Genomic DNA, 115,343 nt, shown 5'->3' with positions numbered 1-115,343 from the left:
GCGTGATCCAAGTCCATAGCGAACCGGACCGCAAAAAGCGGGCGCTAGTGCGCCGTTCATGCTGCATCGCGATATGCCGATATGCGTATTCGCCCGGCTGGTAGCCGACACAAAAATGCAATGCTGCGGCGCAACAAAAAAGCCCATGACATGACGTCATGGGCTCGATGTTTGGTCGGGGTAGCCGGATTCGAACCGACGACCACTAGTCCCCCAGACTAGTGCGCTACCAGGCTGCGCTATACCCCGAAGATGCTGCGTTCCGCCGCGAGGGCGGCCTACCATTATAGCGGCTTTGTGAAGCGTTTTCCTAGCGGCGCAGCAGTTGCAGGACTTCTTCCAGCTCCATCCGCACCTGTTTGATGATCTGATTGCTCAGCGCCGACTCGCTCTTGGCACCGTCGCCCTCCAGGCGCAGGCGCGCACCGCCGATGGTATAGCCCTGCTCGTACAGCAGGCCGCGGATCTGACGCACCATCAGCACGTCATGGCGCTGATAGTAGCGCCGGTTCCCGCGCCGCTTGACCGGCTCCAGGCTGGGAAACTCGGTTTCCCAATAACGCAGCACATGCGGCTTGACGTCGCATAGCTCGCTCACCTCACCGATGGTGAAATAGCGCTTGGCCGGGATTGGCGGTAGCTCGCGATTACTGCCCGGATCCAGCATAAGCCTCCACCCGTTCCTTGAGTTTTTGACCGGGGCGGAACGTCACCACCGTCCGTGCCGAGATCGGAATTTCTTCGCCGGTCTTGGGATTGCGACCGGGCCGTTGGTTCTTTCGCCGCAGATCGAAGTTGCCGAAACCCGACAACTTCACCTGACGGCCCTGCTCCAGCGCATCGCGCAGCACATCGAAGAACGCGTCGACAAATTCCTTTGCCTCACGCTTGTTCAGACCGACCTCGTCGAACAGACGTTCGGCCATCTCCGCTTTCGTCAATGCCATGCCAATCCCCTGGTTACCGCCTCAACTCCGGATCCGGGCGCGATGCTCGCGCTCGATCACGGCCACCACATCGGTGACGACCGCATCCACGTCCCGGTCGGTGAGAGTGCGCGAGTTATCCTGCAAAATCAAGCCCATAGCCAGACTCTTGAAACCTGGCTCGACCCCCTGCCCGACATAGCGGTCGAACAATTGCACCTCACGCAACAATGGCCCGACCGTCGTGCGTACGCTGGCCGACACTGCCGCCCAGCTCACTTCGTCGGGCACCAGGAAGGCCAGATCGCGGCGCACCGAAGGGAAACGGGACAGCTCGCCGGCGCGCGGCAGGGTCCGCTGGGTCAAGGGCATCAGCTGCAACTCGAACGCGATCACGTCCACATCGATGTCCAGCGCCTTGGCCAGACGCGGATGCAGCTGCCCGATCCAGCCGATACAGACGCCGTCGCGATAGATATCGGCCGACCGCCCCGGGTGCCCGAACGGCTGCGTCGACGGCTGGAACTCCAGCTGCGCACCACTGGCCGCAGCCAATGCCATCAGGTCGCCCTTCAAGTCATGGAAATCCACCTTGCGCGCTGGCTCGCCCCACTGCAGCGCCAGCGCATCGCCGCACACCGCCGCGGCAACGTGCTGCGATTCGTCGGGTGCTGCACCGGCATCGGCCGCAGCCGCGAACACCTTTCCCAGCTCGAACAACCGCACCCGCCCAGCCTGACGCGCCGCATTGCGGCCCAACGTGGCGACCAGGCCCGGCAACAGGCGCGGACGCATGACCGCCAACTCCGCACTGAGCGGGTTGGCCAACGGCACCAGGCCTTCGGTGAGCTGCCAACGCTCCAGCAAGGCCGCATCGACGAAGGCGTAATTGATGGTTTCCTGCAGCTCGCGCGCCACCAGCTGGCGCCGCACGCTGAGCTCGTCCAGCCGGGTTTCGCTCGGCATCGCGATGCGGCTGGCGCCACCAGGCAGCGTGGTCGGCACCCGGTCGTAACCGTGGATACGCGCCAGCTCTTCAATGAGATCCTCTTCGATGGCGATATCGAAGCGACGGCTCGGGGCCATCACCTCCCAGCCTTCGGCAACCGCCTCGACGTGCATGCCGAGCGCACGCAGCATGCGCACGACGTCGGCATCGTCGATCTGGATACCGAGCACGCGTGCAATGCGCGCGCGGCGCAAGCGGATGCGCGCTGGCTGCGGCAGATGCTCCGGCAGCTGCGCATGCACCACCGGGCCAGGCATACCGCCGGCCAGTTCCAGCACCAGGCGCGTTGCCACTTCGACTGCCTGCGGCGGCAATGCCGGATCCACGCCACGCTCGAAACGGTGCCCGGCATCGGTATGCAGGCCGAGTTTGCGGCCACGGCCCATGATGGCCGCAGGGTCGAAGTACGCCGACTCCAGGAACACGTTACGGGTGGTTTCGGTGACGCGCGTGTCCAGCCCGCCCATCAAGCCGGCCAATGCAACCGGACGCCCGGCATCGGTGATGGTCAGAAAACTATCGTCCAACGTCACCTGGCGGCCGTCCAGCAGCGCCAGCTGCTCGCCGGCGCGGGAACGGCGCACGCCGATCGGCCCCTGCAAGGTGTCCAGGTCGAAGGCGTGCATCGGCTGGCCCAGTTCCAGCATCACGTACTGGGTGATGTCCACCAGCAACGACACCGGGCGCACACCGCTGCGGCGCAGGCGCTCGGCCAGCCACACCGGCGTCTTGGCGGCCGGGTCGATGCCTTCGATCACACGGCCGCAATAGCGCGGGGCATCTTTACCGGCGTCCAGTTCCACTGCCAGCGTACGCGTGGACACCGGCGCCACGGCAACAGCGTCGAACGCCACCACTTCGCTGGCGCACGCGGCGGCCACGTCGAAGGCGATGCCGCGTACGCTGAAACAATCGGCACGATTGGGCGTGAGCTTGATCTCGATGCTGGCATCGGGCAGCCCCAGATACTCCGCCAGCGCCTGCCCCACCGGCGCATCGTCCGGCAACTCGAACAGGCCCGAGGCATCGCTGTCCAGGCCGAGTTCCTTGGCCGAACACAACATGCCGTTGGACGCCACACCGCGCAGCTTGGCCGCAGTGATCGTCAACTCGCCGATCTTCGCACCGACCAGCGCCAACGGTGCCACCAGACCAGCACGCGCATTCGGCGCGCCACACACGATCTGCAGCAACTCGCCCTGCCCGGCATCGACGCTGCAGACCTGCAGGCGATCGGCTTCGGGATGACGCACCGCCTCGACGATACGCGCCACCACCACCTGACCAAGCGACTCGCCCAGCGGCGTGACCTCTTCGACTTCCAGACCGATCGCCGTCAGCGTCGCGGCCAGTTCGTCGCGCGTGGCCTGGATCGGAACGTGGCTGCGCAGCCAATTTTCAGAGAATTTCATGAGGTGCCGGGATTCGGGAATCGGGATTGGGGATTCGTATAAAGCAGCAGGCCGGAACGGTGCGGTGCGGAACAGGGGCGCTGTTGCCAATCCCCAATCCCGAATCACCACTCCCCGCCGTCAGGCGAACTGCCGAAGAAAACGCACATCGTTCTCGAAGAACGCGCGCAGGTCGTTGACGCCATAGCGCAGCATCGCGAAGCGTTCCACGCCCAGGCCGAAGGCGAAGCCGGTGTAGCGCTCAGGGTCGATACCGACGCTACGCAGCACGTTCGGATGCACCATGCCGCAGCCCAGCACTTCCAGCCAGCGCGTGCTGCCGTCCGGCTGCTGCCAGGCGATATCCACTTCCGCGCCCGGTTCCACAAACGGGAAATAGCTGGGACGGAAGCGCATTTCGAAATCGCGCTCGAAGAACGCGCGCACGAACTCGGACAAGGTGCCCTTGAGGTCGGCGAAGTTGGAATGCTCGTCCACCAACAGGCCTTCGACCTGATGGAACATCGGCGAATGGGTCTGATCCGAATCGGAGCGATACACCTTGCCGGCCGCGATCATGCGCAGCGGCGGCTTGTGTGCGTCCATGTAGCGCACCTGCACACCGGAGGTGTGGGTCCGCAGCAGGCGTCCGTCGCCGAAATAGAACGTGTCGTGCATCGCGCGCGCCGGATGGTGCGGCGGGAAATTCAGCGCTTCGAAGTTGTGCCAGTCGTCCTCGATTTCCGGGCCGTCCGACAGCTCGTAGCCGAGACGGGCGAAGATTTCGACGATGCGCTCAAGCGTGCGCGTCACCGGATGCAGGCCCCCGCGCTCGCTGCGGCGGCCCGGCAAGGTGATGTCGATGCGTTCGCCGGCAAGACGGGCATCCAGCGCGGCGGTTTCCAGCGTATGTTTGCGCTCGGCCAGCGCTGCAGTCAGCGCGTCGCGCGACAGATTGATCGCCTCGCCAGCCGCCTTGCGTTGCTCTGCCGGCAACGTCCCGAGCTGCTTGAGCTGGGCGGTAATACTGCCGCTCTTGCCCAGCAATGCGACACGCAAGGCTTCCAGTTGGGCCGGCGTCTGCGCCGCGGCAACATCGGCCAGCGCGCGTTCGGTCAGGGATTGAATCTCACTCATTGCACTTGCGCCTCAACTGCTAACCGAACGGTGTTTCCGGATGCACCGGAACGCATTGTCACTGCATTGACCTGTCATCGCCCACTTGGCACTTCGCTAAAACGCAAAAGGGGAAGGACTCGCGCCCTTCCCCCTGCATCTCTGCGTCTCATCTCACCGAAGGCATGCACACCAAGTGTGACTACATCCGATGACCCGCTTTTCTAAGCAGTCCGCACATGGATGTGCGGGCTCCTGCGAGGGACCCGCACACACAGCGTGCGGACTCTTGCGAGGGACTATCTCATTAAGAAGTCCGCACATGGATGTGCGGGCTCTTGCAGAGGGACCTGCATTTACGCCGCCAGCGCGCCCTTTGCTTTCTCGGCCAGCGCGGCAAAGCCGGCGGCGTCGTGCACGGCGATATCAGCCAGCACCTTGCGGTCCAGGGTGATGCCAGCCTTGAGCAGGCCATTCATGAAACGGCTGTAGCTCATGCCGTTGATGCGGGCAGCCGCGTTGATGCGGGTGATCCACAGCGAACGGAAATTACGCTTCTTCTGCTTACGGCCAATGTAGGCGTACTGCTGTGCCTTGATGACCGCCTGCTTGGCAACGCGGAAGACCTTGCGGCGAGCGTTGTAGTAGCCCTTCGCCAGGGTCAGAATTTTCTTGTGGCGGCGGCGCGCCTGCACACCACGCTTTACTCGTGCCATGGTTCAGTCCTCAGAGATAGGGAAGCATACGATCAAGACGGCCTGCGTCCTCGGCACGGACGTGATTCGTCTGCCGCAGGTTGCGCTTCCGCTTGGTCGCTTTCTTCGTGAGGATGTGGCTACGGTTTGCGTGGCCGCACTTGTACTTGCCGGAGGCGGTCTTGCGGAAACGCTTGGCCGCCGCCCGGTTGGTCTTGATCTTGGGCATTGCAATGTCCTTGATGGTGTTTTGTCACTGACACGGGCGGCAGTCTTGCGACCACGCTTTCCATCCTTGCCCTTGCCTGCTTGTAAGTCCTTGATCGAACACGATCCGGACAGGTCCTGGTGCCGTTTGCACGGCGTCCCGATAAAACCGGGCCGCGCAGTCTACCCGTTACCGGGAATTGTTGCAACTGATTGATCCTGCAACCACAACGGCCCCCGCTGGGGGCCGGGCAGCAGCGAAGAAGATCCTTAGACCTTCTTCTTAGGCGCGATCATCATGACCATCTGGCGCCCTTCCAGGCGCGGACGCGACTCGATGACGATATCGTCGCCCAGATCGGCCTCGATCCGCGCCGCCATCTCGCGACCGAGCTCCTGGTGGCTCATTTCGCGGCCACGGAAGCGGATGTTGACCTTGACCTTGTCGCCCTCTTCCAGGAAGCGGCGCATGTTGCGCAGCTTGATCTGATAGTCGCCCTCGTCGGTGACCGGGCGGAACTTCAGTTCCTTGATCTCGACCTGCTTGGTCTTCTTCTTGGCCTCGTTGGCCTTTTTCTGCTGCTCGAACTTGAACTTGCCGAAATCCATGATCTTGCAGACCGGCGGATCGGCCTGCGGCTGGATTTCGACCAGATCCAGGCCTTCTTCTTCGGCCTTGGCGAGCGCTTCGTCGCGCGACAACACGCCGACCATCTCTCCGTCGCTGCCGATCACGCGAACGCGCGGCACCCGGATTTCTTGGTTCTTGCGGTTCTGTTTGTTGTCAGGGGTACTGATATTGCAATCTCCCAGAGGAATCGAACCGGCGCATCCGGATCATCCAGACCGGCCGGGGTTGGCTCACGCTGCCTGCTCTGCCTGCAGACGTTCGATGAAGGCCGAGACCGTCATGGTCCCAAGATCTTCGCCTGAACGAGTCCGCACGGCGACAGCGCCATTTTCCTTCTCACGGTCGCCGACCACGAGCAGATATGGCACGCGTTGCAGCGTATGCTCGCGAATCTTATAACCGATCTTCTCGTTACGCAAATCGGCGCTGACACGGAAGCCTTGATTTGCAAGGGTTTTCCGCACCGAGTCGACATATTCAGCCTGAGCATCGGTGATGTTGGCGACAACGACCTGCACCGGGGCCAGCCAGGACGGGAATGCACCGGCGTGGTGCTCGATCAAAATGCCGATGAAACGCTCCATGGAACCAACGATGGCCCGGTGCAGCATGACCGGATGCTTCTTCTGGCTGTTCTCGTCCACGTACTCGGCGCCGAGGCGGCCCGGCATCATGAAATCGACCTGCATGGTGCCCAGCTGCCAGGTGCGGCCGATGGCGTCCTTGAGGTGGTACTCGATCTTGGGGCCGTAGAAGGCGCCTTCGCCCGGCAGCTCCTGCCATTCCACCCCGCACACGCCCAGCGCGCTGCGCAGCGCAGCTTCGGCCTTGTCCCAGGTGGCATCGTCGCCCAGGCGCTTCTCCGGGCGCAGCGCGATCTTGATCTGGATGTCGTCGAAGCCGAACGCGGTGTAGACCGCCAGCGCCTGCTGGTGGAAGGCGGTGACTTCGGATTCGATCTGCGACTCCAGGCAGAACACGTGCCCGTCGTCCTGGGTGAAGCCGCGCACGCGCAGGATGCCGTGCAGCGCGCCGGAGGGCTCGTTGCGGTGGCAGGCGCCGAACTCGCCGTAGCGGATCGGCAGGTCGCGGTAGCTGTGCAGGCCCTGGTTGAACACCTGCACGTGGCCCGGGCAGTTCATCGGCTTGACTGCGTAGGTGCGCTTCTCCGACTCGGTGAAGAACATCGCGTCCTGGTAGTTGTCCCAGTGGCCGGACTTCTGCCACAGCGACACATCCAGGATCTGCGGGCAGCGCACTTCGCCATAGCCGCTGTCGCGGTAGACCTTGCGCATGTATTGCTCGACCACCTGCCACAGCGACCAGCCCTTGGGGTGCCAGAACACCAGGCCGGGCGCCTCTTCCTGCAGGTGGAACAGGTCCTGCGCCTTGCCGATGCGGCGATGGTCGCGCTTGTCGGCTTCCTCCATGCGCAGGATGTAGGCGTCGAGCTGCTTCTTGTCGGCCCACGCGGTGCCGTAGATACGCTGCAGCTGCTCGTTCTTGGCGTCGCCGCGCCAGTAGGCGCCGGAGATGCGGGTCAGCTTGAACGCCTTGAGGAAGCGCGTGTTGGGTACATGCGGGCCGCGGCACATGTCCACGTATTCCTGGTGGTAGTACAGGCCCATCGCGGTGATGTCCTCGGACATGTCCTCGATCAGGCGCAGCTTGTACTCCTCGCCGCGCTGGGCGAATACCTCGATCACCTCGGCGCGCGGGGTAACCTTCTTGATCACGTCGTAATCCTGCGCGATCAGCTCCTGCATGCGCTGCTCGATCGCGGCCATGTCGTCGGGCGTGAACGGGCGCTCGCTGTAGATGTCGTAATAGAAGCCTTCGGCGATGACCGGGCCGATCACCATCTTGACCTCGGGATACAGCTGCTTGACCGCATGCCCGACCAGGTGGGCGCAGGAGTGGCGGATGATCTCCACGCCCTCGGCGTCCTTGGCAGTGATGATGCGCAGGCTGGCGTCATGGTCGATGACGTCGCTGGCGTCGACCAGCTGGCCGTCGACCTGGCCGGCGATGGTGGCCTTTGCCAGGCCGGCGCCGATCGACTGGGCGACCTGCATCACCGAGACGGGGGATTCGAATTCGCGGCGGCTGCCGTCGGGGAGCGTGATGTTGATCATGGGCAAGAATGAGGTCTGGTCTGGCTGCAGCGGTCGGCTGCCATGGGAGATCTGGCCATTGCTGGTCAGGCTCGAAGGAGAATGCGGGACGTGGGGCAAAACGGCGCCATGCAGGCGCTCTGCGCGCTGGCGCAGGCAAGGATCAGCGGTGGGCGGTGGTAGTGCTCATGTCGCACACTGGGCCGGCGCGGGGCGCGGGCCACCTTCTCGCAAGGGGTCTTGGGTGCGAATGGTAAACCAATCAGCCGTCCGCTGCGTACGGCGGCACGGCGCTGGCGGGCGCATGGCATGATGCCGGCCACCTGTCCTGCCGTTGCCAACCATGACCATCAAGGGTAAAGCCACCTCGCTGGATATCGCCTACCTGGCCGGCGTGTCGCAGCCGACCGTGTCGCGCGCACTGCGCGGCAGCCCGATGGTCAACGAGGAAACCCGCAAGCGCATCCTGCGCATCGCCCGCGAGCTGAACTACAAGGTCGACAAGAACGCCTCCTCGCTACGTCTGCGCAATGCCGGCACGCTGGCACTGCTGTTCTTCGAAGACCCCACCGCCGACGATTCGCTGATCAACCCGTTCTTCCACTCGATGCTTGGCTCGATCACCCGCGCCTGCGCGCTGCAGGGCTACGACTTGCTGGTATCGTTCCAGCAGCTGTCCAAGGATTGGCAGGCCGATTACGAAGACAGCAACAAGGCCGACGGCATCATCCTGCTGGGCTATGGCGACTACCAGGAGTCGCGCCAGCGGCTGCAACTGCTGGTCGAGCAAGGCACCCATTTCGTGCGCTGGGGCGCGACCCTGCCAGGCCAGCCCGGCATTTCGATCGGCAGCGACAATTACCAGGGCGGGCTGGACATCACCGACCATCTGCTGGCGCAGGGCTGCCGGCGTATCGCGTTTGTCGGACACGCGTCCAACCACTACCCCGAATTCGAAGAACGCTACCGCGGCCATGCCGCTGCGCTGGCGCAGCATGGCCTGGCGGCCGATCCGGCGCTGCAGTTCGATGCGATCACCACCGAATTGTCCGGCTACACCGCGTGCCTGGCACTGCTGGACAGCGGCAATGCGTTCGATGCGGTGTGCGCAGCCAGCGATCTGATTGCGATCGGTGCGATGCGCGCCCTGCGCGAGCGCGGCCTGCGGGTGCCGCAGGACGTGGCGGTCAGCGGCTTCGACGATATTGCGTTGGCGGCGTCGGTTGCGCCCGCGCTGTCGACCGTGCAGCAGGACACCAAGCAGGCCGGCACACTGCTGGTGGAAAGCCTGGTCGGCCTGATTCGTGGCGAGGCAGCGCAGAGCCGCACGATTCCGGTGCGTCTGGCGCTCCGCGATTCCTCGCGCAGCAGCGGGCTGCAGCCGCCACTGGGATGGGCGCCATCCGGCGCAGAGACAGGCGATGCGATGACGGGTCGAGCGGCGGATGGGGCGGTCAGGCGCTGATTCGGGATTCGGGATTCGGGAATCGGGAATCGGGAATCGGGAATCGGGAATCGGGAATCGCGACAGCATGCACGGTGTGCCGCGATCGGTCGCCACCTGCTGATGTCGTTATAGGAGCGGACCCGGCCGCGGCGGGGCGTTGCCGATCTCGGTGATGCCCCATGCGTAGCGCCCCGCGCAAAAAGCGCCCGGGAGCGCTGCTACTGGTTGCGGGCGTCGCGGGCGGCTTGTTCGGCCATCTGCGTGTCGAGTTGCTTGCGCAATGCGGGATCGGTGACCGGCGCGTCCGAGAGCAGCACGCGCACGCCATGCGCCGGCACCGCTGTTGCGAAATCACCCCGCACCTGCAACTGCTCGCCACTGACTGCATCGCGCCACGCGCCAGGCTGCAGGAAGCGCCTCACTTGAATGGTGGCTGCGGTATCGGCCTTGTTGAGCAGCACCAATGCGGTCTGGGTTGTACCAGCATGCTGGTAGACACGCAGGAACGCGGCTTGATCGCCGTGTAACTGCACATCGATCTGCACGCCACGCTGCAATGCCGGAGTGTTGCGACGCACCTGGGCGATGCGTTGCAACGGGCCGAAGATCGGGCTCTGCGGTGCAGTGCGAATGCGCTCGGCGCCGAAGTAATTGCGGTTGCCGGCATGTTCGGCGCGCCCGCGCATGAAGCCGATTTCCGAGCCGTAATAGATCACCGGAATGCCACGGGCGGTGAACAACCAGTTGTGCGCGTCGATGAATCCGTTATCGCTGGCATCCAGGCGCGCCATGTCGTGGTTATCGTAGAAGCTCATCAACTCATAGGGGTTCGCGTATGGCCCCTGACGCAGGAACAAGGGCGCAGCAAGCTTCTCGAAGCCGGCCTGTTCATGACCGAACACCGCGGCAAGCTGCTGTTTCAGCGGGAAATCCAGCACGCTGACGCCGGCGTTGCGCGTCCAGGTATGCCCGGCGATCTTGTTGGCGTCGTAATCGAAGGCTTCGCCGAACATGAAAAAGCCAGGGCGTTTTGCACGAATGCGCGCCACGAAGGCATGCCAGAAGCGATCCGGCATCCAGCCGATGGTGTCGATGCGAAACGCATCGGCACCCTGATCCATCCACTGCAGATATGCGCCGGCCAGATAATCCAGCACTGCCGGATTGTTTTCGTTGAGGTCGGACAATTCCGCCAGGCCGCCGCCGGTGTTGTAGAAGGCATGCAACGGATTGTGCTGCGGATCCAGTTGCGCAGGCGCAAGATTCTGGTGGTCGGCGACCAGGCGTCCCTGTGCATCGTAGAGCTTGCCAAAGCCGGGTTGCGCCTGCGGCATGGTGTAGGCCGGCGAACCATGATTGCCCACGATGTCCAACACGACCCTCAGCTTGCTGGCATGCATGGCGCGAGTGAAGCCTGCGAAATCCAGGCCCGGACTGGGCAGATGTTCGTCGAGCTTGTGGAAGTTGACGCCCCAATAGCCGTGGTAGCCAGTCTTGCCATGGTCGCTGAGCGTACTGCCGCAAGTGATCGGCTTGCCGCCGGTAAACGCTTCGTCGGGATTGTCGACGATCGGGGTGATCCAGACCGCCCCGAAGCCCAGGTCGCGGATGTAATCGGCATGTTCGACGATGCCTTTGAAATCGCCACCGAGATAGCCGATGTTGTCCTCGCTGCCGTCGGCGCATGGTGTGGGCACATCGAAGGTGCGATGCGCCCCGCCCTGGTCGCGATGGTCGTTGCCGGTATCGCCGTTGACGAAGCGGTCGGTCACCACGAAGTACACCGCCTCGGCGGCGAACGGCTCCAGGGTGCCGTAGTAGTCCTTGGTTGCAGGCGCCGCCATCGACGCGCCTGCGTACATCGTCAACGCTACATACATCGCACTGCGCATCACTGCCCTCCCGAGGCCACTGGAACCCGCATCACGCACACGCCTGCAATCAACAGGCTGAGCCCGCCGATGGCCAATGCATAGATCGGCTGTCCGCCCAGCCACACGCGCAGCACAAAGCCCAGCGCGCTGGCAGCGACCAGCTGCGGAATCACGATGAAGAAATTGAAGATGCCCATGTACACACCCATCTTTGGCGCGGGCACGCTGTCTGACAGCAAGGCATACGGCAGCGACAGGATCGAGGCCCAGGCGAAACCGACGCCCACCATCGACAGCAGCAACCACTGCGGATCGCGGATGATCAGCATCGACAACAAGCCGGCGGCACCCAGCCACAGATTGCACAGATGGCTCCAGCGCAAGCCGATCGCACGCACCAGTAGCGGAATCACCACTGCAGCCAATGCCGCAAATCCGTTATAGGCGCCGAACAACACGCCGACCCAGTTTGCGCCGTCGTTGTAGGCGGCCGAAGCGGTATCGTTGGCACCGAAATGCACTTGCGTCACTGCGGCAGTGGTGTAGATCCACATCGCAAACAAGGCAAACCACGAGAAGAACTGCACCCAGGCCAGGCGATGCATCGTCGCCGGCATGCTGCGCACGTCCTGCACGATCGCCACCAACATGCTGGTGGCGGGCAGCATGCGCGCCAACGCAAGCAACACGCCGTAGGCGAAACACAACCCGGCCAGCACATACAGCATGCGGTCGCCATGCTGCCAGGCGATGGCCGCGGCAAGCAGCACGCCCAGACCGCACCACAGCATGCCTGCCAGGAGCGTCGGCGCCATGCCGGTGCTTGCCACCTGCGCGAGAGGCGGATGTGCATCGTCAAAACCGGCAAGCTGCGCTGGGCTGTACTCGCGCGTACGCAGCACCGTCCAGGTGATCGACAGGAACAGTACCGCTGCGCCGAGGTAGAACGCATAGCGCACACTGTCGGGCAATTGGCCTGGCGGCGCAGTGTTGGCAATGCCCCAATGGGTCAGCAGCCAGGGCAGAAAACTCGCGACGATCGCGCCGATGCCGATGAAGAAGCTTTGCATGGCGTAGCCGGTCGGCCGCTGCGACGGCGGCAACTGATCGCCCACCAGCGCACGGAAAGGCTCCATCGAGATGTTGATCGATGCATCCAGCACCCACAGCGTGCCGGCGGCCACCCAGAGCATGGGCGCGTTGGGCATCACCAGCAACGCCATGGTGGTGAAGACAGCGCCCACCATGAAGTACGGACGCCGGCGGCCCCACGGGGTCCAGGTGCGATCGGACAGGTAACCGATGACCGGTTGCACGATCAGCCCGGTGAGCGGTGCGGCGATCCACAGGCCAGGCACGTCGTCGACCTGCGCGCCCAGGGTCTGGAAGATGCGGCTGGCATTGGCGTTCTGCAGTGCGAAGCCGAACTGGATGCCGAGAAAGCCGAAGCACATGTTCCAGATCTGCCAGAAATTCAAGCGTGGCTTGGCGGTCATGGCGCGACCTCCACGCGTGCTGCAGGCCCGACCAACAACGCACTGACCTGCGCAGCATTGACCACACCATCGCGGCCCCCGCGGCCGCCGTTGTACGGCGCAAAATGCGCCAACGCGCTCATGTTGAAGCCGTTCTCGAGCCGGAAGGTACAGGCCTGCCCCGCCACCGCATCGAAACTGACTTGTGTGGAAAGCTGCTCGCCCACGCTATGCGGCATCACGATGACCTGCGATTGCGCGGGTTTCCCTGGGCATTCCAGCACCAGGTGTTTCACCGCGGCCGTGATACCGGTATTGATTGGGCCATTGGCATTGCGGTAACGCAGCGCTACCCGATGCACGCCTGCACGTGCCGGACGCCAGCTCCAGTGCTGGCTGCCCGGCAACTGCTGCAGTGGGCCCAGCGTCAACGACGGGCTATGCAGCGACTCCAGACCATCGTGCCGCCGGGTCAGGCTGAGCACGTGCAGCAGGCCATCGTCGGAAAGATCCCAGTGCGCGCTGGCATCGAGTGCGTGGCCGTCCAGATACAGCGTTGTTCCTTCCGGAATGCCGATGCGATATGTGTTGCCGATCCGTTGCGCGACCGGCGCCTGGGGCGTCTGCGGTGCAAACACCTGTGTCGGTCGCGGCGGCGGCGTGAGGTCGGCAGTGCGCCCGACCAACTGCACCAGCGTGGTCTGACCCTGCCGTTCGATACGCCCTGCTACCAGCAACTCGCCGGTGTCGTTCGCCGGGCGCTGCAGCACATACCGTTGCGCGCCGTGTTCCAGCACGATCTGTTTGGCGTCGCCAAACAACTGGGGGAGCAAGGACCGCGGCAACTTCGGCTGCAGGCTGCCATCGGCCGACAGCCCGAACACCCCTTCCCGCACTGCAGCCAGATAGCCGGCAACCGACCACAGCTGGCGTGGCGAGTTGACCACCGGCCCACTGCGTGCACCCTCTTCCACGTGCACAGCAAGACTCTGCATCTCGTAGTTTTCCATGTTGGAACCTGCCAGCGCGCTACCGCGCATCAGCGATTGCAGCTCCAACGCGATGCGTGGCGCATCGTCCAGCGTGCGTGCGGCGCGTAGCGCATAGGCGCTGACGAACGGCCAGACAGCGCGGTTGTGATAGATCGGCTGCGCGGCCTCCTGCGGCCACACCACCGGGCTGCCACCTGCGACCATCGGGTAATTGCGCAACGCAACGCGTGCCCGCTGCGGCGGAAACACATCGGCCAGCACGCCCAGCGAGAGACCGAGCAGATCCACCTTGGCGTAGCGCACCGGATGCGCGGCGCTGCCGAGATAGCTGACGTATTGGCTGCTGGTCGCATCCCAAAAGCGACTATCGATGGCCTGGCGCAGTGCATCGGCCCACTGCGCGTATTGCGCAGCGCGTGCATCGCCATGCTGGCGCGCCAACTGTTCGGCCAGCCGCAACGCCTGGTAATGCAGCACGTTGGTGGAGAGCGCAAAGGATTCGGCAATGAACCGCACATCCTCGCGCGTCCAGTCCGGGTAAGTCTGTTCGCGCCAATCCAGAAACGAGGTTTCGCCGCGGTAGAGACCGATCTGCGCGTCGAAGACGGCATCGCCGTCCTGCGCGATCGTCGCCTGCAGCGCCTGCCACACCTGTTCGGCGAATGGCTTGTCGTCCAACAGGCCGCGCGCGGCAAGGAACCACACCACACGGTCGCTGCTGATCGGCCAGCTGCCGCCGGAGCCGGTGTCCTGCGCCACGAACAGTCCCGGCGTGCGCCCATCGCGTGCGGCAGAGAGCTTGAAGCGCAGTGCATTGCGCGTGCGCTCCGGCTCCAGCTGCGCCAACGCAAGATCGGCCGCAAAGCTGACATCGCGCGTCCACACGTACGGCCAGCGCTCGCCGGTTTCGAAGCAGGCGCACGGCACCGGCTTGCCGTCGTTGAAGGCGGGGTCGCGGATCGCCTCGACGCGGTCGTCGGCCATCTCCTGCTGTGCCAGCGCGAACAACGCGTCGAACAGCGGGCTGGCGGTGTGCGTGCGCATCGGTTGTGCCGCAATGCGGCGTTCGCCTTGCGGCCAGCGCAACACGAAGCTGCCATCCTCCAACGCCTGCGCTTGGGCCCGGCGCCCGTGGAATTCCAGTTCGTCGGCCAGTGCCGACGAGCTTGCCGCAACGCCCAGCGTTGCAGCCATGCAGATCATCTTCAACATCGAAGCGGCAAGACAGCTTGCGCCGTCGGCCTTCCTCCCTCGTTGCACGCGTTATGGTGCGCAGCACGGACGTGCCACGGGCGCGGACCCTCCCAGGTGCCGTGGCGCCATGGTAGACGCGCACTCCACCGTTCCGCACCACTGCATACGTATTCATGGGCTTCCAGCAGCGCGCACCACGGCGCATCCACTGCCAGGCACTGCATAGTCACTGCTTGCGCAACGGTCACCTTGGGAGGGGATATGCCGCTGTCTTCACGTCGAGCGCACTCGACACTGGGCGCCGCATGGATCGCCCAGCTGCTGGTCCTCACGCTGTTCGGCGGGACTGCGCCGCAACTGCATGCCGAAGCCACCACCGTCAGCGTGGAGTCGCCGAACAAGGTGCTGCAGGTCAGCCTGGACGTGGATGGCGGCACGCCTTATTACCGCGTGCAGCGCCTGGGCGAGGCGGTGGTGCAACGCTCGCGACTGGGGTTTGAGCTACGCGACGGCCGGCTGGACCGCGGCATGGTGGTGCTTGCGCAAACACGTCAAAGCCACGATGACACCTGGGAGCAGCCCTGGGGCGAAACGCGGCTGGTGCGCAATCACTACAACGAATTGCGCGTGAGCCTGGGCGAGCGCGACGGTGCGCAGCGTACCTTCGAGGTGATCTTCCGCGTCTACGACGACGGGCTGGGCCTGCGCTATCACTTCCCCAAGCAAGCAGGCATGCGCGAGGCAGTCATCGACGAGGAAGTGACCGAATTCGCCATCGCGCAACCTGCCGATGCGTGGTGGATTCCCGCAGGCGAGCCGATCCACTACGAATATCTGTATCGGCACACGCCGTTGAACCAGGTTGCACTGGCGCATACGCCACTCACGCTGCGCACCGACAGCGGGCTGCACATCGCGCTGCATGAAGCGGCGTTGGTCGACTACGCCGGCATGTGGCTGCGCCGCACCGACAACCAGCGCCTGCGCGCGCAGCTGTCGCCGGCGGCCGAAGGCTGGAAGGTACGCCGCAGCCTGCCCTTCGATACGCCATGGCGTACGCTGCAGATCGCCGATCAAGCCACCGGCCTGGTGGAATCCAACCTCATCCTCAACCTCAACGAGCCCAATGTGCTGGGCGAGGTGAGCTGGATCAAGCCATCCAAGTATGTGGGCGTGTGGTGGTCGATGCATCTCAATCAACAGACCTGGGCCACCGGCCCCAGACACGGCGCAACCACCGCGACGACAAAACGCTACATCGACTTCGCCGCCGACCACGGCTTTCGCGGCGTGCTGGTCGAAGGCTGGAATCCCGGCTGGGACGGGGAATGGTTCGGCAATGGCGGCAGCTTCGATTTCACCCGGTCCACGCCGGATTTCGACCTACCAGCACTCAGCAGGTACGCTGCCGGCAAGGGCGTACACCTGATCGGCCATCATGAAACCGGGTGCGCAGTGGACCATTACGAAGATCAAATCGCCGAAGCGATGGACTTGTATGCGCGCTTCGGCGTGGACTCGGTCAAGACCGGCTATGTCTGCGACGACGGCCAGGTGGAGCGGCGCAATCCCGCGGGTGGCACGCCGATGCGCGAATGGCACGATGGGCAATGGATGGCGCGTCACCACCTGCACGTGGTGCAGGAAGCAGCGCAGCGCCACATCGCTGTCAATGCGCACGAGCCGATCAAGGACACCGGGCTGCGCCGTACCTATCCCAACTGGATCTCGCGCGAAGGCGCGCGTGGCATGGAATACAACGCCTGGGGCCAGCCGCCCAATCCGCCCGAGCACGAAGTCAACCTGGTGTTTACCCGGCTGCTCGCAGGGCCGATGGATTACACGCCTGGCATCGTCAGCCTGAAGGGCCGCAACGGCCAGGCGATTCCCAGCACGTTGGCGCGCCAGTTGGCGCTGTATGTGACGCTCTACAGCCCGATCCAGATGGCCGCCGATCTACCCGAGCACTATCTGCAACACCGCGACGCGTTTCGCTTCATCGAAGACGTGGCAGTGGACTGGGACCAGACCCGTGCGCTGAATGGCGAGGTAGGCGATTACGTCACCATCGCACGCAAGGACCGGCATAGCCGCGACTGGTTCCTGGGCAGCATCACCGACGAACACGGCCGCCTGCTGCAGGTGCCGCTGGGCTTTCTCGAACCCGGCGTGCGCTACACCGCGCAGATCTATCGCGATGGCGACGGCGCGGATTATGCCAGCAACCCGTTCGCCTTCGTGCGCGAAGAACGTCAGGTCAGCAGTGCCGATACGTTGGAGCTACGTCTGGCACCGGGCGGCGGCCAGGCCATTCGCTTTGTTCCGATGGGTGGCAAACGCTGACTACGCCATCGCGTGGGCGCCGGCGCGCACAGCCGGCGCGATCGATTGCACGGGGCAGCGCTCATACCGCCGCTGCGCATCGCGCACCATGTCGTTACCGAGCGCAATCACCGTGCTGTCGCCGGCATGGCCCTGGATGGAATCGATTTCATCGCGCAACACCGCAGTGAATACGTATGCAGTGCACGTTTGCACCCAGGTGCCGTGTCTACCATACGTCGCAGTCGCGTAACGTCCATCGTGGCGCGCGACGCATGACATCCAGGCATCTGCCGGATCAAAAATCAGAAACAACATGTACCTGGGAGGGGAAAATGTTGAAACACAAGCGCTCCGCGCTGAGTATCGCCCTGGCTGTTGCCATGGCACCGACATGGGTCGCCGCGCAAACGGCAGCGCCTGCACAAGCAAGCGACGCCCAACAAGGCGCGTCCGAACAGACTGCTGGCGCGGTCACCGACCTGGACAAGGTCCAGGTCACCGGCCTGCGCCGCGCAATCGAAGGCGCCATCTCGGTCAAGCGCGACTCCACTTCGATCGTGGAAGCCATCTCGGCCGAAGACATCGGTCGCCTGCCGGACGTGAGCATCGCCGAATCGCTGGCGCGCCTGCCCGGCCTGGCTGCGCAACGCGTGGCCGGCCGTGCGCAGGTGATCAGCGTGCGCGGCCTGTCGCCGGACTTTTCCACCACGCTGCTCAACGGGCGCGAAGTGGTCAGCACCGGCGACAACCGCAGCGTGGAGTTCGACCAATACCCGTCCGAACTGGTCAGCGGCGTCACCGTCTACAAGACCCCCGATGCCGGCCTGGTCGGACAGGGCCTGTCGGGCACGGTGGACATGCAGACCGCACGCCCGCTCAGCTACAACGAGCGCGTGATCGCCATCGGTGGCCGCTATCAGCGCAATTCGCTGGGCAAGGCCGCCAACGTCGACCCGTATGGCAACCGTTTCAATGTCAGCTACATCGACCAATTCGCCGACCGCACCATCGGCCTGACCATCGGTTACGCGCACACCGACATGCCGATCCAGGAAAACCAGGTGGGCCTGTACGAACCGTGGCAGCAGGTCAACGCGCAGCGGCAGCGTCCTGGCGTCGCCGATGGCGTGTACTTCTCCGATGGCATCAAGGCCCTGCGGCGCACCGGCAATCAGAAGCGCGACGGCGTCATGGCCACGCTGCAGTATCGCCCGTCCAATGCCTGGACCAGCACGCTCGATGCCTTCCACACCGAAGCCGAGCAGATCGACACCGCCAACCAGTTCGAGCTCAATCTGAGCAACTACAACGGCGGCTACACGCCCGGCCTGAACATCAGCAACGTGCGCGTCAACGATCGCAATACCTTCATCGGCGGCGATGCCAGCGGCGTCTATCCGTTGGTGCGTGGCATGTACAACAAGCGCGAAGACAAGATCGATGCGTTCGGCTGGAATAACGAGGTCACCGCCGGCTCCGTCAAGATCGTCGCCGACCTGAACTACTCCAAGGCCACCCGCGACGAACTGAACCTGGAGAACAATCTTCAGCGTGCCCCCATGCCGCAGCTGGACACCGTGGGCGTGTCGGTCGTCGGCAACGGCTTCTCGCAGCTGTCGCCGGGCATGAATTATTCCAATCCGGACGAGCTGTTCCTCACCAACACCATCTACGGGTCCGGCTACGGCAAAGTGCCGAGCGTGGAAGACGTGCTCAAGGGCGCGCGCCTGCAGGCCAACTTCCCCATGCCCGAAGCGCTGAGCTGGTTCTCGGACCTGGATGTGGGCGTCAACTACGCCAATCGCCGAAAGCAGAAGACCCAGCCCGAAGGCAATATCACGCTGGGCGCTCAGGGCGAGGCCACAGTGGCGGCGGATCTGCAATACGCACCGGTCAATCTCGGCTTTGCCGGTCTCGGCTCCCTGCCCGCATGGAATGTGCCAGCCACGGTGGCGCGCTACATGGTGTTCAACCCCAGCGACGACGCCTCGTTCCTGGTGTCCAAGGCGTGGACGGTGGAAGAAAAAATCACCACTGCCTGGCTGCGTGCAAATATCAATACCGAATGGGGCGAAGTGGGTGTGCGCGGCAATATCGGCGTGCAACTGCAGAGTGCCGACCAGTCATCGCAGGCGAATTACTGGGATGCCTCGCAGCCGGCCGGTAGCGAAGTGCGGCCCATCGACGATGGCAAGACCTACCGCGACTGGCTGCCCAGCTTGAACCTGGCTTTCCAGTTCCCGTACGAGCAGACGCTGCGCTTTGCGATGGCCAAGCAGGTCGCACGCCCGCGCGTGGACCAACTACGTGCCTCGCTGGAATTCGGTGTCGACACCTCGACCGGGCGCCCCGGAGCCAGCGGTGGCAACCCCATGCTCGACCCATGGCGTGCCAACGCCCTGGACATCTCCTATGAGAAGTATTTCGCCGACCGCGCCTACGTGGCGGCAGCGTTCTTCTATAAGGATCTCAAGAGCTATATCTACACCCAGAGCCGCGACAACTACGATTTCTCCGCACTGGTGGCCGGCTACGTGCCGCCGCCGGGCTCTGCACCGGTACTGACCACCGGCACCTTCAGCGCCCCGTTCAACGGCAAGGGCGGCACCTTGCGCGGCGTCGAACTCACCGCCTCGCTGCCGCTGGATCTGGTCTTCGCGCCATTGGAAGGCTTCGGCATCCAGGCCAGCGCCACCTTCAACGACAGCGACGTCAAGATCCGCGACCCGGAAAGCGCCTCCAGCGTGGGCGACGGTGAAATCAGCCTGCCGGGCTTGTCCAAGCGCGTCTACAACCTGACTGCCTACTACGAGCACAAAGGCTTCGAAGCACGCGTCAGCCAGCGTCGGCGCTCGGACTTCATCGGCGAAATCGGCAATTTCAACGGCAACCGCACGTTGCGCTATGTGGTCGGCGAAAACATCACCGACGCGCAGATCAGCTACAACTTCAGCGAAGCCAGCGCCCTGTCCGGCCTGACCCTGCTGCTGCAGGCCAGCAACCTCAGCAACTCGCCGTATCGCACATACGCAGAAACCAAGGACCGCCCGCTGGAATACATCGAGTGGGGCCGTACGTTCGTGCTGGGTGTGAACTACAAGTTCTGATCTGCTGCAGCAACAAATAGCGGCCCTGTAGTCCCTCTCCCCCCTGGAGAGGGGTTGGGTGAGGGTACGGATTCAAACACAATCAGCTCCAGGTGTACTGCTTCATATTCTGTAGATTTTTCAAAAAGGGTCGCTCTCCAATACGCGCAATGCACCCACAGCGCCCTGCCCCAGAGCCTCAAGATGTTGCCTACTCAGAAGCCGCCGTTTAAAGACCGGCGGCTTTTGTTTTGAATGAGCACCAACGCCATTCGGGTAAACACAATCGCCACGAGAGCCGCTAATAACAAGACCATTCAAACGCCAAGCGGGCGATACCGGAGCTGGAAGGGGCATGTGCTGGGCGTGCACTCCAGTTCAGCGGGCCCCATCCACGCCATGCTCGCTGCGTTCAGTCAGCCGCTTTCAATCCAGGGAATCGGGTGTGCTAAGCGCCACATACCCCCCTGGCTTCTCGACGTTACCATGCGCATCAAACGCCGTAACACGCGAGCCAAGCGCGTCGATTGACGATGTGGCGATCGCACGCAGCGTCATCAGGCACCCTGCGCCTGCAGCTTGATCGGGCCGGCGCAGATGCATTGCCGTTTCCTGCAACAGCCCCTCGATATGACGCATCTTGAATCGCTTGCCGGGCACAGCGCCCGGCGCAAGCACTGATTGGTAGCTGACATCGCATACAAAAAAGCGAGGCATCCGATCGAATGCCTCGCCTGTCTCACTCAATCACAGCATGCCCGACTGTGAAATGGTGCTATCAGCCCTCGCCCGTGGCGCACACCACCGCGTGCCCAGGCAAGCTCACCCGTCCATCCTCGATCACGCCCCGCGCCACCCCGGGGACATCGATCTGTCCCCATGCGCCTTCAGGCAGCGCAAGCTCGGCAACGTCGGAGGACAAATTGAACGCCAACAGCATGACCTGGCCCGCATGCTCACGCCGGAACATCAGCACCGGCTCTGCTGTGTCGTAGAACATGATCGCGCCTTCGCGTAGCGCTGGCATGCCCTTACGCCAGGCAAGAAATGCCCGCACGGCGCTCAGCACGGACGGGGCATCGTCCTGCTGCACACTCACTGCAGCCAGACGGTGCGGCTCGGACAACGGCAGCCACGGCTTGCCGCTGGTGAATCCCGCCGACGGCGCATCGGTCCACGGCATCGGCGTACGGCATCCGTCCCGGCCCTTGAAAGTCGGCCAGAACGTGATGCCGTACGGATCCTGCAGATCCTCGAAGGCCACATCCGCCTCACTCAACCCAAGCTCCTCGCCCTGGTACAGGCAGACCGAACCGCGCAACGAACACAGGAGCGCCACCACCATGCGAGCGAACGCAGGCGATGCATCTTCGCCGCCCCAACGCGTCACCGCACGCACCACATCGTGATTGGAAATCGCCCAGCACGGCCATCCTTCCAACATGGTGGCCTCGAGCCGGCTCACCGTTTCGCGGATATAGGCCGCGCTATAGTCCTGCACCAGCAGCTCGAAGCTGTAGCCCATGTGCAAGCGGCCCTTGGCGGTGTATTCGGCCGTGGTCGCCAGCGAGTCTTCCGAAGAAATCTCGCCCAGGCTCACCGCATTGGGATAGCGGTCGAGCAGCGCACGCAGGCGTTCCAGGAACGTCAGGTTTTCCGGCTGCGTGTTGTTGAAGTAGTGGTACTGATAGGCATACGGATTGTCCGCGCTAAAGCCCCGCCCCACCCGCTTGTCGGCCGGCTTGGCTGGGTTATCGCGCAGCTGCGCGTCATGGAAGCAGAAGTTGATTGCATCCAGGCGGAAGCCATCCACCCCTCGGTCCAACCAGAACCGCACATTGTCCAGGGTCGCCTGCTGCACCTCGATATTGTGGAAATTGAGGTCGGGCTGATCCACCAGGAAGTTATGCAGGTAGTACTGCTCGCGCCGCGGCTCCCATTGCCACGCCACACCACCGAATAGCGACAACCAATTGTTGGGCGGCGTCCCGTCCTCGCGCGGATCGGCCCATACATACCAATCGGCCTTCGCATTGGTTCGGTCCTGGCGGCTTTCCTGGAACCACGCATGTTCGATCGAGGTGTGGCTCAGCACCTGGTCGATCATTACTTTCAGCCCGAGCGTATGCGCCTTGTCGAGCAGACGATCGAAATCGTCCAGCGTCCCGAACAACGGATCCACGGCACGATAGTCTGCGATGTCATAGCCGAAATCGGCCATCGGCGACTTGAAGAACGGCGAGATCCAGATCGCATCCACACCTAGCCCAGCGATGTAGTCGAGCTTGGCAATGATGCCCGGCAGATCGCCGACCCCATCGCCGTTGGAATCCAGAAAACTACGCGGATAGATCTGATAGATGACCGCCCCGCGCCACCATGGTGTCTGCGACATGCACGCCCCTCCCGGGCCACTGCTGGCAGCCAACACGGCCACCGACTAAGGGCGTTAGCCTAGCGGCGTGACGCTGCAAGAGCGTGGGCGTGCATACGTATTCATCGCTATTGCTGAGAGAACGAGGCGTTGGTCAAAACTGGAGGAGGTCGCAGCGGCACCACTACCCGGTATTCGGCGTCAGGAGCAACAGTGTCGTCGCCCCTACACCACCCACGCCGTCGTCCGCTGCCACAGATTCCACTGGAAACTCGCAATCTCATTGCGCAAGTCGTTGCGAGTACAGCCAAGGGGGACATCCTGACCGTCTTGGCGATTTAGCAGTCGCTGAAGCGCAGGGCGTGTCCTAGATTTTGTGTAACCGGGCCACAGGCAGGAGACTGCCACCTAACCCGGAGACACCATGAGCCCACGCACACATGAGGTACCCGACGAGCTGCTTAGCAGCCTGTTGGTCAACTACACCAAACCCGAGGATCTGATCGGCGAGAACGGCCTGCTCAAGCAGCTGACCAAGCGGTTGGTGGAGCGGGCGCTGGACGCGGAGATGACCGAACACCTCGGTCATGACAAGCATGAGCCGGTCGCCAACGCGGCCGGCAACACGCGCAACGGACGCAGCCGCAAGACGCTCAAGGGCGAGTTCGGCGAGCTGCCGATCGAGATTCCGCGTGATCGCCACGGCAGCTTCGCGCCACAGCTGATCCCCAAGCACCAGACCCGCTGGGCCGGCTTCGATGACAAGATCTTGTCGTTGTACGCGCGCGGCATGACCGTGCGCGAGATCCAGTCGCACCTGGAGGAGATGTACGGCACCGAGGTGTCGCCGAGTCTGATTTCCTCAGTCACCGATGCGGTCGTCGAGGAGGTCAAGGCGTGGCAGGCGCGGCCACTGGATCCGGTCTATCCGATCGTCTATCTGGACTGCATCCACGTCAAAGTGCGCGAGGGCGCGGTGCGGGTCAAGGCGGTGTACCTGGCCATCGGCATCACCATGGGCGGCGAGAAGGAAGTGCTGGGCCTATGGCTGGCGCAGGCCGAGGGTGCCAAGTTTTGGCTGCAAGTCGTGACGGAGCTACGCAACCGCGGGGTGCAGGACATCTTCATTGCCTGCGTCGATGGCCTGAAGGGGTTTCCCGAGGCGATCGAGGCGGTGTTCCCGCAGACCACCGTGCAGCTGTGCATCGTGCACATGGTGCGGCACAGCCTGAACTACGTCTCGTGGAAACGCCGCGCCGAGGTTGCCGCCGATCTCAAGCGCATTTACGCCTGCGCCACCGTCGAGGAGGCCGAGCAGGCACTGACCGAGTTCGAGGCCAAGTGGGACGCCCAGTACCCGCCCATCAGCCAGTCATGGCGGCGCAATTGGTCACGACTGATCCCGTTCTTCGACTACCCACCGGAGATCCGCAAGGTGATCTATACGACCAACGCCATCGAGTCGGTCAACATGAGCCTGCGCAAGCTGACCAAGAACCGCGGCGCGTTCCCCAGCGACGAAGCCTTGATGAAACTGTTCTACCTGGCTCTGCGCAACATCACCAAGAAATGGACGCTGCCGATCCGCGACTGGAAGGCTGCGCTGAACCGCTTTACGATCCAGTTCGAGGGGCGACTTCCTCAGCGGTAACCCAAACCACGGTTACACAAAATTCTGCACACGCTCCATTCCCACCTGACCGCGAACGAACTCTGCCGCACGTGTCGCCACTTCGACCTGGTTATCGCCTTGATAGCGAAGAACAACCACTCGATCTGCGCGGTCATACCCCTTGCGCTGCGGGTTCGCCACCTCGACCCCCTTATCCTTTACCGCATGGATATAGCTTGAAATGCCCACATTGATCATGGCGTGCGAGTAATCGCCAAGTGTCACTGCTCGGATTGACTTACTTCCGAGTGCATATTCGGACGTAAGAATGATGTCTCCAATCTTCGTGATCCCGGTATCAATGACAAAGCACGGTTCCTGCTCGTGGATCTTTTCGTCTACTTCCATAAAAATTCCTTTTTCAGCTTCCACTTCGGAGTTTCATCTTAGACTAGTTGGGATGCTTACCCCAGCCCACCTCGCGCGCAAAGCTCAGACACGGCCCAATAACGGAGCGGCGTCGTGAGCTCGACGGCATAACCGTTGGAACGATCGGCTGATGAACGGGCGCCGGATCCAAGATCTAGGCCAACGCTTCAGGAGGCATCTGGATCAATCCATCGATCTTGCGAGCACCCGGGTTGCGCCCTGACTGTATGCCTTCGCGAACGCGCTGCACCAGACCTCTCGTGCTTTGACCACAAAGCACACCAGCCACGCCCTCAGGCCTCAATGCATAGCGTTGCGGATACAGCTTTCGAAGCGTTTGAAGCGCGCTGGTAGACATGTTCGAGCGGGCCGTCCTTAGACCGATTTCAGACTTCTTATATCGCAGTTTTGGCAACACCGGCAGTCGTGGCAAAGCTGTGGCGAATAAGCACTGTTGGAAGCTGCTTTGGGATGTCCAAACCTGCATCGCACCCGCCGAACGGGCGACACCAGGCTTTATTAAACAACAGGTTAGACAAGATAGCGGTGACCCCTCAATTTCCCCTCTTCCTTAGGAGGGGGACGCTCTATCCAGCTGAGCTACGGGGCCAAGGGCGGCATTGTCGCACGATCGTTGCGATTGCCAAGCCGGTAGGTGGCCGGCGGAGCCTGCTAAAATCGCCGGCTACCGAGTTGCGGGTGGCTCTGCTACCGCGACCGTCACCGTTTCCAGGAGATCCCATGTCCGCTGACCTGCTCAAGGCGCTCGACCTCGCTGCGTCCAATTCCGGCACCTATCTTGGCGAGGCGACCTGGTCGCAGGCCACCGGCGCCGGGGTGCTGCAGCCGCTCAATCCGACCACCAACGCGGTGATCGCCGAGGTGCAGGCGACCACGCCGGAAGACTACGAGCTGATCGTCCAGCGCGCGCAGGCCGCCTTCAAGGTGTGGCGGACCACGCCGGCGCCGCGTCGCGGCGAGGCGGTGCGTCTGTGCGGCGAGGCGCTGCGCGCGCACAAGGATGCGCTCGGGTCGCTGGTGGCGCTGGAAATGGGCAAGAGCAAGCCCGAAGGCGACGGCGAAGTGCAGGAGATGATCGACATCGCCGACTTTGCCGTGGGCCAGAGCCGCATGCTCTATGGCTACACCATGCATTCGGAGCGCCCCGGCCACCGCATGTACGAGCAGTACCAGCCCTTGGGCCTGGTGGGCATCATCAGCGCGTTCAACTTCCCGGTGGCGGTGTGGGCGTGGAATGCGTTTCTGGCGGCAATTTGCGGCGATGTCTGCATCTGGAAGCCGTCCAACAAGACGCCGCTGACCGCGATCGCGACGATGAAGATCTGCAACGCGGCGCTCAAGGATGCCGGCTTCCCGGACATCTTCTTCCTGATCAACGATGCCGGCACGGCGCTGTCGGAAAAGCTGGTCGAAGACACCCGCGTGCCGTTGATCAGCTTCACCGGTTCGACCCAGATCGGCCGCGTGGTGGCAGAGAAGGTCGCCCGTCGCCTGGGCCGCTGCCTGCTGGAACTGGGCGGCAACAACGCCATCATCCTTGACGAAACCGCCGACCTGAAGCTGGCCATTCCGGGCATCGTGTTCGGTGCGGTCGGCACCGCCGGGCAGCGCTGCACCACCACGCGCCGCCTGATCGTGCACGCCTCCATCTATGACACCGTGCTGGCCACGCTGGTCAAGGCGTACAAGCAGCTCGACAGCAAGATCGGCGACCCCACCGACCCGGCAAACCTGATGGGCCCACTCAACAGCCAGGGCGCCGTTGCGCAGTTCCTCGACTCGATCGCCAAGGCCAAGGCGGCCGGCGGCACCGTCGAAGTGGGCGGCACGGCGATCGATCGCCCGGGCAACTTCGTGCTGCCGGCCATTGTCACGGGGCTGCAGAACAGCGACGCGGTGGTGCAGCACGAGACCTTCGCGCCGATCCTGTACGTAATGAAGTACAGCACGCTGGATGAAGCGATCGAGCTGCAGAACGGCGTGCCGCAGGGCCTGTCGTCGTCGATCTTCACCCAGAACCTCAAGGCCGCCGAGAAGTTCCTGTCGGCGGCAGGCAGCGATTGCGGCATCGCCAACGTCAACATCGGCACCTCGGGTGCGGAAATCGGCGGTGCGTTCGGCGGCGAGAAGGAAACCGGCGGCGGTCGCGAGTCTGGCTCGGATGCGTGGAAGGTGTATATGCGTCGTCAGACCAACACCATCAACTACTCCGATTCGCTGCCGCTGGCGCAGGGCATCAAGTTCGATCTTTGATCCATGTCGCATGGCGCGCCGGGCACCTGCTTGGCGCGCCGTGCGGTCGCAACGGGCCTGCTGCGGCGGTCCGCGCGGCATCGCCGACGCACACACCCCGGGTGTTCCCACTATTGCGGCCGCGCTGGCAGCCCGGAAAACATCGGCGGCTGCAGGCGAAGCCCAGCAATCCGGCTCTGTGCAGCGCATGCCACGTCTGCACCGGGCGCAGCGCTCGCCCGGCAGTAGAATGTCGGCGCCACGTGGCACCGGCCCGGCTTGAGCCCGCCGAGCCGCATGGCGCCCGTTCGGCACCGCCGACAGCCAGTGTCCGGCAGCACGCGCCTCGACAGGCATGGCCACGCCCTACCCGCACGCGCGGCGATTTCAGCTCATCGCGCACGCAGAACCAGCCCCGCAACGACGTTTGGCCGCAAACGGCACGCCTTTTGCCCGGCAGCTCTGGGATAATCGTGCGACGCCAGCCTTCGGCTGCCCGCCTTTCAAGGAGTTCATGATGAACGTTGTCGTTCGACAGACCAGCGCCATGGCGATCGTCAGCCTGGTTGCGGGCATTCTCGGCTGGACGCTGATCCCGTTCCTGGGCAGCATCTGCGCCATCATTACCGGGCATCTGGCCCGCGCGGAAATCCGCCGCAACCCCCAGGGCCTGGATGGCGACGGCCTGGCCATCGGCGGCCTCATCATGGGCTGGCTGGCGGTGGCGCTCTGGGTGGTGGGAATCGCGTTTTTCCTGCTGTTCTTCGGCGGAATGGCCTGGCTTGCGGCCGCCAACAGTTGAGCATGGCCACGCCCTCCTCCGCCCAGCGCTTCAACGACCGCGTGGCGGCCTATGTGCGCTACCGGCCCAGTTACCCCCCGCAGTTGCTGCGCTGGCTGCACGACGAACTGGGCGTGACGCCCGCAACGGCAGTGGCCGACATCGGCGCCGGCACCGGCATTTCCAGCCGGCTGTTTCTGGAAGCCGGGTATGCGGTGACGGCGGTGGAGCCCAACCAGGCCATGCGCGAAGCCGCGCTGCAGTGGCTGGCGGAATTTCCCAAGTTTCAGGCGATCGACGGCACCGCCGAAGCCACCGGGCTGGCCGATGCCAGCGTGGGCTTGGTGTCTGCGGCACAAGCATTCCACTGGTTCGACATGCAGGCGGTACGCGAGGAATGGGCGCGCATCCTGCAACCCGGCGGCCTGGCGGTGGTGTACTGGAATTCGCGCGAGCTGGACAGCACCGCGTTCCTGCGCGGCTACGAGCAGCTGCTGCTGGATTACGGCACCGACTATTCCGCAGTGGCCGAGCGGTACCAGGACGACGCCACCATGCAGGCGTGGTTCGGCGAAGGCTTCCGCGCGATGGCCCGCTTCCCGAATGTGCAGCGGCTGGACTTCGAGAGCTTGCGCGGCCGCCTGCTGTCGTCCTCGTACGCCCCGCTTGCGCACGACCCACGTCATGCCCCGATGCTCGCCGCACTCCGCACGTTGTTCGATGCGTCTGCGCACGACGGGCTGATCGACTTCCAATACCAAACCCGCGTGTTCGCCGGGAGATTGAACTGACCCGCATGTATTCGCTTGCCCGCCCCTTCCTGTTTTCCCTGGATGCCGAGCGCGCCCACGCGCTGGCGTTGCGTTCCATCGACACCGCCTACCGCACCGGCACCACGGCGTTGCTGGCCAGGCGCCCGGTGCCGCTGCCCACCCCGGCCTTCGGCCTGATGTTCCCCAACCCGGTGGGGCTGGGTGCCGGGCTGGACAAGAACGGCGAGCACATCGATGCGTTGTTTGCGCTGGGCTTTGGCTTTGTCGAGATCGGCACGGTGACGCCGCGTGCGCAGGAAGGCAACCCCAAGCCACGCATGTTCCGATTGCCGGAATACCAGGCGGTGATCAACCGCATGGGCTTCAACAATCTGGGCGTGGATGCGCTGGTGGCCAACGTGCAGCGCGCACGCCGCACGGGAGGCCTGCTCGGCATCAACATCGGCAAGAACAAGGACACGCCCAACGAGGAGGCCACCAGCGACTACCGTTACTGCATGGAGCGCGTGTATCCGCTGGCCGACTACATCACGGTCAACATCTCCTCGCCCAATACCGCAGGCTTGCGTGAGTTGCAGGAGGAACAATCGCTGCGCCGCCTGATTTCCGACTTGCGCGAAACCCAGGAAGCGCTAAGCGCGCAGCACGGCAAACGGGTGCCGATGCTGGTCAAGGTGGCGCCGGACCTCAACGACCGCGACATCGATGCCGCCGCACGCGTGCTGGCCGACCTGGCGGTGGATGGCGTGATCGCCACCAACACCACGGTGACGCGCACGCTGGTGGCCAATCACCCGCTGGCTGCCGAAGCCGGTGGACTCTCCGGCGCGCCGCTGCTGGGGCAATCCACGTTGGTGCTGCGGCGCCTGCGCGCGCGCCTGCCCGAATCGATCCCGTTGATTGGCGTGGGCGGCATCAACTCCGGAGCCGATGCGGTGGCCAAGATGGCAGCCGGTGCGAGTCTGGTGCAGTGCTACAGCGGGTTGGTGTATCGCGGACCGCAGCTCATCGGTGAATGCGTCAACGCCATCCGACGCCGCCGCGAAGCACCCAGCGGCGGTGCGGTGTCGACGCTATGAGCGATGCCGTGCAAACAGGCTGGCAGCTGAGCGAACAGGCGCCGCTGCGCGCGCTCAACACCTTCCATGTGGAGGCCACCGCGCGCTGGTTGCTCAACGTCCACGCGCCTGAGGCATTGCCGCAGGCATTGGCCGCGCCCGAGATCGCCGGACAACCGTTGCTGGTGCTGGGCAGCGGCAGCAATGTCCTGCTGGCCGGCGATCCGCCAGGCTGCGTGCTGTGTTTCGACAACCGCGAGACCTCCATCATCGCGCACCGTGCCGACCACGCCATCGTGCGCGCCGGTGCCGGCGTGAACTGGCATGCGCTGGTGCTGTACTCGCTGCAGCAGGGCTTGTCGGGGCTGGAAAACCTGGCCTTGATTCCGGGCACCGTGGGCGCCTGCCCGATCCAGAACATCGGTGCGTATGGCGCGCAGGTGGGCGACTTCATCCACGTGGTGGAAGCCTTCGACCGGCATGGCCAGCAGTTCGTGCGGCTGGATGCGGCCGACTGCGCGTTCGGCTACCGCGACAGCGTGTTCAAGCAGCAGCCCGAGCGTTATCTGATCGTGGCGGTGGAATTCAATCTACCGCTGCTGCACGAACTGCGACTGGACTACGCCGGTATTCGCGAGGAACTGGCGCGCATGGGCGCCGAACTGGCAGGCGCGGCCGATGTGGCGCAGGCAGTGATCAACATCCGTCGCCGCAAGTTGCCGGACCCGGACGTGCTGGGCAACGCAGGCAGCTTCTTCAAGAACCCGCTGCTGCCGAGCGAACAGATTGCCGCGTTGCAGGCCAGCTTTGCCGACATGCCGGTGTATCCGGGCGAGCATGCCGGCCAGGGCAAATTGTCGGCCGCCTGGCTGATCGAGCAATGCGGCTGGAAGGGCAAGCGCGAGGGCGATGCCGGCGTGTCGCCCGAGCACGCGCTGGTGCTGGTCAATTACGGCACCGCCACCGGCGCGCAGTTGCTGGATTTCGCGCGGCGCATTGCCGAGTCGGTGCGCGAGCGCTATTCGGTGATCCTGGAGCCGGAACCGCGCATCATCGGGGCGCATTGGTGACGCCAGCGCAGGTATCGCGGCGAGCCGCGCTGTGGATGCTCACCAGTACCTTCGCCTTCGGGTTGATGGCAATCACCATCCGCCTGGCCTCGAGCACGATTGCGACGACCGAGATCGCATTTTTCCGCAATGTGTTCGGGTTGCTGGCGTTGTTGCCGTTGATCCTGCGGCCGGGCAAGCCGCTGCCGCGCACGCGGCAATTGCCGCAGTATTTCGCCCGTACCTTGATCGGCCTGGCCTCGATGCTGTGCGGGTTTTGGGCGATCGGCCATCTGCCCCTGTCGCAGGCCATCTCGCTCTCCTACTCCACGCCGTTATTCGTCACCGTGCTGGCCGTGGTGTGGCTGCATGAGCAGGTCCGGCTGCGGCGCTGGCTGGCGGTGGCGGCGGGTTTTATCGGCGTGCTGGTGATCCTGCGACCAGGCTCGTCCACGTTCACGCCCGGCTTGCTGATTGCGCTGTTGGCTGCGGTCATCAGCGCCATCGTCGCGATCCAGATCAAACAGCTCTCGCGCAGCGACGACTCGGACACGGTGGTGTTCTACACCTACGTGTTCTGGGTGCCGATGTCGCTGATTCCGGCGCTGTTCCAATGGAACTGGCCGCAGGGCATCGGCTGGGTATGGCTGGTGGCCACTGGCATCTTCGGCACCGCCGGGCAGTTGTTCTGGACGCGCGCACTCAAGCTGGGCGAAGTCTCTGCGCTACAGCCGATCAGTTTCATGCAGCTGCCGTTGGTGGCGCTGCTGGGTTGGTGGCTGTTCGGCGAGGCGATCGAACGCCACACCGTGATCGGTGCGGCCATCATCATCGGCGCCAACGTCTATATCGCCCATCGCGAAACGGTACTGGCGCGTCGTGCCGCCACGCATGCACCCGTGGAAGGCGCCAAGCCGGGCGAGTGAGCCGGCATCCTGAGCTGCCTTGGCGAGATCGGGAATGCATCTGGTCGGGACGCCAACGTACACTTCGGTCCCCAAGCGCAGCGCACGCTGCGTGCCGTAGCCCTGGCAACCTCATCCGCTGGAGTGTCATGGAGTTCGCATGCCGGTTCCAAGCAAGACAATCGGTTTGATCGGTGGCATGAGCTGGGAATCCACGCTGCCCTACTACCGCATCATCAATCAGCGCGTCCGCCATGCATGCGGCGGCCTGCATTCGGCGAAACTGCTGCTGTACAGCGTCAATTTCCACGAGATCGAGCGGCTGCAGCACACCGGCGATTGGGAGGGCGCTGGCCAGGCGATGGCAGCCGCCGCGCGTGCGCTGCAAGCAGCAGGCGCCGACTTCATCGTGCTGTGCACCAACACCATGCATTGCGTTGCCGACGCGATCACCGCCGCGACGCCACTGCCGCTGCTGCATATCGCCGATGCCACCGCCGCTGCGCTCATCGCAGCGGGCGTCACCCGGGTGGGGTTGCTCGGCACGCGCTTCACCATGGAGCAGCCGTTCTATCGCCAGCGCCTGCAGGCGCGCGGCCTGGACGTGCTGGTGCCGCCGGCCGAGGCACGCGCGCAGCTGCATCGGGTGATCTACGACGAGCTCTGCCAGGGCGTGATCAAGCCCGAATCGCGCGCGTACTTCCGCCAGGTCATGGCCGAGCTCGGCCAGCACGGAGCGCAAGCGATCATCCTGGGCTGCACCGAGATCTCGCTGCTCGTGGACAACACCGATGCACAGTTGCCGTTGTTCGACACCACCGCACTGCACGCCGAGGCAGCGGCGCTGGCAAGCGTGTCCGGCTGATCGCAGCGTACGTCCAGGCGCGCGCGGTCACCAAAGCCCGCAGGTGTGCACGCGTAAGGTCTGATGGGTGTCATCGGCATTTCAATGCCGAAACGGCGTAGCGATGGCCGCGCCCGGCAGCTAGCATTGCCTGCTCGGCGCGTCAGCAGGCTTTGATGGCAATGCGCGCCACCCGCGACAGGATGCGACTGCATGACCAGCCATGCCCCATCAACCCAGCTCACCCGCAGCGATTACAAAACACTGGGCTTGTCCGCGCTGGGCGGCGCGCTGGAGTTCTACGACTTCATCATCTTCATTTTTTTCGCGAAGGTGCTGGGCGAGCTGTTCTTTCCGCCAGGCATTCCGGAATGGACGCGGCAGCTGCAGACATTCGGCATCTTTGCGGCCGGCTACCTGATCCGCCCGTTGGGCGGCATCGTGATGGCCCACTTTGGCGATCTGCTCGGCCGCAAGCGCATGTTCGCGCTGAGCATCGGATTGATGGCCCTGCCCACACTGGCGATCGGCGTGCTGCCGACCTACGCGCAGATCGGCGTGGCCGCACCGCTGCTGCTGTTGACGATGCGCCTGTTGCAGGGCGCAGCCATCGGTGGCGAAGTACCCAGTGCGTGGGTGTTCGTGGCAGAACATGTGCCCGCGCGGCGCACAGGGCTGGCCTGCGGCACCTTGACCGCTGGCCTGGCTGCCGGCGTGCTACTTGGTTCACTCAGTGCCGGCGCACTGAATCGTGCGTTTTCTTCGGACCAAATCGCCGAGTACGCCTGGCGCCTGCCGTTTTTGGCAGGCGGCATCTTCGGCCTGCTCTCGGTGTACTTGCGGCGCTGGCTGCATGAAACGCCGGTGTTCGCCGAGCTGGTCGCCATGCGCGCACTGGCGCGCGAGACGCCACTGAAGGTGGTACTGCGCGATCACCCGCGCAGTCTGGCCATGTCGCTCTGGCTGACCTGGGTGATCGCCGCCGCAGTGCTGGTGGTGTCGCTGATGACACCCACGCTGCTGCAGAGTGCGTACGGCTACCCGGCACCGGTGGCATTGCAGGCCAATCTTCTGGCAGTGCTGCTGCAGGCGATCGGCTCGGTGGTGGTCGGGGCACTGTCGGATCGTTGGGGCAACGGGCGTGTGCTGCTGGCCGGCAGCGTGTGCCTGGGCATCAGCGCATGGCTGTTCTACCGCTTTGCGGGCGCCCCCCACCTGCTGTTCCCGCTGTATGCCCTGCTCGGCGCTGCGTTGGGCGTGCTGGGTGCGATTCCGCGCGTGATGGTCGAAGCGTTTCCACCGGTGGTCCGTCTGTCCGGCGTGTCGTTCGCCTACAACCTGGGCTATGCCGTGTTCGGCGGCCTGACCCCGCTGCTGGTGGTGATGCTGCTCAAGCAGCACCCGATGGGACCGGCGTACTACGTGATCTTGCTGGCTTCCATCGGCGCCATGGTTGGCGCCCGATTAGCGCAGCGGGAGCGTATCAACCGCCGTTAATCGGCAAACGGCACGCGCCCAGGTTGCTCTGCCACCGCGCCAGCCGGCGTGCGCCAATGCGGCCGCCGCGCGCCGCGGAACATCACCAGATACAGCCCGACCACCCACACCAACGCGGCCGACCAGCCGCCCAGGATGTCGGACGGGTAATGCACGCCCAGGTAGATGCGCGAGATGCCCACCAGCAGCGCGAACAGGCTGGCGGCGATGCTCACCGGCCAGCGCCAGCGCGTGTTCCAGGCCAGCGCGATGACCACCGCGGCCAGCGTCATCGAGCCCATCGCATGGCCGCTGGGAAAACTGAACGTGCTCTCCGGCGCGATCGATTCCCACAAGCTGGGGCGGTCGCGCTGGAAAAACTGCTTGGCGCCCATGTTGAGCAGCGCCGAGCCACCGAATCCCAGCGCGGCAAACGTGCCCTCGCGCCAGCGCTGCAGGACCAGCAACACCAGCACGATGGCGATATCGGCCGGAATCACGCCGTATTGGTAGCCGGCCTTGGAGATCGCGCCGAAAAACGCATCCAGGCCGGGCGTGGCGATGCTGCGCATGCTCCACAGCAGCGGCTCGTCGAAGTAGACATTTTCCAGCGCGTGGACTTCATCGGCCAGGTCCACGAACAGCCCTAGCGGCAGCAACACCCCGGCAAACAGCAACGCCATGCGCCACGCATTGCTACGCAACCACCCTTTGAACCCGGCCGGCGATTCAGCCGGCGCGGCGGACATAGGTACGTTCGACGTATTGATCGATCAACTCGATGAATTCGTAGGCGATGTTTTCGCCGCGCAAGGTGACGCTTTTTTCGCCATCGATGAACACCGGTGCCGACGGCGCCTCGCCCGTGCCCGGCAGCGAAATTCCGATATTGGCGTGGCGCGATTCGCCTGGCCCGTTGACCACGCAGCCCATCACCGCCAGGGTCATGTTTTCGGCGCCGGGGTTGGTGATTTTCCACTCCGGCATCTTGGCGCGCACATGGTTCTGTACCACGCCGGCCAGTTCCTGGAAGAACTCGGAGGTGGTGCGGCCGCAGCCCGGGCAGGCGGTGACCATCGGGGTAAACGCGCGCTGGCCGGTGGTCTGCAGCAGTTCCTGCGCCACCACCACTTCCTGGGTGCGCGACTGCCCCGGCTCGGGGGTCAGCGAGATACGAATGGTGTCGCCGATGCCCTCCTGCAGCAGCACGCTCAGGGCCGCCGCCGAGGCCACGATGCCCTTGCTGCCGATACCGGCTTCGGTCAGGCCCAGATGCAGCGCGAAATCGCAGCGGCTGGCCATGTCGCGATACACCGCGATCAGCTCCTGCACGCCGGACACCTTGGCCGACAGGATGATGCGCTCGCGCGGCAGGCCCAGCTCCACCGCACGCTCGGCCGAATCCACCGCCGAGCGGATCAGTGCCTCGCGCAGCACCCGCCCGGCATCCCACGGGGTATCGCGTTGCGAATTTTCGTCCATCAGCTGGGCTGCCAGCGACTGGTCCAGCGAGCCCCAGTTGGCGCCAATCCGCACCGGCTTGCCGTACTTGATGGCGAACTCGATCAACTGACCGAACTGCAGATCCTTCTTCTTGCCAAACCCGACATTGCCCGGATTGATGCGGTACTTGGCCAGCGCCTCGGCGCAGGCGGGCTCGGCAGCAAGCAATTGATGGCCGTTGTAATGGAAGTCGCCGATCAAGGGCACTTCGATGCCCATCATGCGCAGCTTGTCGACGATGCGCGGAATGGCGGCAGCGGACTCGGCATTGTTGACGGTCAGGCGCACCATTTCCGAGCCGGCGCGCCACAGATCGGCCACCTGCTTGACGCTGCCGGCGATGTCGGCGGTGTCGGTGTTGGTCATCGACTGGACGACGACCGGATGGCCCCCGCCCACGGTCACGCTGCCGATCTTGACGGCCTGGGTGATGCGGCGCGGCCAGGCGGTGGCGTCGGCGGGAGGGGTTGGGCGGGTCACGGCGTCATGCATCCCGCTATTTTAGCCTGTCCGCCGTGCGCTCACAGCTGAAGCGAGAGACACGCCGATCCCTAGAGCGTGTTCTGTACGTTGAGGTGAGTGCGAAGCGTCCGGTGGCGCGTCGGGACAAGGCGGGCGCTGCGGCCCAGGCTGGCCGCCTGGGCAAGGCGCGCAACGCGGTATCGGCGCGCCACAGGACGCTTCCCGGAGGGTTGCACGGAGCGGGCGCCGCGCGGCTTGCCTTGACGCCAGCCAAGCCGGCGCCACGCAGCACCCGCTCTGCACCGCTGACGGCCAACGCATCTCATCTCAACGTGCATAGCACGCTCTAGGCCGATGCGACGGTTTGTCGCAGGCCACCATCTTCCCAAGCGCATAGCATTGCCGTGATGAACAGCTCCGACGCTTCCTTCCTGCGAACCCTCTGCAGCCTGCGCTGGCTGGCCACTGCCGGCCAGGCCGCCACCATCCTGGTCGCGACCGGGCTGATGGGCCTGAACCTGCCGCAGCAACCGCTGTGGGCCGGCGTGGCCGCGTTGGCAGTCTTCAACCTGTATGCGCAGCTGCGCGTGTCGCACCGCGGCGCGGTGAGCCCGGCCACCGAGTTCGGCCACATTCTGGTCGACGTGACCGTGCTGACCTGGATGGTGGGCTGGAGCGGCGGCATCGCCAACCCGTTCGGCTCGTTGTTCCTGGTGCTGATCGCGCTGGCCGCACTGGCACTGCCGCTGAGCTGGGCGATGGCGGTAGCGGCATCGTGCGTGGCCGGCTATGTCATCAGCGCGGCGTTCGGGCTGCCGCTGCCCTACGGCGGCTTCGACCCGCTCAGCCTGCACATGTGGGGCATGGCGGCCAACTTCCTGCTGTCCACCGTGGTGGTGCTGGCGTTCGCGACTCGGCTGGCGTTTTCGATGCGCGAGCGCGAACGCGAGATCTCCACCTTGCGCGAGCGCTTTGCGCGCAACGAAGGCATCGTGGCGCTGGCCACGCATGCGGCGTCGGTGGCGCACGAATTGAACACCCCGCTGGCCACCATGACGCTGCTGGTGGACGACATCACCGACCAGTGCGATCAGGTGGAACTGCGCGAAGACCTGGACACCTTGCGCGAGCTGCTGGTGCAGTGCCATGAGCGCGTGCTGGCATTGGCGGCACCGGCCGACAACGGCCATCTGAGCCGCGAGGTGGCGGTGAAAGACGTGCTGGAACAATGGCGCCTGGTGCGCCCCACCATCGAGCTGCGCCGCAATGATGACGCACCGATGCGGCTGATGCTGCAGCCCGGCGTCAGCCACCTGCTGATGGTGCTGCTCAACAATGCCGCCGATGCCGGCGAACGGGCCGGTCGTCCGCAGATCGACCTGACCCTGCGGGTGGAACACGACCATCTCAGCGGCGAAGTGCGCGACTACGGCCCCGGCTTCGACACCGCGCAAGCGATGCTGCCGGGCACGCTGTTCAATAGCGGCAAGCACGACGGCATGGGCGTCGGGCTGGCGCTCTCGCATGCCACTGTCGAACGCCTGCAGGGCGAGCTGTGGATGCTGCCCGCCGAAGGCAGCGGCGCGCGTGTAGGTTTCCGTCTGCCGCTCTCCGACCACGAGGCACTCGCATGACAAGTCCCCCAATCCGTACCGGCCTGCTGGTCGACGACGACACCTTGTACCTGCGCACGCTGCAGCGCAGCCTTGCACGCCGCGGCGTGGAAACGCTCACCGCCACCGATGCGGCCAGTGCATTGTCCACGGCACGCAGCGCGTTGCCGGATTTTGCGTTGATCGATCTCAAGCTCGGCCACGACTCCGGTTTGAGCCTGATCCAACCGCTGCGCGAGATTCGCGCCGACATGCGCATCCTGCTGGTCACCGGTTACGCCAGCATCGCCACGGCGGTGGAGGCGATCAAACTCGGCGCCGATGACTACCTGCCCAAGCCGGCCAATATTCCCACCATCATGCGGGCGCTGGGCGAAGAGGATGACGAGTTGCCAGAGCCGGACGAAGAAGAAAGCGCGCAGGAAATGATGACGCCGCTCAGCCGCTTGCAGTGGGAGCACATCCAGCAGGCGCTGCACGAAACCGGCGGCAACGTGTCGGCGGCCGCGCGCCTGCTCGGCATGCATCGCCGATCGCTGCAGCGCAAGCTGACCAAACGCCCGAGCCCGGGGCCGTTGCGCTAGCCGTCTTGCCCCTGTCGCCGGACCTTAAACGGCAGGGATATCGCGAAGACTTGTGAGGCATCTGAAATGCGTGTCACGCGTGCCGGTGTGCCGATGCCGGCCGCGCAACGGCGCACAGATCGACAGCGTTGCAATGCCCTTGTGCGCGGCCAAAAAACTACAGCTGCCGGCTGCAGGACTTCGTCTCACAGCGGGCCGAACACGCTTGCCCGACGCGAGGTTGCCGCGATGCCATCGGTGCCCAGGATCAGGTTGCGGCCCCAGCTGCTCAGTTGAGCGGCATTCCAGCCGATCACGATATCCAGCGACTGCGTGCTGCTGTCGTTGCCCGACCATGACCAGCCCATGTAGCCAACCTTGTAGTCGCGCGCGCGGCGCATGATCGCCGCTTCGTCCACATGCGCACCGCGATGGTCGCCACCGAATTCGCCGATCACCAGCGCCAGCTTTTTATCGTTGAAGGCGCGCAGGTAATTGTTGATCGTGGCATCGCTACCGAACACCTCGTACATGTGCACGCTGAACACCAGGTTGCGGCGGCTGTCGCGGGCCAGCAGCACAGCGGCGTTGTCGCGCATGTAGAACTGCCAGTCCTGGCCCCAGTTGGGCGCATCCACCATCAAGGCGTGGGTCAGCCCATTCTTGCGCAAGGTGGCGATGGCGGTGGCATGGCCGTTGACCCATTCGCTGGCAGTCAGGCTATTGCCGAACGGTTCGTTGGCGATATTGATGACCACATGGTCTTCATTGCCGATCAGCGCCTTGCGGATGGCGACCCAGTAATTGGTCGCATTGAGCAGATTCGCAGCGGCGGTGTCTTCGCCGTAGCCGGTGGTGTCGTGGACCTCCAGCACGGCGATCAAGCCCAGGCTTTTGCAGCGCGCGATGATGCGGGCCACATCGGCCTCCGGTGTGCGCGCCCAGCGGTAACCGGAACTGAGCACGACGCGCACGCTGTTGGCACCGGTGGCCGCGATGGCCGCCAACGCCGCATCGGTGCGGCCCGCGTACCAGGCATGTGGAAGATTGACGCCGCGCAGCACCAATGCATTGCCATTGGACTCGCGCAACTGCGTGCCGGACACCGTGAGCCCTGCATGGGCGGCAGACGACAGCGCCAGACCGGCGACGACGAGAAGCGTGCGTTGTGCAAAAGACAGCAATGAATTCACGATGATTCCAGAAAAGAAGTGACAAAAGCCGCGATGGCCAACTCACAGCGCGAGTGAAGACTGTGTCAACTCGTGCCACGCATGAGGCGGATGCGCATCACAAAAGCAAACATCGGCCAAAGATCATTGGTCGCATGCGCGACGCGGATGGTTGCGCTGCGTCAACACTGCTGCGTCCAAAGGTGATCGGCAGCGCACGCGGGATATTTAGGCGTCGCCACCGGGGGGCATGCGCCACTGCGCATCGGTGGGGTACACGTCCTGCAAACGGCAGCATGGCCGGTCGAGGGAAGCGGATCGACCGTTTCTGGCGCATGGCCTGCGACAGCGCCGCGCAGCTGGCATTCCGATTGCGCGCGGCGCGCGTGTGGCGCTGCCAAGGCACTGTTCGTGTGTTCCAACGCGGCCCGGGCCCGCCTGCTGCAACTGAACGGCACCAATCGGCGCCAATCAAGGGATTACGCTTCAGGCCGATACGAGCACATGCCTTCCCTGCCTGCCCCCGTCGCGTCTTTTCTTCCGCCCACGCTCGACGAGTCCACCCGGCTCGAGGTGCTGCGCGGCCTGTGCCTGCTGGATTCGCCGCCAGACCCGGTGTTCGACACCGTGGCGGCCATGGCAGCGCGCAGCCTGAACGCGGAAATTGCATTGGTATCGCTGGTGGACGAGCACCGCCAGTGGTTCAAGGCGCGCATTGGCCTGGAAGCGCGCGAAACGCCGCGTAGCCAGGCGTTCTGCGCGCATGCAATCCGCTCGGACGAAGTGATGGTGGTGCCGGATGCGCAACTGGATCCGCGCTTTTGCGACAACCCGCTGGTGCTGGGCCCGCCGTTCATCCGCTTCTATGCCGGCGCACCCTTGAAGCTGCGCGACGGCCATAGCATCGGCACCCTGTGCGTGATCGGCACCAGCCCGCGCCCCGGGCTGGATCAAGCTGCAATCACGCACCTGGAAGGCCTGCGCGACCTGGCCGTGCTGCGCGTGGAAAACCTGCGCAGTACCACCTACCGCGATGGTCCGACCGGGCTGCCCAACCGCTCGCGCTTCAGCGAAGACCTGGATACCTGGCTGTCGCAACGCGACACGGCGCCGGCCACCACGGCGGTGGCCATCGATGTCTGCGGCAGCGACTACTTCCGCGATATGGTCAAGGCGCTGGGCTGGGAATACGCAGACGGCTACGTCGCCCTGGCACAGCGTCGCCTTGCCGCCTACCTGCCTGGCGGCACCCTGCTGTATCGGCTGGACCCGACCACCTTCGGCTTCCTGGCGCAGGCCGAAGGCCAGCGCCTGGCCACGCTATGCACCAAGGTCTCCAAGGCGTTCACCGAGCCCTTGGAACACCAGGGCATTCCACATACCGCAGTGGCTTCGATCGGTGCGGTCTCGCTGCAATCTAGCTACGGCGCCGCCGATACCATCCGCTCGCTGACCACCTCGGTGGATATTGCACGCGAGCGCTGCCTGCCGTGGAGCATGTACGAGCGCAAGCACGATGTTGCCCAGCGCAACACCTTCCGCCTGCTCGCCGCCCTGCCCGCGGCCCTGGACAGTGCCAGCCAGCTGCGCCTGCACTTTCAGCCGCGCGTGGATCTGCACGACCACCGCTGCGTCGGCGTGGAAGCCTTGCTGCGCTGGCAACACCCGATGATCGGTCCGGTGATGCCGTCGGATTTCATTCCGATGGCCGAAAAAACCGCGCTGATCAACCGCATTACCGCCTGGGTCATCGACAACGGCATCGCGCAGGCAGCGCGCTGGCAGCAGCAAGGCCTGGACTTCAACCTGGCCTTGAACGTGTCGGCTGCCGATCTGGATCGCCCCGGCTTTGCCGGCCTGCTGCGGCGCGGCCTGGACCGTCACAAGCTGGATCCGCGCCGGCTGGAAATCGAATTCACCGAAAGCGCGATGATTCGCCACCCCGACCACCTGGCCGAGCAACTGGCCACCATTGCAGCGCTGGGCGTGCATATCGCCATCGACGACTTCGGCACCGGCTACAGCAATTTCAGCTATCTCAAGCAGCTGCCGGCCAGTTCGTTGAAGATCGATCAATCCTTCATCCGTTCGCTGCCGGACAGCCGCACCGACCGCACCCTGGTGCCGGCGATGATCCAGCTCGGCCACAGCCTGGGCCAGCGCGTGGTGGCCGAGGGCATCGAATCGGCGGAGGCGTACGCGCAATTGCGCGCCTGGGGCTGCGACGAAGGCCAGGGCTACTGGATCGCCAAACCGATGCCGGCCGCCGCCTTGGAAACCTGGCTGGAAACGCCGTGGCACGAGCAACCTGCCGCGCCGGCCAACCTGCTTGCCGCCAGCTTGGCCGCCGCACGCGTCTAAGCGCAGCCAGCAAACCAACCGCGGCCACCACGCGGCGAACGCATACGGTACTGAGCGGCATCTGCCACGCGTGCGCAGTGGCTGCTGCGGGCCAGCCAGACGCGCGTGACGAGGACTCGCGCCGCCGAAACGGCAGGCGTTCAACGCAGCGCGGCGCGACACCGAGGTGCCGCGCCGCGCTGCGTTTCAAGACATCGACTGCCTACCAGAACACGGTGTACAGCACGACCAGAATCGCGATCACGCCCGCCGCGCCAAGCTTGAAGCCAAGCGTGGTGCCGTAGGCAACGTCGTTGGTACGGATCAGATCGCGTGCCTGCGTGGCCGGCGTCAGCAACGACACCACCACCGCCAAGACCAGCGCGGCCACGAACACCACGCCGATGCGGTCCATGAACGGCAGTTGGGGCCAGGCGAACTTGAGCGCGAACGACAACACCACCGAGCCGATCGCCGCGGTCAGCGCGCCGGCTTCGTTGGCGCGCTTCCAGAACAGGCCGAGCATGAAGATCACCACCACGCCGGGAGTAAAGAAGCCGGTGAATTCCTGGATGAACTGAAAGCCCTGATCGAAATTGCCCAGCAACGGCCGCGCGGTGAGGATGCCGATCAGCACCGAGGCGGCGGCCACAACACGACCCACACGCACCAGCGTCTTCTGCTCGGTGTGGGGGCGGAACTTGGCGTAGAAATCCAGGGTGAAGATGGTCGCCACCGAGTTGATCTTCGAGGCCAGCGAGGCCACGATCGCCGCCACCAACGCGGCAAACACCAGGCCCAGGATGCCGGTCGGCAACAGCTGCATCATGGTCGGGTAGGCCTGGTCGGGCTTGGCCAGATCCGGCGCCAGCACCACTGCGGCAATGCCCGGCACCACGATCACCAACGGCATCAGCAGCTTCAAGAACGCGGCAAACACCATGCCCTTCTGCGCCTCGCCGATGTTCTTGGCGGCGAGCGCGCGCTGGATGATGTACTGGTTGAAACCCCAGTAACTGATGTTCATCACCCACAGCCCCCCCAGCAGCACGCTCAGCCCCGGCAGATCCTTGTAGAACGGGTTGTCCTTGGTCAGGATCATGTGGAAGTGCTCCGGGTGCGCGCTCCACAGGTGCTGGAAGCCGGCCAGCACGCCGGCCCCGTCGCCGATGCGCGCCAGCGTCAGCCCCGCCACCAGCAGGCCCCCCAGCACCAGCAGGGTGACCTGCACGATGTCGGTCAGCGCCACCGCCTTCAAGCCGCCATACAGCTGGTAGACCAGCGCGAACACGCCGATCAACGCCAAAGCCAGGGCCTGGTCCATGCCGGTGACCTGGCTGACCGCGATCGATCCCAGCCACAGGATCGAGGTGAGATTGACGAACACGTACAGCAGCAGCCAGAACACCGCCATCAGCGTGCGGATCCACTTGCCGTAACGCTGCTCCAAGAACTGCGGCATGGTGTAGATGCCGTTGCGCAGGAAGATCGGCAGGAAGAACTTGCCGACGATCAGCAGCGTCAGCGCCGCCATCCATTCGTAGGAGGCGATCGCCAGACCGATCGCATAGCCGGAACCGGCCATGCCGATGATCTGTTCGGCCGAAATGTTCGCCGCAATCAGCGAGGCGCCAATCGCCCACCACGGCAGCGACTTGCTCGCCAGGAAGTAATCCTCGGCGCTCTTGCTGTGGCCTGCCTTCTCGCGCGAGACCCACTGCGCGAGCACGAAGATGCCGGTCAGGTAGACCAGCACGATCACGATATCCAACGTCGCCAAACCCACTGCACTCTCCTGTCTGGCTCTGGGGTGCGCGTCGAACGCCAGACAGGCCTGCAGAGTGCGGCCGCAACGCACGGCGTGCGCCACGGCAGCGCGGCGAACCGCAGCTGCAGGCCATCCCGGCCGATCGACGCGCGCGTCCCGCGGCGGCTGATGACACCACCGATCAGGGTGGCCGCTATACCGCGCCGCCAGTACTGGCGACGCATCTGTTTGGTCTCACCCCAGCAGGCGCGCACGCACGTCTGCGGGAATGCTGCTTACTTGACCGGGCAGTCGACGGTGGCTTCGGCTTCGTTGAGCGCGCCCAGCGACACCTTGGACACCGACAGGTCCAGCGCGGCAGCGCTTTCGATGCTGGCGACCTGGGTCAGCTTGCTCACGTCGGCACCGGCCACGGCGAAGCACTTGAGCGGAATGCCCACCACCTTCCACTGGCCTTGCGGCAGTGCGGCCAGGGTCTTGCGCGCATCGACGCGACCGCCGCACTTGTCCCCACACCCCACGCCCAGCCACACCGGCGCGGTCACGGCGCTGTCGCGGCGCAGGGTCAGTTGCAGCTGCACATCGCCGTTGCTCTCGCGCGAGGCATCCACCGGCTTGGCGGACACCAGCAACACGCTGGAGGCGGTGCTGCCGGACCACACCAAGCGACGCGCGTCTTCCTGCGCCTTGTGATCGACGGCGGTCATCTTCAGGCTGCCATCGGACAGGCCCACCGGCAGCGTGGTTGCCGGCATGTTGGCCTGGCCGGCGTTGGACAGCTGCATCGCAATACCCAGCGCCGGCTTGCCGCGCACGAAGTACATCCCGCCTACCGACTGCTCGCCGGACACGCCCGATTCCTCGGGCAGCGCTGCCAGGTCGCCCTTGTCGGCGTAGGTCAGGCCGTCGCCGAACTTGAATTGCGGGTCGTAATCCTTCTGGCCCACGTTGTTGGCGAACTGCACGGCCGTCTTGGGCCAGGAGAAGCTGAGCTTGCCCTTGAAGTCATTCTGCACCGAGCCATCGGCCTTGCGCAGCAGCACGTCGGCAATGCCCTCGCCTTCGGAACCCGGCAACCAGGCGGCGACGAACGCGTCGGAGGCGTTGATGTACTGATTCATCCACAGCGGACGCCCGCTCAGGAATACCGCCACCACCGGGATGCCTTCGGCCTTGAGCTTCTTGATCAGCGCCAGCTCGCTCTCGTCGCCGGGCTTGTACAGCAGGGTGGCGATATCGCCCTGGAATTCGGCGTACGGGTTTTCGCCGAACACCACCACGGCCACGTCCGGCTTGGTCTTGTAGGCGCCGTCCACGGCCAGCTCGGCGCTGCCGCCGGCGGCCTTGATCTGCTTGTCCAGGCCTTCCCAGATGGTGGTGCCGTTGGGGTAGTCGCTGCGCTTGGTGCCGGTACCCTGCCAGTTCAGCGTCCAGCCGCCGGACTGCTTGCCCATGTCGTTGGCACCATCGCCGAGCACCAGCACGCGCTTGGTCGGATTCAGCGGCAGGATGCCGGCCTGGTTCTTCAGCAGCACCAGCGACTCACGTACCGCCTGGCGGGCGATCGCACGGTGCTCCGGCGCGCCCAGCAATTCGTACTTGCCACCGAGTGGGCGCTTGGACGGCTTGCCGGCCTCGAACAGGCCCAGGCGCATCTTCACACGCAGGATGCGGCGCACCGCATCGTCCAGGCGCTCGGCCGAAATCTGCCCGGACTTCACCGCCGCAAGTTCGGTTTCGTAGATGCCCTTCCAGCTGTCGGCGGCCATGGCCATATCGACACCGGCAATGAACGAGGCCGGGCAGTTCTGATTGGTGCAGCCCTTGACCTGGCCGTGGCCATTCCAGTCGCCGACCACGAAACCGCCGAAATTCATCCGGCCCTTGAGCACGTCGGTCAGCATGACCTTGTTGCCGTGCATCTTTTCGCCGTTGAAGCTGTTGAACGAGGCCATCACGCTCTGTGCGCCAGCGGCGATTGCCGGCGGATAACCGGCCGCATGGATATCGCGCATGGTGGCTTCGGACACCTTGGTGTCGCCCTGGTCCTTGCCGTCGGTGGTGCCGCCGTCGCCGACGAAATGCTTCACCGAGGAAATCACGTGGCTGCCGTCCAGGAACTGCGGCGTGCCCGGCACGCCCTGTACGCCTTCGACCATCTTGCCGGCGAAGCTGGCCACCACGTCCGGCGACTCGGAATAGCCTTCGTAGGTGCGGCCCCAGCGGTCGTCCTGCGGCACGGCCACGGTCGGCGCAAAGGTCCACTCCATGCCGGTGACGCGGGTTTCGGCAGCGGTGACTTCGCCGATCTTCTTGATCAGGTCCGGGTTGCGCGTGGCCCCTAAGCCGATGTTGTGCGGGAACAGCGTGGCGCCGACGATGTTGCTCTGGCCGTGCACCGCATCGATGCCGAAGATGATCGGAATCGCGTTGCCGCCCTTGGAAGTGTCCATCGACGCCTCATAGAACGCGTCGGCCAGCTTCAACCATTCGGCCGGGCTGGCGTTGTACTTGCCGCCCGGATCGGAATTGCCGCCGGCCAGCACCGAGCCGATGCGGTACTTGCGCACGTCGTCCGGGGTCATGCTGGCGATATCGCCCTGGATGGTCTGGGCGACCTTCTCTTCCACGCTCATCTTGGCCATCACGTCGGTGATGCGCTGCTCCAGCGCCGCGTCCTGCGGGAACGGCCACTTCGGCGACGGCCACTGGTCCGGATGGATGGCGGTCGAGGCCTCGGCAGGTGCGGCGGCCGGGGCAGGCTTGCTCGCTTCGGCAGCGCTGTCCTTGCCTTGGCAGGCGGCCAGCATCAGCACCGCAGCGGCGGTGGCCAGGCAGAGGGCGCGACGCGCGACGGGCGCGGCGGTACGACGGAGCAGCTTGTCCAAGATTCGTTTCTCCAGGGTGGTTCTCCCATGGCGATGCGTTGCGCCGCAGGCCATTAGGCGGCGTACGCTTGCGTGATTCCCTTACCCTGTCAACAACAGCTGCCCGTATGCCGAATACCGGGCAACTTATTGGCCGCGGCTATAGCATTGGAATACCGGCAGCACCTGTGAAACCGCGCAAAACCACCTGATCTGCCGCAGCGTCTGAGCGCGCGAGCAGATGCACTTTGCTGCATCGCACCACCCGCCGGTCCGACCAATGCGCAGCATCGGCGTGTCAAGGGAACCTGGCAGCGCTCGCTTGCCATCACACGTTCGAACGCAGGCCAACGGGTGAGCCTGCTGTCAAACAACCGTCATACCAGCGGCCTAGCGTGACCGGCTTGCCGATGCGCCACTGCCATCGTTGATTGTCGCCTTTGCCTGGAGTTTCGATGTCCCCCTCCCCCGACCCCTCCCGTCGTCGCCTGATGCAATTGCTGGCGGCCGTCCCCCTGTTGCCGCTCGGCAACGCCAGCGCTGCCGCCCTGCAACAGCTTGGCGGTGCGGCATGGGCCGCGCGCCCGCTGCGGCCGTCGGAGAACCCGACCCGCCTGGTCTCGGCCACCTTCCACGGCATGCCGGCTCCGAGCCTGGCCGATCCGGCGGCAATGGCCACCACCACGGTCGGTTCGGCCCTCAGCGTGACCCGCAGCGACGGCAGCACGCAGCGGTATGCGCTGGCCTACCACCCGTTCTTCATCACCGGCGATCAGGTGCCGGACGGCAACGGCGGCACCGTGCTGGCGGGCGGGTACTACGACATCCAGCATCGCCCGATCATCGACCGCTCCAAACCCGGTGCCGAGCGTCCGTTCTTTTCCGATTGCCCGGACGGCTCCTCGCTATTGACCCTGCCCAATGCCAAGGTGCCAGGCGTCAAAGGCAACCATGTGTTCGCAGTGGTGCAGTTCGAATACACCACCCGCGACCAGGCCGGCAACGACACCAATCGTCATCTGCCCGCGCCGATCGCGGTGCTGACGCTGGATCAGGACCCGGCCACCGGCAAGCTGTCGCTGGTGAAGTACCACAACGTCGACACCGCACCGGTCCATGGGCTGTGGACCACCTGCGGCGCCAGCCTGTCGCCGTGGAATACCCATCTGTCCAGCGAAGAATACGAGCCCGATGCCACGGCATTGGCCGGCAACACGCAACTCCGCAGCTACAGCACGCATCTGTACGGCGACCCGGAAAAAGCCAACCCGTATCACTATGGCCACCTGCCGGAAATCACCGTGCACCCGGACGGAACGGGGAGCGTGCGCAAGCACTACTGCCTGGGCCGCATCTCGCACGAGCTGGTGCAGGTGATGCCCGACCAACGCACCGTGCTGATGGGCGACGACGCGACCAATGGCGGGCTGTTCATGTTCATTGCCGACCGCAAGGCGGATCTCTCCGCCGGCACCTTGTATGTTGGCAAGTGGCACCAGACTTCGGGCGTCGGACCGGGCGCGGCCACGCTGCGCTGGATCAAGCTCGGCCACGCCACCAGCGCCGAGATCCAGGCCATGGCCGACCGTCTCACCGCTGCCGACATCCTCGACGTGCACCTGAGCGACCCGGGCGATGCTTCGTTCACCAAGATTCCGTTCAACGGCAGCTTCAACTGGATCCGCATCAAGCCCGGCATGGAGAAGGCCGCCACGTATCTGGAAACGCATCGCTATGCCGCGCTGGCCGGCGGCAGCCTGGGCTTCACCAAGCTCGAAGGCACCACCGTCAACGCGCGCGACAAGGTCGCCTACATGGCGATGTCCTATATCGTCACGAGCATGCTCAACGGCTCGGGCGATGTGAAAGTGCAGGGTCCGGAAGCTGGCGCGGTGTATGCCCTGAACCTGCGCGGCGGCCAGCGCGATAGCCAAGGCGCGCCGATCCACAGCGATTGGGTGCCGATCGACATGGCCGCCCCGGCCGCCCTCACCGGCCACAACCTGGCCAAGGCCGACGCGCTGGGCAACCTGGCCGACCCGGAACGGATCGCCAACCCGGACAATCTCAAGTTCTCCGAATCGCTGCGCACCTTGTTCATCGGCGAAGACAGCAGCCTGCACGTCAACAATTTCCTGTGGGCCTACAACGTGGACAGCGGCACGCTGACGCGCGTGCTGTCGGTGCCGGCGGGCGCCGAATCGACCGGCCTGCATGCAGTCGACGAGATCCACGGCTGGACCTATGTCATGAGCAACTTCCAGCATCCCGGCGACTGGGAAAGCCCGTTGCACGACACCGTCAAGGCCACGCTCGATCCGCTGGTCCGCGCCAACTACAAGGATCGCTTCGGTGGCGCGGTGGGTTATCTCACCGGCGACCCGGTGGCGGTGCAGTTGAGCAAGGCGTAAGCATCGCCGTTTCCAGGTACGGCGCTGCATGACGCAACAGCCGACAGCAGCGGGGCATTCCCGCTGCTGTCGCATTCCGGTAGCAGCGCACCTGGGCGGGAGGAGCGTTGCCGATATGGCCTGTCGCGCCCGGGTGTGCTCCTGCGGGTAAGGTCGATGGGTGCCTGGCCGCGTCGGTGAGACGGATCAAAGCGTAAGCGCCTGAGCACGCGGTTCAGGACTGCCGCAACTCCAGCGCCGCCATCACGATGGGCTTGGCCCAATCGGGCACCTGCGCCAGTTCGTCCGGCGTTTGCGGGTAATGCAGGCCGCTGCGGTCCAGTTCCAGCACCAGCATGGGCGATGCCTGAGCTGCGGCATCGGCCGATGCGCTGTTGTCGTAGACATGCAGCACTGCCAGGTGGGGCAGCAAGGCAATCAGGTTGGCACGCGAGGCGTCGTAACGCTCGCGGATCTTGTGCTCGGGAATGGCATGACCGCCGGCCGCAACCCGCGCCGCCACGCGCTCGATATGCAGGTCCACGGTCGCCAACCCGCAAAACCAGACCGCGACCGTGTGCTGCGCGCAGGCCTCGCGCAGCAGGCGCGGAATGGTCGTCGCGCCCAGCGTGGTTTCGAAGGCGAAATCGCTGCCATCGGCCATGGCCTGGCGCAGCCGCCGTACGCCTTCCTGCCAGGCCTGCGCGTTCGCTTCTGCAGGCGCCCAGCCCTGTTCCACCAAGTCCCTGGTGAAGGCGTCCGGGTTGAACCAGGTGGCGCCGTCCTCTTGCAGAAACCGGCCCAGCAACGAACTCTTGCCCGCGCCATTGACGCCGGCCAGCACCAGAAGATTGCCCATCGCTTACAGCGACGGGCCCAGGGTGACCTTGCGGCCGCGGCGTGCCGGCGTGGCGATCGTCTTGGCCAGGCCCGCACCCTCGCTCGCTGCCGCAAGATGCGCATCGAACTTCGCCTGCAATGCCTGCAGCGACTGCGCCCGCGCCGAGCTCGCCGTTGCCGCACTTGCCTCATTGACCAGGCGCCGATACTCCTCGGCATCCACCACCACCGCTTCGGGATGATTGTGGTTGGTGATGACCACTGCTCCGTGCGAGCGCACCTTGCGCATCAAGCTGGGCCAACCTTTTACCTTGATGTCGGCAGCGGGCGATTTTTCGAGCTCGGGCAGATCCTGGAAGCGCGACATGGGGCAGTCCGGTGCGAAGCGTTGGCGATCAGCCTACTCTCAAATTCCCAATTTAGGAAATTTGTCCATTCTGGCCTCAGCGTAGCCGGCCATGTCGTCCAAAACAAAAACGGGGCCCGCAGGCCCCGTTTTCTGTCTGCGCGTGGCGCACCTGCTCAGCCGCGCAACTTGCTCAGCAACTCGCGCGTCACCGGGTCGGCCACCTCGGCCGATTCGCCCTTCAGCGCCGGCAGCAACTGGCTCGCCAGCTGCTTGCCCAGTTCCACACCGAACTGGTCGAACGCATTGATGCCCCACATCACCGATTGCACGTAGACGCTGTGCTCGTACATCGAGATCAACGCGCCCAGGGCCTGCGGGGTGAGCGCATCGAGCAGGATCACCGTGCTCGGGCGGCCGCCCGGGTAGCTGCGGTGCGGGTCACTGCTGTCCTGGCCATTGGCCAGCGCCTCGGTCTGCGCCAGTACGTTGGCCATCAGCGCGACATGGTTTTCCGCATACGGGTCGTCGTTATGGACGGTGCCGATGAAATCGGCCGGCACCACGCTGGTGCCCTGGTGCAGCGCCTGGAAGAAGCTGTGCTGCACATCGGTGCCCGCACCGCCCCACCACACCGACACGGTGTCGCTGTCCACCGCCGAACCGTCGAGCTTGACGCGCTTGCCCAGGCTCTCCATCACCAGCTGCTGCAGGTACGCCGGCAGCAGCGCCAGGCGCTGGTCGTAGGTCATCACCGCGTGCGTGGCGCTACCAAGCAGGTTGCGGTTCCACACTGCGGTCAGGCCGTGCAATACCGCAACGTTCTCTTCCAGCGGCGTATTGAGCACATGCGCGTCGAACTGCGCGGCACCTTCCAGCAGTTGTTCGAAACGTTCGAAACCAATGGCCAATGCAATCGGGAAACCCACTGCCGACCACAACGAGTAGCGCCCGCCGACCCAATCCCACATCGGCAGCACCCGGCCGGGTGCGATATCGAAGGCCTTGGCGGCACGCTCGGGGTTGGCACTGACTGCATACAACCGCTCGCTGCCACCGAGCCAGGCATGCAGGATGCTGCCGTTGAGCAGGGTTTCCTGGGTGCCGAAGGTCTTGGAGATCAGGATGCCGGCGGTGCGTGCCGGATCCAGCGTGGCCAGCGTGCGCTGCATGGCGGCGCCGTCCACATTGGAAACGAAATGCACGCGAAAGCGCGCACCGGACGGCGCGCGCAACGCGTCGGCCACCAGTCGCGGGCCCAGGTCCGACCCGCCGATGCCGACACTGACGATGTCGGTGACCTCGGTGGCTTCCAGTTGCTGGATCAACGCGCCCATCCGCTGCCGCACTTGCGCAGCAGTGGCGTAGGCCTCCGATGCCACCGGCGCATCGGTCAAATCGCCGCGCAAGGCGGTATGCAGGGCCGCACGCTGTTCAGTGACATTGACCTGCTCGCCACGGAACAAGCGTTGGAACGCGCCGGCCAGATCGCGCTCGCGCGCGATGGCGAACAACGCATCGAGCGCGGCGCGGTCGTACTTCTGCCGCGCGAAGTTGAAATACAACGGACCGACTTGCCTGGCGTATTGCGTCGGCCGCTGCGTCTCGGCGGCAAGCAACGCGGGGATGGCAGCGCCGCGCAGGCGCTGGGCGTGGGCGTGAAGCGCGTCGAATCCGTTGGTCTGTGTCATGCGGCCTGTGTGGGGATGCTGTGGTTGGTGTGGGAGATTGCGTTGTGCGCGTTCACATATACCAGATTGGGCTTGAAGGTCTTGGCTTCGTCTTCGCTCATGCTGGCGAACGCCGCCACGATGATCAGATCGCCCACCTGCACGTGACGCGCTGCGCCGCCGTTGAGCGACATGATGCCGCTGCCGTCTTCGGCGCGGATGGCATAGGTGCTGAAACGCGCGCCGTTGGTGACGTCCCAGATATGGACCTGTTCGAATTCGCGGATGCCGGTCGCTTCCAGCAGCAGGCCGTCGATGGCGATCGAGCCTTCGTAGTTGAGCTCGGAGTGGGTGACGGTGGCGCGGTGGATCTTGGCTTTCAGCAGGGACAGATGCATGGACGGAAGGCAACGACAAAAGGAAAGCCGGCATTTTAGCGGAAAGCGCCCGTCCCCACCGGCTGGCGCGGCCGCCGGTGGTGAGGGCTTCAGGCCCGCGCCTGGCAATGCCCGCGGGCACTGGCTTGCTGGCGCTGCCAGCTGAGCTCAGACGCCGCCCATGCAGCGGTTGTCCCGCTCAGAATTCAAGGTTGTCGATCAGACGCGTATTGCCCAGGCGGGCCGCGACCAAGGCCACGCGTGCGCCGGCGTGGTTGTCGCCCGGCTCGCTCAGGTCGGGCAGCCGCACCACCGCGTAATCGACCCGGAATCCGGCCTGTTCCAGCGTTTGGCTCGCCGCATCTTCCACCTGCGCACGCGGTGTGCCGGCGGCACAGCTGTCGCGCATCTGCAGCAGCACCTTGCGGATCGTGGTCGAGGTGGGGCGCTCTTCGGCCGACAGATACTGATTGCGCGAGCTCATCGCCAGGCCATCGGCCTCGCGCACGATGCTGCCGCCCACAATTTCGATCGGAAACGCCAGGTCCGCCACCATTTGACGGATCACCGCCAACTGCTGGTAATCCTTCTTGCCGAAGGCGGCCACGTCCGGCTGCACCTGGTTGAACAAGCGCGCCACCACGGTGCACACGCCATCGAAATGCCCTGGCCGGCACTCGCCTTCCAGCACATCGCTGACGCCTGGCGCGTGGATCGGCGTGGCCAGCGCGGTGCCGAGCGGGTACATGGTGTCCACGTCCGGCAGCCACAGCGCATCGCAGCCGGCGTCTTCCAGGCCGCGCAGGTCGGCCTCGGGCGTGCGCGGGTAGCGCGCGAAATCCTCATTCGGGCCGAACTGGGTCGGGTTGACGAACACGCTGGACACCACGCGGTCGGCGTACTGGCGCGCCAGCATCACCAGCGAGTAATGCCCGGCGTGCAAGTTGCCCATGGTGGGCACCAGCGCCACGCGCAAGCCTTCGCGCTTCCAGCCATTGACCAGGGCGCGCAATGCGGAAAGATCGGTCAGGGTCTGGATCATGCGGCGTACGCGTGCTCTGCATCGGGGAAGCTGCCATCGCGCACGGCCTGCGCATAGGCGCGCACCGCGCCGGCCACCGAGCCGCCTTCGGCCAGGAAATCCTTGACGAACTTGGGCCGGCGGTGGCCGCTGTCCAAGCCCAGCATGTCGTGCATCACCAGCACCTGGCCGTCGCAACCGGGGCCGGCACCGATGCCGATGGTGGGAACGCCGAGGTCGGCGCTGATCTGCGTGGCGATCGGTGTCGGCACGCACTCCAGCACCACCAGGCAGGCACCGGCATCGACCACGGCCTGTGCGTCACGCCGCAACTGCTCGCCGGCTTCGCCGCGGCCCTGCACCTTGTAGCCACCGAAGCGCAGCACCGATTGCGGGGTCAGGCCCAGGTGCGAGCAGACCGGGATCTCGCGCTCGACCAGGTAACGGATGACCTCCAGCTTGTGCCCGGCGCCTTCGATCTTGACCATCTCCGCGCCGGCCTGCAGCAGCTGGGTGGCGGCATCCAGCGCACGCTCAGGGGTGGCGTCGGCCTGGAACGACAGGTCGGCCACCAGCAAGGCGCGATCGAGCGCACGGGCCACCGAGGCGGTGTGATAGACCATGTCGGCGGTGGTCACCGGCAAGGTGGAATCGTGCCCTTGCACGACCATGCCGAGCGAATCGCCGACCAGGATCAGGTCCACGCCATTGGCGTCGAAGGTGCGCGCGAAACCGGCGTCGTACGCGGTCAACATGACCAGTTTTCGACCCTCGCGCTTGGCCTGCGCCAAGGCGGGCACGGTCCAGGGCTTGCTGTCGGCGTGGCTGCTCATGAAGTCATTACGTGGGGTGATAAGCCGGCCATTATCTACCCAATCGGCTCCAGCCCGCAGGTATCGATGGCGTGCAGGGCGCGCCGCACTGTTCCATGCCCCGGAATGATCGCCTCCGGCGCCAGCTCCGACAGCGGCAGCAGGGCGAAGGCGCGCGCGTGCAGATGCGGATGCGGCACCTGCAGCTGCGGCAGGTCGATCACCTGATCGGCGTACAGCAGCAGGTCCAGGTCCAGCGTGCGCGGGCCCCAGCGTTCGCCGGCGCGACGCTCGCGACCGAACGCCTGTTCGATGCCGAGCAAGGCCTCCAGCAGCGGCAGCGGCGCAAGACCGGTGCGCAGCTGGGCCACGGCATTGATGAAATCGGGTTGGTCTTCGCGGCCCCAGGCTGGCGTGCGATACAGCCGCGAAGCGGCGATCAGCTTAGTCTGCGGCACGGCGCCCAGCGCGGCGATGGCCGCGCGCACGCTGGCCTCGGCCTGGCCCAGGTTGGCACCCAGGCCGACAAAGGCGGTGTGCATGCCTACTCGCCTGCGGGCGTGCCGGTCCGACGGCGCCGGCGGCGACGCTTTCGCGGCGCGCCCTCATCGCCGTCGTGGTCGGCCTGCGCCGATTCGATCGCATCCACCAGCTCCTGACCGGACGACTTCTGCGCCTCGCGCCAGAACTCCACATCGGCCGCGTGATCGGGCGATGCGAACTGACGCAGCACCAGGAAATCGAACGCCGCGCGGAAGCGCGGATGCGACAAGGTACGGAATACCCGCTTGCGCTGACGCGAGGAGAAGCGCGTCTGCAGCAACCAGATTTCCTGCATGGGCAGCGAGAAACGGCGCGGCAACGCGACCCGCTCCAACTGATGCAAGGTGACCCGATCGGCCGCACGGCGCTGCGCATCTTCCGGTTGCACGCCTTGCGCCTGCAAACCCATCAAGGTGCGGCAGAACGCCGGCCACAGCAGCAAGGCAAACAGGAAGGCCGGCGACACTGGCTCATCGTTGGCCACGCGTGCATCGGTATTGCGCAGGCCTTCCAGCACCATGGCGCGCAACGCACCACTGCGATTGGACTTCAATGCCGCCGCGCTTTCGGGAAACAGCGCGCCAAGCAAGCCATAGCGCTCCAGGCCTTCGAAACTGGCCACACCGTGCCCGGACAAAAACAGCTTGAGAATTTCTTCGAACAACCGCGCAGGCGCAGCTTCGGACAGCAGCCCGGCCAGACGCGGAATGGGTTCGGCGGTGCCGGCTTCGATGTCGAAATTCAACTTGGCCGCCAGACGCACCGCGCGCAGCATGCGCACCGGATCTTCCTGGTAGCGCAGCTGCGGGTCGCCGATCAACTTCATCAGGCGCGCCTGCACGTCTTCGAAGCCGCCGCAGTAATCGCGCACCGAGAAATCCTCGATGGCGTAGTACAACGCGTTGCAGGTGAAGTCGCGACGGATCGCGTCGTCTTCGATGGTGCCGTAAACGTTGTCGCGCACCAGCCGGCCGTTATCGAGTTCGCGGTCACCGCTGCCATCGTCGACGTTGGCGCGGAAGGTGGCCACTTCGATGATTTCGCGACCGAACACCACATGGGCCAGACGGAAACGGCGGCCGATCAGACGACAGTTGCGAAACAGTGCCTTGACCTCTTCCGGCGTCGCGTCGGTGGCCACGTCGAAGTCCTTCGGATGGCCGCCGACCAACAGGTCGCGCACCGCGCCGCCGACCAGATAGGCGCCAAAGCCCGATTCGCGCAGGCGGTACAACACGCGTAACGCGTTGGGGCTGATGTCCTTGCGCGAGATGGTGTGCTGGTCGCGTGGAATGACGCGCAGCGTGAACGGAGATGTAACTGAGGGTTCGATGATGGCGCTTCCGTCTTGTGTTGCAGGATTGCCCAACGGCTATTACCTCACTATACTAGCGCGCTGCACAAGACGTGACAAAAGCGCTCCCTTCGTCTAATGGTTAGGACGTGGCCCTCTCAAGGCTAAAACAGGGGTTCGAGTCCCCTAGGGAGCACCACGATCGGTCTGACTGCTAAACGCCAGAGCCCCGCAATGCGGGGCTTTTGCGTTGTGGCCACTCGCCTTGCACGTGCCGTTTTGCAGAGCGAACGCGCTGCAGCGCTGCCGGCACGCTTGCTATCCATGCACATGTGCGCAGCGGCACGCTGGCAGAGGCCGCTTGGACGCCCAGCCGGTGACGCTGCCAAGCGCGGGCGCACGATGCGCACCGACAGGTATCACCGACGAATGCCCCTTCGGAGGTCAAAAGTGAAAACTGCCACTGCCTATCTGGTCGGCGAACACATCCTCCTTCAAGCAATGTCGCTCACCGAAAGCGGTGTATGGATTGCCGATGGGCACGTGCTGACCATTCCCGCAGATGACCGCAGCGGTCTGGCCGAGGGGATAAAAACATCGCTTGACGCCTCACGCGCAGGCGTCGCCCACCCGTCTCAGTCGGAATGGAAAAGCATCCAGCAGCCCATGCTTCAAGCCGCAGGCGTCCGAACCTGGGCCGCCCTGGGGAAGAAAGCAAAAGCGGTCGGCATGACGTCTGCGGGCGAGGACGTGGCGTTCATTCCTACAGTCCATTTTCGGGCGCATGGCGGCCACGCCAGTGACGAACATACGATCCAGCGCCGCATGGACGACCCGGATTTGGGCTCCGGCTTGCTCGACGCCTTTGCACACGCAAGTTAGCGCCGAACCCTGCGTGCGCCGTGTGTCGCTCGCTGTCGTGCACATCCATCGCCATCGACCCGGCAGACGCGGGGTCTGTTGATGCACTGGCGCCAGGACGCCATCCTGCGCGGAGGAGAATGCATGTTGCCCGTTATTCGGCAAACGGATGTGTGTCGGCCGCCTCGCTACCGGTTTCGGCGACCGCATCGTGGGCATGCAGGCTTTCCAGATGGCGTACCGCCACATGAAAGACTGCGTAATGCTCCGCCAGCACCTTGCGCAGACGGCGCGCTGCGTCTTCGACATACATTAGGTTTGCGCCATTCAAGCGCGCAAACGCCTGCTCGTCGGTACGCCGGACTGCAGCCTGCACCGGCGTCGCCAACGCTTGCTCGCACAGACCGACCAGTTGCGGGATGGCCAAGCGCTGCGCATCGGCGGGCAGCTCAACGCGTACCTGCGCCACACTGCGTTGGCTATGCGGCGTGGCGTAGGAACCGTGGGCCTGCAGCCATTGCACAACATCGTGCAGCGCCAGCGCATCGCGCCCGGCATGTTGCTGCGCGAATGCATCGCCCAGCAGCTGCCGCGACAACGCTGCCGAACAGGGGCAGGTTGAGGCGTACAACACCTCCACCTGGAGCTGGACCGTGGTGCGCCCTGCCCTGCATTGCGCGGCGATGTGCACCGGATAGGCACGCCAGCCGCTCAGCCCCTCACTGCGCAAGGCCGGCGTGCGCAGCATCAGCTCGAAGCGCAGCGTCAGCCGAGCGGCGCGGCTTGCGCAATCGGCATGGCTGTCGATCAGCGCCTGCAATAACTGCGAGAGCATGGCCGGCGACAGTGGCTGCTGCAGATGCGTATCCAGCAGGCGGTACAGCCGCGACATGTGGATGCCTTTCAACTTGGCCCGCGGCAGATCGACCTGCACGCTGGCGCGCGCGGCAAGCTGGCTGCCACCGGTCTCCAACTGCACGGGAATGGCGATGTCCTGCATGCCCACCCATCGCAGGGGCGCGCTCAGCGCTGATGGTTCGGTCACAGCAACATCGGGAAGCGTAGCGGACATCGGGATCTCGTCGAAGATAAAGGTGACGACCGCGCCTCAGGCGCGGCCAGGAAACGCAGCGAAGTAGTCGTCGATTCCCGCATGCAATGTCTGCGCGAGTTCGTCCTGATGCGTATCGCTGCACAGGCGGCTGCAATCGTCGCGATTGCTCATGAAGCCGGTTTCGACCAGCAGCGACGGAATGTCCGGCGACTTCAACACCGCAAAACCGGCCTGCCCCACCTGGTCTTGATGCAGGCGCGTCACCTGCTGCAGGCGCTCCAACATCAATGTGCCCAATGCCACACTGCTGGCGATGGTGCCGCTCAACGACAGGTCGGCCAGTACCTGCGACAGCACCGGGTTGCTCGGCACGCGCAGCCGGCGCGCGGTATCGCCCATGTCGTCGGCAGCGTTTTCGCTATCGGCGATCCAACGCGCCAGTGCGGAGCTGGCGCCAGTCTGCGACAGCGCAAACACCGAGGCGCCGCGCGCCTGGCGCGTTGGTGCGGCATCGGCATGGATGGAGACGAACAGGTCCGCATTGTGGCGATGGGCGATCAACACGCGCTCGTGCAGTGGCACGAAGCGGTCGTCGCTACGGATCATGGTCGGCCGGTAACGCGTATCGGCCGCCAGACGCTGATGCAGCCGCGCAGCGATCGCCATCGCCACATGTTTTTCGTAACGCGCATCGGCACTGACCGCGCCCGGATCCTTGCCGTCGTGGCCGGCGTCGATCGCGACCACGTAGGGATGCAGGCGTGAGCGTGTGAATGCATCAGCAGCGACAGCCGGATCGGCCGCGGACAACGAGACAATGCCGGAGCCGGCCACAAGTTCGAAGACCAGCACGCTGTCCTCCCAAGGCGCGGCGACCGTCAGCGGTTGCAACAGATCGAGCACCACGCGCAGCTCATCGCCGTGCGGGCCGCTGCGGATGCCGGCGACTGCAAGATCTTCGGGCACTGGATCCATCTGCTGTGGCTGCGCCGAAATGCCCGACAGATCGATGACCGAGCGTGCTGGATCGGACAAGGTGAAACTGCGATAGGCGACTTGCGTACTCAAGGCAAATCGAAGTCGCAGCCGGCCATCCTGGCGCTGCAGGTTGTACCTCCGCAGCCGCGGGAGCGGCTGCGCATGGACTAGGCCCGGCGACAGCACCAAGGCTGCGCCGACGGTGCACAGTACCTGCCGCCGCCTCATCGGACCAATCCCGGGGCATCGACGCGGCCACCGCGCCAATTGAAGCAAAGAAGGTTCGGCATGATGACAAGGCAAGCAACACTTTGCGGTAAGAGACGCGACACGGCGTGACCAGACGAACACTGCAATTGAGTGTTATAAAGTAACATTTATCGCGCAAAAGCAAGTTCGCCGCGGCCCGCCAACGCCTTCACGTTCACTCTTGCCCAAGAGCTTTACGATGTCCCCGCCATCCCCGACACCTACATCGCCTGGCGCCACTGCATCGAAGTCGATTGCACTTAGCAGCTGACCGTCCTTTCATCGCGCAACGACTCGCCAGCCTGCGCGACCTCAGCGACCATCACACCCAGCAACTTTTTTACGTCGTTGGGGCGAGCCTCATCATCGGCGGGTGATTGAATGGTTTCAGCATGCTCAAAGCGCGCTGAGCGCGGGTTAATGCTTGGCTGGAGTGGAAGGATGACAAGTCGATTCATTCATCGAATATTTTCTAAAACACATGTCAGCCTCAAAAACTCAGTGAGATCACTCGACAAATCCTCCCCCCCGACGCTTTGGTAATCCCCCCGCCCATTAGCAGACGCCAGAAGTGGAATTTTCTCGTATCCTTTCTCGAGGAGGTTCCATGAAGAAGTCCCGCTTTACCGACAGCCAGATCATCGCCGTGCTCAAGCAGGCCCAGGCCGGTGCGCCCGTGCCGGAGCTGTGCCGCGAGCACGGCATCAGCTCGGCCACGTTCTACAAGTGGCGCAGCAAGTTCGGCGGCATGGACGTGTCCATGGTCGCGCGCATGAAGGAGCTGGAGGAGGAGAACCGCCGGCTCAAGAAGATGTACGCCGAGGCGCAGCTCAGTACCGACCTGCTGAAGGAAGCGCTCGCAAAAAAATGGTGAGGCCATCTCAGCGACGCGAGATGGCCCAATCGGCAGTCACGAGCGGGCGTACGAACATCCGCCACGCCTGCCAGGCCTTCGCGGTGAGCCAGACCTGCTTCCGCTACCAGGCCAAGGCCAGCGAGCAGAACGCCCGGATCGCCGACTGGCTGGTCCGCCTGACGACCGCCCATCGCGACTGGGGCTTTGGCCTGTGCTACCTGTACCTGCGCAACGTGAAGGGCTTTGGCTGGAATCACAAGCGGGTCTACCGGATCTACCGCGAGCTGGAGTTGAACCTGCGGATCAAGCCGAGGAAGCGGCTGGTGCGTGAGCGGCCCGAGCCTCTGGCGGTGCCGGAGGCTATCAACCAGGTCTGGTCGATGGACTTCATGCACGACCAGTTGGCCGACGGCCGCAGCTTCCGGCTGTTCAATGTGCTCGACGACTTCAATCGCGAGGGGCTGGGGATCGAGGTGGATCTGTCGCTGCCGTCAGCCCGTGTGATCCGATCGCTGGAGCAGATCATCGAGTGGCGCGGCAAGCCCGCCGTGATCCGCTGCGACAACGGCCCTGAATACATCAGTGGCGCGTTGCTGTCCTGGGCGCAGCGGCATGGTATCCGGGTCGAGCACATCCAGCCGGGCAAGCCACAGCAGAACGCCTACGTTGAACGCTACAACCGCACCATCCGCTACGCCTGGCTCGCCCAAATCCTGTTCGACACCATCGACCAGGTGCAGGACAAAGCCACCCGCTGGCTATGGACGTACAACCACGAGCGTCCGAATATGGCGCTCGGCGGCATCACGCCTGCCATGAAGTTGGCGATGGCCGCTTAGCTCCACTTCTGGCGACCGCTAGAAGTGGGGGGATTACCCAACCAGCGACACCATCAAGACCTGTCGCAGCAGCGGCTCGGGAACGACATTGGCAGTACAGAACAAAGCTGCCATCGCCAACCCTGCAATTGTACTGTCGCGCACCAGGTTGCTGCGGGGGTCGCTTTCTTTACGCCGATGCCATAGCAGACCAGGTAACAGAAATATCAAGATGCCGAGATAGGACCCCAGCCATGTGCGCAACAGAATCTCCATGGGAGAACTGGCGACGGGACCACCAAGCGTGGCATTCAGCGCCATTCCGCAAAGCGTGCTCCATAACGCCAACAGCGCCATCAACGGAAGAATTGCGTTACAGGTCGTCACGTTCGGCGTGTGCCGGCGAATCGCAGACACTGCAAGCGCAACTGCCGGTGCAAGCAGGAAGGGGCTCAGGTAAGCCCACATCGGCGCGTAATCCCTTGTCTCCAGCATGGGAATGCGCAACCAAAGCATGGCGGCAGCATCTCCCGCTAGCAGAAACGGCCAGCGACGATACGGCATGAATAGAACAGACGCCGCTCTCAAACCAGCGGGCAGGTACCACTGGTCGACAGACAAGTGCCAGACAAGTAGATAGACGACGCAATAGCCCAGACTGAGGAGAAGCCCTTCCGCCAGTTCTCTAACAACTGCCATGCAACCACTCCCTGGTTCTTCGACGAATTTTGCTTAGTGTGAAGCCAATTAGCACTTCGCGTATAGCCGAAGCGCACAGATCGCGAGAGTGGCGTCGATAGCGGATCCGTGCGGCCCCAGACAACAAGCGCCTTATACAAGGATGCCCCCCTCCCCAGCGGCGACGTGACCATGCCGAGCAGATCAATACGCTCTTACAAGAAGGCCGCGCAATGCGCGGCCTTCTTCGTTTTTGACGCCGATATGGGCATAACAGAGGCCGTCAGCCCTCCATCTGCTCCAACTCCTTGCCCATGGTCTCGTAGACGTACTTGAGCACGAAGAACACCGAGATGAAGGCAGCGACGGTGTAGATGCCGTAGGCGCCGGCCAGCCCGATGCTGCCGAGCAGGATCGGGAAGCTGACGGTGATGGCGAAGTTGGAGGTCCACTGCGCGGCACCGGCAATGGCCAGGCCCGAGCCGCGGATCTGGTTGGGGAACATTTCGCCCAGCATCACCCACATCACCGGGCCCCACGAGGCGTTGAAGAACACCACGTAGACGTTGGCCGCCACCAGGGCGAGCATGCCCATGGCGTCGGACATCGCAAGCTTGCCGTTGGGATCCAACGAGGCGGTGGCAAACGCGTAGGTCACCAAGGCCAGCGAGACCGCCATACCGGTCGAGCCGATCCACAACAGCGGCTTGCGGCCGATCTTGTCCACCAGCATCACGGTGACCAGGCAGGCACCGATGCTGAGGCCGCCGGAAAGCACGTTGATCAACAGCGCATCCTGCTCGGAGAAGCCCACTGCCTGCCACAACACCGCGCCGTAGTAGAACACCACGTTGATGCCCACCAGCTGCTGGAACACCGCCAGGCCAATGCCGATCCAGACGATGGGGCGGATCTTGCCGGTGGCCTTGTTGATCAGGTCGGAGAACTTGGGCTTGTGCTGGTCGGCCGCCATCGAGGCGGAAATCTCGCCCAACTTGGTCTGCGCGGCGGCGTTTCCATACAGACGCTTGAGCACCACCAGCGCCTGCTCGCGGCGCCCCTTGACCACCAGGTAGCGCGGGCTTTCCGGGATCACCAACAGCAGCAACAGGAACAGGATGGAGGGAACCGCCTGCATCCAGAACATCCAGCGCCAGGCCGCCTGCCCGGCCCAGAGCGGCTCGGTGGAAGCACCAGCGGCATTTGCCAGCAGGTAGTTGCTCAGAAATGCGCAGAACAGCCCGCTGATGATGGCGATCTGCTGCATCGTGGCGAGCCGCCCGCGGTAACGCGCGGAGGCGACCTCGGCGATGTAGGCCGGCGAAATGACGCTGGCCGCGCCCACCGCAAAGCCGCCCATCACGCGGGCGAAGATGAAGAATGCAGAGCTGTGCGAGGCGCCGGCGCCGATGGCCGAAAGCAGGAACAGCGCCGCGGAAATGATCAGGACCGCACGGCGGCCCCAGCGGTCGGCCAGACGGCCGGCAAAGAAGGCGCCGATAGCGCAGCCCAGCAGCATCGAGGCGACCTCGAAGCCGGTCTCGGCGGCGGTGGACTGGAAGGTCTGTTTCAGGCCATCGACGGTGCCATTGATCACGCCGCTGTCGAAGCCGAACAGGAAGCCACCGATCGTGGCCACGCAACTAATCAGGATGATGAAACGGGTGTTCTCGCCGGCATCGGGGGCGCCGTCAATGGAAACACTGGACATGGATTCACCTGGGAACATGCAAGGGAGCGTCCACGGGGGTGGCCGCCATCGGCCGGCGACGCAGTGCGTCGCCGGCCACGGGACATCAACGCGTCAGATACTGATTGATCAGGTTTTCGTACGCTTCCTGGCGGCCGCTGATCTGCTGGGGCGCATTGCCGGCCGCATGCTTGGCCAGGTCCGCCAGCGTGGTCTTGCCTGCGGCAAAGTCAGCGCCCGCGCCGCTGTCGAAGCTGGCGTAACGCTCGGCGCGCCATTGCTCCAGCGGCGAAGACGTCAGCAGTGCGTTGGCCACTTCCAGCCCGCGCGCGAACGCGTCCATGCCGCCGATGTGCGCCAGGAACAGGTCCTGCGGGTCGGACGATTCGCGCCGCACCTTGGCATCGAAGTTCAAGCCGCCCGGTGCCAGCCCGCCCTGCCGCAGCACCACCAGCATCGCGCCGACGGTGTCGTACAGGTCGGTCGGGAACTGGTCGGTGTCCCAGCCGTTCTGCGGGTTGCCGCGGTTGGCATCGATGCTGCCGAGCAGGCCGGCATCGGAGGCCACCTGCAGGTCATGCTCGAAGCTGTGGCCCGACAGCGTGGCGTGGTTGGCTTCGATGTTGAGCTTGAAGTCCTGATCCAGGCCATGCTGACGCAGGAAGCCGATCACCGTGGCGCTGTCGAAGTCGTACTGGTGCTTCATCGGCTCCATCGGCTTGGGCTCGATCAGGAAGTTGCCCTTGAAGCCGATCGCGCGGCCGTAGTCGCGTGCCAGGGTCAGAAAGCGCGCCATGTTGTCCTGCTCGCGCTTCATCTGGGTGTTGTGCAGGCACGCATAGCCTTCGCGGCCGCCCCAGAACACGTAGTTTTCGCCGCCCAATTCAACGGTGGCATCGATCGCGGCCTTGACCTGCACCGCCGCACGCGCCACCACGTTGAAGTCCGGGTTGGTCGAGGCACCATTCATGTAGCGCGGATGCGAGAACAGGTTGGCCGTGCCCCACAGCAGCTTGATGCCGGTGTCGGCCTGGCGCTGCTTGGCGATGCCCACCATGTGCTTGAGATTCTTTTCGTACTCGCCGATGTCATCGGCATCCGGCGCCAGATCGATATCGTGGAAGCAGTAGTACGGCACGCCGAGCTTGGTGAAGAACTCGAATGCTGCATCGGCCTTGGCTTCGGCACGGTTCAACGCGGTAGTGCCCACATCCCACGGATACGCACGCGTGCCCGGGCCGAACGGATCGGCGCCATTGCCGCAGAAGCTGTGCCAGTAGGCCACGGCAAAGCGCAGGTGCTCGGCCATGGTCTTGTCGCCGATCTTCTTGTTGGCGTCGTAGACCTTGAATGCGAGCGGGTTGTCCGAATCGCGGCCTTCGAAACCGATCTTGCCGATGCCGGGGAAATATTCTTTCGCGCCGATGTACACGGTGTTGCTCATGGGGTGTGAAGTCCTTGCTGCTGGGGGAGTTGTCGAAAAATTATCGATCAGCCGGCATAGAGCGGGCTGACGACATGCAGGTGCTTGAGGAAGGTCTGGTAGTGGTGCTGATACTGGGCCACGCGCTGCGGGTTGGGCTGTGCGGCAAGCGCATCGTCCACCTGCAGGTGTTCCAGCACCACATCGGCCAATGCGGCATCGCCGCCGTCGGCGCGCTCGCAGGCCCACAATGCCTGGAGCGCGGCACCGAACGCAGCGCCTTCGGGCTGGGTCGGCACGACGACCGACAGGTTGAAGATGTCGGCCACCATCTGCCGCCACTGTGCGCTCTTGCTGCCGCCGCCGGTGAGCAGGATGGTATCGAACTGCAACCCGGCAGCAACGAAGGCATCGAAGCCGTTGCGCAGGCTGTAGGTGGCACCTTCCATCGCGGCGCGATAGAAATGCGCGGCGGTGGTGTTGTGCAGATCCATGCCGAACAGGCAGCCGCGCGCGGCCGGCAGATCCGGGGTGCGCTCGCCGTTGAAGAATGGCAGCAGCACCAGGCCGTCGGCGCCCGGCGGCGTGTCGGCGATCATCGCTTCGGTCTGCTCGCGGGTGATGGAGAACATGCGCATCACCGCCTCGGTCGCGACGGTACAGTTCATCGTGCAGATCAAGGGCAACCAGCCGCCGCTGGAGGAGCAGAACGCAGCCCAGCGCGCCTCATCGTCCACCACCGGGTGATCGGCATAGGCGAACAAGGTGCCGCTGGTGCCCAGGCTCATGGTCAGGCGCCCTGGCACCACGTTGCCGGTGCCGATGGCGGCCATCATGTTGTCGCCGCCGCCGGTGGTGACGCGCACACCGGCGGGCAGATTCAATGCCCGGGCGGCGGCATCGGACAACGCGTAGACCGCGCCGGTCTCCACCAGCGGCGGCAACGCATCGCGCAGGTCGCGCTGGGCATCCACTGCGCTCAGCATGCGCTCGGACCACTGCCGCGTACGTACGTCCAGCCAGCCGGTACCGGAGGCATCGCCCACTTCGGCAAAGCGCTCGCCAGTGAGCCAGAAGTTGATGTAGTCGTGCGGCAGCATCACCGTGGTCATCGCGGCATACGCCTCGGGACGATGCTTGCGCGTCCACGGCAATTTGGAAGCGGTATAGCCGGCCATGATGGGGTTGCCCGCCGCGGCCACGCTGCCCGCGGCGCCGCCGACGGCGTCCATGATTTCGTCGCATTCCAGCGCGGTGCTGGTGTCGCACCACAGCTTGACCGGCGCGGTAACGCTGCCGTCGGCTGCCACCGGCACGAAGCCGTGTTGCTGGCCGGAGACGGAGATGCCGCGCACGCGCGCACGCTGTTCGCCATCGAGCTGCGCGAAGCAATGCACGATGCCGTCGATCCACCACTGCGCCTGTTGTTCGCGGGTGCCATCGTCGCGGCTGATCAGCTCCATGGGCGCGGCGATGGTGGCGACCACGGCGCGCTCCTGCGGATCGTAGGCCACCAGCTTGACGCTCTGCGTTCCCACATCCAGTCCTACGTACAAGCTCATTGCGTCACCAATCGGTTGTTGTTGAGTCCCACCTGCCGGGTGCGGCCTGCGCCCAGTTCCAGGTCCAGGGTCTGCCCTGCGTAGGACAGTTGATAGCGCCCGCCACGATCGCTGTGCAAGCGTGCCTGTTGCAAGCGACCGCCCTCCCATTCCAGATCCACGCTGGCGCCGCCACGCACGCGCAAACCGCGCACGCTGCCGCGCGACCAGGCCTTGGGCAAGGCAGGCAGCAGGAACACGCTACCGCCCCAGCTTTGCAGCAGCATCTCGGTGATGCCAGCGGTGCCGCCGAAGTTGCCATCGATCTGGAACGGCGGATGCGCGTCGAACAGGTTCGGGTAGGTGCGCTCGGGCGAAATCAGCAGTTGCAGGATGCGGTAGGCGTGCTCGCCGTCGGCCAGCCGTGCCCACAGATTCAGCCGCCAGCCAATGCCCCAGCCGGTGGCGTTGTCGCCACGGATTTCCAGCGAGCGGCGTGCGGCCGCAGCCAGTTCCGGGGTATCACGCAGATTGATCTGACTCGAAGGATGCAAGGCATACAGATGCGAGACATGGCGGTGGTGCATCTCCGGTGCCTGCATGTCCCAGTCCTGCTGCCATTCCTGCAACTGCCCCGCCTTGCCGATGCGGTTGGGCGGCAACTGCTTGCGCAAGTCGACCAATTGCTGGGCGAACTCCGCATCGATGCCGAGCAACGTGCTCATGGCGATGCATTGCGCGAACAAATCGCGCAACAGCTGCGCATCCATGGTCGGCCCGGCACATACCGCCGCGCCGAACGGGTGCTGGTTTTCCGGCGAGATCGAGGGGTTGGTGACCATCGCGCCGGTCTGCGGGTCGCGCACCAAGGTGGCAACGAAGAACTCCGCCGCGCCCTTGAACAACGGGTAGATCTTGCCCAGGTACGCGCGGTCGCGGCCGTAATCCCAGCGGTCCCACAGTTGCTGCAGCAGCCACACGCCGCCCATCGGCCACAGGCTCCACTGCGCACCGTCGATCGGGCCAGCCTGGCGCCACAGATCGGTATTGTTGTGCACCACCCAACCCGGCGCATCGTAGAGCGCCTTTGCGGTATGCGCGCCGGTCTGGGCGAGGTCGAACAGCATGGCTTCCAGCGGTTCGACGCATTCGTGCAATGCGCAGGCCTCGCTGGGCCAGTAGTTCATCTCGGTATTGATGTTGATGGTGTACTTGCTTTCCCACGGCGGCTGCATCAGGTCGTTCCAGATGCCCTGCAGGTTGGCCGGCTGGGTGCCGGGCCGCGAGCTGCAGATCAGCAGGTAGCGTCCGTATTGGTGATACAGCTCAGCCAATGCCGGATCATTGCCTTGCGCGAACCGCTGCACGCGTTCGTCGGTGGGCAGCTGCATGGCATCGCTGCTGCCGAGGTCGATCGCCACGCGCCGGAACAGGCGTTGGTGATCGGCCACATGTGCACGCAACAGCGCGGGAAAATCACGCTTGGCAGCCTTGCGCAGGCTTGCGGCAGTCAATGCGAGCGGATCGCCATCGACCGCATCGAAGCGTTGGTAACTGGTCGCGGCGCTGAGTAGCAACACCACTTCGTCGGCCGCCTCGATGCGTAGACGGTCGCGCACCTGGCTCAATTTGCCGCCGCGCACCTGCGGCAGCACCCGCAAGGCAAATCGCAGCTTGCCCTCGATGCCGGCGAAGCTGCCGTTGCGACCACTGAACAGCAAACCGCCCTGCTCGGCGGCGACCTCGCCGGTTTGCGGGCTGTCGATGCCCACACGCAACGAAATGCCGCCACGGCGGTCGCACGACAGCCGCACCACGATGCATTGTGCCTGCGCGCAGACGAATACCTCGCGCCGATGCACCGCACCGCCGGAGCGGAACGTGGTGGTGGCCACAGCCGTGTCCAGATCGAGCTGACGGCGATAGTCGCTGATGCCGTCGGCGCGATCGAAATCCAGCAGCAGATCGCCCAACGGTTGATACGGCATCTGCTTCAGCGGACGCGAGAGCAGCTTGGCATCGGCCAGTTGTTCGGCCTCTGCGTAGCGCCCGGCGAAGATCAGCGCACGCACCTGCGGCAACGCGGCCAGTGCCTCAGGGCTGGCGGAATCGTAGGGTCCGCCAGCGTAGAGCGTGTCCTCGTTGAGCTGCAGGCGCTCGTGGGCGATACCGCCCCACACCATCGCACCGAGTCGGCCATTGCCGACCGGCAAGGCTTCCACCCATTCATTGGCCGGCTCGCGATACCACAGCTGCAGGGCCTCTTCTGCCGCGACGGGCGGGGGCGCGGATTGTTTCGAAGCCTGCGCGGCCGGTGCAGCCGCCGGCATGGCGCCCAGGACCGCGATGGCGGCCCCGGTTGCCTTGCACAGCTCGCGACGGGTCAGCACGGCAACCGCCATGCTGCCTGGCCGGAACCGCGCGCGCCTGCCTTGCGGCGTTCCGGCATCTGGGTGCTCATCGACTGAAGACAGCCTGCGATCATCGACGACGCGCTTTGCCCGGCGCAATCTTGCGCTGCAACACGCTGACCGGCTTGCCGTCGTACTGGATGCTGGCGTCGGTCTTGGGCGCGAGCGCGCCGGCATCGTCGCGCGGACCGTCGACGAAGCGCACGTTGATGGTGCGCTTGGCCTGCATGCCGGTCCAGCTGCCTTCACGCTTGCCGATGCTCAGTTCGCCCTTGGCCTGGTTCCAGACCAGCGGGATGCGGCTGAACTCGCCCTTCTCGTAGCCGTAGCCTTTGCCATCGTCTTCATACAGCGAGAACTGGCCATCGGCGCCGGTGTAGACCACCACGGTGAGCGGTGCATCCGGCACCTGGTCGACGTATTCCTGCACCGGGCCGGTCGGCACGATGGAGCCGGCACGCACGAACAGCGGCATGCGTTCGATCGGCGCGGCCGCCTCGATGGTCTGGCCACCTTCGTAACGCTTGCCGGTGGCGAAATCCAGCCAGCTGCTGCCGGCCGGCAGGTACACCTGCCGCGAGGTGGCGCCGAAACGGGTCACCGGTGCGACCAGAAAGGCCGGCCCAAACAGGTACTGGTCGTTGATGTCGCGGACCTTCGCGTCATCCGGGAAGTCCATCATCATGCCGCGCATGATCACGCCATCGTGCTGGTAGGTGTCGCCGGCCAGGCTGTAGATGTACGGCAACAGCGCATAACGCAAACGGTTGTAGTAAGCCATGCTCTCGTAGAACGGCGTCCCTTCCGGTGCGATGTTCCAGATTTCGCGATACGGGAACTGGCCGTGCGAACGGAAGATCGGCACGAACGCACCGAACTGGAACCAGCGCGTATTGAGCTCGCGCCATTCCGGCAGGTGGGCCGGATCCTGGTCTTCGTAACGCTTCTCCACCGCAAAGCCGCCGATGTCGAAGGTCCAGTTGGGCAGGCCCGACAGCGCCATGTTCACGCCACCGGAGATCTGGTCGCGCATGTCGTCCCAGCGCGACACGATGTCCCCGCTCCACACCGCCACCGCATTGCGCTGGGTGCCGGCATAGCCCTTGCGCGAGAGGATGAACACGCGCTTGTCGTCGGCCGCACGGTCGCCCACGTACACGCCATGGGTGTGCGGCAACGGGTAGGAGTTGAAGTATTCGGTGGACGAGCCCAGCGCGTTCGGCGTGGTGCGTGCCTTGCGCTCGGCGATGTCCAGATTCGAATGCACGTCCGGCTCGTCGGCGTCCATCCACCAGGCATCGAAGCCCTTGCTGTTGAGCTTTTCGTTGACCTGGCGCCAGTAGATCGCCTGCGCCTTTTCCGAATACGGGTCGTAGAACGAGTTCTTGTAGCCCTTGCCGATCCAGTCCAGCTCACCGACCTCCACGTTGCGCTTGAACATGAAACCGGCAGCGTCCAGTTCCTTGTAGTTGGCGGTGGTGGGATAGAACTTGGGCCAGATCGAAATCATGATCTGCGCATGCATGTCGTGCACGGCCTTGACCATGCCGTCCGGGTCCGGGAAGTGCTGCTTGTCGAAATCGTGCGAGCCCCACGCATCTTCCGGCCAGTACGACCAGTCGAGCACGATGTTGTCCAGCGACAGCTTGCGCTTGCGGTATTCGGCCACCGCGCCCACCAGCTCGTCCTGGCTCTTGTAGCGTTCGCGGCTCTGCCAGAAGCCGTAGGCCCACTTGGGCAGCATCGTCGACTTGCCTGTCAGCTCGCGGTAACCGGCAACAGCTTGGTCGTACGAATCGGCCGAGACGAAGTAGTAGTCGATCATCTGGCCGGCTTCGGACCACAACGACAGGTCCTTGGCTTCGGCTGCCGGCAGCGGGTCGCGGTGCAGCAGTGCGATGTAGCTGGGGTCGATCAGGTCCCATTCGATCTTGACGGTGTGGCGCGTGCCCGGTTCCAGATCGAGCTTGAATTCGTGATTCCACGGGTTCCAGTTCTGGCGCCAGCGGTCGATCACCAGCTTGCCGTCCACATACAACTTGGCGTATTCGCTCGAATACAGCGAGAAGGTGTGTTCGCCACCGGTGAGCGCTTCGATCTCGCCCTCCCAGGTCACTTGCATGCGGCTGCTCTTGTCCTTGGTGATCGCTTTCTTCGGATACTTGGGCAGATCGCTCAGGTACTGATAGTTCACCTCGCTCTCGCGGCGTTCGAGGATTTGCTTGCCGTTGATCGCATAGCGTGCGGTCAGCGCGCCGGCCTTGCCCTTGGCGTCGTACAACTGCAGCGTTTTCGGCAGCGGCTGCAGGCCGCGCGGGTCGCCCAGGCGGGTGATCGAGTTGTTGTCCCACAGCAGGCCGTAGTTGCGGCTGGACACCAGGTACGGCACCGCCATGTCGATGTTGTTCTGCTGCAGCTCTACGTTGCGGCCTTTCTGGTTCATCCAGCCCTGCTGGTGCTGGCCGAAGCCGTACAGCGCTTCGTCATCGGGCGACTGGAAGCGCTGGCGCACGCTCAGGTACTGCTTGCCCTCGACCTTCAACGGCGCAAAGCTGCGCCCGCCGGCCACTTCCGACAGCACCGGCTTGCCGTTGGCATCGGCAAAGCTGACATGGCCATCGACGGTGGAGATGCTGGCAGTGACCTTGCCGGTCTTCAGCTGCACGCTGTCGCCCTGCTCGGACATCTGGAACGCGCTGTCGCCCTGCACCGGCACGCGCATCAGGCTGGGGCTGCGCGCGAAGTCGCCGTCCGGGTCCGCGCTGACGCGGATGATGCCGCTATCGACCACCTGCAGGCGCACCGGCGCAGCGCCCTTGGCGCTGGGCACCACGGTGACGCCATCGGCGGCCTTGCGCACTTCCTGCGCATGCGCGGCGTTGGCCAGCAGGGCCAGCGACAACGCCAGGCAACGGGCCAGCGGTGTACGCCGGTTGGCGGGCACGGTGCCGGCGGAACGGATGGTGGTTTGCATGATCACTCCCTTTGAATTGCGAAACAGGCTGCGGGGGCAGCGCTGCGTGGTCTTGATGATGATGTGGTCAACGCGTTGCAGGCAGTCGTCCGGTGGGCGTGGTAGCGGCAGGTGCAGCGGCGCACCCTGCCGCGTCGCTGGCATCCGCTGCGCCGGCATGACGTCGGCGCAGCGGGTGTCACCGGCCCTTACTTGAACGTGGCGAGCTTGATCTTGAGCAGCTGCGGCGCGCTGGAGAAGTTGACGCCGTAGTCGGTCTGGTCGCCATTCCAATTGCGCACGAACTTCCAGTCAGTGCCTTCATAGACGCCCTCTTCGACGCGGTCGTAAATCATGTTGGCGGTCGCTTCGCTGGCCGGGTGCAGGGTCACGCGCGCGTGGTAGCCGGTGACCAGGAACTCGTCCGGCCCCAGCTCTGCGATCAGCGCAGCGCCGATCGGTTCCGGGTTGCCCGGCGGCTCGCCCTTGAACCAGAACTGCGGCACACCGTAAGTGATGGTGGCGCTCCAGCGGTCGTTGAGCTTGAGCTCCTGCACGGCCTGGCCGGGTTCTTCGGCAGTGCCATGCAGCTTGCCTTCCGAGGCGGCCTTGGCGAACGGGCGCATGCCACGCTTGACCAGATCGAAGCCCAGCGCGAACGGCGCCAGGGTTTCTTCGTTGACGTGCTTGGCGCCCAACGGATAGTTGGAATAACGCGTGTAATCCATGCCGAACGCCGACCAGCCGATGCCGTCATGGCCCAGCGTCGGAAACAGGTAGCGCGCGTACTCGGGGCGGTTGCCGGTTTCGGCGACGAACAAGGCATTGTCCGGGCGTGCGTAACGTTCCAGCACCGTGGTGTACATGCGGTATTCGGGCATGTAGATGTCCGGCGCCAGCAGGTCGATATGCGGTCCGGCCGCCTTCCATACATCCAGCACGTTGTCGGTGGGGCCACCGCTGGCGTACTGGCCGGGCTGGCCCGGATTGAACGGGCCACGCAGCGCGGCGTTGACGTACATCGGCAACGGATAGGCCGCCTTGCCGGCTTCGGTCACCTGGTCGATGTAGCGGCCGATCGACCAGGCATGGAAGAACTCATCGGCATCGGCACCGAACACCTGTGTCCAGGTGCCCGGCTGCTTGTTCATGCGCTTGAGCAATTGCTCCGGCACCGGGCCGTCGAACAGCTTCTGCGCCATCGGCGAGAAGTCGCGCACGCTGCCGTAGGTGCCCGCCTCGTTCTCCGGCTGGATCATGATCACGGTGTGCTGCGGGTCCACCTTTTTCAGGTGCTGCATGAAGGCGACGAATGCCTTGCGGTCGGCATCCAGCGTGGCCTGCGCATGCGGCGACAGCGAACCGATCGACTTGCCTTCACGCGTCACCACACGCGGGAAGCGCTGGTTGTCGGTCTTGACCCAATGCGGCGCGTACTGCGGGCCGTTGTTCTTCCAGGTCGCAAACCACAGCAGCACCAGGCGCACCTTGTGTTCGCGCGCCTGGGTGAGCAGCGTATCGACAAAGGAAAAATCGAACTTGCCTTCTTCCGGCTCCACCTGTTCCCAGGCGATCGGCACCTGCACGGTGTTGGGGCCCAGCACCTGCATGGCCGGCCACACCTTGTCCATGATGCCGGGGTAGTTGCTGGAGTTGTTGACCTGCGCGCCCAGGATCAGGAACGGCGCACCGTCGACCATCAACGCATGCTTGCCGTCCTTGCTGACGAATTGCGGCATCGGGGTCTGTGCAGCCGGCGCCTGCGCATTGGCCGGCGTTGCCGCAGCGGTGCTTGCAGCAGGGGTGGTTGCGGCAGGTTTGCCGGCATCGCCGTTGTCGCCAGATTGGCAGGCAGCCAGGGCCAGCGTCAGCGCGGACAGCAGCAGCGGACGCAGGCAACGCCGTGCGTTGGAATGGGAAATGGCACGTGCAACGGGGGAATGCATGGACATAAGGCTCCGTGTCACCAGGTATCGGTGCGGAAGGGGGAAACAGGAAGGGCGTCGCGATTGATCAGATTGGCGTCGTCCGGGTTCTCGCTCCAGCCGTAGCGCACGGCGACCGGTGCGGCGACCGCATCGCTGCGCACGATCACGCGATCGCCCTCGATCTGCGCGGTGGCCGGGTGGAAGCGTTGATCGGCACCGGCAATACGAAAGCCCTGCACGGCACCACCGCCACGCACCTGCAGCGCACTGCCCTGCAAGTCGAAGCTCAGCACCGCCTTGCCGTCGTCAAAGCGCGCGTGCTCGAACACCGGCGCGCTATACACCAACGTTTCGCCATAGGCCACATGCCGCGCTGCCAGCGCCAGGCGATGACCGACATCGCGCTTGTTGGTGGGATGGATATCGGTGGGATTGCCGATGTCGATGATCACCGCCTGCCCGGTTGCCGGCAGCGCCAGCGTCTTGGACTGCGATTCGCGCAACAGCGCCCACGGACTCAGCTCGCCCGCGTCGCCACCGGCCTTGAAGTTGGCCAGCTGCACCCACAGGAACGGCAGCGCCTTGTCGCCGCGCTCGGCACGCCATTGCTGGATCATCGCCGCGAACTGCTCGCGGTATTTCACCGCGCCGGTATCGGTGGCATTGGTTTCGCCCTGGTACCAGATCACGCCCTTGACCGGGAACGGCTGCAGCGGATGGATCATCTGGTTGTACAGCAGCGTGGGCAGCTGATTCTTGTTGTCGGCCAACGACACCCGCACCGCGGCCGGGCGGAATTTCCAACCGCCCAGCGCACGCCTGGCACCGGTGCTGGTCTGCACGAAGCGCTGCTCATCCGGGCCATGCATGCCGCCACCGCCGCTGAGGTCTTCCACGCGGACCGCAATGTGGTTGACGCCGGCCTTGAGCGCCGCAGCCGGCACCGGATACACGCGTGGCAGGTTCCATTGCTTTTCGGTGCTGCCGACCTGCTGGCCGTTGACGTAGGTGGTATCCGAATCGTCGATCTGGCCCACGCCCAAGGTGATGCCGGCCTTGGCCTCGGCAGCGCTGAGCGTCATGGTGGTGCGATACCAGGCGATGCCGTCCATGCCGTCGTAGCCGCTGGATTCCCATTGCTTGGTGACCGGGATGCTGTCCCAATCGCTGTCGTCGAACGCCGCTTGGCGCCATTGCGGCATCTCGCCCTCCACCTTGGGCCAGCGCGCGATGCGCTTGCCGGTGGCGGCCTGCGCTGCGGCGTCGCGTTGCTTGATCGCCTCGATCGCGCCCTGGTTCTGATCGGCACTCAGGCCCAATGACGCAGCGTCCATCCACGCTTCGATCGCGCTGCCACCCCAGGTGCTGTTGACGATGCCGATCGGCACGCCGGTGCTGGCGCGCAGCTCCTTGGCGAAGAAATAGCCAACCGCGGTGAACTCACCAGCGCTTGCAGCCGTTGCGGCCTTCCACTCGCCACCGGTCAGGCGCGCCTGCGGCTGCACCGACCACGACTTGGGCACCTTGAAATGCCGCAGCTGCGCATCGTTGGCCGCGGCCACCGCTTGCGGGCCGTCGCTGGCCTGGGCCAACGGCCATTCCATGTTCGATTGCCCGCTGGCCAGCCACACATCGCCAACCAGCACATCGCGCACCTGCAGCTCGCCCCCGTCGCCCTGCACACGCAACACGTAGGGGCCACCGGCTGCGTGCGCAGGCAGCTTGACCTTCCATTGCCCTGTTGCGTCGGCCTTGGCGGAGGCGCGCTTGCCGTCGAAGCTGACCGTGATCGCGGCATTGGGCGAAGACCAGCCCCACACCGGCATCGGCTGATCGCGCTGCAGCACCGCGCCATCGGCAAACAGCAGCGGCAGCGTCGGCACCGCCCAGGCGCACGGACTTGCCAGCACCAGGCCCAGCAAGCAGCCACGACGAACGAAAGAAGCGGTCATGCAGTGATCTCCAAAGTCGGCGCAGCCAGGCGGCGCACAGCGCCGTACACGGTAAGACAGCGCGATGACACGCGCAGCGACGCGACGCTCATCGTGGATCGCCATAGAAGATGCCACGGCCACCGGTGGCAAAGTACACGCGGCCGGCAATACGCGGGTCGCCGGTCACGCTATACGGCTTGCCGAAGCGATGGGCATCGTCGTTGATACGTCGCCAATGCGCGCCCTCGTCGTCGGAGCGGAACATGCCATCCACGCCGGCTACGCGTCCGGCCAGATACAGGGCTGGCGGCGCGCCGGCACGCAGCGCCTTGCCGATGCCCAACGAGCGCGCTTCGTCGGGTCTGGAAAGCGTGCGCAACTGGCCGTTTCGCCAGCGCATCACGCCCAGCGTCGGGCTGGCCAGATACACCACACCCGCACGCCAGGGGTCGGGCCGCAGCTGCGGGCGCGCACGTTCATCGCGGGCCGGGCTGCCGACCTGCTGCCCGGTATCGCGAAAGCTGGCCGCGCCATCGCGGCTCTCGTACAGCCGCCCACTCAACCGATCGGCCGCGTACCAGCGCTGTGCATCGACGCGATCGGCCACCACGACCGCGGTGTCGGGCAAGCCCTGCACGCGTTGCCAGTGCTTGCCGACATCGCCGGTGCGCCATACCCCGCCCTGCTCCGGTGCCCACACCACCTGGGCTGCATCGGCGGCGATGGCAATGGTGCCGGCCCCCTGCCCGCGCGGTGGTTCGCTGGCGAACGCGCTCCAGTGCGTGCCACCGTCCTGCGAATACAGCGCGCGGATCTCGTTGTTGCGGCGATCGCGCACGGTGCCGCTGCGCACCACCCACTGCGGCGCCTGGCCGGCGGCATCGATACTCTCGCCGTTGGTCAGGCGCGGGCCCAGATACTGCAATTGTGCGGTGTCCAACGCGTCATGCCGGAAGCCATCGATATCGCCCAGCGCACTGAGCAGATGCGCGCCGGCCATCGGGCTGAGCAGATCCAGCGGCACGGTTTCTTCCAGCCCTCGGTCCTGGAACCACCACTGCAACGGCTGCTGCGTTGAAAACGTCTGCAGATTGCGCGAGGCCCAGATGCCATAGCCGGTGACGAACAAGGCGTGGTTGCTGTCGAACGGATCGATCGCCAGCGCGCCTATCCAGTGCGGTGTTGCGTGCGCGGTCCACGGCGCGGCACTGTGATCGAACTGCGCACCGGCCAACAGCGGCGCCCAGCTACGCCCGCCATCGCTGCTGCGAAATATCTCATCGCGCGGCGTGCGGCGGCGGAACGTGCTGGCTAGCAGCACCTGCGGATGCTGCGGATCCACCGCCACCGCGCCCCAGCCGAAGCCATCGCCGCTGGCGGGTTGCGGGATCGGGCTGATCTCGTGCCAGCGGCCTTGTGCCGCATCGTAGTTCCATAGCGCGCCACCGGCCATCAGGTCCGGGCCGGGGTGATCGCCATAACTCACATACCACTGCCCAGCGTTGCCTCCGACCATGTGGTTGGGGCGCAGCCCTTTGGGTTGCCCGGCCACGGGCGACCAGGTGCGCCCCGCATCTTCGGAGACGTACAGGCTGGTCTGCGCAGTGGAAACGCCCACATAGATGCGGGGTGTCGCAGCGCCGGTCCGGCCGCTGGCGGCATCGAAGACCACGAAGGCGATGCCCACGGCCTGTTCGCTTCCCACATGGTTGCGCGCGGTGGCGCCTGCCAATGCATCGGTCGGAAACGTCTCCACCCGCGCCCAGTGCGCGCCACGATCGTCACTGCGCCACAGGCCTGCATCCCGCGAACCCAGCAACAGCACACGGCCGTCGTGCGGGTCCACCGCCAGCCGCTCGCCGTTGGCGCGGCCCAATTGATTGCCACCGAGCTTGAACGGCAACTCGGCGCGTTCGAAATGCTTACCGCGATCGAACGAACGCAACACCGCCGCATTGCCGGCGCGTTCGTGCATGTAGGTGCCGGCAGCCAGATACAGCGCGTCCGGGTCGGCAGGATCGACCGCGAAGGCGTCGATTCCCATCAGGTTCCAGTCGTCGGCCCCCAACCAATCGGTCAGCGCAACCCACTGCTGCGCCTGCGCGTCCCAGCGATAGGCACCACCGACATCGGTGCGTGCATAGGCGAGATCGCGTTCGGCGGGATGAAACAGCACCCCGGTGACGAAGCCGCCCCCGCCGATGGCCACGCTGTGCCACTGATACGGTTCTGGCGTGCCGGGCTCGTCCGCAGCGACGCTGGACGTCATGAACAGCACCACCAGCGCCAGGCAGACCGCAGTCAGCCACGCACGTGCTGCAGAAAAACGGCGCTTAGTAGGCGGATCGATCACGGCGATCATTCCTCCGGCTCCCCTCGCGATCGATGGCCTGGCCATCGATAGGAAAAACACCGGCCCAACGAGCTGCCTGCACAGCTCGCCGGACCGGCGACGCACTTCCTACGGCGCGTTCTACAGGCTGGCCCGCAAGGTCAGGCCATACCGACGATCGTTGATCACGAAATCGCGGTAGCGCGACTCGACACCCAGGTAGCTCTCGCGGCGGGTATCGAGCAGATTCACGCCATCGAGCGAAATCGACCACACATCATTGATGTTGAAACGCAGCGAGGCATCCAGCTGGCCGAAGCCCTTGTTGTAGACCGGCAGGTTGCCGGTGCCGTTGCCCGCGGTGGTCACCAGCCAGTCGCTGCGCCAGTTGTAGGCCACACGGCCCTGGAAGCGCGACGTTTCGTAGCTGAGGATCGCGTTGTAGCTGTTCTTGGACAGGCCCTCCAGCGGCACCGTCAGCGACTGGCCGTTGGTGTCGGTGGCCGTGGGGCTCGGCGCCTCGCTGTCGACGTAGGTGTAGTTGGTCTGCAGGCCGAAGCCGCTCAACCAGCCCGGCAGGAAGTCGAAGAACTGCGTGTAACCCAGCTCCGCGCCGCGGATCTTGCCCGAATCGCCATTGACCGGCCGGGTGATCTGCCACACCTGGCCGTCGTAGACCTCGTTGAAGACGGCATTGGCGATGAAGCCTTCCACCTTCTTGTAGAACACGGTGCCGTACATCATCGAGCCCTGGCCGAAGTACCACTCCAGCGCGGTGTCGAACTGGTCGGCCTTGACCGCTTCCAGGCTCGGGTTACCTGCGGTGCCGGTGAAGGTCGAAGCGCCGTTGGAGGTGCCGGTGCTCAGGCTCAGGTTCGGGTTGAGCTTGTCGAAGGTCGGGCGCGAAATACCGCGCGAGGCGGCAAACCGCCACTGCATCGGCTGCAGGTTCGGATTGCCGGCAGTACCGGTCCATCTGGACACCGTGCCGTTGGATTCGGTGTTTGCCGCGAGCAGCAGGTACGGCTGCAATTGCGTGTAGTCCGGGCGCGCCATCGCCTTGGACGCGGCGATACGCCACTGCAGCGCGTCGGAGAACTTGAAGCGCATGTTGAAGCTCGGCAGCACGTTGGTGTAGCTGCCCTTGGCGTTGTTGGCGAAGTACTGCCCGGTGTATTGCTCGCGCAGCTCCTCCGAACCCGCGCTTCCCGACAGGTCGGGGAACTGGCCGTAGCCATTGGCCTCGGTCTTGGTCTGCACGATGCGCACGCCGATATTGCCGTCTACCGGCACGCCCAGCGCTTCGTCGTTGCCGAAGTACATCACTGCGTAGGCGGCCTGGGTGCGTTCGAACTGGCGATTGATGTCCTGCAGCTGGTACTTGTCCGGCGCCCAGCCCGAGCCGCGCAGCGCCACGATCTGCTCGATCATCTTCGAGGTACCGGCGTAGTCCTTGACTGCGGCGTCGCTCGGAAAATACAGGCTGTTGGGCACATCGATCTTGCCGCGGAACAGATTGGAATACGAATACAGCTGCGAGGTGCCGGTCATGTAGGTGGCCAGATCGGCCAGTCCGGTCCCATTGGCGGTTCCGGGAATCTGCGCCCAGTTGTCGCTGATCACCCCCCAGTTGTAGCCGGAGTTCTTGTTGATCTGGGTGCGATCGGTGGCACGGATGCCGGCCCGGAAGGTCCGCAGCCAGGAACTGTCGTCGAATGCATACTCCAGGTCGAAGCGCGTGGCCAGCTCGCGGCCGCGATTCTTCGCCAAATGGTCCATCGCCGCACTCCAGAAATAATTGGAGGGGTTGCTGGTGTAGGTCGTGTCGGCAATCGCGACCGATGGATATTTGCCGCTCAGGTCGAAGGTCAGGCCCGGCAGGTAGATCGAATCGAACAGGGTGAAATCCAGCGAATCGCTTTCCGAGCGCACCAGCTGCATATCGCCGCGCACGGTGAGGTTGCTGGTGAGCTTGTGGGTAAAGCCACCGGACAAATCCGAGGTGGTCGTGCTCTGCTGTGCGTAGCGGTTGTTGGTGTAGAAGCGCACGCCATCGTTGCCGGTGACGTTGCCGCGCCAGGAACTGGAGGCCGGCGAGCCGCTGACGAAGCGGCCGTCGGCATCGTAGGTGAATTGCGTGCCGGGCGCCGGACCAATCGCGTTGGTGTCGTCGTTGAAGAACGCTGCGCGCTCCTGCCAGTTCATGTCGTAACTGGAACGCATGTACTGCACGTAGATTTCGGTGTCGTCGCTCGGCCGCCACTGGAACGCGCCGGCCACGCCATTGCGCTTGCGCTCGAAATCGAGCTGCCGCCAGTTGACGCCGCCGGGCACGTAGACCTTGTCGAAGCTGGTGCCTTCCAGCAGCGCCGCGTCGGTGCGACGCACGAACGGCTCGACCTGGATGCCATCGCTGCGGGTGGCCAGTTCCGAATGCGCCACATCCACCATCAAGCCCATCTCGCCGAGGCTGGTGTTCCAGCGATCGCTGAAGAGAAACGAACCCGATGGTTTGTAGGTCTTGCTGAAATCGCCGCAGTTCACGTCGGCGGTCGCACCGATGACCCGGCCCGGCTGGTCGAACGGCATCCGCGTGCGCAGGTTGACCGTGCCGCCCAGGCCGCCTTCGATGATCTCGGCCGACGGGTTCTTGTAGACGTCCACGCCCGCCATCAGTTCGGCTGGCACATCCTCAAAGCTCAGACCGCGGCCACTGGCGGCGCTGAAGCTGTCGCGGCCATTGAGCTCGCCGCGCACCTGGGTCATGCCGCGAATCATCACGCCGCTGCCTTCGGCCGAGAAGTGGTCCGGATCGTTACGCGCCATGAAGTGATCGATGGTCACGCCGCTCACCCGTTGCAGGGTTTCGGTGACGCTGCGGTCAGGCAGCGCACCGATGTCCTCGGCACTGACCGAATCGACGATCTGTTCGGCATCGTGCTTGATCGACTGCGACTTGATCAGGCTGGCGCGCACACCGCGCACTTCCACCGCGTCCAGGTCGGTGGCCTTGCTTGCGTTGCTCGAGGAGGCATTCTGGGACGACTGCGCCTGCTGCGCGTAGACCGGCGCAGCGAGCAAGAGCCCGATACTGACGGCCATGGCGGAACGGCGCAACGAAGGCAGACGACGGGCAAGCACGCCCGTGCCTGCCGAGGCATGGCTGGAACACTGGTACATCTGAATCCCTCCCAGGACGCAAGACGATTGAATCGGGTTGTCGCCGCGCAGACGCGCGGCGTGATCACGCAAAAAAATGGGCGATGTCGCCCGTCAATTCCCTCCAGCAAGCGGCTTGGCCGCCGATCGCGTACCCGACGTTACGTGCGCTTCAGCGTGCGATCTGGTTCACACGTATAGGCGCACAGCGCAGCGCCAGCCAATGAAAATTTCACAGGCTGCTATTCCGCTGCGGAATAGCAATGGACGCACCGGTCAGGCAAGGGAGTCCGGCACGCGTAGCGCGGGGTACAGACGTCGCGCAGTGGTGCGCAACGCCTGCAGAATGCGCTCGGCACCAGGCGGCAGGACGTAATCGCGGCGACGGATGATGCCGAACGATTCCATCCGCACGCCCAGTTCAATGGGCAGCACGGTGAGCAATTTCGCCTGGATCAACGGCGCCACCGATTCCACCGGCAGGGCGGTCAGCATGTCGGTGCCGCGCAGCAGGGTCGAGGTGACTGGCAGCGACGAGGTTTCGATGGCATTGGTCGGCGTCTGCACGCCGTGCTCCATGAACATCGAATCCAGGCGCGCGCGCAATACGCTGTCGGCGGGCGGCAAGATCCAGCCATGCCGTACCAGGTCCGCATGCTGCAGGCCGGCGCGGCTGGCCAGCGGGTGCCCGGCACGCGCGATCACCGAATGCGGCTCGTCGGCCAGCGGTTCGAACTCCAGCTCGCCCACACCTTCCGGCCCCAGGATGCGCCCGATCACGATGTCCAGTTGCCCGTCCAGCAACTTGGCCACCAGCGGACGGCTGTAGTCCATTTCCACACGCACCAGGATGTCCGGAAACTCCCGCTTGACCTCGGCGATGGCCTGCGGCACCAGATTGGTACCCGGATTGACCACCGTGCCGATCGAAGCCTGGCCCATGCGCCCGGCGCGTAGCGCGGCGATTTCTTCCTGCGCCCGCCCGATCTCCGACATCGCCGCACGCGCGCGCCGGATCAGCACGTGGCCATACCAGGTGGGTTCCACGCCACGGGCATGCCGCTCGAACAGTTTCACCCCCAGCATGTCTTCCATTTCTGCCAGCAATTTGGACGCGGCCGGTTGCGTCATGCTGGCGGCCTCAGCCGCGCGCAGCACCGAGCGCTGTTCGTGCAAATGCAGCAGTAGCAAGAGCTGGCGCGTCTTGAGGCGGGCTGCGTTGAACCAGGGAGTACCGGAATTTGCCATAGCGTGCGGTTGCGGCCGTGTATTCGTCGGAGGAATAGAATATGCCGAAAATTTCATTTGCAGCACATATCTCCCCGCGCGAGGCTATCGAACGCCGCAGCAGGAGCCCCTACCTCCCGGGCGCGGTGAGAACAGACGTGACCTGCCCTTCCCAGGGTGGCAACACGCACGCCCTACACGCGGAGGTGGACGACGATGACGGCATCATGCCCGCCGATTGCAGGCCGTAGGACGGCGCATGCGTGTACAGGCGGCACTCCCCCACCGCCGGAATCCATCGCCTTCGTCGTCACGCGTTCTCCTGCGATGGTGCGCGTCGGCCGTCATGCCACGACCCGCCGTCGCGCAGCCTCCCCCGACATCGCCAGCCACCGGGCCGCCAACCGCCGCTTTCCGCTCTATCGCGAGTAACCGCATGACTTCAGATACCACCGCCAGCCCGTTCGTCCTGCCCCTGGTCGCCATCCTGCGCGGCATCACGCCGGAGGAGACGCTCGACCATGTCGGCGCACTGATCGACGCCGGCTTCGATGCGATCGAAATCCCGCTCAACTCGCCGTGCTGGGAGCAGAGCATCGCGCTGGCGCAACGGACCTATGGCGAGCGCGCCTGGATCGGTGCCGGCACCGTGTTGCGCAACGAAGATGTCGACACCCTGGCCGAGATCGGCGCGCGCTTCATCGTCACCCCCAACACGCGGCCGTCGCTGATCCGTCATGCGGTATCGCGCGGTCTGACCGTGGTGGCGGGTTTCGCCACCGCCAGCGAGGCGTTCGACGCCATCGACGCCGGCGCCACCATCCTCAAGCTGTTCCCGGCAGCGACCTATGGCGCGGCGCATGTGCGCGCGCTGCGCTCGGTGCTGCCCACGCACATCCCGGTCTACGTGGTGGGCGGCGTCAGCACGCAGACCCTGGCCGGCTTCATGGCCCAGGGCGCGGCCGGTGCCGGCATCGGTGGCGAACTGTACAAACCAGCGCAATCCCTCCAAACAACCCAAACCCACGCACGCGCCTTCGTGCAGGCCTACCAGGAACTGCAAGGATGAAGATCACCCGCCTCACCACCTACCACGCCGCGCCACGCTGGCTGTTCCTCAAGGTCGAGACCGACGAGGGCATCACCGGGTGGGGAGAGCCGGTCATCGAAGGACGCGCACGTTCGGTGGAGGCCGCCGTGCACGAACTGGCCGGCTATGTGGTCGGCAAGGATCCGGCGCGCATCAACGACCTGTGGCAAACCCTGTACCGCGCCGGCTTTTATCGTGGCGGCGCGATCCTGATGAGCGCCATCGCCGGCATCGACCAGGCGTTATGGGACATCAAGGGCAAGACGCTGGGCGTGCCGGTGTACGAGCTGCTGGGCGGGCTGGTGCGCGATCGCATGAAGACCTACCGCTGGGTCGGCGGCGACCGCCCGGGCGCCATCATCCAGCAGATCACCGACTACCGCGCGCTGGGCTTTGACACCTTCAAGTTCAACGGTACCGAAGAAATGAAGCTGATCGACAGCGCGCGCGCCGTCGATGCGGCGGTGGTCAAGGTGGCCGAAATCCGCGAAGCCTTCGGCAACAGCATCGACTTCGGCATCGACTTCCACGGCCGTGTCGGCGCGCCGATGGCCAAGGCGCTACTGCGCGAGCTGGAGCCGTTCAAGCCGCTGTTCGTCGAAGAGCCGGTACTGGCCGAACAGGCCGAGTATTACCCGCGCCTGGCCTCAAGTACCTCCATTCCGCTCGCCGCCGGCGAGCGCATGTTCTCGCGCTTCGAATTCAAGAATGTGCTGTGCGCCGGCGGCATCGGCATGGTGCAACCGGACCTGTCGCATGCCGGCGGCATCACCGAATGCGTCAAGATCGCCGCGATGGCCGAAGCCTACGATGTGGGCTTCGCACCGCATTGCCCGCTCGGCCCGATCGCACTCGCCGCGTGTCTGCACGTGGACTTCGTTTCGCACAACGCCGTGCTGCAGGAACAGAGCATCGGCATCCACTACAACGAAGGCGCGGACCTGCTCGACTACGTCATCAACAAAGACGATTTTCACTGCGTGGATGGCAGCATTGCGGCCCTGCCCAAACCCGGGCTCGGTGTGGAGATCGACGAAGACATGCTCAAGCGCGCAAACGAAAATCCGCCCGACTGGCGCAACCCGGTGTGGCGCCACAGCGATGGCAGCATCGCCGAATGGTGAGCACGCCCGAACACACCGCCGTGCTGGCGGTCGACAGCCGCTGCACGCATGGCGAAGGCGTGTTGTGGTGCGAGCAGCGCCAGGCGCTTTACTGGGTCGACATCAGCGAAAAACGCCTGTGGCGGCACCACCCGGCCAGCGCGCAGACGCGCTACTGGACGCTGCCCGACCGCCCCGGCTGCATCGGCCTGATGGACGACGGCCGCGTGCTTGTCGCACTGGCCAAGGCAATCGGCATTGTCGATCCGGACACCATCGAAGCAGACGCGCTGCCCTTCGAAAAACTGGCCGACGTGGAAGCGGACAACCCGCTCACGCGCAGCAACGATGGTCGCGTCGACCGGCATGGCAATCTGGTGTTCGGCACCATGGACGAGCACGACAGCAAGGCCGCACGCGGTGCGTTCTACCAATTTTCGCTGAAGCACGGCTTGCGTGCCCTGCCGTTGCCGGGCGTTTCGATCCCCAATTCGATCTGCTTCAGCCTCGACGGCCGCACCATGTATTACTGCGATTCGGTGCGCCCGCAGATCCTGTGCTGCGATTACGACCCGCAGACGGCACAAACCAGCAACACGCGTGTGTTCACCACCCTCGATCGCGATGACGCCGAGCCGGACGGCTCGGTCATCGACAGCGAAGGCCACCTGTGGAATGCGCAATGGCGTGCGTCGCGGGTGGTGCGTTATCGCCCCGACGGCAGCGTGGAGCGCATCGTGCAGCTGCCGATCAAGCATCCTACCTGCAGCGCCTTCGGCGGCGCGGCACTGGATCGCCTGCACGTGATCAGCTCGCGCCTGGACCATAGCGCCGATGAGCTGGCCCGCATGCCCGAGGCCGGCAGCCTGTTCGTCTGCGATCTGGCCATCGCCGGCCTGCCCGAAAACCGGGTAGCGGGCGCGTGATCGCCATCGACTGGGGCACCAGCAGCCTGCGCGGCTATCTGCTCGATGCCGACGGCACGGTCCGTGAACAGCGCCGCGGTAGCGACGGCATCCTGGCCTGCCAGGGCCGCTTCGACGATGTGCTGGCTGGCCTGATCGACGGCTGGGACGGCCCGCTGCTGCTCTCGGGCATGATCGGCAGCCGCAATGGCTGGGTCGAGCAACCTTACCTGCCCTGCCCGGCCGACACCGCCGCGCTCGCCCGGGCGATGCGCTGCTACGACGGCTTGTTGCCGGACCGCGCGCTGTGGTTCGTGCCCGGCGTCAGCAGCGGGGAACAGGCCGGCGTGCCCGATGTGATGCGTGGCGAAGAAACCCAACTGGTCGGGCTGATCGCCGCACTCGGCGACGGCGCGCATGTCGCCTGCCTGCCTGGCACGCACAGCAAATGGGCGCGGATCGACAACGGTCAGCTGACAGGCTTTGCGACGGTCATGACCGGCGAGTTGTACGCTGTGCTGCGTCAGCACAGCATCCTCGGCAAGCTGATGGACGACGATCATGCCGGGCTGGACGCTGACGCGTTCCTGCAAGGTGTCGACCGCAGCAACGACCCCGGCGGCCTCAGCCACCACCTGTTCGGCACCCGCACGCTCGGCCTGTTCGAACGCCTGTCCTCCGCGGCGCTGCCGTCCTACCTCTCGGGCGTGCTAATCGGCCACGAACTGCGCGAGCACCGCGGCGGTCACGCCATCGTGCACCTGGTCGGCAGCCCTTCCTTGGCGCAACGCTACGCGTTGGCGCTGCAGCATCTGGGCATCGAAAGCCGGCAGCATCCGGAAGATCTGGCCGCGGCCGGGTTGTTCGCGCTGGCCAGGCAACGCGGACTGGCCTGACAGCCCGGCACCAAAAACGCCGACAACTCCACACCCATCACGCGACTGCTTTAGAATTGGAAGGCTAAACGCTGGATTCCGCCATGCCTTTTGTTGTCACCGAAAACTGCATCAAGTGCAAATACACCGACTGCGTCGAGGTTTGTCCGGTGGATTGCTTCCACGTCGGCCCGAACTTCCTGGTCATCGACCCGGACGAGTGCATCGACTGCACCCTGTGCGAGCCGGAATGCCCGGCCAACGCGATCTATCCCGAAGACGATGTGCCGGCCGGCCAGGAGGCCTTCGTGGCACTCAACGCCGAACTCGCCAAGGCCTGGCCCGTGCTGACGGTGCGCCAGGAGCCGGCGCCGGATGCTGCCGAATGGGATGGCAAGCCTAACAAGTTGCCGCTGCTGCAGCGCTGAGTTACGCGACCGGGCGCGGCCCGGAGCCACACCGCTGCACGCACCTGGCAGTGCAGTTGCCATCGACTCCGCACAAACGCAAAACGGGCGCCCAGGGCGCCCGTTTTGCTATCCATCAAACCGAACCGGCCTCAGCCGCCCAGCTTGCTCTTCAGCGAGGAGATCACCGCCACCGGCGCGGCCGCCGTGGCCGGCATGCCACGCGGGTCCACTGCCGACACATAGCTGCCCGCGTCGACCTTGACCACGCGCACCAGGAAGCTGGAACCCTCGTAGCTCACGTCATAGGAACCGAGCATCTGCGCCTTGCTGGCAATGGTCAGGCCCGGGATATCGGCCAGTGCCGCGCCCACCTTGGCAAACACCTCGTCGCGCTCGCCCGGCACGGTGAAACCGCTGTTGGCGCTCGCCGACGGCGGCGTGTTGCTGTTCTGCTGCGTGGTGGAGGCCAGGGTCGGCACCTTCATCGCACCGGAGGTGTCGGGCAGGTTCAGATCCGGCGGCACTTCCAGCGGGCGGGCTTCCGGTGCCAGCGCATAGTCGCCGCGCGCGCCCTTGTGAAACCAGCTGCAACCGCTCGTGGCGGCGACGGTGGCGGTCGCCAGCAACGCGAGCGACAGCACGCGGACGGGGGAAACGGAATGACGCATCGATAGATCTCCTGGGTCAGGCCGCGAGCATTTCGCGGCTGGAAAGTGCTTCCAACGCAATGGCGTCGGCGGCAAGGCGGTCGGCGGCAGGCTGGTGCGCCGCAGAAAGAGGCAGCAGCGGCAAGCGCAGGCCGTGACCGATCCCGGCGCGCTGCAGCAGCGCCTTGACCGGGATGGGATTGGATTCGATGCCGCAGAAGCTGTGGTATTCGCTCAGCCGCGTGTCCCAGGCAGTGGCAGCATCGCGCTGGCCGTCGCGGGCCAGATCGCACAGGCGCCGGTACGCCGCCGGCAAGGCGTTGGAGGCCACCGAGATCAGCCCGGCAGCGCCGGACAACATCGCGTGCGCCGCGCTGCCATCGTCGCCGCTGAGCACTGCAAAACTGTCGCTGCGCAGCGCCACCAGCGCGGCGACGCGCTCGGGTTCGCTAAGCGCTTCCTTGATGGCGACGATGTTCGGATGACCCACCAGCTCGGCCACCGTCTCCGGCAACAAGTCGCAACCAGTACGGCCCGGCACGTTGTACAGCACCACCGGCAGGCCGCCTTCGTTGGCCACCGCCAGAAAGTGCGCCTTCAACCCGGCCTGGGTCGGACGCACGTACGGCGGCGTCACCACCAGCGCGTACTGCGCGCCCAGCGCCGCAGCGCGACGGGTTTGCGCAATGGTCTTTGCCGTCCCGGACAAGCCGGTGCCGGCCAGCACCGGCACACGGCCGGCCACCTGTGCCACAGCCGCGCGCAGCAGCGTGTCGTATTCGTCGTCGCTCAATGCCGCCGCTTCGCCGGTGGAGCCGGCAACCACGATTCCCTGCACGCCACCGTGCAACTGCTGCTCCAGCAGCCGCCGCCAGGCATCCAGGTCGAGTGCGCCATCGGGACCGAAGGGGGTCGCCAGCGCGGTGATGATGCCGGAAAGGGACAAGATTCTGCTGCTCTTACGTGACAGGAAAAGGCCCGCGCGCACGCGGGTTGCGACCGCCTGCATGTTACTTGCGGCGCGAAACCACGGGCAAGTATGCTGGTCGCCGCCAGGGCGCCTGCCCGGGCGGCCATTCAGCCTGATGCAATGCCGGAAGCCCCTTTGACCGACTCTACACCCCGGCCTTCGCCGACCGAAAATCACCTCCTGATCAACGCCTACACGACGCATCCGGAGTCCCCCCTGTTGCCCGTCACTCGCCGCATCGCCGACAGCGGCTGCAATCTCGTGGATGCCCGTCTGGCCACGGTGGGGCGCGACGTCTCGGTCACCGCACTGGCCACCGGCTCCTGGGATTCGGTCGCCAAGCTCGAAGCCATGCTGACCCGGCTCGAACGCGAAGAAGGACTGAAACTGGTGTGGTACCGCACCGGCCCCAAGCAGACCCAGTCCAACCTGCTGCCCTACATCGTCGAAGTGATCGCCGCCGACAAGCCGGGCATCCTGTTCCAGCTGGCCGATTTCTTCGACCGCCAGGGCATCACCATCGAAAACCTGCAGAGCACGCGCTACCGCGCCATGCAGACCGGCGCGGAGATGTTTTCGGCGCAGGTGACGATCGGCGTGCCGGCCAACATGCACATCGCCGCATTGCGCGATGATTTCCTGGAATTCTGTGATCACCTCAATCTCGACGCGATCATGGATCCGATGAAGTTCTAAGGCACCCATCAATGGCCATCGCGATCTCTGCGCTAAAACAGATGTTCGACCACATCCGCTCCGAGACCGATTGGAATCTCGACGGCCCGCTGCGCTGGGAATACTTCTTCGCCGATCCTGCGCAGGAGCCGCTGCAGAAGCTCGCCGAGCAACTGACCCAGGACGGCTATCGCGTCATCGACATCTTCCTCGGCGAACGCGACGAAGACGATGGCGATGACGAAGAGTCGTACTTCCTGCATGTGGACAAGAAGGAACACCACACCATCGAGTCGCTGAATCAGCGCAATGCGCAGTTCGACGCACTTGCCAAACGCTTCCATGTGGCTGCTTATGATGGGATGGACGTCGGCCCGGCATGACCGCGCCGTACGCCCCTCCACTTTGGGCTGAGCAACGATGACCGACGCTGTGCTGGAATTACCCGCTGCAACCTTCGATCTGCCGCTGGCGCTGTCCGGCGGCACCCAGACCACCCTGCGCGAGCATGCCGGCAAATGGCTGGTGCTGTACTTCTACCCGAAGGACAGCACGCCCGGCTGCACCACCGAAGGCCTGGACTTCAACGCGCTGCTGCCGCAGTTCAAAAAGGCCGGCGCGGTGGTGTTGGGCGTTTCGCGCGATTCGGTGAAGTCGCACGACAACTTCTGCGCCAAGCAAGGCTTCACCTTCCCGTTGATCAGCGACAGCGATGAAGCGCTATGCCGCGCCTTCGACGTGATCAAGGAAAAGAACATGTACGGCAAGCAGGTGCTCGGCATCGAGCGCAGCACCTTCCTGCTCTCGCCCGAGGGGCGCATCGTGCAGCAATGGCGCAAGGTCAAGGTGGCCGGCCATGCCGAGGCCGTGCTGGCCGCGTTGAAGGCGCACGCCAAACAGTGACACCCCTCGCTTCCCGCGTCCTCCATCACCCTGCCCCGGCAGGCGTGTTGGCTCGCCCCTGCTCCATCACTTGGAAGACCCAATGACCCGAGGCAAGCGCATCTACGTGCTGGACACCAACGTGCTGATGCACGATCCCACCGCGCTGTTCAAGTTCGAGGAACACGATGTGTTCCTGCCGATGCAGGTGATCGAGGAGCTCGACAATGCCAAGAAGGGCACCTCCGAAGTCAGCCGCAATGCACGCCAGGTCAGCCGGTTCCTGGACGAATTGCTGGAAAACACCAACGCCGAGCAGATCCAGGCCGGCATCCTGCTCAGCCATCCGCAGGGCATCCAGCTCAAGGGCCAGGCCGCGATCGGCCGGCTGTTTTTCCAGATCAAGCCGATCGATCCGGGCCGCACCTTCGGCGAAATGCTGCCGGACAACAAGATCCTGGCCTCGGTGCTGGCGCTGCGCGAAGAAAACCCGGATGTGCCGGTCATCCTGGTGTCCAAGGACATCAACCTGCGTATCAAGGCCTATATCAGCGGCCTGGTCGCCGAGGACTATCAGAACGACCGTGCGCTGGACGATTTCAGCCTGCTGTTCACCGGCGCCATCGAGCTGCCGGAAGACTTCTGGCAGAAGCACAACGAAGATCTGCGCAGCTGGAACGAGCGCGGCCGCACCCATTACGAAATCGTCCTGGCCGAGGATGAAGACTGGTATCCGAACCAATACCTGTACCTGCCCGGCGAAGATGAAGTGGAGCTGCGCGTGGCCAAGGTGGGCGGCGGCAAGGCCACCTTGTGCCTGGTCGACGATTTCCGCAGCGGGCCGCATGCGGTCTGGGGCATCGTGGCACGCAACCGCGAGCAGAATTTCGCGCTCAACGCGCTGATGGACCCGGAAATCGACTTCGTGACCCTGCTCGGCACCGCCGGCACCGGCAAGACCCTGCTCGCACTGGCTGCCGGCCTGGCGCAGACCATGGACCAGCAGCGTTACCGGGAAATCATCATGACCCGCGCCACCGTCAGCGTGGGCGAAGACATCGGCTTCCTGCCCGGCACGGAAGAAGAAAAGATGACCCCGTGGATGGGCGCACTGACCGACAATCTGGAAGTGCTCACGCACAACCAGGAAGGCGGCTCGTGGGGCCGTGCGGCCACCAACGACCTGCTTGCCAGTCGCATCAAGATCCGCTCGATGAACTTCATGCGCGGCCGCACCTTCCTGTCGCGCTACCTGATCCTGGACGAGGCGCAGAACCTCACGCCCAAGCAGATGAAGACGCTGATCACCCGTGCCGGCCCCGGCACCAAGATCGTGTGCCTGGGCAACGTCGAACAGATCGACACCCCCTACCTCACCGAAACCACGTCGGGGCTGACCTACGCGGTGGATCGCTTCAAGGCCTGGCCGCATAGCGCGCATATCACGCTGCGTCGCGGCGAGCGCTCGCGTCTGGCCGACTTCGCGTCGGAGGTGTTGTGATGCGCGCATATCGCGGCGCGTTGGCGCTCGCGGTGATCGCGCTGGCCGGCTGCGCCAGCACGCAGGGGCCAGCCAGCGTGCCGACCAATCTCAAGAATGGCCAGTCCTGGATCATCACCCGGCAGAGCGTGGCCGAGCAGGTGTTGCAGACCTGCTCGCGCGACAGCCCGGCGCGGCATCCCGGCCAGATCAGCGGCTATTGGGCGCCGAGCCATCAGCAAATCGAACAGCTCGAAGCGCGGCAGGATGCGTTGACGCCCACCATTGCCGAGCCGCGCGAGTTCGACCGCCAATACGTGGGTGTGGTGATCCAGGGCCAGCAGTTGATCTACATCAACGCCTTCAAGCTCCCCAACGACCCGCCGGTGAAACCGGCGAGGGAAGCGATCCAGGTCTGCGACGGCGGCAGCACGTTCTGGGGCGCGCTGTACGACCCGCAGACCGGCGCGTTCTCGCAGATTGCAATCAACGGTAGCCCCTGACCCGAGATGGGAATCCTGCTGCCGCGCTGGGTCTGGATTGGCGCGGTGGCATTGTCGGCCGTGGCCGGCATGGTCAATGTGGTGGGCTACCTGGGCTCCGAGCACCAGGTGGTCAGCCACCTCACCGGCACGACCAGTCTGCTTGGCGTTGCCCTGGCGCAAAACACCGCACCGGATATCGGCTTTCTCTGCGGCGTCCTCATCGCCTTCTGCGCAGGCGCCATGCTCAGCGGACTGATCATCGAGGACGATGTCTTGCGGCTTGGACAGCGCTACGGCGCTGCGCTGATGATCGAGGCGCTGCTGTTGCTGGGCGCGACTGCGCTGTTCAAGTTGCATCATGTCGGCGGCGTCCTGTGCGCCGCTGGCGCCTGCGGCCTGCAGAATGCGATGGCGACCAGCCTCAGCGGCGCCGCGGTCCGCACCACGCATTTGAGCGGCATGTTTACCGACCTGGGCATCGGCCTGGGACACCTGCTGCGCGGGCGCCCGCTGCAGGTGCGCCGCCTCACGCTGAGCGCGCTGATCATCAGCGGCTTTCTCGGCGGCAGCATCCTCGGTACCTTGCTGTTCCAGCGCTGGCAGTACGACGCGCTCTACCTGCCCGCCGGCCTCACCGGATCGACCGGCGCCGGCTATGTCGCCTACCTGCAATGGCATCGCTGGCGCACAGGATGATGCGCACATCCTCCGGCCAGCAGTGCAGAATCGCCACATGACTACGCCCAGTACGCTGTCTGCATTGAGCATCGCCGGCTCCGACTCCGGCGGGGGCGCCGGCATCCAGGCCGACCTCAAGACCTTTGCCGCGCACCGCGTGCACGGGTTGTCGGCGATTACCGCATTGACCGCGCAACACACCCGCGCCGTCACCGCCGTGCATCTTCCACCACTGCCCTTCCTGCAGGCGCAGGTGGATGCCTGCTTCGCCGATTTCGAGATCCAGGCGGTCAAACTCGGCATGCTGGCCAATGCCGACATCATTCATTGCGTGGCCGACCTGCTTGAGCGGTATCGCCCGCCGTTCGTGGTGCTCGACCCGGTGATGGTGTCCACCAGCGGCGCGCGCCTGCTCGAAGATGCGGCCTTGGATGCGCTGCGCACGCGCTTGCTGCCGCTGGCTACCCTGGTGACCCCCAATACGCTCGAAGCCGAGCTGCTGACCGGCCGCCGCATCGACAGCGCCGACGCCGCCGAACATGCCACCGCCGCCTTGCTCGACCTGGGTGCCAACGCGGTGCTCCTCAAGGGCGGACATCTCCACGAAGGCGCACGCGTGCTCGACCGCTTCGATGACGGCGTGACCCAGGACGTGTTCATGCATCCGCGCCTGCAGGTCGATGCGCACGGCACCGGCTGCAGCCTGTCGGCAGCCATCGCCGCGCAGCTATGCCAGGGCCTGTCGCTGCTCAATGCCTGCGAAGCGGCGATCGATTACGTTGCCCGCGCCATCCGCATCGGCCAACGCCCCGGCCAGAGCGATGTGCTGGTGCTCGACCACTTCGGCGCCGCGCCCGGCGCATGAGCGTGCAGACCGATACCCTGCTCGCCAGCGCTGCAGATGGGCACCGCTGGCAAATGATCCGTTGCGCGCCGCCGCACCCGACGACAACGCTGCTGTGGCTGCCGGCATTGGGCGTGGCAGCGCGGCATTACCAACCCTTCGCACAAGCGCTCGCGTCCACCGGGGTTGCGGTGTATGTGCACGAATGGCGCGGCAATGGCAGCAGCACGCTGCGCCCGTCGCGCGAGCACGATTGGGGCTATCGCACGCTGCTTGCAGACGATCTCGCCGCCAGCCACGCCCTACTCGATATCCACGACCCGCAGCTGCCGCGCATTGTCGGTGGGCACAGCCTTGGCGGTCAGCTCGCGTGCTGCTATGCCGCGCTGCATCCGGTGCAATTCGCCCAGCTCTGGCTGGTGGCCAGCGGCTCGCCGTACTGGCGCAATTTTCCCGTCCCCATGCGTTACGGCCTGCCCTTGGCGTTTCGGTTGTTGCCGTGGCTGGCGCGCAGGCAGGGCGTGCTGCACGGGCGCAAGCTCGGTTTTGGCGGCACCGAAGCACGCAGCCTGATTGCCGACTGGGCACAGGTCGGCCGCAGCAATCGCTATCGCGCGGCAGGCGCGCCATGGGATCTGGAACAGGCGCTGGGCCAACTGCGTGTGCCGATCCGCGCAGTGACCCTTGCGCGCGATACGTGGGGCCCAGCAGATGCGCTGTGCGCATTACTCGACAAGATGCCGCAAACACATCCACACCATGTGCGATTGGACGATGTGCAACTGGGCGCACGCAGCGATCATTTCGCCTGGATGAAAACGCCTGCGGCCGTGGTCGCTGCACTGCGTAGCGCCCCTGACGACGATCGCAACGACGCTGGAATTTCACAAAGGGATTGACGGGCCGGTCGCTCATCCGCATAATTCCGCTCCTGACGAGGCGCCCGTAGCTCAGTTGGATAGAGTACCTGGCTACGAACCAGGCGGTCGGGAGTTCGAATCTCTCCGGGCGCACCATCCTCAGAACAAGAAGAAGACAGCACTCACGCGCTGTTTTTCTAGTTAAAAGATCCGATCGCCCTGCGTCAGATCTGCAAGTCAAAACAAGATATGCGCCCGTAGCTCAGTTGGATAGAGTACCTGGCTACGAACCAGGCGGTCGGGAGTTCGAATCTCTCCGGGCGCACCAATCTTGAAGAAAACGACCAGCTTGCTGGTCTTTTTTTTGCCCGTCGTTTCTGCCGAAGCAGACGATGGTGAACAGTGCGTTGCAATGTAGTGCGCCGTTCCGTCGGGCGATGCCGATCTTCCAGCGAAACGCACGCCGCCGTCACCGCACGCACAGCATCCGGTGCGATCAGGCCGTGGCAGCAGCAGCGTTCGCGTCGGCAACCACCGTGACCGGCACCAGCGATGTCACCGGATGCCCGGCATCGCGCCATGCATCCAGACCACCCAGCAGCGGCCGCACATCGCGGTACCCGCGCTCGCGCATCCGCGCGGCCAGCCATGCGGCAGACACCTCGTCCGGACACGCACAGTAGATCACCACGCTGCGATCGCGCGGCACGCTGGCAAGGATCTGCGCCAGCTGACGCTCGTCGGCGAACACGGCACCAGGAATGGTGTATGGCTGCAACTGGCGATAGCCCGGGGCGCGGATATCCAGCACGGTCGGCCGCAGGCTTTCTTCGCCATCCAGCAACGGCACCAGCTCCTCTACCGCGATGCGCGCATGCTCCAGCGATCGCAACAGGCTCTGCCGTCGCCACCAGCGCCAACCGACATAGCCGGCCAGCAACGCGGCCAAGACCACGATCGCGCCAGAGCCAAGTTCGGACAGCAAGGCGAGCACGTCCTGCACCTGACGCGCGAACACAGCCCCCACACTCAGGCCGACCAATGCCCACAACGATGCACCGAAGGCGTCGTATCGCAGGAACGCCGCAGGACGTACCCGCATTGCCCCGGCCATCGGCACCGAGACCATCGACAAGCCCGGCACGAACTTGGCCACTGCCAGCACGCGCACGCCCCAGCGCGAAAAGAAGCGCTCGGTCTGCTTCATGCAGCTGTCGCGCGACAGCGACAGCCGACACAGCGACTGCAAGGTGCGGTTACCGAAGCGGCGACCGGCCAGATACCAGACCAGATCGCCCAAAAGACTTGCCGCGACAGACACCGCCAACGCCGCAAGCCCGGCCAGCCAGGCATCGCCGCCCCCTTGCAACGCATAGCTGGCGCCGACCAGCACCAGGGTCGGCAATGCTGGCACCGGCAGCCCGAGCGACAACGCCAGCACGTTGGCGAACACCAGCGCCACTCCGTACTGTTCGATCAAGCCTTGCATGCGACAACCCTGCGCGACGGCGGGCTACCATTATCCGCCTTCCGTCACAGCGGCGACTGCCCGGCAGCGACGGAACGATACGTTGCGGCCAAGGCCTGCAACCAGCGCTCGAACAGGCCCTCGCTGCGCAAGGCGCGCCGCCACCAACCCAAGGCCTCTCCCTCTTCGCCCGGCCGCCACGCCAGATAAAAGGTTTCGTCGGGTTTGCGGGTGTCCACCTGCACCTCGCGTAGCCGTCCCTCCAGCAGCGCTCCGCGCGCATACGGTTCGGGCAGGAAGCCGTAGCCGGCGCCGGCCAGTTGCAGCAGCAGCTTGGTCTGCATGTCGGGCACGGTGAGCACATCGCGCCCGGAGAGCAGCCCGACCGTACGCGGCAGCAGGCGCCGCGCCGAGTCCGCCACCGCGATCGCACGGTATTCGGCCAGCTCCGCCGCGCCCAACAAGCCAGCATCCGCTAGCGGGTACGTGGATGCCACGGCAAATACGAACCGCAACGTGCCGATCGGCTCGGCCACATAGCCGCCGCCACTGGGCCCCTCGCCCGCCGCCACGACCAGGTCCACGCGCCTGTCCAGCAGCGCCTCCCAACTGCCCGACAACGACTCGCTCAGCACGCGCAGCCGCGTGCTGTCGGCCACGGTGTAGAAGTCCAGGATCTGCGGCTGCAGCAAGGCCGCAGGCAGCACCGCATCCAGCCCGATCGCAAAATCCGATTCCCAGCCGGAGGCGACCCGCCGCACCCGTACCTCCAGCTCTTGCGCGGCACGCAGCAGGTGGCGCCCCTCGCGCAACAGCTCGCGGCCAGCCTGGGTCGGCGTGGCCTTGGGCCCCACCCGCTCGAACAGCTGCACGCCCAGATCCTCTTCCAGTTTGGACACCGTGTAGGAAATCGTCGAAGGCACCTTGAACAGCACCTTGGCTGCGCCAGCGAACGAGCCACGTCGGTCGATGGCATCCAGGATTTGCAGCGCTTCCAGGCTGATTTTCATTGTTCGAAATTTTCGATGATAGCGGCCAAATCTACTCGCTTTTCGGGCCGGATGCAGAGGCGGAGACTACGCATCAAGCCGCTGGACACCGAGTCGCCCAGCGCCAATTCCAAATCTTTCAAGGAGAAGCAGCATGTTGAATGTCCGCAAGAGCGAAACCCGTGGCCGCGCCGAACATGGCTGGCTGTCCTCGCGCCACACCTTCTCCTTTGCCAGCTATCACGATCCACGCCATATGGGCGTTGGCCCGCTGCGGGTGATCAACGAGGACAAGGTGCAACCGGGCGAAGGCTTCGGCACCCACGCACACCGCGACATGGAGATCATTTCCTATGTCCTGGGCGGCGCACTGGAACACAAGGACAGCATTGGCACCGGCTCGGTCCTGCATTATGGCGACGTGCAGCGGATGAGCGCCGGCAGCGGCGTGACGCACAGCGAGTTCAATCACTCGGCCAGCGAGCCCGTGCACTTCCTGCAGATCTGGGTGATGCCCGAGCGTGCCGGCATCGAGCCAAGCTACGAAGAAAAGCACTTCGATGCCGACAGCAAACGTAACCAGTTGCGCCTGATCGCCTCGCCAAGCGGTGACGACGGCTCCCTGCGCCTGCACCAGGACGCACGCCTGTATGCCTCGATCCTGGATGGCCAGGCGCGTCTGCAGCAGCCGCTGGCCGCAGGCCGCATTGGCTACGTGCAGGTGGCGGCAGCCTGAGCGTCAACGGGCAGGCGCTGTCGGCTGGCGACGCGGTGCAGATCGTCGGCGAGCCGGAAATCGTACTGACCGATGCACGCGATGCCGAAGTCCTGGTGTTCGACCTGCCCAAGTAAGCATCCAAGGCTGATGGATGGCGTGCCTGCGCGGGATTGGTGTGCGATGCGCTGGTCAGTGCCGAAACAGACAAAGCCCGCTCACGCGGGCTTTGTCTTGTGCATCGTCTCTTCGTCACTGACTCGCCGTGACGTGTCAGTTCATGCCACGTGGCCGACACCCTGCAGCTCGGCACCCAAGATCCGCGGCACGGAAGATGCGGCTCGTAACTGCGCTCCGCACTCTGCGATGTGTGAGTTGCCAATCGTCGCTCGCCGCATCAATGCGAGCGTCTGTATGTCATCGCAGCGGCGCTGACGGCACCAAATGCCTCAGCACCGCAGGTTCGGCCACTTGCGCCGAAATCCAATACAAGAAAGTTGCAAGATCTGAGGGGATATCACGATGTCGCGTACGCGACGCCGTGAACCATCATCACGCCACCTTCGCTGTCGCGCGCCGCGCGGCCTGCGCATCGACCTGCACTGGCGCGCGATCAGCCCCGCCATCCGCATCGCCATTGACCAAGGCGAACAGCGCATCCGCATCGCCTTCCAGCATGCGCGCCGAACGCGCCAGGTCGCCCACCATCTGCGCCTGGTCGCGCGCCTGCACGCCGATCGACTGCAACGCGGTGTTGGCGCTGGAAATGTCCAGCGCCTGATCATGGCTGGCGGCGGCGATCTGCTCCACGGTCGCAGTGACGCGCAGGACCGACGTCACCATGTCCTGCATCACCACGCCGGCTTGCTCGGCCAGGCGCGAACCATCACCGACCTGATCGGTTGCGTTGTCGATCAAGGAGCGGATCTCCCTGGCCGACACGCTGCAGCGCTGCGCAAGGCTACGCACTTCGGTCGCCACCACCGCAAAACCGCGCCCCTGCTCGCCCGCACGCGCCGCCTCGACCGCAGCGTTCAGGGCCAGGATGTTGGTCTGAAACGCGATGCCGTCGATGACCTCGATGATCTGGCCGATGCGATCGGTCGCCGAGCGGATGCCCGCGGTGGTCTTGACCACATCGGCAATGACGTCCGCACCGCGCCGCGCCACCGTGGCCGAATCCTCGGCCATGCGCCGCGCCGAACCGGCATTCTCGGAATTGGCCCGCACCGTCGCGGCCAGTTGATCGATCGTGCTCGAGGTCTGCGCCACCGCCGCAGATTGCGTGGACACGCGACTGACCAGTTCCTGGTTGCTCACGGAAATATGGTGCGCCTCGCGCTGCACGTTCTGCGCAATGCTCATGGTCTGCAGCATCAAATCGCGCATCCGCTCGGCCGAACGCACCTGGTCGGTGACGTCGGTTGCGTATTTGACCACCTTGTACGGCCGCCCGGACACATCCAGGATCGGGTTGTAGGACGCCTGGATCCACACCGCACTGCCATCCTTGCGCAGTCGGCGATAACGCCCCGCATCGAACTGGCCGCTTGCCAGCTTCGCCCAGAACTGTCGGTACTCACCGGATGCGCGGTAGGCCGCATCGACGAACACGCTGTGGTGTTGGCCGATCGCCTCGGCCGCCGAATACCCCATGATGGTCAGGAAGTTTTCGTTCGCACCGAGCACGTTGCCTTCCAGGTCGAACTCGATCACTCCCATGACCTTGTCGATCGCCCGGATACGCCCGTCCGCATCGGCCGAATCGATCACCTGGCGGGTCACGTCGGTGGCGTACTTGACCACCTTGTATGGGCGCCCGTGCTCGTCGAGCACGGGGTTGTAGGACGCCTGGATCCACACCTCCCTGCCGTCCTTGCCGACGCGCCGATAGCGGCCCGCATCGAAGGCACCGCGCCCGAGCGAATCCCAGAATGCGCGGTACGCAGCCGACTGGCGCGTGCCGGCATCGACGAACATGCCGTGGTGCTTGCCGCGAATCTCCTCGAGCCGATAGCCCATCACTTGCAAAAAGTTTTGGTTGGCCGCGAGCACCGTGCCGTCCAGCGAGAACTCGATGACGGCCATCACCTTGTCGATGGCATCGATACGCCCTTCGAAGTCGGCTGTCTGGCGGACCTGCGCAGTAATGTCGGTGGCGTACTTCACCACGCGATACGCCTTGCCGGATCGATCCAGCAACGGGTTGTAGGAGGCATTGATCCACACCTCGTTCCCGCGTTTATCCAGCCGGCAAAAGCGTCCGGCGTTGAAGTCGCCGCGCCGCAGCCCCTCCCAGAAGTGCCGATAGCTTTCGCTGTCGCGATCTGCGGCCGTCACGAACATGCGGTGGTGCTGACCGACCACCTCGTCCAGCCGATACCCCATCAGGGCCAGGAAGTTCGAGTTTGCATCCAGAATGCGACCGTCCAGATCGAATTCGATCACCGCCATCACCCGGTCCACCGCTGCCACCTTGTGTTGCAGCCCGCGACCCCAAAAGGAGAACACACGTCCAAGCAGGTGCGATAGGCGCATCACGTCAACATCCGAGATATGGTTCACGTCCTTAGCGACCCATGCGCCGGTTACTTGACCCCCACCATGTGCCGCATCTACAAGACGGTTCAGATGTAAGGCAGCGGCGACGCGCTCTAGCGCGAAGTGGTAATGGCACTCGCCCTGAATTCCTTCGCAGCATCCCAGGCAAACGGTCGAATGGGCGTAAGACCTCAATGGCTGCGCTGCCAACCTCGACTTACGAATAATGGCAGGCCCTTCACGCTGGCTCTTCGCCCTGGTTCCGGTTCCTGGTGCTGGCTTTGATCCTTACGCCTTGAGGGTTCGCAGGAGTGGATTGGCGAAGCGAGGCTAGTGGCAGCAGCGACAGATCAATGCTCAATCTTGCGCGCGGAAACGCAGCACTTCCATTCGCCAGTCAACGCGCCCGTCAAGGCCGACAAGCATTACACCGTGCACCGCGGCGATCTGCGAGCGCAAACGGTGACAGCCCGGAGCGTCAAGCTGCATCGATACAAGGCTTTATCGCTCACGCCGATGCGCCTCGCTCGATACGTCATACGGCGCGCTGGCGTGCACGACAATTGCGTGCTGCCTCACCGTTTGCCTCGCGCACAAGCGTGCAAGCGCATGCCCACAACCATGCGAATGGAATGACACGCCGCAGAGATGCGCCGAGATCTGGGGACGGGCGGCGAGCAAACAAACAGGGCGCAACCTCGTCGCAATGCAACGCGACAACGCAACGCAACGCAACGCAACGCAACACAGAATCGCGCTGCAGGCGCCTAGCGCGTCGCTATCGACGGTCGAGCGACGCGGGCAACACGGACCTTCTCTCGCAACTCGCATGCTTGAGATATGAGCTGGTGAGAGATGCGAAGATCGTGGCAAGCCTTCCAGCCCGCAGTCGAGCTCAGCGCCGCCCCTGCCTGAAGCGCTGTGGCCACTGACGACGCGCGCAGCACGACCCTTCGCCGTACTCACTGCCGGCCTGAGCGCTGCTGGCCTGGGTGCGCCCACGGACGCGCCTGCATAGCGGGCTTCAGCACGTCCCACGAATATCGCAGAAATCCGACCATGCTCCGAGCTGCTGCCCCAGCGACGCGCTCAGGCAATATCGCCCTCTCGATAAATACAGACCACAAATAAAAACGCCCGCAAATCAGTAATTTGCGGGCGTCTAGAACACTGGCGGAGCGAGAGGGATTCGAACCCTCGATAGAGCTTTTGACCCTATACTCCCTTAGCAGGGGAGCCCCTTCAGCCGCTCGGGCATCGCTCCAGTTTTTGCTGCCTGCCGCGATGTCCGTGGCAGGCCGCGAAGAATACCGGGTAAGAGGGGCTAACGTAAACCCTTGACAACGATCAATTCGAAGAATTGTCACCGTGATGTGCGCCGGAGGCGACCGGCTCATCCCCACGCTGGATGCGCTGATAGATTTCTTCGCGATGCACAGCCACATCCTTGGGTGCGGTGATACCGATACGCACCTGATTGCCCTTGACGCCGAGAACGGTCACGGTGACCGAGTCGCCGATCATCAAGGTTTCGCCTACCCGGCGAGTGAGGATCAACATTTTGCAAATCTCCTGGAACCGGTGGATTTCCCACCAGCATCGACGGCCTCCTGAGTGAGACGCGCCCTACGTAAAGGGAATAGACCAGAAATGGTAGCGGGACATCCTGCTAGCCAGCAAGGCATAGCAGGACAAGTGTTCAGCCCAAGTGTTGCTTGACCCAGAGGGAGACACCGTCGAGTGCGGTCGCAAGGGCGGGCCCGTCCTCGCCACCACCCTGGGCGAGATCCGGACGGCCGCCACCCTTGCCGCCGATCTGACTGGCGATGTGGCCGAGGAGTTCCCCAGCCTTCACCTTGCCAGTTGGGCTGCCGTTCACACCAGCAACGAGCGCCACCTTGCCGCCCGAAGCGCCCGCCAGGACGATGACCGAATCGCCGAGCTGTTGTTTCAAGCGATCCATCGCATCGCGCAGCGCCTTGGCATCGAAGCCCTCCAGACGCACCGCGACAACCTTGACTCCGGCAACATCGATTGCGCCAGCGCCCAGATAGGCAGTCGCACCCGACGCCAACTTGGCCTTGAGCGATTCGAGCTCGCGCTCCAGCCGCTTCTGACGCTCGGTCAGTGCGCGCACCTTATCCACCACTTCGGTGGTGTTGCCACCAAGCAGATTGGCCGCTTCGAGCAGGCGACGCTCCTCGTCAGCCACATAGTCCAGCGCGCCCTGCCCGGTCACCGCTTCGATACGACGCACGCCCGACGACACGCCGCCTTCGGAGGTGATCTTGAACAGGCCGATGTCGCCGGTGCGGGTGACGTGGGTACCGCCACACAGCTCGGTGGAATAACCGCCCATCTTGAGCACGCGGACGTTTTCCCCGTACTTCTCGCCGAACAGCGCCATCGCGCCGAAATCCAGCGCCTCCTGCATGGCCATGTTGTGCACTTCCACACCATGGTTGGTGCGGACTTCGGCGTTTACCTTGCGCTCGATCACAGCGAGCTCGTCAGCAGTGATCGGCTGGAAGTGCGAGAAGTCAAAGCGCAGGCGATCAGGCGCAACCAGCGAGCCCTTCTGTTGCACATGCGTTCCCAGGACTTCGCGCAGGGCGGCATGCAGCAGATGGGTTGCCGAGTGGTTGAGGATGGTCTTGCCGCGACGTTGCGTGTCGATCCCGCCGGCGAGCACATCGCCAAGCGCGAGCGCGCCTTCGCTGATGCGCCCCACATGCCCGTGGAACTGGCCGGCGAACTTCTGCGTATCGCTCACTTCGATCGACACACCCGGGCCGCTCAGCTGGCCGCTGTCGCCGACCTGGCCACCCGACTCGGCATAGAACGGCGTGCGGTCGGTGAACACGATTACCTCATCGCCCGCTTCCGCGCGTTCGACCGGGCGGCCCTGCTTGAGCAGGGCCACGACCTTGAGGTCATCGGCATCGTACGCTTCGTAACCCAGGAACACGGTCGGCGACAAGCTGGCGACCAGGTCCGCCGGCAATGCGACGCCGCCGCCGAACTTGCCAGCCGCACGTGCCGTCTCGCGCTGGCGCTCCATCGCGAACTCGAAGCCCTCCATGTCCACGCGCATGCCGCGCTCGCGCGCGATGTCGGCGGTCAGGTCGACCGGGAAGCCGTAAGTGTCGTACAGCCGGAAGGCGTCGGCGCCCGGGATGATGTCCTGCGAGCGCGATGCAACCTCGTCGAAGATCTTCATGCCGGCGTCCAGCGTTTCGGCAAAACGCTCTTCTTCGGCCAACAGCGCGCGCGCCACGGTGTCCTGCGCCACCACCAGCTCGGGATAGGCTTCGCCCATCAGCTCGACCAGCGTGGGCACCATCTTGCTGAAGAACGGCTGGCGCACGCCCAGCATCCACCCATGCCGCAGCGCGCGCCGGATGATCCGGCGCAGCACGTAGCCGCGGCCTTCGTTGGAGGGCAGCACGCCATCGACGATGAGGAAAGAACAGGCGCGGATGTGATCGGCGATCACCCGCAGCGATTTGTTCTCAAGATCGGTGATGCCGGTCAGCGCACTGGCCTTGCCGATCAGGGTCTGGAACAGGTCGATTTCGTAGTTGGTATGGACGTGCTGCAGGATCGCGGCCAGCCGCTCCAGCCCCATGCCGGTATCCACGCACGGCGCCGGCAACGGCACCAGGGTGCCGTCGGGCTGGCGATCGAACTGCATGAAGACCAGGTTCCAGATCTCGATGAAGCGGTCGCCATCTTCATCCGGCGACCCCGGCGGACCACCAGCAATGTGATCGCCGTGGTCGAAGAAGATTTCGGTACACGGGCCGCAGGGGCCGGTGTCGGCCATCTGCCAGAAATTATCCGAGGCGTAAGGCGCACCCTTGTTGTCGCCAATGCGCACGATGCGGCTTTCGGGAATGCCGATCATGTCGCGCCACAGCGCGAAGGCTTCTTCGTCGGTGTGGTAGACGGTGACCAGCAGGCGATCGGCCGGCAGCTTCCAGACCTGGGTCAACAGTTCCCAAGCCCAGGCGATGGCGTCCTTCTTGAAATAATCGCCGAACGACCAGTTGCCGAGCATTTCGAAAAAGGTGTGGTGACGTGCGGTGTAGCCCACCGAGTCCAGATCGTTGTGCTTGCCACCGGCACGCAGGCAGCGCTGCACGTCTGCGGCGCGGACGTAGCTGCGCTTCTCCGCGCCAAGGAAGACGTCCTTGAACTGGACCATGCCGGAGTTGGTAAACAGCAAGGTGGGGTCGTTGCCCGGCACCAGCGGCGCGGACGGCACGATGGTGTGACCCTTGCCCTCGAAAAACGCAAGGAAGTCGCTACGGATCTGAGAAGTGCTGAATTTGGCAGGTGCGTTCATGTGCTGGCATTGGGCGGGCGGCAGTCCCGGTCACCCAATGACATGTGGGCGCAGATGAGCGGAACAACCTGAAACCACGAAGGGTAGCAGGCCTGACGCCCTCAGTCCTCAAGGTCGAAGCGCGTGGCGGCGCGAATGCTGTTGCCGTCGAAACCCCGCCGGGCCAGCAGATCGGCGGCCTTGCGCCGCTGCGGAAGGTCGGTTGGGCCTTGTTCACCGAACCGACGGCGGATCAGGTCGCGCGCGTTTTCGGTCCAATCCCCTTCAAAGGTCGCCAAGGCGGTACTGATGGCCTCGCTATCCAGACCATGGGTTCCGAGCTCGGCGCGAATATGCAGCGGGCCGTAACCCGAACCGGCACGATTGCGCACGACTGCAGCAGCGAAGCGGGTGTCGTCCTGCCATCCCTCGTCCGTGAGCCGATCGACGGCGGCTTGCGCCGCATCTGGCTCGATTCCGCGGGCCAGCAGCTTGCGGTTCAATTCCTTGCGCGAATGTTCGCGCCGTACCAATAGGCCGAGTGCGCGCTGGACCGGTGTCTGTTCCTTGAACCGGCGCCCCCGCTTTGGTGCGGGCTCTTGCTCGTCCATCGTTGAGGGGTCCCGAATCGCCAAGATCAGTTACGACATCAATGCGCCATCCATGGCGCCTGCCCTCCTGGCCTTCGATAGATCTACCGCGAGAAGCGACAGCACTGACTCCGCCGTCCTCGCGATAGAAAAACTTCAAACACGCTCGAACCTGTTGCCCCAGCGCCGGGCGGACGTGGATGGCGCTGGAGCGTTCACGTACCGTGCGAGGTTCCGCCTACCGCTCACCAAAGCATCACCGTTACCCATTCGCGGCAAACCGCCTCCGGCGACCGGTGATGTTGTGCTGCAACTTATTCCTTGTCTTCGTCGTCGCCGGCTTCGCGCGGTGCTTCGGCCGGCTGGAACTTCTCACGCAGCTCGGCTTCCAGCCGGGTCGCAACCTGCGGGTTGTCGCGCAGGTAGGTCCGCGCATTGTCCTTGCCCTGACCGATGCGCTCATCGCCGTAGCTGTACCAGGCGCCAGCCTTGTCGACCAGCTTGGCTTCCACGCCCATGTCGATCAATTCGCCCTCGCGGCTGATACCTTCGCCATACAGGATTTCGGTCACGACCTGTTTGAACGGAGGCGCCAGCTTGTTCTTGACCACCTTGATCTTGGTCTGGTTGCCGATGATCTCGTCGCCCTTCTTGATCGCACCGATACGGCGGATATCCAGACGCACCGAGGCGTAGAACTTCAGCGCGTTACCGCCGGTGGTCACTTCCGGGCTCTGGCCGGGCATCATGACGCCGATCTTCATGCGCAGCTGATTGATGAAGACCACCAGCGTGTTGGAGCGCTTGATATTGCCGGTGAGCTTGCGCAGCGCCTGGCTCATCAGGCGAGCCTGCAAACCAGGCAGCTGGTCGCCCATCTCGCCTTCGATTTCCGCCTTCGGCGTCAGTGCGGCAACCGAGTCGACCACGACGATATCGACCGAACCCGAGCGCACCAGCATGTCGGCAATTTCCAATGCCTGCTCACCGGTATCGGGCTGCGACAGCAGCAGGTCGTCGACGTTGACGCCCAGCTTGGCTGCATAAATCGGATCCAGCGCGTGCTCGGCATCGATGAAGGCAGCGGTGCCGCCGTTCTTCTGGCACTGGGCGATGGCTTGCAGGGTCAAGGTGGTCTTGCCGGAGGATTCCGGGCCGTAGATTTCGACCACGCGGCCCTTCGGCAGGCCGCCGATCCCCAGGGCGATATCCAGCATCAGCGAGCCGGTCGGGATGACTTCGACCGCCTCAATGACGCGGTCGCCCATGCGCATGACCGAGCCCTTGCCGAATTGCTTTTCGATCTGGCTCAGTGCGGCGGAAAGGGCACGCTTCTTGTTCTCGTCCATCTGGGTGATCCTCGTCAGTGATTTCGGTATGGGGCTAATGTAGCGGCGGTGTATCGCACAGGCTGAGACTGCAGGCGACACACTCAGATTAGGGAGGCGGAAGGTCCGGTGGCAGCGGGGAATCCTGCGGCGCCAGCTCGGAGAAACGCCGGCACGGCCATCGGCACAGACCTCAACGGTTAGGCCTCAACAGTCCGCAATACAGGCCTTCAATCGCGAAATCCTGATCCGGTAGCACCTCGATGGGCGCGTAGTCTGGATTGCGCGGCAGCAGCCGGATGCGGTCCTTGCCGATCTTCAGCAGCTTCACCGTAATTTCCTCATCGATCCGCGCCACCACGATCTGCCCCGAACGCGCGTCGCGAGTGCGGTGCACGCCGATCAGATCGCCGTTGAAGATGCCTTCGTCGCGCATCGAATCGCCTTGCACCTTGAGCAGGTAATCCGGCGAGGGCGAGAAGAACACCCGATCCAGTACAACGAAGTCGTCCGAGCCGATATCGGCGCCAATCGGCAGACCCGCGGCCACGCGGCCCAGCACCGGCAGACGCAGCACGTCGTCGCGCTCCGCCTCGCTCACCGGAGCCGCGCGTGTCTGCGCACCCTGCCCGGCCAGCCGTATCCCGCGCGCCTGACCTGGGACGCGGCGGATCGCCCCCGCATGCTCCAGCGCTTCCAGGTGATATTGCGCCGCACGGACGCCCTTGAAGCCGAACGCGCGCGCGATTTCGGTCTGCGACGGCGGGACACCATCGGCATCGATGCGCTCGGCGATCAAGGCCAGGATTGCTTGCTGGGTATCGGTCAGGTCCATGGTTAGTAGTATTACTACTAACGAGCACCTGCGCAAGTGTTCGCGGCGCCTTGCCCGCACCCATCAGGATGCGGCGCGCTGAGGGCGCTAGCGCCGGCTTCGCCAGATCGAAAACAGGATCCAGATGCCGCATAGCGCCGCGCCAATGAAACCGCCCACCCCCAGCGCGAGCAACCAGCGGCTGGCGCTCCCGCCGACGCTGTTCATGACGATCGAAGAGCCGATCACCAAGGCGGCAGTCACGATCCCCATCGTGAGGCGGTTGGCGGCGCGGTCGACCTGCTCGCCGAACTCGCGCAATGCGCGTGTTTCGATCTGAAGCTGCAGCTTGCCGCGGCGTGCGGCTTGCAACAGGCGCTTGAGGTCGCGCGGCAGATCGCCGATCAGATCGATCGCACCAGTCACCGTCCGCCGGCCGCGTCGCACGATGGCGCGCGGCGCATAGCGTTGCAACACCACGCGTTCCAGATATGGGCGCGCCTCGGTGGCCATGTCGAAGTCCGGATCGAGCTGGCGCCCCATGCCTTCCAGGGTGAGAAACGCCTTGATCATCAGTGCCAGATCCGATGGCAGCGTCAGCCCGTGATCGCGCAGGATGGAGGTGACATCGCCAAGCATTGCGCCAATACGCAATTCTTTCAGCGGCACGCCGCGATACTCGTCGACGAACGCGCCGATGTCCTGCTGCAAACGCGCCTCATCGACCTCCAGGCTGGTGCCCGCCCATTCCAGCAAGACATCGATCACCGCATCGGCGTCGTAGCTGACCATGCCGTGCAACAGCTGTGCGACCTGAAACCGACGCTGCTCGGAGACGCGCCCGACCATGCCGAAATCGATGACCGCGATGCGCCCGTCGCGCAGGTAGAAAATATTCCCCGGATGCGGGTCGGCGTGGAAGCAGCCGTCCTGCAGCACCATCTTGAGCACGATGCCGGCACCGGCACGTGCGAGCGCCCTGCGATCCAGGCCGGCCGCATCGACGGCAAGCAGATCACGGCCGGGAATCCCATCGATGAACTCCTGCACGTTGAGCGACTCGCAGGTCCACTCCCAGTACACCGCCGGCACCACCACGTGCGCGTCATGCGCGAAGTTGGCGGCGATGCGTTCGGCGTTGCGCCCCTCCGCAGCGAAGTCCAGTTCGCGTCGCAGCGAAACGGTAAATTGCTGCACCACCTCGGCAGGACGGTAGCGCTTGAGATCCGGTGCACGGGTTTCGACGATTTCCGCAAGCCGGGCGAGCAGGCGCAGGTCCGCGTCGATGGTGTCACCGATATCGGGACGTCGGATCTTCAACACCACCGGCGTGCCATCGATCAGCCACGCGCGATGGGTCTGTGCCAGCGATGCGGCCGCCAGCGGTTGTTCGTCCAGGCGCGCGAAGATGCTTTCCGGCTCCATGCCCAGCGCAGCAACCAGCTGTGGGCGGATCTGCTCGAACGGCAGCGCCGGCACCGCATTCTGCAGCTCGCTCAATTCTTCGATCCACTCCGGTGGCAGCAGATCCACGCGCGTGGCCAGCACCTGCCCGAGTTTGACGAAGGTGGGCCCAAGCTCTTCCAGTGCACGCCGCACGCGCATCGCTGCGGACATGCGCAAACGGCCCTCGGCGTTCTGCCAATGCAACAGCCTGCCGGCGCGCTCAAGCACATCGGCCATGCCGATACGACGCACCACATCCCCGAAGCCGTAGCGGATCAGGACCGAGGCGATTTCCTGCAGACGCCCAAGATCACGTACCGTGCCGAGTGCTTCCCACATCAGCGCACCGCCCGCGAGCGCGTTGCGCTCAGGCGCTGCGTGACGCTGCAGTACACGGCAGCCTGCAACGCGGCGACCGATGGGACAGGAGCAAGAAACGACGGCATTGGCACCCTGGGCGGTGAGGAGACCTTGTTTGTAGCCGATCTGCCCTCCGCTGTCGCGCCCTTGCCCCGTCCAAGCTCAGCGCAGGTTGCAAGGCGGTGCGCGGTACATACGCAACGGCAGCGTTCGCTGATTCGCTGCACTTCGGTTGCGCCATCGTCACTTCGCAGCCTCGTTGCCGAATGTTCCAAGCGACGCATCCGCTCAGCGTGCTGACGCGGCGTGTCGACAGCGAGCCGCAGCCAGTTCTTGGACTGCGCACGGCCACGGCGTTCGGGTTTCCATGCTGCACGAGATTGCGCTGAAAAATGGGCGGCGCGGATCTGTTGCCGAACGCCCTCCAGTGAACCCGACCACCGCTACAGTAGCGCGCTCAGCCCACGCAGTGCCGCAGCGACGGTCTGACGACGCACTGCATCGCGGTCGCCATTGAACTGGAACAGTTGTGCGGTGGCGTAACCACCACGACGTTTCCAGCCGATCCAGACCGTGCCGACCGGCTTGTCCTCACTGCCACCGCCAGGCCCGGCAATGCCGGTCACCGCCACCGCGATGCTTGCGCCGGAATTCACCAGGGCGCCAGAGACCATTTCGATCACCGTTTCGCGACTGACCGCCCCATGCACTTCCAGCGTCTGTGGGCGGACGCCGAGCAGCGCCTGCTTGGCCTCGTAGCTATAGGCGGCCATCCCGCAATCGAACCAGTGCGAGGAGCCGGCGACATCGGTCACCGCCTTGGCGATCCAACCACCGGTGCAACTCTCGGCAGTGACCAGGCGCTCGCGCGCGGCAAGCAATTGCTGCCCGAGGGCTTCGGCCAGCTGCTGCAGTTCGGAATCGGCGGAAAAAGACATGGGCACGGCAAGGTGGGGGCAGCGGACGTTTTAGCCCAATTCGTCGCGCCTGTCTGCCGCTGGCGCCGCTTCCGGCTGGGCGCGAGGTGGCCAAGGTTCAGTGGCGATATGCGGCCGATGCGCACGCTGGGCCTGGACGGGCTTGTGTGTACGCCGACTTGCCGGCAGCACGAGTCAACGCGCAGCGCCGCCTTCAGGCCGCCGAATCACCGCGGCTAGTGCGCCGGATCACTGATGACAGGCGTGGCGTGCCGCATGAGCGCACGACCGCACCGTTCTGCAGTACGCACTACTCACACGGAATTTCTGTCAGTTCTGCAGGCCAGGACGAGGCCCGGCAACTGCCGCACAGCGACCCGGTAGGCCGTTGCCCTAATCGTTTTGAAGCAGCGCACAGTCGTGCACGACCGACTGCGCGCTTTCATCACGCTTCCCAGTCTTCGCGACGATCCGGCAGCATCGCGCGCAGCGGCGCACCGTCCTGCCCGGCGGCCAACCGCTCGGCCTCGACCATCGGCAGATCGACATCGAGCAACCAACCCTCTTCGTCGATTTGCTCATTGCGCACCACTTCCAGCTGATGCAGCCTGGAACGCAGGCGGCCGGCAGACGGTGGGAGCCGTAGCTGGCCGGTCAGGTGGCGCAGGTCCAACCGCTGACCGAGCGCATGCTGCAATTCTTCCAGCCCGCGCCCGTCGCGCGCCGACACCCAGACACGCTCGCGGCGTGCCGGGTCGGGAATGCCGTCCTGCGCGTCGTGGCGCACTTCGGCGCCTTCGATCTTGTCGATCTTGTTGAATACCAGCAGCTGCGGCAGATCGCCGGCACCGACGGCCTGCAACACTTCGTCTACCTGCAGGATGCGTTCTTCGCGCAACGGGTCTGCTGCATCGACAACGTGCAGCAACAGATCGGCATCGCGCGCCTCCGAGAGCGTGGAGCGGAATGCGGCGACCAGCTCGTGCGGAAGATCGCGCACGAAGCCAACCGTGTCGGCAAGGATCGCGCTGCCACCCGGCAACGCAATGCGTCGCACGGTCGGGTCGAGCGTGGCGAACAATTGATCTGCCACGTAAGCCTCTGCACCGGTCAACACATTGAACAGCGTCGACTTGCCGGCATTGGTGTAACCGACCAGTGCAATCCGTGGCAATTCGCTGCGCATCCGCGCACGACGCATCTGGGTGCGCTGCACCTCGACCTTTTCCAGCCGCTGCTGCAACTGTTCGACGCGTTTTTGCAGCAGGCGGCGGTCGGTTTCCAGCTGGGTTTCGCCCGGGCCGCGCAGGCCGATGGAGCCACCGCGCTGACGCTCCAAGTGGGTCCAGCCACGCACCAACCGCGTGGCCATGTGACGCAACTGCGCCAGTTCCACCTGCAGCTTGCCTTCGTGGCTGCGCGCACGTTGCGCGAAGATGTCCAGGATCAACCCGGTGCGGTCGATCACACGCCGCTCCAGATACCGCTCCAGGTTGCGCTCCTGGCCGGGCGACAGGGTGTGATTGACCAGCACCAGGTCGGCGCCGGTCGCCTCGGCTGCGGCCTTGACCTCTTCCAGCTTGCCGCTACCGATCAAGGTCGACGGGCTGGGCTTATCGATGCGTGCGGTGAGCGTGGCGGCGACCGTGGCGCCCGCCGACTTTGCAAGGTCGGCGAACTCCTCCATCACATCGTCTTCGGCAGGCCCACCGGAGTGGGTCTGTATCAACAACGCGTGTTCACCCTTGCGGGACCGATCAAACACGCACTACTCCGTTACTGCTCGACGTCGTCATCTTCCGCCTGATTGCCTTCATTGGATTGCACATACCCACCACCAGGGCCCACGCGCACATTGCGCGCCGGCACCACCGTGGAAATGGCGTGCTTGTACACCATCTGACTCACGGTATTGCGCAGCAGGACCACGAATTGGTCGAACGACTCGATCGTGCCCTGCAGCTTGATGCCATTGACCAGATACACCGACACAGGCACCCGCTCGCGCCGCAGCGCATTGAGGAACGGGTCCTGTAAAGATTGCCCCTTAGCCATCGAAAAATCCTCTTCATTATTGTTCTTATTGTTCCGGTCGACACCTGCTATCCCCAGCCGGCCCCGGAAACGGGATGTTACACGCCCGAAGCCTGCCGTACACCGGGACGATGAGCGAGGAAGCCGACAATTGCGTCTTCCAATTGATGGCGGTCACGCTCCGGGTCGAACCAGCGCGCGTCGAGCTCGCCGCGCAGCCAGGTGAGCTGCCGCTTGGCCAGTTGCCGGGTCGCCTGGATCGCCTTGTCGCGGAACTCGGCCAGGTTGCCAGCACCGTCCAGATACTGCCAGGCCTGGCGGTAGCCGACCGCGCGCACGGCTGGCAAATCCAGCGGCGCTGCCACCGCCTGCATCTGCGGCAGCGCCCGCAGACGCTGTACCTCTCCCAGAAAATCCTGCGCCAACATCGCATCCAGCCGGTGTGCGATACGTTCATGCAGTACCGCGCGCGCGCGCGGGGCTAAGACCAGCTTCAACACGCGCACCGGCAGGCGCGGCCCTGGCGGTAGCGCCTGCCACTCGCTGATCGGCCGCCCGCTGATGCGGTAGACCTCCAGCGCCCGCTGGATCCGCTGCGGGTCGGTTGCATGGATGCGCGCTGCCGCAGCCGGGTCCACACGTGCCAGTTGTGCGTGCAAGCCGGCCCAACCGATCTGCTGCGCTTCGGCCGCGATGGAAGCGCGCACCGTTCGATCGGCCTCGGGCAGCTGCGACAAGCCCTCCAGCAGCGCACGAAAATACAGCCCCGTGCCGCCGGCCAGAATCGGCAACCTGCCGCGCGCCACGATCTGTGCGATCGCCTGGCGGGCATCGGTGGCGAACTCCGCTGCGGAATACACCTGCCAGGGTTCGCGCAGGTCGAGCAGATGATGCGGAACCGCCGCGCGCATCGCCGCGTCCGGCTTGGCCGCACCGATCTCCAGGCCGCGATACACCAGCGCCGAATCGACGCTGACGATTTCTCCATTCCAGCGCTGTGCAGCTTCCAGCGCCAGCGCGGTCTTGCCGCTGGCAGTGGGGCCCATCACGGCGATCGCCAGCGGGCGTTGGTCGACAGGCATCAGTCCTCGTCCGGCCAACGAATCGTGGGCACGTCGGGCGCGCTGACACGCGGGACGGGAATCGCCGCCATCGCCTTCCATACCTTCAACGCATCCACGGTTGCCGCCACATCGTGCACGCGCAACAGCAGCGCGCCATGTTGCGCAGCGATCAGATGCGCGGCCACCGAGCCGTGCACCCGCTCGGCGGCGATCTGGCGCCCGGTCAGCTCGCCGATGCTGCGTTTGCGCGACAGCCCAGCCAGCACCGGCAAACCGAATTCCTGCAACCGCTGCAGCTGCGCAAGCAGGGTGAGGTTGTGCGCGGTGGTTTTATCGAAGCCAAAGCCCGGGTCCAGGACCAGCCGGCGCTTGTCGATGCCGGCCATTTCGGCGGCGAAGACGCGCTCGGCCAGAAACCGGTGCACGTCGCCCACAACATCGTCGTAGTGCGGCGCATCCTGCATGGCATGCGGCGCGCTGCGCGCATGCATCAGCACCACCGGCACGCGCAGGTCCGACGCCGCCTCCAGCGCGCCGGGCGACCGCAGGGCATACACGTCGTTGATCATGCCGGCGCCGGCCGCGACCGCCGCGCGCATGACCTCCGGTTTGAACGTGTCCACGCTGATCGGCACGCGCGTGCGCTGGGCCAGCGCTTCGATCACCGGAATGACCCGCTGCATTTCTTCTTCCACCAAGACCGGCGTGGCGCCCGGGCGGGTGGATTCACCGCCGACATCCAGCACCGCAGCGCCCTGCTCCACCAGCGCTAGCCCATGCGCGATCGCCGCCTCGCAGGTCGCATGCTGGCCGCCGTCGGAGAACGAATCGGGTGTGACATTGACGATACCCATCACCTGAGGTGCATCCAGTCGCAGGCTGCGGCCGGCGCAATCCAGCGTGAGGGCGGTATCGAACATCGGCAGTGTCTCCTGGGATGGTGATGGTCGCCCACACGTGGGCATTGATGCAGCCCGACAACGCATCAAGGCCGGGAATCGCTCCCCGGCCTTGATGGATGCCTCGCAGATCAGTACATGGCCGGCTTAGAGTTGCTCGGCGGGTCCGGCGATGGGCGGCAATGGACGCGGGCTCCCCTTGTCGTTGTTATTGCCACCGTCCTTGTCGGACTTACCCCAACCCGCCGGCGGCGGCGGCTCGCGGCCTTCCATGATGGCGTCGATCTGCGGCACGTCGATGGTCTCGTACTGCAGCAACAACTGCGACATCGCGTGCAGCTTGTCCAGATTCTCGGTGAGAATGGTCTTGGTCTTGCTGTACGCCTTGTCCAAGATCGAACGCACGACTTCGTCGATCTTGCGCGCGGTTTCGTCGGAGACGTTCTTGTGCTGGGTCACCGAACGACCCAGGAACACCTCATCCTCCTCCTCGCCATAGGCTACCGGGCCAAGCTCGTCGGACAGGCCCCACTTGGTGACCATGTTACGCGCCATCTTGGTAGCACGCTCGATGTCGTTGGACGCACCGGTGGTGACCTTGTCGCCGCCGAAGATCAACTCTTCGGCAACACGGCCGCCATACAGCGAGCACAGCTGAGACTCGATCGCCACGCGGTTCATCGAGTAGCGATCGCCTTCCGGCAGGTACATCGTCACGCCCAGGGCGCGGCCGCGCGGAATGATGGTCACCTTGTAGACAGGGTCGTGCTCCGGCACCAGGCGGCCGACGATGGCGTGGCCTGCCTCGTGATACGCGGTGAGGGTCTTCTCGTCCTCGCTCATGGCCATCGAGCGGCGCTCGGCACCCATCAGGATCTTGTCGCGGGCACGGTCGAAGTGGTCCATGCGGACCTCCTTCTCGCTGCCACGCGCCGCAAACAACGCGGCTTCGTTGCACAGGTTGGCCAAGTCGGCGCCGGAGAAACCCGGGGTACCGCGGGCGATGACCATCGGCACGACATCGTCGGCCAGCGGCAGCTTGCGCATGTGCACGCGCAGGATCTGTTCGCGGCCCTTGACGTCCGGCAGGCCAACCACGACCTGACGGTCGAACCGGCCCGGGCGCAGCAATGCCGGATCCAGCACGTCGGGGCGGTTGGTCGCCGCGATCACGATCACGCCTTCGCCGCCCTCAAAACCGTCCATCTCGACCAGCAACTGGTTCAGGGTCTGCTCGCGCTCGTCATGCCCGCCACCAAGACCGGCGCCGCGATGACGGCCCACCGCATCGATTTCGTCGATGAAGATAATGCACGGCGCGTGCTTCTTGGCCTGCTCGAACATGTCGCGCACACGGCTGGCACCGACGCCGACGAACATCTCGACGAAGTCCGAACCGGAGATCGAGAAGAACGGCACCTTGGCCTCGCCGGCGATCGCCTTGGCGAGCAGGGTCTTACCGGTACCCGGCGGGCCGACCATCAGCACGCCGCGTGGAATCTTGCCACCCAGCTTGGTGAACTTGGTCGGGTCGCGCAGGAAGTCCACCAATTCGCCGACTTCTTCCTTCGCTTCGTCGCAACCGGCAACGTCGGCAAAGGTGATCTTGATCTGGTCTTCGCCCTGCAGCTTGGCGCGCGACTTGCCGAAGCTCATCGCACCCTTCGCGCCGCCGCCACCGCCCTGCATCTGGCGCATGATGAACAGCCAGAAGCCGATGATCAGGATGACGGGGAGGAAATTGAGCACCAGCGACCAGAAGCCGGGGCCGGTCGAGGGCTTCTGGCGGGTCATTTCGATGTTCTTGCTGTACAGCACGTCGACCAGCTTGTCGTCGCGCGGACCGTAGACGGTAGCTTCGCTGCCGTCGGTGCGCTTGAAGCGGATCGCGTTGACGGCCAGGTTGGTCTCATCGGTGTAATCCACCGATTTGACGCGCCCGGAGTCCACTTCCTTCAGGAACTGGGTGTAGGTGATCGAGTCGGCACCGACGCCGCCCGCCATCCGCGGCGAGAAGCTCTGGAAGACAACCATCAGCACAACTGCGACGACCACCCACAGCAGCAGATTCTTGGTCAAGTCGTTCATCCTCATTGGCTCCGGTGCCCTCTACTCTTCGATGCTTGAAATACGATGGTCATTGGCAGCTTACTTGATCTGGACACGCTTGCCCTGACCGAGCGCATAAACTTCCGGGGAGCGCTTGCGCGAGGCCGCCGGCTTGCGAATCGTCACCTT

Annotated in this window: 90 protein-coding genes, 5 tRNA genes and 3 pseudogenes (1 of these 98 only partly in view); 35 read left to right on the top strand and 63 right to left on the bottom strand. The window is 64.7% G+C overall.

Going from position 1 to position 115,343, the window contains the following annotated elements; translation table 11 throughout:
* Positions 1-172: 172 nt before the first annotated feature.
* From ACCQ00_RS09390 to thrS, 9 genes are all read right to left on the bottom strand, one after another.
* A tRNA-Pro gene (locus ACCQ00_RS09390) sits at positions 173-249 on the bottom strand.
* Positions 250-310: 61 nt separating this feature from the next.
* On the bottom strand, positions 311-667 hold the full coding sequence (locus ACCQ00_RS09385; RefSeq protein ID WP_005995911.1) for a MerR family transcriptional regulator: 357 nt from the start codon (positions 665-667) through the stop codon (positions 311-313).
* Positions 648-947: an integration host factor subunit alpha gene (locus ACCQ00_RS09380; protein WP_002811076.1), complete on the bottom strand. Its 300-nt coding sequence runs from the start codon at positions 945-947 to the stop codon at positions 648-650. The genes ACCQ00_RS09385 and ACCQ00_RS09380 overlap by 20 nt, the downstream gene beginning before the upstream one ends.
* A 21-nt stretch (positions 948-968) precedes the next feature.
* Entirely contained in the window at positions 969-3,347 is a 2,379-nt protein-coding gene (pheT, locus tag ACCQ00_RS09375; protein ID WP_039568842.1) for a phenylalanine--tRNA ligase subunit beta, read from the bottom strand.
* A 120-nt stretch (positions 3,348-3,467) separates the two neighbouring features.
* Positions 3,468-4,463, bottom strand: coding sequence for a phenylalanine--tRNA ligase subunit alpha (pheS, locus tag ACCQ00_RS09370; protein WP_039568843.1), 996 nt, complete (start codon positions 4,461-4,463; stop codon positions 3,468-3,470).
* Positions 4,464-4,798: 335 nt separating this feature from the next.
* Entirely contained in the window at positions 4,799-5,158 is a 360-nt protein-coding gene (gene rplT / locus ACCQ00_RS09365) for a 50S ribosomal protein L20 (RefSeq protein ID WP_017157120.1), read from the bottom strand.
* Between the two features lie 10 nt (positions 5,159-5,168).
* The gene (rpmI, locus tag ACCQ00_RS09360) at positions 5,169-5,366 is read right to left on the bottom strand and encodes a 50S ribosomal protein L35 (protein ID WP_002811096.1); all 198 of its coding nucleotides are present in this window, start codon (positions 5,364-5,366) and stop codon (positions 5,169-5,171) included.
* Positions 5,367-5,614: 248 nt separating this feature from the next.
* The gene (gene infC, locus ACCQ00_RS09355) at positions 5,615-6,157 is read right to left on the bottom strand and encodes a translation initiation factor IF-3 (protein WP_077708941.1); all 543 of its coding nucleotides are present in this window, start codon (positions 6,155-6,157) and stop codon (positions 5,615-5,617) included.
* 48 nt (positions 6,158-6,205) lie between these two features.
* The gene (thrS, locus tag ACCQ00_RS09350) at positions 6,206-8,110 is read right to left on the bottom strand and encodes a threonine--tRNA ligase (RefSeq protein ID WP_008574582.1); all 1,905 of its coding nucleotides are present in this window, start codon (positions 8,108-8,110) and stop codon (positions 6,206-6,208) included.
* A 322-nt stretch (positions 8,111-8,432) separates the two neighbouring features.
* Here thrS and ACCQ00_RS09345 point away from each other — a divergent pair, with 322 nt between their 5' ends.
* A complete protein-coding gene (locus ACCQ00_RS09345; protein ID WP_039568847.1) occupies positions 8,433-9,554 on the top strand; it encodes a LacI family DNA-binding transcriptional regulator in 1,122 nt (373 codons plus the stop codon).
* 200 nt (positions 9,555-9,754) lie between these two features.
* Here ACCQ00_RS09345 and ACCQ00_RS09340 read toward each other — a convergent pair whose 3' ends face one another.
* The 3 genes from ACCQ00_RS09340 to ACCQ00_RS09330 are packed head-to-tail and all read right to left on the bottom strand — an operon-like array spanning position 9,755 to position 15,089.
* A complete protein-coding gene (locus ACCQ00_RS09340) occupies positions 9,755-11,380 on the bottom strand; it encodes an alpha-amylase family glycosyl hydrolase (RefSeq protein WP_039568883.1) in 1,626 nt (541 codons plus the stop codon).
* Positions 11,381-11,427: 47 nt separating this feature from the next.
* Positions 11,428-12,906: an MFS transporter gene (locus tag ACCQ00_RS09335; protein ID WP_372354114.1), complete on the bottom strand. Its 1,479-nt coding sequence runs from the start codon at positions 12,904-12,906 to the stop codon at positions 11,428-11,430.
* Positions 12,903-15,089, bottom strand: coding sequence for a glucosidase family protein (locus tag ACCQ00_RS09330; protein ID WP_039568853.1), 2,187 nt, complete (start codon positions 15,087-15,089; stop codon positions 12,903-12,905). The genes ACCQ00_RS09335 and ACCQ00_RS09330 overlap by 4 nt, the downstream gene beginning before the upstream one ends.
* A 243-nt stretch (positions 15,090-15,332) precedes the next feature.
* Here ACCQ00_RS09330 and ACCQ00_RS09325 point away from each other — a divergent pair, with 243 nt between their 5' ends.
* The gene (locus ACCQ00_RS09325; protein ID WP_039568855.1) at positions 15,333-17,414 is read left to right on the top strand and encodes a glycoside hydrolase family 97 protein; all 2,082 of its coding nucleotides are present in this window, start codon (positions 15,333-15,335) and stop codon (positions 17,412-17,414) included.
* Here the strand turns inward: ACCQ00_RS09325 and ACCQ00_RS09320 are convergent, their stop codons facing one another.
* On the bottom strand, positions 17,415-17,711 hold the full coding sequence (locus tag ACCQ00_RS09320; RefSeq protein ID WP_039568858.1) for a hypothetical protein: 297 nt from the start codon (positions 17,709-17,711) through the stop codon (positions 17,415-17,417).
* A 17-nt stretch (positions 17,712-17,728) separates the two neighbouring features.
* On the opposite strand from ACCQ00_RS09320, the gene ACCQ00_RS09315 reads away from it, so the two are divergent.
* Positions 17,729-20,503, top strand: a complete 2,775-nt coding sequence (locus ACCQ00_RS09315; RefSeq protein ID WP_039568860.1) for a TonB-dependent receptor — start codon at positions 17,729-17,731, stop codon at positions 20,501-20,503.
* A 405-nt stretch (positions 20,504-20,908) separates the two neighbouring features.
* On the opposite strand, the gene ACCQ00_RS09310 is transcribed toward ACCQ00_RS09315, so the two are convergent.
* Both ACCQ00_RS09310 and ACCQ00_RS09305 read right to left on the bottom strand, forming a co-directional pair.
* Entirely contained in the window at positions 20,909-21,199 is a 291-nt protein-coding gene (locus ACCQ00_RS09310) for a hypothetical protein (protein WP_236493578.1), read from the bottom strand.
* A 61-nt stretch (positions 21,200-21,260) separates the two neighbouring features.
* Complete coding sequence (locus ACCQ00_RS09305; protein ID WP_039568865.1) at positions 21,261-22,877, bottom strand: alpha-amylase family glycosyl hydrolase; 1,617 nt, start codon at positions 22,875-22,877, stop codon at positions 21,261-21,263.
* Between the two features lie 403 nt (positions 22,878-23,280).
* Here ACCQ00_RS09305 and ACCQ00_RS09300 point away from each other — a divergent pair, with 403 nt between their 5' ends.
* Positions 23,281-24,507 carry an IS256-like element ISXax1 family transposase gene (locus tag ACCQ00_RS09300; RefSeq protein ID WP_011345585.1) on the top strand — a complete coding sequence of 409 codons (1,227 nt, stop codon included), beginning with the start codon at positions 23,281-23,283 and terminating at the stop codon, positions 24,505-24,507.
* 12 nt (positions 24,508-24,519) lie between these two features.
* On the opposite strand, the gene ACCQ00_RS09295 is transcribed toward ACCQ00_RS09300, so the two are convergent.
* Together ACCQ00_RS09295 and ACCQ00_RS09290 are read right to left on the bottom strand one after the other, a co-directional pair.
* Positions 24,520-24,900 carry a C40 family peptidase gene (locus ACCQ00_RS09295; protein ID WP_039575469.1) on the bottom strand — a complete coding sequence of 127 codons (381 nt, stop codon included), beginning with the start codon at positions 24,898-24,900 and terminating at the stop codon, positions 24,520-24,522.
* Positions 24,901-24,937: 37 nt separating this feature from the next.
* Positions 24,938-25,255: pseudogene (locus ACCQ00_RS09290) on the bottom strand (hypothetical protein); the annotation flags it as partial.
* A gap of 383 nt (positions 25,256-25,638) precedes the next feature.
* Between ACCQ00_RS09290 and amaB the strand changes: the two are divergent.
* The 8 genes from amaB (at position 25,639) to ACCQ00_RS09250 (ending at position 34,057) form a co-directional block, all read left to right on the top strand.
* Positions 25,639-27,171: an L-piperidine-6-carboxylate dehydrogenase gene (gene amaB, locus ACCQ00_RS09285; protein ID WP_017158061.1), complete on the top strand. Its 1,533-nt coding sequence runs from the start codon at positions 25,639-25,641 to the stop codon at positions 27,169-27,171.
* Positions 27,172-27,667: 496 nt separating this feature from the next.
* Positions 27,668-27,952: a DUF4190 domain-containing protein gene (locus tag ACCQ00_RS09280; protein ID WP_011347158.1), complete on the top strand. Its 285-nt coding sequence runs from the start codon at positions 27,668-27,670 to the stop codon at positions 27,950-27,952.
* Positions 27,953-27,954: 2 nt separating this feature from the next.
* Complete coding sequence (locus ACCQ00_RS09275; protein WP_039584176.1) at positions 27,955-28,722, top strand: class I SAM-dependent methyltransferase; 768 nt, start codon at positions 27,955-27,957, stop codon at positions 28,720-28,722.
* Between the two features lie 5 nt (positions 28,723-28,727).
* Complete coding sequence (locus ACCQ00_RS09270) at positions 28,728-29,783, top strand: quinone-dependent dihydroorotate dehydrogenase (protein WP_039575473.1); 1,056 nt, start codon at positions 28,728-28,730, stop codon at positions 29,781-29,783.
* Positions 29,780-30,832: a UDP-N-acetylmuramate dehydrogenase gene (gene murB / locus ACCQ00_RS09265; protein WP_039575475.1), complete on the top strand. Its 1,053-nt coding sequence runs from the start codon at positions 29,780-29,782 to the stop codon at positions 30,830-30,832. Before ACCQ00_RS09270 ends, murB begins: the two co-directional genes overlap by 4 nt.
* Entirely contained in the window at positions 30,826-31,737 is a 912-nt protein-coding gene (locus ACCQ00_RS09260) for a DMT family transporter (protein WP_039575477.1), read from the top strand. The genes murB and ACCQ00_RS09260 overlap by 7 nt, the downstream gene beginning before the upstream one ends.
* Positions 31,738-31,876: 139 nt before the next feature.
* A complete protein-coding gene (locus ACCQ00_RS09255; RefSeq protein WP_039575479.1) occupies positions 31,877-32,581 on the top strand; it encodes an aspartate/glutamate racemase family protein in 705 nt (234 codons plus the stop codon).
* A gap of 192 nt (positions 32,582-32,773) precedes the next feature.
* Entirely contained in the window at positions 32,774-34,057 is a 1,284-nt protein-coding gene (locus ACCQ00_RS09250; RefSeq protein ID WP_017158056.1) for an MFS transporter, read from the top strand.
* Here ACCQ00_RS09250 and ACCQ00_RS09245 read toward each other — a convergent pair.
* Positions 34,054-34,785 carry a phosphatase PAP2 family protein gene (locus ACCQ00_RS09245; protein ID WP_017158055.1) on the bottom strand — a complete coding sequence of 244 codons (732 nt, stop codon included), beginning with the start codon at positions 34,783-34,785 and terminating at the stop codon, positions 34,054-34,056. The genes ACCQ00_RS09250 and ACCQ00_RS09245 overlap by 4 nt on opposite strands.
* Positions 34,766-36,031 (bottom strand): flavodoxin-dependent (E)-4-hydroxy-3-methylbut-2-enyl-diphosphate synthase, encoded by a 1,266-nt coding sequence (gene ispG, locus ACCQ00_RS09240; RefSeq protein ID WP_003481991.1) that lies wholly within the window; start codon positions 36,029-36,031, stop codon positions 34,766-34,768. Before ispG ends, ACCQ00_RS09245 begins: the two co-directional genes overlap by 20 nt.
* Positions 36,032-36,408: 377 nt before the next feature.
* Between ispG and ACCQ00_RS09235 the strand changes: the two genes are divergently transcribed.
* Positions 36,409-37,635, top strand: a complete 1,227-nt coding sequence (locus tag ACCQ00_RS09235) for an ATP-binding protein (RefSeq protein WP_039574013.1) — start codon at positions 36,409-36,411, stop codon at positions 37,633-37,635.
* A complete protein-coding gene (locus ACCQ00_RS09230) occupies positions 37,632-38,198 on the top strand; it encodes a response regulator transcription factor (protein ID WP_017158628.1) in 567 nt (188 codons plus the stop codon). The genes ACCQ00_RS09235 and ACCQ00_RS09230 overlap by 4 nt, the downstream gene beginning before the upstream one ends.
* Positions 38,199-38,383: 185 nt before the next feature.
* Here ACCQ00_RS09230 and ACCQ00_RS09225 read toward each other — a convergent pair whose 3' ends face one another.
* Entirely contained in the window at positions 38,384-39,370 is a 987-nt protein-coding gene (locus ACCQ00_RS09225; RefSeq protein WP_372354113.1) for a cellulase family glycosylhydrolase, read from the bottom strand.
* Between the two features lie 483 nt (positions 39,371-39,853).
* On the opposite strand from ACCQ00_RS09225, the gene ACCQ00_RS09220 reads away from it, so the two are divergent.
* Entirely contained in the window at positions 39,854-41,710 is a 1,857-nt protein-coding gene (locus ACCQ00_RS09220; RefSeq protein ID WP_039574006.1) for a putative bifunctional diguanylate cyclase/phosphodiesterase, read from the top strand.
* Between the two features lie 202 nt (positions 41,711-41,912).
* On the opposite strand, the gene ACCQ00_RS09215 is transcribed toward ACCQ00_RS09220, so the two are convergent.
* Both ACCQ00_RS09215 and ACCQ00_RS09210 read right to left on the bottom strand, forming a co-directional pair.
* A complete protein-coding gene (locus tag ACCQ00_RS09215; protein WP_039574003.1) occupies positions 41,913-43,475 on the bottom strand; it encodes a sodium/sugar symporter in 1,563 nt (520 codons plus the stop codon).
* A 257-nt stretch (positions 43,476-43,732) separates the two neighbouring features.
* Positions 43,733-46,345, bottom strand: a complete 2,613-nt coding sequence (locus ACCQ00_RS09210; protein WP_039574001.1) for a glycoside hydrolase family 3 protein — start codon at positions 46,343-46,345, stop codon at positions 43,733-43,735.
* 434 nt (positions 46,346-46,779) lie between these two features.
* Between ACCQ00_RS09210 and ACCQ00_RS09205 the strand changes: the two genes are divergently transcribed.
* Positions 46,780-48,735: a PhoX family protein gene (locus tag ACCQ00_RS09205; RefSeq protein WP_041019667.1), complete on the top strand. Its 1,956-nt coding sequence runs from the start codon at positions 46,780-46,782 to the stop codon at positions 48,733-48,735.
* Between the two features lie 214 nt (positions 48,736-48,949).
* Here ACCQ00_RS09205 and ACCQ00_RS09200 read toward each other — a convergent pair whose 3' ends face one another.
* From ACCQ00_RS09200 to pcnB, 8 genes are all read right to left on the bottom strand, one after another.
* Positions 48,950-49,573, bottom strand: coding sequence for an ATPase (locus ACCQ00_RS09200; RefSeq protein ID WP_017159622.1), 624 nt, complete (start codon positions 49,571-49,573; stop codon positions 48,950-48,952).
* 3 nt (positions 49,574-49,576) lie between these two features.
* Entirely contained in the window at positions 49,577-49,921 is a 345-nt protein-coding gene (locus tag ACCQ00_RS09195; protein ID WP_017158044.1) for a type II toxin-antitoxin system prevent-host-death family antitoxin, read from the bottom strand.
* 155 nt (positions 49,922-50,076) lie between these two features.
* On the bottom strand, positions 50,077-51,591 hold the full coding sequence (pgi, locus tag ACCQ00_RS09190) for a glucose-6-phosphate isomerase (RefSeq protein ID WP_039574808.1): 1,515 nt from the start codon (positions 51,589-51,591) through the stop codon (positions 50,077-50,079).
* Positions 51,588-51,968, bottom strand: a complete 381-nt coding sequence (gene panD, locus ACCQ00_RS09185) for an aspartate 1-decarboxylase (protein ID WP_003481969.1) — start codon at positions 51,966-51,968, stop codon at positions 51,588-51,590. Before panD ends, pgi begins: the two co-directional genes overlap by 4 nt.
* A 178-nt stretch (positions 51,969-52,146) precedes the next feature.
* Positions 52,147-52,989: a pantoate--beta-alanine ligase gene (gene panC, locus ACCQ00_RS09180; protein WP_039574806.1), complete on the bottom strand. Its 843-nt coding sequence runs from the start codon at positions 52,987-52,989 to the stop codon at positions 52,147-52,149.
* Positions 52,986-53,801: a 3-methyl-2-oxobutanoate hydroxymethyltransferase gene (panB, locus tag ACCQ00_RS09175; RefSeq protein ID WP_039574804.1), complete on the bottom strand. Its 816-nt coding sequence runs from the start codon at positions 53,799-53,801 to the stop codon at positions 52,986-52,988. Before panB ends, panC begins: the two co-directional genes overlap by 4 nt.
* A 35-nt stretch (positions 53,802-53,836) precedes the next feature.
* A complete protein-coding gene (folK, locus tag ACCQ00_RS09170) occupies positions 53,837-54,322 on the bottom strand; it encodes a 2-amino-4-hydroxy-6-hydroxymethyldihydropteridine diphosphokinase (RefSeq protein WP_039574802.1) in 486 nt (161 codons plus the stop codon).
* Positions 54,323-54,324: 2 nt separating this feature from the next.
* On the bottom strand, positions 54,325-55,692 hold the full coding sequence (gene pcnB / locus ACCQ00_RS09165; protein ID WP_017158626.1) for a polynucleotide adenylyltransferase PcnB: 1,368 nt from the start codon (positions 55,690-55,692) through the stop codon (positions 54,325-54,327).
* Positions 55,693-55,741: 49 nt separating this feature from the next.
* Between pcnB and ACCQ00_RS09160 the strand changes: the two genes are divergently transcribed.
* Both ACCQ00_RS09160 and ACCQ00_RS09155 read left to right on the top strand, forming a co-directional pair.
* Positions 55,742-55,816, top strand: a tRNA-Glu gene (locus tag ACCQ00_RS09160).
* A gap of 302 nt (positions 55,817-56,118) precedes the next feature.
* Positions 56,119-56,499, top strand: a complete 381-nt coding sequence (locus ACCQ00_RS09155; protein WP_039574810.1) for a hypothetical protein — start codon at positions 56,119-56,121, stop codon at positions 56,497-56,499.
* Positions 56,500-56,632: 133 nt separating this feature from the next.
* Here the strand turns inward: ACCQ00_RS09155 and folE2 are convergent, their stop codons facing one another.
* The 3 genes from folE2 to ACCQ00_RS09140 form a co-directional block, all read right to left on the bottom strand.
* Complete coding sequence (gene folE2 / locus ACCQ00_RS09150) at positions 56,633-57,550, bottom strand: GTP cyclohydrolase FolE2 (protein ID WP_039574800.1); 918 nt, start codon at positions 57,548-57,550, stop codon at positions 56,633-56,635.
* Between the two features lie 36 nt (positions 57,551-57,586).
* Entirely contained in the window at positions 57,587-58,738 is a 1,152-nt protein-coding gene (locus ACCQ00_RS09145; protein ID WP_039574798.1) for an N-acetylmuramoyl-L-alanine amidase, read from the bottom strand.
* Between the two features lie 281 nt (positions 58,739-59,019).
* Positions 59,020-59,217 carry a hypothetical protein gene (locus ACCQ00_RS09140; protein ID WP_162488826.1) on the bottom strand — a complete coding sequence of 66 codons (198 nt, stop codon included), beginning with the start codon at positions 59,215-59,217 and terminating at the stop codon, positions 59,020-59,022.
* Between the two features lie 149 nt (positions 59,218-59,366).
* Between ACCQ00_RS09140 and ACCQ00_RS09135 the strand changes: the two genes are divergently transcribed.
* A protein-coding gene (locus tag ACCQ00_RS09135; RefSeq protein WP_503291423.1) for an IS3-like element ISXac2 family transposase occupies positions 59,367-60,454 on the top strand; the annotation gives its coding sequence in 2 pieces (ribosomal slippage) (positions 59,367-59,619 and positions 59,619-60,454; 1,089 coding nt in all).
* A gap of 36 nt (positions 60,455-60,490) precedes the next feature.
* Here the strand turns inward: ACCQ00_RS09135 and ACCQ00_RS09130 are convergent.
* From ACCQ00_RS09130 to ACCQ00_RS09080, 11 genes and pseudogenes are all read right to left on the bottom strand, one after another.
* Positions 60,491-61,132 (bottom strand): annotated as a pseudogene (locus ACCQ00_RS09130) (MASE1 domain-containing protein); the annotation flags it as partial.
* Positions 61,133-61,394: 262 nt separating this feature from the next.
* Complete coding sequence (locus tag ACCQ00_RS09125; protein WP_039584356.1) at positions 61,395-62,822, bottom strand: sugar porter family MFS transporter; 1,428 nt, start codon at positions 62,820-62,822, stop codon at positions 61,395-61,397.
* 85 nt (positions 62,823-62,907) lie between these two features.
* Positions 62,908-64,245: a xylose isomerase gene (xylA, locus tag ACCQ00_RS09120; RefSeq protein WP_017165529.1), complete on the bottom strand. Its 1,338-nt coding sequence runs from the start codon at positions 64,243-64,245 to the stop codon at positions 62,908-62,910.
* A gap of 47 nt (positions 64,246-64,292) precedes the next feature.
* Positions 64,293-65,786, bottom strand: a complete 1,494-nt coding sequence (gene xylB, locus ACCQ00_RS09115; RefSeq protein ID WP_039570144.1) for a xylulokinase — start codon at positions 65,784-65,786, stop codon at positions 64,293-64,295.
* Positions 65,783-68,167 (bottom strand): glycoside hydrolase family 95 protein, encoded by a 2,385-nt coding sequence (locus ACCQ00_RS09110; protein ID WP_372354112.1) that lies wholly within the window; start codon positions 68,165-68,167, stop codon positions 65,783-65,785. Before ACCQ00_RS09110 ends, xylB begins: the two co-directional genes overlap by 4 nt.
* A 79-nt stretch (positions 68,168-68,246) precedes the next feature.
* Positions 68,247-71,150: a TIM-barrel domain-containing protein gene (locus ACCQ00_RS09105; protein WP_372354111.1), complete on the bottom strand. Its 2,904-nt coding sequence runs from the start codon at positions 71,148-71,150 to the stop codon at positions 68,247-68,249.
* Positions 71,151-71,338: 188 nt separating this feature from the next.
* Positions 71,339-73,081 carry a GH35 family beta-galactosidase GalD gene (gene galD, locus ACCQ00_RS09100; RefSeq protein ID WP_039570140.1) on the bottom strand — a complete coding sequence of 581 codons (1,743 nt, stop codon included), beginning with the start codon at positions 73,079-73,081 and terminating at the stop codon, positions 71,339-71,341.
* A gap of 11 nt (positions 73,082-73,092) precedes the next feature.
* Positions 73,093-75,009 carry a sialate O-acetylesterase gene (locus ACCQ00_RS09095; protein WP_039570138.1) on the bottom strand — a complete coding sequence of 639 codons (1,917 nt, stop codon included), beginning with the start codon at positions 75,007-75,009 and terminating at the stop codon, positions 73,093-73,095.
* Between the two features lie 88 nt (positions 75,010-75,097).
* Positions 75,098-77,353, bottom strand: a complete 2,256-nt coding sequence (locus ACCQ00_RS09090) for a beta propeller repeat protein (protein ID WP_039570136.1) — start codon at positions 77,351-77,353, stop codon at positions 75,098-75,100.
* 111 nt (positions 77,354-77,464) lie between these two features.
* Positions 77,465-80,503 carry a TonB-dependent receptor gene (locus tag ACCQ00_RS09085; protein WP_372354110.1) on the bottom strand — a complete coding sequence of 1,013 codons (3,039 nt, stop codon included), beginning with the start codon at positions 80,501-80,503 and terminating at the stop codon, positions 77,465-77,467.
* A gap of 255 nt (positions 80,504-80,758) precedes the next feature.
* Positions 80,759-81,730: a LysR family transcriptional regulator gene (locus ACCQ00_RS09080; protein WP_003481928.1), complete on the bottom strand. Its 972-nt coding sequence runs from the start codon at positions 81,728-81,730 to the stop codon at positions 80,759-80,761.
* Between the two features lie 415 nt (positions 81,731-82,145).
* Between ACCQ00_RS09080 and ACCQ00_RS09075 the strand changes: the two genes are divergently transcribed.
* From ACCQ00_RS09075 to fdxA, 5 genes are all read left to right on the top strand, one after another.
* Entirely contained in the window at positions 82,146-82,778 is a 633-nt protein-coding gene (locus ACCQ00_RS09075; RefSeq protein WP_039570129.1) for a 2-dehydro-3-deoxy-6-phosphogalactonate aldolase, read from the top strand.
* Positions 82,775-83,923 carry a galactonate dehydratase gene (gene dgoD / locus ACCQ00_RS09070; RefSeq protein ID WP_039570127.1) on the top strand — a complete coding sequence of 383 codons (1,149 nt, stop codon included), beginning with the start codon at positions 82,775-82,777 and terminating at the stop codon, positions 83,921-83,923. The genes ACCQ00_RS09075 and dgoD overlap by 4 nt, the downstream gene beginning before the upstream one ends.
* Complete coding sequence (locus ACCQ00_RS09065) at positions 83,917-84,828, top strand: SMP-30/gluconolactonase/LRE family protein (protein WP_039570125.1); 912 nt, start codon at positions 83,917-83,919, stop codon at positions 84,826-84,828. The genes dgoD and ACCQ00_RS09065 overlap by 7 nt, the downstream gene beginning before the upstream one ends.
* Positions 84,825-85,703: a 2-dehydro-3-deoxygalactonokinase gene (locus ACCQ00_RS09060; protein WP_039570123.1), complete on the top strand. Its 879-nt coding sequence runs from the start codon at positions 84,825-84,827 to the stop codon at positions 85,701-85,703. Before ACCQ00_RS09065 ends, ACCQ00_RS09060 begins: the two co-directional genes overlap by 4 nt.
* A gap of 83 nt (positions 85,704-85,786) precedes the next feature.
* Positions 85,787-86,110: a ferredoxin FdxA gene (fdxA, locus tag ACCQ00_RS09055; protein WP_003481917.1), complete on the top strand. Its 324-nt coding sequence runs from the start codon at positions 85,787-85,789 to the stop codon at positions 86,108-86,110.
* Positions 86,111-86,241: 131 nt separating this feature from the next.
* Here fdxA and ACCQ00_RS09050 read toward each other — a convergent pair whose 3' ends face one another.
* Positions 86,242-86,760 (bottom strand): hypothetical protein, encoded by a 519-nt coding sequence (locus ACCQ00_RS09050; RefSeq protein WP_008574742.1) that lies wholly within the window; start codon positions 86,758-86,760, stop codon positions 86,242-86,244.
* Between the two features lie 16 nt (positions 86,761-86,776).
* Positions 86,777-87,685, bottom strand: coding sequence for a 4-hydroxy-tetrahydrodipicolinate synthase (gene dapA / locus ACCQ00_RS09045; protein ID WP_039570148.1), 909 nt, complete (start codon positions 87,683-87,685; stop codon positions 86,777-86,779).
* Positions 87,686-87,778: 93 nt separating this feature from the next.
* Between dapA and ACCQ00_RS09040 the strand changes: the two genes are divergently transcribed.
* From ACCQ00_RS09040 to ACCQ00_RS08995, 10 genes are all read left to right on the top strand, one after another.
* Positions 87,779-88,405, top strand: a complete 627-nt coding sequence (locus ACCQ00_RS09040; RefSeq protein ID WP_017155126.1) for a glycine cleavage system transcriptional repressor — start codon at positions 87,779-87,781, stop codon at positions 88,403-88,405.
* An 11-nt stretch (positions 88,406-88,416) separates the two neighbouring features.
* Complete coding sequence (locus ACCQ00_RS09035) at positions 88,417-88,767, top strand: ribonuclease E inhibitor RraB (RefSeq protein WP_003481909.1); 351 nt, start codon at positions 88,417-88,419, stop codon at positions 88,765-88,767.
* Between the two features lie 37 nt (positions 88,768-88,804).
* The gene (locus ACCQ00_RS09030; protein WP_039570121.1) at positions 88,805-89,287 is read left to right on the top strand and encodes a peroxiredoxin; all 483 of its coding nucleotides are present in this window, start codon (positions 88,805-88,807) and stop codon (positions 89,285-89,287) included.
* Positions 89,288-89,369: 82 nt separating this feature from the next.
* On the top strand, positions 89,370-90,767 hold the full coding sequence (locus ACCQ00_RS09025) for a PhoH family protein (RefSeq protein ID WP_017155124.1): 1,398 nt from the start codon (positions 89,370-89,372) through the stop codon (positions 90,765-90,767).
* Positions 90,767-91,249 (top strand): hypothetical protein, encoded by a 483-nt coding sequence (locus tag ACCQ00_RS09020; RefSeq protein WP_039570119.1) that lies wholly within the window; start codon positions 90,767-90,769, stop codon positions 91,247-91,249. Before ACCQ00_RS09025 ends, ACCQ00_RS09020 begins: the two co-directional genes overlap by 1 nt.
* 6 nt (positions 91,250-91,255) lie before the next feature.
* Positions 91,256-91,927 carry a YoaK family protein gene (locus tag ACCQ00_RS09015; protein WP_007973037.1) on the top strand — a complete coding sequence of 224 codons (672 nt, stop codon included), beginning with the start codon at positions 91,256-91,258 and terminating at the stop codon, positions 91,925-91,927.
* A gap of 37 nt (positions 91,928-91,964) precedes the next feature.
* Positions 91,965-92,774: a bifunctional hydroxymethylpyrimidine kinase/phosphomethylpyrimidine kinase gene (gene thiD / locus ACCQ00_RS09010; RefSeq protein WP_007973039.1), complete on the top strand. Its 810-nt coding sequence runs from the start codon at positions 91,965-91,967 to the stop codon at positions 92,772-92,774.
* Positions 92,771-93,652 carry an alpha/beta hydrolase family protein gene (locus ACCQ00_RS09005; RefSeq protein WP_022559534.1) on the top strand — a complete coding sequence of 294 codons (882 nt, stop codon included), beginning with the start codon at positions 92,771-92,773 and terminating at the stop codon, positions 93,650-93,652. The genes thiD and ACCQ00_RS09005 overlap by 4 nt, the downstream gene beginning before the upstream one ends.
* A gap of 40 nt (positions 93,653-93,692) precedes the next feature.
* Positions 93,693-93,769: transfer RNA gene (locus tag ACCQ00_RS09000), tRNA-Arg, on the top strand.
* A gap of 95 nt (positions 93,770-93,864) precedes the next feature.
* Positions 93,865-93,941: transfer RNA gene (locus ACCQ00_RS08995), tRNA-Arg, on the top strand.
* 168 nt (positions 93,942-94,109) lie between these two features.
* Here ACCQ00_RS08995 and ACCQ00_RS08990 read toward each other — a convergent pair.
* Together ACCQ00_RS08990 and ACCQ00_RS08985 are read right to left on the bottom strand one after the other, a co-directional pair.
* Entirely contained in the window at positions 94,110-95,102 is a 993-nt protein-coding gene (locus ACCQ00_RS08990) for a DedA family protein/thiosulfate sulfurtransferase GlpE (protein ID WP_039570114.1), read from the bottom strand.
* Between the two features lie 44 nt (positions 95,103-95,146).
* Positions 95,147-96,091 (bottom strand): LysR substrate-binding domain-containing protein, encoded by a 945-nt coding sequence (locus ACCQ00_RS08985; protein WP_039570112.1) that lies wholly within the window; start codon positions 96,089-96,091, stop codon positions 95,147-95,149.
* A 133-nt stretch (positions 96,092-96,224) separates the two neighbouring features.
* Here ACCQ00_RS08985 and ACCQ00_RS08980 point away from each other — a divergent pair.
* Positions 96,225-96,922 (top strand): annotated as a pseudogene (locus ACCQ00_RS08980) (pirin family protein).
* Between the two features lie 415 nt (positions 96,923-97,337).
* Here ACCQ00_RS08980 and ACCQ00_RS08975 read toward each other — a convergent pair.
* The 15 genes from ACCQ00_RS08975 to rlmE form a co-directional block, all read right to left on the bottom strand.
* A complete protein-coding gene (locus ACCQ00_RS08975) occupies positions 97,338-99,296 on the bottom strand; it encodes a methyl-accepting chemotaxis protein (RefSeq protein ID WP_039570108.1) in 1,959 nt (652 codons plus the stop codon).
* Positions 99,297-100,497: 1,201 nt separating this feature from the next.
* Positions 100,498-100,590, bottom strand: a tRNA-Ser gene (locus ACCQ00_RS08970).
* Between the two features lie 83 nt (positions 100,591-100,673).
* Positions 100,674-100,886 (bottom strand): carbon storage regulator CsrA, encoded by a 213-nt coding sequence (gene csrA, locus ACCQ00_RS08965; RefSeq protein ID WP_019300306.1) that lies wholly within the window; start codon positions 100,884-100,886, stop codon positions 100,674-100,676.
* A 139-nt stretch (positions 100,887-101,025) separates the two neighbouring features.
* Entirely contained in the window at positions 101,026-103,674 is a 2,649-nt protein-coding gene (alaS, locus tag ACCQ00_RS08960; protein WP_039570105.1) for an alanine--tRNA ligase, read from the bottom strand.
* Between the two features lie 101 nt (positions 103,675-103,775).
* On the bottom strand, positions 103,776-104,264 hold the full coding sequence (gene recX, locus ACCQ00_RS08955; RefSeq protein WP_017155113.1) for a recombination regulator RecX: 489 nt from the start codon (positions 104,262-104,264) through the stop codon (positions 103,776-103,778).
* Positions 104,265-104,557: 293 nt separating this feature from the next.
* Complete coding sequence (gene recA, locus ACCQ00_RS08950; RefSeq protein WP_008574635.1) at positions 104,558-105,592, bottom strand: recombinase RecA; 1,035 nt, start codon at positions 105,590-105,592, stop codon at positions 104,558-104,560.
* A gap of 172 nt (positions 105,593-105,764) precedes the next feature.
* Positions 105,765-106,406 (bottom strand): transcriptional repressor LexA, encoded by a 642-nt coding sequence (lexA, locus tag ACCQ00_RS08945; protein WP_039570103.1) that lies wholly within the window; start codon positions 106,404-106,406, stop codon positions 105,765-105,767.
* An 87-nt stretch (positions 106,407-106,493) separates the two neighbouring features.
* A complete protein-coding gene (gene ubiB / locus ACCQ00_RS08940; RefSeq protein WP_017155111.1) occupies positions 106,494-108,170 on the bottom strand; it encodes a 2-polyprenylphenol 6-hydroxylase in 1,677 nt (558 codons plus the stop codon).
* A 464-nt stretch (positions 108,171-108,634) separates the two neighbouring features.
* Complete coding sequence (locus ACCQ00_RS08935; protein ID WP_003481865.1) at positions 108,635-109,129, bottom strand: CinA family protein; 495 nt, start codon at positions 109,127-109,129, stop codon at positions 108,635-108,637.
* Positions 109,130-109,553: 424 nt separating this feature from the next.
* Complete coding sequence (gene hflX / locus ACCQ00_RS08930; protein WP_017155110.1) at positions 109,554-110,873, bottom strand: ribosome rescue GTPase HflX; 1,320 nt, start codon at positions 110,871-110,873, stop codon at positions 109,554-109,556.
* A gap of 11 nt (positions 110,874-110,884) precedes the next feature.
* The gene (gene hfq / locus ACCQ00_RS08925) at positions 110,885-111,163 is read right to left on the bottom strand and encodes an RNA chaperone Hfq (RefSeq protein WP_005915027.1); all 279 of its coding nucleotides are present in this window, start codon (positions 111,161-111,163) and stop codon (positions 110,885-110,887) included.
* Positions 111,164-111,240: 77 nt separating this feature from the next.
* A complete protein-coding gene (miaA, locus tag ACCQ00_RS08920; RefSeq protein WP_372354109.1) occupies positions 111,241-112,224 on the bottom strand; it encodes a tRNA (adenosine(37)-N6)-dimethylallyltransferase MiaA in 984 nt (327 codons plus the stop codon).
* Positions 112,224-113,126, bottom strand: coding sequence for a dihydropteroate synthase (folP, locus tag ACCQ00_RS08915; protein WP_039570099.1), 903 nt, complete (start codon positions 113,124-113,126; stop codon positions 112,224-112,226). Before folP ends, miaA begins: the two co-directional genes overlap by 1 nt.
* Before the next feature lie 126 nt (positions 113,127-113,252).
* On the bottom strand, positions 113,253-115,193 hold the full coding sequence (gene ftsH / locus ACCQ00_RS08910) for an ATP-dependent zinc metalloprotease FtsH (RefSeq protein ID WP_003481854.1): 1,941 nt from the start codon (positions 115,191-115,193) through the stop codon (positions 113,253-113,255).
* Between the two features lie 60 nt (positions 115,194-115,253).
* Positions 115,254-115,343 carry the 3' end of a 23S rRNA (uridine(2552)-2'-O)-methyltransferase RlmE gene (rlmE, locus tag ACCQ00_RS08905; protein WP_005915021.1) on the bottom strand. Its footprint extends 543 nt past the window's final position, so only the last 90 of its 633 coding nucleotides appear in the window; its start codon lies off the right edge, out of view — the gene reads right to left on this strand; the stop codon is at positions 115,254-115,256.

The sequence above is a fragment of the Xanthomonas sp. NCPPB 3761 genome (assembly GCF_041475705.2).
GTDB lineage: Bacteria > Pseudomonadota > Gammaproteobacteria > Xanthomonadales > Xanthomonadaceae > Xanthomonas > Xanthomonas phaseoli.
This window is presented reverse-complemented; position numbering and strand designations above follow the sequence as displayed.

Excerpts from the sequence above, each read along its gene's own strand:
- miaA (WP_372354109.1), bottom strand. The coding sequence starts at position 112,224 with ATGCCTGTCGACCAACGCCCGCTGGCGATCGCCGTGATGGGCCCCACT.
- ispG (WP_003481991.1), bottom strand. The coding sequence starts at position 36,031 with ATGCATGACGCCGTGACCCGCCCAACCCCTCCCGCCGACGCCACCGCC.
- ACCQ00_RS08985 (WP_039570112.1), bottom strand. The coding sequence starts at position 96,091 with ATGAAAATCAGCCTGGAAGCGCTGCAAATCCTGGATGCCATCGACCGA.
- ACCQ00_RS09245 (WP_017158055.1), bottom strand. The coding sequence starts at position 34,785 with ATGTCCGCCGCGCCGGCTGAATCGCCGGCCGGGTTCAAAGGGTGGTTG.
- lexA (WP_039570103.1), bottom strand. The coding sequence starts at position 106,406 with ATGGACCTGACCGATACCCAGCAAGCAATCCTGGCCTTGATCGCCGAG.
- recA (WP_008574635.1), bottom strand. The coding sequence starts at position 105,592 with ATGGACGAGAACAAGAAGCGTGCCCTTTCCGCCGCACTGAGCCAGATC.
- ACCQ00_RS09385 (WP_005995911.1), bottom strand. The coding sequence starts at position 667 with ATGCTGGATCCGGGCAGTAATCGCGAGCTACCGCCAATCCCGGCCAAG.
- ACCQ00_RS08990 (WP_039570114.1), bottom strand. The coding sequence starts at position 95,102 with ATGCAAGGCTTGATCGAACAGTACGGAGTGGCGCTGGTGTTCGCCAAC.
- thiD (WP_007973039.1), top strand. The coding sequence starts at position 91,965 with ATGACTACGCCCAGTACGCTGTCTGCATTGAGCATCGCCGGCTCCGAC.
- ACCQ00_RS09335 (WP_372354114.1), bottom strand. The coding sequence starts at position 12,906 with ATGACCGCCAAGCCACGCTTGAATTTCTGGCAGATCTGGAACATGTGC.
- murB (WP_039575475.1), top strand. The coding sequence starts at position 29,780 with ATGAGCGATGCCGTGCAAACAGGCTGGCAGCTGAGCGAACAGGCGCCG.
- folP (WP_039570099.1), bottom strand. The coding sequence starts at position 113,126 with ATGTTCGATACCGCCCTCACGCTGGATTGCGCCGGCCGCAGCCTGCGA.
- ACCQ00_RS09145 (WP_039574798.1), bottom strand. The coding sequence starts at position 58,738 with ATGAGGCGGCGGCAGGTACTGTGCACCGTCGGCGCAGCCTTGGTGCTG.
- ACCQ00_RS09005 (WP_022559534.1), top strand. The coding sequence starts at position 92,771 with ATGAGCGTGCAGACCGATACCCTGCTCGCCAGCGCTGCAGATGGGCAC.
- fdxA (WP_003481917.1), top strand. The coding sequence starts at position 85,787 with ATGCCTTTTGTTGTCACCGAAAACTGCATCAAGTGCAAATACACCGAC.
- amaB (WP_017158061.1), top strand. The coding sequence starts at position 25,639 with ATGTCCGCTGACCTGCTCAAGGCGCTCGACCTCGCTGCGTCCAATTCC.
- ACCQ00_RS09300 (WP_011345585.1), top strand. The coding sequence starts at position 23,281 with ATGAGCCCACGCACACATGAGGTACCCGACGAGCTGCTTAGCAGCCTG.
- panD (WP_003481969.1), bottom strand. The coding sequence starts at position 51,968 with ATGCATCTGTCCCTGCTGAAAGCCAAGATCCACCGCGCCACCGTCACC.
- ACCQ00_RS09015 (WP_007973037.1), top strand. The coding sequence starts at position 91,256 with ATGGGAATCCTGCTGCCGCGCTGGGTCTGGATTGGCGCGGTGGCATTG.
- folE2 (WP_039574800.1), bottom strand. The coding sequence starts at position 57,550 with ATGTCCGCTACGCTTCCCGATGTTGCTGTGACCGAACCATCAGCGCTG.
- ACCQ00_RS09230 (WP_017158628.1), top strand. The coding sequence starts at position 37,632 with ATGACAAGTCCCCCAATCCGTACCGGCCTGCTGGTCGACGACGACACC.
- ACCQ00_RS09035 (WP_003481909.1), top strand. The coding sequence starts at position 88,417 with ATGGCCATCGCGATCTCTGCGCTAAAACAGATGTTCGACCACATCCGC.
- ACCQ00_RS09080 (WP_003481928.1), bottom strand. The coding sequence starts at position 81,730 with ATGGCAAATTCCGGTACTCCCTGGTTCAACGCAGCCCGCCTCAAGACG.
- ACCQ00_RS09155 (WP_039574810.1), top strand. The coding sequence starts at position 56,119 with ATGTCGCTCACCGAAAGCGGTGTATGGATTGCCGATGGGCACGTGCTG.
- ACCQ00_RS09040 (WP_017155126.1), top strand. The coding sequence starts at position 87,779 with ATGCTGGTCGCCGCCAGGGCGCCTGCCCGGGCGGCCATTCAGCCTGAT.
- folK (WP_039574802.1), bottom strand. The coding sequence starts at position 54,322 with ATGCACACCGCCTTTGTCGGCCTGGGTGCCAACCTGGGCCAGGCCGAG.
- ACCQ00_RS09110 (WP_372354112.1), bottom strand. The coding sequence starts at position 68,167 with ATGGCGGTTGCCGTGCTGACCCGTCGCGAGCTGTGCAAGGCAACCGGG.
- ACCQ00_RS09195 (WP_017158044.1), bottom strand. The coding sequence starts at position 49,921 with ATGTCGCGCTTCCAGGATCTGCCCGAGCTCGAAAAATCGCCCGCTGCC.
- ACCQ00_RS08935 (WP_003481865.1), bottom strand. The coding sequence starts at position 109,129 with ATGTCTTTTTCCGCCGATTCCGAACTGCAGCAGCTGGCCGAAGCCCTC.
- ACCQ00_RS09050 (WP_008574742.1), bottom strand. The coding sequence starts at position 86,760 with ATGCGTCATTCCGTTTCCCCCGTCCGCGTGCTGTCGCTCGCGTTGCTG.
- ACCQ00_RS09250 (WP_017158056.1), top strand. The coding sequence starts at position 32,774 with ATGACCAGCCATGCCCCATCAACCCAGCTCACCCGCAGCGATTACAAA.
- ACCQ00_RS09075 (WP_039570129.1), top strand. The coding sequence starts at position 82,146 with ATGACTTCAGATACCACCGCCAGCCCGTTCGTCCTGCCCCTGGTCGCC.
- ACCQ00_RS09330 (WP_039568853.1), bottom strand. The coding sequence starts at position 15,089 with ATGTTGAAGATGATCTGCATGGCTGCAACGCTGGGCGTTGCGGCAAGC.
- rplT (WP_017157120.1), bottom strand. The coding sequence starts at position 5,158 with ATGGCACGAGTAAAGCGTGGTGTGCAGGCGCGCCGCCGCCACAAGAAA.
- ACCQ00_RS09310 (WP_236493578.1), bottom strand. The coding sequence starts at position 21,199 with ATGCCTCGCTTTTTTGTATGCGATGTCAGCTACCAATCAGTGCTTGCG.
- ACCQ00_RS09270 (WP_039575473.1), top strand. The coding sequence starts at position 28,728 with ATGTATTCGCTTGCCCGCCCCTTCCTGTTTTCCCTGGATGCCGAGCGC.
- ftsH (WP_003481854.1), bottom strand. The coding sequence starts at position 115,193 with ATGAACGACTTGACCAAGAATCTGCTGCTGTGGGTGGTCGTCGCAGTT.
- csrA (WP_019300306.1), bottom strand. The coding sequence starts at position 100,886 with ATGTTGATCCTCACTCGCCGGGTAGGCGAAACCTTGATGATCGGCGAC.
- ACCQ00_RS09105 (WP_372354111.1), bottom strand. The coding sequence starts at position 71,150 with ATGCAAACCACCATCCGTTCCGCCGGCACCGTGCCCGCCAACCGGCGT.
- xylB (WP_039570144.1), bottom strand. The coding sequence starts at position 65,786 with ATGAGCTTGTACGTAGGACTGGATGTGGGAACGCAGAGCGTCAAGCTG.
- ACCQ00_RS09305 (WP_039568865.1), bottom strand. The coding sequence starts at position 22,877 with ATGTCGCAGACACCATGGTGGCGCGGGGCGGTCATCTATCAGATCTAT.
- thrS (WP_008574582.1), bottom strand. The coding sequence starts at position 8,110 with ATGATCAACATCACGCTCCCCGACGGCAGCCGCCGCGAATTCGAATCC.
- ACCQ00_RS09220 (WP_039574006.1), top strand. The coding sequence starts at position 39,854 with ATGCCTTCCCTGCCTGCCCCCGTCGCGTCTTTTCTTCCGCCCACGCTC.
- ACCQ00_RS09255 (WP_039575479.1), top strand. The coding sequence starts at position 31,877 with ATGCCGGTTCCAAGCAAGACAATCGGTTTGATCGGTGGCATGAGCTGG.
- recX (WP_017155113.1), bottom strand. The coding sequence starts at position 104,264 with ATGGACGAGCAAGAGCCCGCACCAAAGCGGGGGCGCCGGTTCAAGGAA.
- ACCQ00_RS09025 (WP_017155124.1), top strand. The coding sequence starts at position 89,370 with ATGACCCGAGGCAAGCGCATCTACGTGCTGGACACCAACGTGCTGATG.
- ACCQ00_RS09125 (WP_039584356.1), bottom strand. The coding sequence starts at position 62,822 with ATGTCCAGTGTTTCCATTGACGGCGCCCCCGATGCCGGCGAGAACACC.
- panC (WP_039574806.1), bottom strand. The coding sequence starts at position 52,989 with ATGATCCAGACCCTGACCGATCTTTCCGCATTGCGCGCCCTGGTCAAT.
- pgi (WP_039574808.1), bottom strand. The coding sequence starts at position 51,591 with ATGACACAGACCAACGGATTCGACGCGCTTCACGCCCACGCCCAGCGC.
- ACCQ00_RS09140 (WP_162488826.1), bottom strand. The coding sequence starts at position 59,217 with ATGAATCGACTTGTCATCCTTCCACTCCAGCCAAGCATTAACCCGCGC.
- dgoD (WP_039570127.1), top strand. The coding sequence starts at position 82,775 with ATGAAGATCACCCGCCTCACCACCTACCACGCCGCGCCACGCTGGCTG.
- ACCQ00_RS09380 (WP_002811076.1), bottom strand. The coding sequence starts at position 947 with ATGGCATTGACGAAAGCGGAGATGGCCGAACGTCTGTTCGACGAGGTC.
- ubiB (WP_017155111.1), bottom strand. The coding sequence starts at position 108,170 with ATGTGGGAAGCACTCGGCACGGTACGTGATCTTGGGCGTCTGCAGGAA.
- ACCQ00_RS09090 (WP_039570136.1), bottom strand. The coding sequence starts at position 77,353 with ATGATCGCCGTGATCGATCCGCCTACTAAGCGCCGTTTTTCTGCAGCA.
- xylA (WP_017165529.1), bottom strand. The coding sequence starts at position 64,245 with ATGAGCAACACCGTGTACATCGGCGCGAAAGAATATTTCCCCGGCATC.
- panB (WP_039574804.1), bottom strand. The coding sequence starts at position 53,801 with ATGAGCAGCCACGCCGACAGCAAGCCCTGGACCGTGCCCGCCTTGGCG.
- ACCQ00_RS09200 (WP_017159622.1), bottom strand. The coding sequence starts at position 49,573 with ATGGGCAATCTTCTGGTGCTGGCCGGCGTCAATGGCGCGGGCAAGAGT.
- ACCQ00_RS09065 (WP_039570125.1), top strand. The coding sequence starts at position 83,917 with ATGGTGAGCACGCCCGAACACACCGCCGTGCTGGCGGTCGACAGCCGC.
- ACCQ00_RS09085 (WP_372354110.1), bottom strand. The coding sequence starts at position 80,503 with ATGTACCAGTGTTCCAGCCATGCCTCGGCAGGCACGGGCGTGCTTGCC.
- rpmI (WP_002811096.1), bottom strand. The coding sequence starts at position 5,366 with ATGCCCAAGATCAAGACCAACCGGGCGGCGGCCAAGCGTTTCCGCAAG.
- galD (WP_039570140.1), bottom strand. The coding sequence starts at position 73,081 with ATGTCCATGCATTCCCCCGTTGCACGTGCCATTTCCCATTCCAACGCA.
- hfq (WP_005915027.1), bottom strand. The coding sequence starts at position 111,163 with ATGGCTAAGGGGCAATCTTTACAGGACCCGTTCCTCAATGCGCTGCGG.
- alaS (WP_039570105.1), bottom strand. The coding sequence starts at position 103,674 with ATGAACGCACCTGCCAAATTCAGCACTTCTCAGATCCGTAGCGACTTC.
- ACCQ00_RS09020 (WP_039570119.1), top strand. The coding sequence starts at position 90,767 with ATGCGCGCATATCGCGGCGCGTTGGCGCTCGCGGTGATCGCGCTGGCC.
- ACCQ00_RS09325 (WP_039568855.1), top strand. The coding sequence starts at position 15,333 with ATGCCGCTGTCTTCACGTCGAGCGCACTCGACACTGGGCGCCGCATGG.
- ACCQ00_RS09280 (WP_011347158.1), top strand. The coding sequence starts at position 27,668 with ATGAACGTTGTCGTTCGACAGACCAGCGCCATGGCGATCGTCAGCCTG.
- ACCQ00_RS09235 (WP_039574013.1), top strand. The coding sequence starts at position 36,409 with ATGAACAGCTCCGACGCTTCCTTCCTGCGAACCCTCTGCAGCCTGCGC.
- ACCQ00_RS09340 (WP_039568883.1), bottom strand. The coding sequence starts at position 11,380 with ATGGCGGCGCCTGCAACCAAGGACTACTACGGCACCCTGGAGCCGTTC.
- ACCQ00_RS09345 (WP_039568847.1), top strand. The coding sequence starts at position 8,433 with ATGACCATCAAGGGTAAAGCCACCTCGCTGGATATCGCCTACCTGGCC.
- pheS (WP_039568843.1), bottom strand. The coding sequence starts at position 4,463 with ATGAGTGAGATTCAATCCCTGACCGAACGCGCGCTGGCCGATGTTGCC.
- ACCQ00_RS09320 (WP_039568858.1), bottom strand. The coding sequence starts at position 17,711 with ATGTTGTTTCTGATTTTTGATCCGGCAGATGCCTGGATGTCATGCGTC.
- ACCQ00_RS09315 (WP_039568860.1), top strand. The coding sequence starts at position 17,729 with ATGTTGAAACACAAGCGCTCCGCGCTGAGTATCGCCCTGGCTGTTGCC.
- pheT (WP_039568842.1), bottom strand. The coding sequence starts at position 3,347 with ATGAAATTCTCTGAAAATTGGCTGCGCAGCCACGTTCCGATCCAGGCC.
- ACCQ00_RS09030 (WP_039570121.1), top strand. The coding sequence starts at position 88,805 with ATGACCGACGCTGTGCTGGAATTACCCGCTGCAACCTTCGATCTGCCG.
- ACCQ00_RS09275 (WP_039584176.1), top strand. The coding sequence starts at position 27,955 with ATGGCCACGCCCTCCTCCGCCCAGCGCTTCAACGACCGCGTGGCGGCC.
- ACCQ00_RS09095 (WP_039570138.1), bottom strand. The coding sequence starts at position 75,009 with ATGACCGCTTCTTTCGTTCGTCGTGGCTGCTTGCTGGGCCTGGTGCTG.
- ACCQ00_RS09205 (WP_041019667.1), top strand. The coding sequence starts at position 46,780 with ATGTCCCCCTCCCCCGACCCCTCCCGTCGTCGCCTGATGCAATTGCTG.